The sequence below is a fragment of the Bosea sp. 124 genome (assembly GCF_003046175.1).
Taxonomy (GTDB): Bacteria; Pseudomonadota; Alphaproteobacteria; order Rhizobiales; family Beijerinckiaceae; genus Allobosea.
Genome location: NZ_PZZM01000001.1, coordinates 3,700,107 through 3,809,215 on the forward strand (window position 1 = coordinate 3,700,107; position 109,109 = coordinate 3,809,215).

Below are 109,109 nucleotides of genomic sequence, written 5' to 3' on the forward strand. Positions count from 1 at the left end.
CGACAGGCGCGAGGCGACGGTCGACTTCACCGGCACCTCGCCGCAGCGCGAGGACAATTTCAACGCGCCGGCCCCGGTGACGCGGGCGGCCGTGCTCTACGTCTTCCGGGTGATGGTCGACGACGCGATCCCGATGAATGCCGGCTGCTTGCGGCCGATCAGGATCATCATCCCCGATGGCTCGATGCTCAGCCCCCGCTACCCGGCAGCCGTCGTCGCGGGGAATGTCGAGGTCTCGCAGGCGGTGACGAACACGCTGTTCGGCGCACTCGAGGCGATGTCGGCCTCGCAGGGCACGATGAACAACCTGACCTTCGGCAATGACGAGTACCAGTACTACGAGACGATCTGCTCGGGCTCGCCGGCGGGGCCGGGCTTCAACGGCACCTCGGGCGTGCATGTCCACATGACCAACTCCCGCCTGACCGACCCGGAAATCCTGGAGACGCGCTTTCCCGTGGTGCTGGAGGATTTCCAAATCCGCGCCGGTTCGGGCGGCAAGGGGCAGTGGCATGCCGGCGACGGCACCAGCCGCACCATCCGCTTCCGGAAGACGATGGACTGCGCGATCCTCGCCTCGCATCGCAAGGTCCGGCCCTTCGGCGTCAAGGGCGGCGAGGCGGGACAGGTCGGCAGGACGCTGGTCAGGCGGCTTTCGGGCGTGGTCGAGGAATTGAAACCCTCCGACCAGACGCTGCTTCAGGCCGGCGAGGCGGTGACGGTGATTACGCCTACGGCGGGAGGGTATGGCACGCCAAAAGGGTGACGGGCCCTCTGCCGAGGGCGCGTTTCAGGCGAGAGGCGGTCTCGTTCCCCTTACGGCGTTGGCCTTCGCGCTGGCGGTGAGCCTGCCGTCGCTCCGGGCGGGAACGCGTTGTCTGACGCGCTCCTTCAGCAGGACGGCGTCGTCAGGGGCCATGCCGGCGACTTCGGCGCCGAGTGCTGCGCCGAGCAGGCATGTCCGCCAGTAATCCTCGAAATCCGCGAAATCGCGCCGGACGACGATTTCGCGGGTTACCACGTCGCGCAGGCCGGCTTGCGTCCAGAGCGCAGTGAGAGCGTCGATCCGTGAAATCTCGGGGTGCGGCGCAACCAGCGGCGTCATCCCCATCGCCCGCATCTCCGCCTGGACCGGCTCGAGCGGAAATCCGCCGCCGGGAAAGTCCCAGGCATAGGCCGCGACCAGTCCCCCGGGGCGTACGACCCGGACCATTTCCGCGACACCCCTGGCCGGGAGGGGGACGAAGAAGATGACCAGCGCCATGATGGCGGCGTCGAATTCCGCCGTCGAGAACGGGAGCGCCATGGCGTTGCCGAGTTCGAATTGCGCGAGCTTCGCCGATGGCCGCGTCCGTGCGAATTCCAGTTGCGCGGCAGAGGGGTCGATACCTTTCAGCGCGGACGGGCTGCAGCGATCATAGATCATCTGCGTCGAGGCGCCGTTGCCGCAGCCGATATCGACCCAGCGCAGGCCCGGTTCCGGAGCGAGCCAGTCGAGGACGATGTCGCCGGCGAGCCGACTCCATTTGCCCATCATCTGTTCGTAGCTGGCGCCGTCGTTGAACTGGATTTGCCGTTCTGCCATCGCGGGACTTCTCCGAACGCGACGAGGGCGCAGCATCGGTCTGGAAAGATGCGGCGGCAAGACCTAATTCCGTATTCCACCACGGAGACAAGCCCATGCCCCAGACCTGGATCATCACCGGCGCCAATCGCGGCATCGGGCTTGCCATCACGATGGAACTGCTGCGCCGGGGCGACCATGTCGTCGCGGCGGCGCGCAATCCCTGGGGAGGCGCATTGGCGGAACTGGCGGCTGAGCACCCGGCCGCGCTGATGCCGCTCGAACTCGACGTGACCTCCGACGCAAGCGTCGCCGCCGCGAAGGCTGCGCTCGACGGTCGGCCGATCGATGTGCTGCTGAACAATGCCGGGGTCTATGGTCCGCGCGACCGTCAATCGGCGTTCGCGATGGATTTCGACGCCTGGCGTGACGTCTTCGAGGTCAATGTCTACGCGCCGCTGCGGATCGCGCAGGCCTTCTTGCCGAATGTCGAGGCCGGCGCCGGCCGCAAGATCGCGACGATCTCGAGCCGGATGGGCTCGATCGGCAGCAACCCCTCTGGCAACATCACCTATCGCTCGTCCAAGGCCGCCGTGAACATGACGATGGTCCTGTTCGGCAACGCGGTCCGCGAGCGCGGTGTCACGCAGTTGCTGTTCCATCCCGGCTGGGTGCGCACCGACATGGGCGGCGGCGGCGCCGACATCGCGCCGTCCGAGAGCGCGGCCGGTCTGATCGCGACGATCGACGCGTCCGGCATGGGAGAGACCAACAGCTTCCGCACCTGGCAGGGCGAGACGATCCCCTGGTGAGCGTCGGGGCTCCGCGGGAGCCGGTCCCCCGGCATGCATGATCCGGGGCTGGACCGGCGCCGGCCGTATGCAGCACTCTGTGGCGGCACGCGCCCGGTCCGTGGCGCGATCGAAGCCGGTCGGCTCGGAGGGAACGGGATGTCGGAACTCGCGGGACTATTCGATCTGGAGACGCTGAAGACGAGACTCTACTCGGCGGTGCTCTCGGATGTGCTGGACCAGCTCGGGGCGCCGAACCAGGCGTTGAAGCCCTTCGTGCGGCCGCTCGACGAGGCATCGATCCTGTGTGGCTTCGCCCGTACGGGCCTCTACATGAAGCGCTATCACTTTCCGGAAGGCCATAATCCCTACGCCCTCGAAATGGACCTGATCGACAGTCTCGAGCCGGGCGAGATCGCCGTTCTGGGTTGCGACGGACCGACGGACCGGATCGCTCCTTGGGGGGAACTCCTGACCACGGCCTCGATGGTGCGCGGCGCGGCGGGCTGCCTGACGGACGGGCTGGTGCGCGACGTGCGCCGCATCAAGGAGCTGAAGTTTCCGCTCTTCCATGGCGGCATCGGCCCGCTCGACACCAAGGGGCGGGCCGAGATGATGGCGATGGACGAACCGATCGAGGTCGCAGGCGCGCGGGTCGAGCCGGGCGATTTCATCTTCGGTGACGCCGATGGCGTTGTCGTGGTGCCGAAGCGCCTCGCCGTTGAGGCGGTCACGCTCGCGCTGAGCAAGATCGAGGCCGAGGACACAACGCGCGACGAGCTGCTGGCGGGCGCGAGCCTGCGCTCGGTATTCGAGCGCCACGGGGTTCTGTAGCGTGGCGGCGGGTTGTCGATAACCGGCTAATCTATTGAATTATATTGATTTTGTTGGTTTCGTTAACCTGTCGTTCGTTCGCATCTGCGAGATAGGCCCCAGCGTTTGACGATGGCGGCCATGACGATGCGCAGACTGGGATTGACGGCGAAGATCACCCTGCTGTTCGCGGTTCTGAGTCTGGCCGCCGGTCTGGGTCTGGTCAGCGCAGTGCGCGGGCTTGATTCAGTGCATCGCATCGACCGGGAGGCGCTGGCCAAGCTCGAACTGGCCAATAGCGCCGCCTTGCTGACGAACCGGGTGACCCATGCCTCGCTGCTCAGCCGCTTCGAGGAAGGCGGCAGCGCCGAGGAGATCCAGGCTGCGCTCGATCAGTTGGACACTGCGGTCGAGTTGGTCGACGCGGCGCGCGCCAACCTGATCTCGTCGCTGCCGGGCGAGATGCTGGAGGCGAACCCGACCCTCGATCCCGGCATCAGGACCTTCATGTCCTTCCAGCGCGACATCGTCGAGATCGGCCGCCGCGTTTCCACCCGGGCCGCGCTGGTCGAGGCCGGTGCGGACGCCGCGCGCCAGAACGTGCGCCAGATCATCGCGACGACATCCACCATGCGCGACGATCTCGGGCGCATGGCGGAGGATGCGACCAGGCGGGCGGCCGGACTGGCCGATGAGGTGAAACGGCGGACGATCGTGATCGCGCTCTTGCTGCCTCTGGCAGGCGGCATGGTCGCATTCCTGGTGCTCGGGGCGCATCTGACCCGGCCGCTGCGCGATCTGATGGCGGTGATAGCCAGCGTGAGTTCGTCGGATACGCTGGTCGACGTGCCGCATCAGGGCCGAGCCGATGAAATTGGACAGCTCGCCAGGACGGTCCGGACGCTCAGCGAGGTGCGGGCGACCTTGGTGACGCGCGAGGCCGAGGCCGACCTCGAGCAACAGAACCGGCAGGCGCGGACGCAGGAACTGGCGCGCATCGCCGACGAATTCGAGCGGCGGCTCGGCGCTTTGCTGCAGGAGATCGCCGGTTCGAGCGAGATTCTGCGGGTGGCGTTGCAGGATTCGGCGGTGAGGGTCCATCAGGTCTCGAAGAGTGCCGAGACGGCGGCCTCGTCGGTGAATGGCGCCGGGGCGGACGCGCAGCGCAGCACCGAGGCCGCCCTGCGGCTGGAGCAGGTGATCGGGCAGATCAACGCCGAGGTCCGCAGGGTCTCCGTAATGGCGACGGCGGCGACGGAGGAGGCGGCCGGCACCACGGCGCTCGTCGACCGCCTGACCGAGAACGCCACGCAGATCCGCGACGTCGTCGGGATCATCGAAGCGATTGCGCGCCAGACCAACCTGCTGGCGCTGAACGCCACGATCGAGGCGGCGCGTGCCGGCGTCCATGGCCGCGGCTTCGCCGTGGTCGCGGGCGAGGTCAAGGAACTGGCAGGGCAGACTGCGGCGGCGACGGCCCAGATCGTCGCCCGGATCTCGCTCGTCAACGAGGCGCTTTCGCATGCCGCCGAGGCGGTCTCGGCGATCGCGGCCAGCGTCGGGGCCGTCGAGCAGACCAGCGCCGAGATATCGACCATGGTCGGCTCTCACACCGAATTACTCGGCGCGCTCGGCGAGACGGTTTCGCGCATCTCCGATGTCACCGGAACGGCCGCCGGCGCCATGTCCGAGATCGCCGTCGCCAACGCCCAGAGCGTCAGCCAGGCCGATATGGGCGCGGCCAGTGCACGGGCGCTCGACGCGCGCATCGGCACGTTGCAGAGCGAGGCCCTCGCTTTCGTCCGCCGTTTGCGTGCCGCCTGAAGGCACTGCGCCTTCGTGCTTGCCATCGCCGTGCGACTCGGCCCCATCTGCGGCATGATCCAGCTCCGTCCGATCCCCGCATGACTTCGACTTGAACATGACTTCGATCTGCACATGACTTGGTCGCCGCAACAGGATGCCGCGCTCAGTGCCGTCGCGCGCTGGCTGCAGGCGGGCGAGCCGCAGCTCTTCCGGATGTTCGGCTATGCCGGCACCGGCAAGACCACGCTGGCGCGCCATATCGCCGAGGCCGTCGACGGTGACGTCGCCTTTGCCGCCTTCACCGGCAAGGCCGCGCTCGTGCTGCGCAATAAAGGCTGCGTCGGCGCCCAGACCATCCATTCGCTGATCTACCGCTCGCGCGGCGTCGATGAGGAGAGCCCGACCTTCGTGCTCAACCGCGAGAGCACCGCCGCCAAAGCCAAGCTGATCATCATCGACGAATGCTCGATGGTCGACGAGGATCTCGGCCGCGACCTGCTCTCCTTCGGCACGCCTGTGCTGGTTCTCGGCGATCCGGCGCAGCTTCCGCCGGTCAAGGGCGGCGGCTTCTTCACCGAATCCGAGCCCGACATCATGCTGACCGAGGTCCATCGGCAGGCGGCGGACAACCCGATCGTGCGGATGTCGATGACGGTGCGCGAGGGCGGGCGGCTCGATATCGGCGATTATGGCCCCAGCCGGGTGATCCGCCGCAGCGAGGTCGATCCGGAGCTGGTGATGAGCGCCGATCAGGTGCTGGTCGGCATGAACAAGACGCGGCGCAACTACAATGCCCGGATGCGGCAGCTCATGGGCCGGACCGAGACGGTTCCGGTCGCGGGCGAGAAGCTGGTCTGTCTGCGCAACGACAAGAGCAAGGGCCTGCTCAATGGCGGCTCATGGATCGTGCAGGAGCTGAAGACCTCGAAGAAGGGGCTCGTCACCATGCGGGTGACGCCTGAAGACGATCCCGGCGGCAAGCCGGTCAAGGTGTCGGTGCTGCCGAATTTCTTCGACGGGACCGAGGATGAAATCCCCTGGGAGCTGCGCAAGCACACCGATGAGTTCACCTTCGGCTACGCCTTGACCGTCCACAAGGCGCAGGGCTCGCAATGGAACGACATCGTGCTGTTCGACGAGAGCTTCGCCTTCCGCGAGCACCGCGCACGCTGGCTGTATACCGGGCTGACCCGGGCGGCCGAGACGATCACGGTGGTGGTGTAGGGCGGCGAGGCGCGGACGACATCCGCAACGAGCCAGAAGGGCTCGCCGGCTGCCCGCTACAGAAACCTGCCTGCCATGCTGCAGGAGGTTGGATCCAGATCGTCCGCCGCATCTATAGAAGACGCTGAGTGGCAATCACGAAGGACGTCTGCATGGCCAAGGAATTCACCGGGAAGCGCGTGATCGTGATGGGCGGGAGCCGTGGCATCGGACGCTCCATCGCGCTCGGCTTCGCCGCAGGCGGAGCATCCGTTTCGATTTGCGCCCGGGGCGCGGGACCGCTCGAAGCGACGCGCCGGGAGATCGAGGCACTCGGCGTTACGGCACATGCGGCCCGCGTCGACCTCGCCGACGCGGCTGCGATCGAGGCTTATGTGCCTGAGGCTGTCGAGGCTCTCGGTGGGCTGGACGTCCTCGTCAACAACGCCTCCGGCTTCGGCCATTCGGACGACGAGGAGGGCTGGGCGGCCTCGCTCAACGTCGACATGATGGCTGTCGTTCGTGGCAGCCATGCTGCGATCCCCCACATGAATCCGGGTTCGTCGATCGTCAACGTGTCGTCGATCTCGGCCCTGCGGGCGTCGTCGCGCTCGGCGCCCTACGGCGCGATCAAGGCGGCCGTGATGCATTACACGGCGAGCCAGGCGAAAATGCTGTCGCGGAAGGGCATCCGGGTGAATGGCGTCGCCCCCGGTTCGATCGAGTTTCCCGGTGGCACTTGGGAAGACCGAAGGACCTCGAATCCTGAACTCTATCGGTCGACGCTGGCCAGCATCGCCTTCGGCCGGATGGGCAAACCGGAGGAGGTCGCCGAGGTCGTGCTCTTCCTCGCTTCCGACAAGGCGAGTTGGGTCACGGCGCAAACCATCGTGGTTGACGGTGGGCAACTCGTCGGGCCCTGATTTCAGCTCATCGACGGGGTGGCGGCGTCTATGGAGCCGGGCGCGTTGAAAGCGGACGATCCCGCCTCCGACACGCCCGGCTTGTTTGTCAAAGCGCCTGAGACGTCGTCCCCTTCGCCACGATCGGCCCGGTCGGCCGGCCTGTCGGCGAGCCGGTCGCGTTCTCGATCGTGATCTCGAAGAGCTGATCCTTGCCCAGCGGCAATTGATCGAGCCTGAGCGGCGTCGTGCGGGCACGGTCGATCAGGCCGACCGAACGCGGGCCGACGGCCCGGTCCCAGAGCGTCCAGATCTCGAGCGCCTTGCCTTCCGGCACGGCGATGTTCTGCAGCGGCACCATCTCGACACGTCCGTCGGCGAAGGTGTTGACGACGGCGGCGGCGATGTTCGCATCCGTCAGCAGCACCGCGACCATGAGAGGCTGGCGCTTTGCGCGGTCGAGTGCGCCGTTCAGGCCGATGGCGAGCAGAAGTGCGGCGAGTGCGCCCGCGAAGGCCGCGCCGCGCCAGACGAAGAGGTTGTTCCACCAATCGGCCAGTGTGTTGCCGGCCTTCAGCGCCTTGCCGCGACCGCGCTCCGCTGCGGGCAGGATCGCGGCGATCTCGGCCTCGATCCGGGCCCAGAGGCCGGGCGAGGGCGGGATCTGCGGTGCGGTGGCGTCGACTGCGGCGAGATGGCCGCGCCAGCTCTCCACGGAGGCGGCCAGCGCCGGCTCGCGTTCGATGCGATGCTCCAGCAGCGCCCGGTCTGCGCCCTCCACGAGGCCGAGCACATATTCTCCGGCAAGTGCGTCGCGCTCCTGCGGCGTCGCGTTGATGTCCTGCGAGGGGCTCATCCGAGGCACTCCTTCAGGGAGATCAGCGAGCGCCTGATCCAGGATTTGACGGTGCCGATCGGCAGGTTGAGCCGGCCGGCGATCTCGCCATGGGTCAGACCCTGGACGAAGGCGAGCAGCACGAGGCCTCGCCGCTGCGGCGGCAGCGTCTCCAGGCAGGCGTGCAGGGCCTTGGCGTCGGACAGCTTCGACATGACCGTCTCGGGATCGTCCTCTTCGCTCGCCGCCTCTTCGGCGACAGGGGCATCGCTCGTTTCCGTCCGCTTCTCGTCGCGCAGGATCGAGAGAGAGCGGTTGCGCAGGATCGCATAGATCCAGGTCAGGCCGGCGCCGCGCTGCGGATCGTACCGCGCGGCATGCCGCCAGATCAGGACGAAGGCATCCTGCACCGCCTCCTCGGCCAGGGCGCGGCGTTTGAGCAGGCGCTGCGCCACTCCGATCATACGCGGTGACTCGGCATCATAGATGCGCCTGAGCGCAGATTTATCTCCCGAGGCGCAGGCCAGCAGCGCCGCCTCGATGTCCCTGGCCTTTTCCGTCGACGCGACGTCGCCTGCCATCCCCGTCTCCTTCTTGGCGCCCGCAATTCGAACGCCAACCCCGGTCTACGTTTCTGCCCCCGCTCCGGATGCGGCAATTTTCTTTATTTTTCAATCCGCATCCGGCTGTCGAGGCCGAGCTTATCCGATCCGAGTGCCGCGGCCCGAGAAAGCCCGAGCGGTCGCTCCATGATGAATTCGGAGGAAGACGACATGACCAGGACCACACGCCTTGCGCTGATCGCCTCGACCATTCTCGCCAGCTCTGTTGCTGCGTCCCTGTCTGCACAGGCCGGCATGATCGCCGCGCTGACTGGCGACGACACCCTCACCATGATCGACACCGCGACCCAGAAGGCCGGCAAGTCGATGAAGGTCACCGGCATTTCCGGCAAGATCGCCGGCATCGATGTCCGCCCCGCCGACGGCATGCTCTACGCGCTGACCACGGACGGCACGATCTACACGGTCGATTCCGCCGGCAAGGCGACGATGAAGTCGAAGATGGACACCGTGCTGTCCGCCAGCGCCATGGCGACGGTGGATTTCAACCCTGCCGCCGACCGCCTGCGGGTCATCGGCTCGGACGGCACCAATCTCCGCGTCAATGTCGATGACGGCAAGACCACCGTCGACGGAAAGCTGAAATTCGCCGAGACCGACATGCACAAGGGCGAGACGCCGATGATCGTGGCCGGCGCCTACAGCAATTCCGTCAAGGGCACCAAGGAAACGGCGCTCTACGACATCGACAGCAAGATCGGCGGACTGCTCAAGCAGGCGCCGCCGAATGACGGTGTGCTCGGCGCCGTCGGCAAGCTCGGCGTGATGTCGAAGGCGATCGCCTTCGACATCGAGACCGCCGCGGACGGAACGAATACCGGCTGGCTTCTCGCGGACGGTGCCCTGCACAAGGTCGACCTCGCCACCGGAAAGGCCTCGATGGTCGGAAAGGTGACCGGGCTCAGCGCGCCGGTGCGTGATGTCGCGGCGCTTCCGGCGATGTGACGGCCCGATCCTGAACGACTCTTCGAGAGCCGCCGCCTCGCGAGAGGCGGCGGTTTTCCTTTGAGTTGCAGTCATTTGGTCGTGTTGCGCCGCGCCCGATCCGGCGAGGCCGCGCATTCTCGGGTTCTGCTTCTGGTTTTCGCCACAGTTCTGCGGCCAGTCTGGACACGCCCGACGAACCCGACCGGAGGCGACCGCATGGCGAGCCCGTCCGATGCGCGCAGCGACAGCGTGGGATTGCAGCGTTTCGGCCTCGGCTTCGGGGTAGGTCAGAGCCCGGCGATCAGGGTGGGCGCACGCGACCGCCTGCTTGCCGAGATCGACCGGCGCGCGCTGCCGCAGCCGGCCGGCCTGCCGTTTTCGGGAACAGCGGAGATTGGCGCCGCGCTCTATGCCTTCGAGGATCGCGAGCGGAGCGGGCGCGAGGCGCGGCGTGCCGCCCAGGCAAGCGAGGCGCAGGTCGCGGCCGCTCAGCCGGCACTCGCCCAGTCTGTGCCTGCCGCGCCTGCTTCCTCTACACCCCAGAGCCCGATGGCGCAGCCGAAGCCGGCGGCCGAGCCGGCTCTGCCTTACAGGACCTATCGCCAGGAGGTTCTGGCGCGGGTGCGCCTCGCGCTCGATGCCGAGACCGGCTTCGGCGAGCGGCTGGTGCAGTTCTGGTCGAATCATTTCTGCGTTGGGGCGACCAAGAGCAACCTGACGCGGATCATGGCAGGGGCCTATGAGCGCGAGGCGATCCGGCCACATGTCTTCGGCCGGTTCGAGGAGATGCTGGTCGCAGCCGAGAGCCACCCGGCGATGCTCGATTTCCTCGACAACCGGCTCTCGATCGGCCCGTCCTCCCCGGCCGGCAAACGGCGCGGGCGCGGCCTGAACGAGAACCTCGCCCGCGAAATCCTCGAACTGCATACGCTTGGCGTATCGGGCGGCTATGCTCAGGTCGACGTTACCAATCTCGCCCGCATCATCACTGGCTGGACGGTGGTCGGTCGCGAGGCGGTACTGGGCTTTCCGGGGTCGTTTGCCTTCAATGCAGGGCTGCACGAGCCGGGCGCGCCGCCGCTGCTCGGCAAGCCCTATGGCCAGCCGGGCAAGGAGAAGGGGCTGGCTGCGCTGGGCGATCTCGCCCGCCATCCCGCCACCGCCGATTTCATCGCGATCAAGCTGGTGCGGCATTTCGTGGCCGACGACCCGCCGCCCGCACTGGTGCGCGCCCTTTCGGCCGTGTTCCGGCGGACTGAGGGCGATCTCGCCGCCGTCTCGCGGGCGCTGCTCGAGTCGGATGCGGCGTGGCGGGCCGAGCCGACGAAGATCCGCTCGCCTCAGGAGTTCCTGATCGCGGCCTTCCGGGCGCTCGGGCGCAAGCCCGATTTCGGCCAGATCATCGGGCCGCTCGGTGTCATAGGCCAGCCGCTCTGGCAGCCCGCCGGTCCCAACGGCTATCCCGACGGCAACGAGGCCTGGGCCTCGCCCGAGGGCATCAAGACGCGCATCGACGTCGCCGCCGGCTGGGGCCGGCAGGCGGCGGGCAACGTGCCCGATCCGCGCCTGCTGACTGAGGATATCCTCGGGCCGCTGCTGTCGCCGGAGACGCGCCAGGCGGTGGCGCGGGCCGAGAGCAGGCCGCAGGCGCTGGCCCTGATGCTGATGTCGCCCGAGTTCCAGCGGAGGTGAGCCCGATGGTCGATGACGACGACGATTGCGAACGGATGACGCCGTCGCGCCGCGCCATGCTGGGCGCGGCAGGCGCTCTGTTCGCTTGGTCCTTCGTGCCGAAATTCGCCTATGCGGCGGCGGGCAGCCGAGACCCGCGCTTCCTGCTGGTGGTGCTGCGCGGTGCGCTCGACGGCTTGTCGGCGGTGCCGCCGATCGGCGATCCCGACTATGCGGGCCTGCGTGAGGACATCGCGCTGATGCGCGACGGGCCGGATGCAGCGCTGCCGCTCGACGGCTTCTTCTACCTTCACCCGGCGATGCCGAACCTGGCGCGGCTCTACGCCTCGGGCCAGGCCTCGATCGTCCATGCCGCCGCCACAGGCTATCGCGAGCGCTCGCATTTCGATGGGCAGGATGTGCTGGAGAGCGGGCAGGCGGGGCCGGGACGGACCGAGAGCGGCTGGCTCAACCGGCTGATCGCCAGTCTGCCGCCGGGTGAGGGCGTCTCACGGCGCGGCGTGCTCGGCGTCGGCGTCGTTCCGCCGCTGGTCGTGCGCGGCGAGGCGCCGATCCTCGGCTGGGCGCCGCCGCGCATGGCGCGCGCGGGGCCGGATCTGATCCAGCGCCTCGGGGATCTCTATGGCCAGCGCGATCCGGGGCTGGCGCGTGCGCTCAGCCAGGCGGGCCTGACCGAGGGCATCGCGCAGCGCCGCGGCATGGGCAGCGAGGTGAGAGGCGGCGGCGGGCCCGACAGTGCGGATGGCATGAAGCGCATCGCGGAAGGCGCGGCTGCGCTCGTCGGCGCCGATGACGGGCCGCGTATCGCCGCTCTCGCCTTCGAGGGCTGGGATACGCATGCGAACGAGGGCGGCGCGAAGGGGCGGCTGGCGCAATTGCTCGGTGGTCTCGACGGCGCGCTGGCGAGCTTCGAGGCGGGGTTGAAGCCGGTCTGGAACGATACCGTCGTGATGGTGGTGACGGAGTTCGGCAGGACGGCGAAGGTCAACGGCACGGTCGGCACCGATCACGGCACCGGCACGGTCGCCTTCCTGGTCGGCGGGGCGGTCAAGGGCGGGCGGATGATCGCCGACTGGCCGGGGCTGAAGCTAGAACAACTCCATGAGAAGCGCGACCTGAAGCCGACGACGGACATCCGCGCGGTGGCGAAGGGCGTGGTCTCGGAGCTGTTTGGCCTGTCGGGGCCGGTGCTGGCGGAGAAGGTGTTTCCGGGGACCGGCGGACTTGCGCCGCTGGCGGGACTGGTGGGGTAGGCGCCCCTTATGCTGGGGCAAAGACCCGAGCATCTCCAGCAAGAGATTCCCGGCTCGCAGCCATGCTGAGCCCGAGAATGACGCAAGCCTTCAAGCCCAGGCGCGCTGCTTCAGCTTGTCCTCGAAGGCTGCGATCTTCGGCGCCTTCTCCATGGTCAGGCCGATGTCGTCGAGGCCGTTCATCAGGCAGTGCTTGCGGAACGGGTCGATGTCGAAGGTCACGGTGCCGCCATCGGGGCCCTTGATCTCCTGCTTTTCGAGATCGACCGTCAGCGTCGCGTTCGAGCCGCGCTCGGCGTCGTCGAACAGCTTCTCGAGGTCCTCCGGGCTGACCACGATCGGCAGGATGCCGTTCTTGAAGCAGTTGTTGTAGAAAATATCGGCGAAGGAGGTCGAGATCACGCAGCGGATGCCGAAATCGAGCAGGGCCCAGGGCGCATGCTCGCGCGACGAGCCGCAGCCGAAATTGTCGCCGGCAACCAGGATCTCGGACTTGCGATAGGCTGGCTGGTTCAGCACGAAGTCGGGGTTCTCCGAGCCGTCCTCCTTGTAGCGCATCTCCGAGAACAGCGCGGTGCCAAGCCCGGTGCGCTTGATCGTCTTGAGGTACTGCTTGGGGATGATCATGTCGGTGTCGACATTGATCACCTTCAAGGGCGCGGGGGTCGAGGTCAGCGTGGTGAAGGGCTGCATGGGAAACTCCTGATCGACAGTTCTTTAGCCGAACTGCGTGGCGCCGCAAAGATGGCCCAAGCCCCTGACGGCATTGCGCGCGCGTCAAGGCGCGGCCGTCAGATATAGGCGATGTAGCGCCCGGCCGCCGCGACGCCGAGCCAGATCACGAGCGAGAGCGCAGCGGGCAGCCGTGCGGCTCGCGCGGTCATGCCGGGGTAGCCGCGCTTCAGCGCCCGCTCCATCCAGACCACGTTGAGGAGCCCGACCGCAATCAGCGCCAGCTTGATCTGGAAGGAGGGGTTGCGGATGATCGCGCTCGCCTCCGGCGTGAACAGGATGAGGCCGCTGGCCAGCAGTACGCAGAAGGCACCAATCGCGACCGGGCGGAAGCGGCGGATGACGGCGTCCGTGGCGTCGTCACGCAGTGCGCCGAGGACACGCAGATCCATGATCGCGACGCTGGCGAAGAAGACCAGCACCGCCAGCACATGCATGACATTGGCGATCGGATAGATCAGCACGGCGTCACGGATGCCCAGGCCGAAGGCCGAGCGCTCGAGCGTCTGCAGGATGGCGATGCCGGCATGCTCCACGCTGGCTCACCTCAACTCGAAGCGCTTGCCGGCGACCTCGATCCACTCCGCCCGCATCTCGCCCGGCTTGACGCGGCTGGGATAGCCATAGGCGGTGATCGTCGTGCCGACCGTGATCAGCTCCTGCAAGGCGCCGCGCGCCTGCATGCGGGAGGGCGGCGCGAAGGTCAGTTCCCAGTCCTTGCCGTCGGCGGTGATGTCGGCATGGACATGCGGGTTGACGTATTCGAGCGTCTTGACCGGCCCGGTCAGCGTGACAGGGTTCTGCGCATCGTAGGAGCCCCAGCCGTGATGGGCAAGGGCGGCTGCGGGCAGGATGAGGCCAAGGGCAGCGAAGGCGAGGCGGCGCATGGTCGGTCTCCGCATTCGTGTTCGGAGCCGAAGGTTAGAGCCGTTCGAGGCGGCGTCAATGAGGCGCCATTTGCGGGGCCGCGTTCACGGATGTGTCATTGTTGCCTCAAGCCCGACTGGCGCCCCGCGCGCGGATGCCGTGCATCACAGCTGCGCGGTCAGCAGCTTGAAGCTGGCGAAGGCGAAGAAGGCGGCGAGAACGGCTTCCGCCCGGCGCCGGACCCGGCGGTAGCCCGCGATCATCGGCGCGCTGGAAAACAGGATGGCGTAGCCCTGGTTGATCGCCAGCGAGATCAGCGCGCAGCCGATGACGATGGCGTAGACGATCAGTGCGGGTGCGTCTGGGCGCAGGCCGAGCGCGATGATCGCGGTCCAGCTCAGGATCGCCTTGGGATTGGTGATGTGCATGAGATAGCCGCGCAGAAAGGTGCGGCGCCCGGAAACGGCGGCTTTCGGCGCCGGCATGTCCGTGCGCATCGCCGAACGGGCCGAGCGCCAGGCCAGGAAGAGCAGGTAGAGCCCGCCGACGATCTTGATGACGTAGAGCGCGCCCGGATGGCCCGCGACGAGAGCCGAGACGCCGATGGCAGCGAGGATGCCCCAGCTCAGCGAGCCGGCGGTGACGCCGAGCGCCAGCGTCATGCCGGCGCGCCGGCCGCGCTCCATCGATGTCGCCATGACCGCGAGGTTGCTGGGGCCGGGGCTGGCGACGGCGAGGATGAAGGCCGAATAGACCAGGGTCAGAGCCGGCAGGTGCCGGGCGAGGTCGTCGAGCATCGTCTAGCGTTCCGCTCCGGCTTCGATGGCTTCCATGTCGTCGTCGGAAAAACCGAAATGATGGCCTATCTCGTGGACCAGAACATGGGTGACGATGCCGCCCAGCGTCTCGTCATGCTCGGCCCAGTAATCCAGGATCGGGCGGCGATAGAGATGGATCGTATTGGGCATCTGGCCGGTCTGCGGGGTATAGCCCTGCTGCGGCAGGCCGATGCCGGTGAACAGGCCGAGGATGTCGAAGGGGCTCTCGGCTTCGAGTTCCTTGCAGATTTCGTCCTCGGGGAACTCGGTGACGTTGAAGATGACGTCGGCGCAGAGTGCGCGGAACTCGTCCGGCAGCCGGTCGAAGGCAGCCTGCGCCATGACTTCGAAGGCGGCAATGGAGGGCGCCTGGGCGTCGTCCCAGCCGATGTCCGCAGACCCCTGCGCTATGAGGCCGGCGCCGGCCGATGCACGGATATCGGGAACGCTGCCCATCACCAGGCCTTGAGCTGATGGCCGAGCCACCAGGCCAGCACGATCACGCCGAGCAGTGAGAGCGAGCGGCCGATACGCCGGCCCCAGAGCTCGATTTTGTCGCCCTGCGGCGCGTCCGAGCCGGTGAAATGGTCGGCCGCTCGGCCCATGGATGAGCCGAGCAGGCTTTCGCTGTCGCGCTTGACGCGGCCGAGCGCGGCTTGTGCCTCGGCGGCGCGGGCGGCTTCGCGGGGATCGTTCGACATGCGCTCTCTCCCCGCGGTCGCGTCAGCCCAACTGCCTCACATCGACGAAATGCCCGACCAGCGCGGCCGCGGCGGCCATCTGCGGCGAGACGAGATGCGTCCGGCCGCGATAGCCCTGACGGCCCTCGAAGTTGCGGTTCGAGGTCGAGGCGGCGCGCTGGCCCGGCTTGAGCTGGTCGGGGTTCATGCCGAGGCACATCGAGCAGCCCGGCTCGCGCCATTCGAAGCCCGCGGCGAGGAAGATCTTGTCCAGCCCCTCAGCCTCCGCCTGCTGCTTCACGAGACCCGAGCCCGGAACGATCATGGCGTAGTCGAGCGAACCGGCGATCTTCTTGCCGTCGACGATCTTCGCCACCGCGCGCAGATCCTCGATGCGGCCGTTGGTGCAGGAGCCGATCCAGATGACGTCGAGCGGGATGTCGGTCATCTTCGTGCCGGCGATCAGGCCCATATAGTCGAGCGCGCGCTGCTTGGACGAGCGCTTGGTCTCGTCCTCGATCAGCGCCGGGTCGGGCACGGCGCCCGCGACCGAGATCACGTCCTCGGGGCTCGTGCCCCAGGAGACGATCGGCGGCAGGTTGTTGGCGTCGAGACGGACGATGCGGTCGAAATGCGCGCCCTCGTCGGTGTAGAGCGTCTCCCAGTAGCGCACGGCTTCGTCCCAGGCAGCGCCGTGGGGCGCTTTCGGACGGCCCTTGAGATAGGCGTAGGACTTCTCGTCGGGGGCGACCATGCCGGCGCGGGCGCCGCCTTCGATCGACATGTTGCAGACCGTCATGCGGCCTTCCATCGAGAGGGCGCGGATGGCGTCGCCGGCATATTCGATGACCGAGCCGGTGCCGCCGGCCGTGCCGATCTCGCCGATGATCGCGAGCGTGATGTCCTTGGCGGTGACGCCCTTGGCCAGCGTGCCGTCGACCTGGACGAGCATGTTCTTGGCCTTCTTCTGGATCAGCGTCTGGGTGGCGAGCACATGCTCGACCTCCGAGGTGCCGATGCCATGCGCCAGTGCGCCAAAAGCACCATGCGTCGAGGTGTGGCTGTCGCCGCAGACGATCGTCGTGCCGGGCAGGGTGAAGCCCTGCTCGGGGCCGACGATGTGGACGATGCCCTGGCGGATATCGAGTTCGTTGAAATACTCGACGCCGAAGTCCTTGGCGTTCTTCGCCAGCGCCTCGACCTGGATGCGGCTTTCCTCTTCCGCGATGCCCTTGGAGCGGTCGGTGGTCGGGATGTTGTGGTCGACGACGGCCAGCGTCTTGGTCGGCGCGTGAACCTTGCGGCCGGTCATGCGCAGGCCCTCGAAGGCCTGCGGGCTCGTCACCTCATGAACGAGGTGGCGGTCGATATAGAGCAGGCAGGTGCCGTCCTCCTGCCGGTCGACGATATGGTCGTCGAAGATCTTGTCGTAGAGCGTGCGGGGTGCGGAAGTCGCGGTCATGGCGATAAGCCTCGGTGTCCTGGAGTCGGTCTGAAAAGTGAGGCCGGCTCGGTGGGCCGGCGCGCGTATCGCATTCGCCTGTCGCCGGCCAGTCGGCCGGTCTCAGGCGAGGCTAAGGCCCGCGGCGATCGAGGCGGTGAAGCGACCAAAGAAGCGCCAGGGCAGGCGGGCATGGTCATGCAGCGCGGCGAACCCCTGGGTCGTGGGAATGCGGCGCGTGTTCGCCTCGGGGCGAACAACGCAGAGCCTGCCATCCTCGACTGCACGGAGCGCGATCATGGCCCTGTCTCTATCAGTTCCAGACTGCGGCGGCAACGAAGCCGGCGATGGTGGGGAGCGTGCGGCACGCAGGGCAAGCCGGCTCGTGGAGCCCGCGGATTCCGGCCACTCGGAATGAGGGCCCTGGCGACGACCTCGTCACGAAAAAACGCGGCCCCGAAGGACCGCGTCTATAAACTTCTCGCGCTGCTGCCAATCTTATCTTGGCGCAGGTCTTACTTGGCTTCGGCCTTCGCGCCCTTGGGCGGACGGGCCTCGACGCGCTCGGCGATACGGGCCGACTTGCCGCGACGATCGCGCAGGTAATACAGCTTGGCGCGGCGCACCTTGCCCTTGCGGATGACCTTGATCGAATCGAGGTTCGGCGAAAACAGCGGGAAGACGCGCTCGACGCCCTCGCCATAGGAAATCTTGCGGACGGTGAAGCTCTGGTTGAGGCCGCCGCCGTTGCGGGCGATGCAGACGCCTTCATAGGCCTGAACGCGGCTGCGCTCGCCTTCTTTGACCTTCACATTGACCTGGACGGTGTCGCCGGGCTGGAAGTGCGGGATCTCGCGACCTTCGCTGAGCTTGGCGATCTGCTCTTTGTCGAGCTGTTCGATGATGTTCATAGGGTCTCTCCAATTGCCGTTGTCGCGCTTGATCTGCGCGGGCGTTCGGCACGCTGTTTTCAGTTGAGTGCGCGGGCCATACAGGAGAACCGGGCGCTTGTCGAGCGACTGGCGCGGCGCACGGCGGCTGGCGCCCGCGACAAGGCCGTGCATAGGCTGGGCCCAACGAGAATGACAGCCACCGGGTCGGAAAACATGCCTCAGGACATCATCAAGGTCGCCCTCGTCACGGGCGCCGCGCGCGGCATCGGGCTTGCCACCGCGAAACGCTTTCTCGGGGAGGGCTGGCAGGTCGCGTTGCTCGACATCGATGCGGTGACGCTCGAGGCAGCCGTCGCCGGGATCGCGCGGCCTGAAGCCACGCTGGCGCTGCCCTGCGACGTGTCCGATCCGGCTGCGGTCGAAGCCGCCTTCGCGGCGCTCCGCGCGCGCTTCGGGCGGCTCGACGCATTGGTCAACAATGCCGGCACGGCGGTGTTCAAGCCGCTGCTGGAAACCAGCCTCGCCGAGTGGAACCGGGTGCTCGCGGTCAACCTGACCGGCCCGTTCCTGACGACGCAGCTCGCGGCGCCGCTGATGGCAGATGCGGGCGGCGGCGCCATCGTCAACATCACCTCGATCTCGGGCCTGCGCGCCTCGACGCTGCGCGTCGCCTACGGTACCTCGAAGGCGGCGCTCGGCCATCTCACCAAGCAGCAGGCGGCGGAACTCGCCGGCCTGGGCATCCGCGTCAATGCAGTGGCGCCCGGCCCGGTCGAGACCGCCATGGCGGCGGCGGTCCACAGCCCCGAGATCAGGGCCGACTATCGCGACGCCATTCCGCTCGCGCGCTACGGGCTGGAGGAGGAGCTGGCCTCGGCGATCTTCTTCCTGTGCAGCGACAAGGCGAGCTACATCACCGGCCAGACGCTGGCGGTCGATGGCGGCTTCGATGCGGTCGGCATCGGGCTGGCGACGCTGCGGGGGGAGCGGCGGAACCTGTGAGAGGCGGTCGGGCCCGCTTCCGACCGATACCGTTGAAAAAGTCGTCGTTGCCGCGGGTATGAAGTCCTGATTCAGTTGTCCTTGGTCGGAGGGCGGCGCGATGATGGGCGAGCGACAGGTGGCGCAGGAGGCGTTGTTCTACGAGTTCAGCCTGGAGCGGCACGTCCCGGCCGATCATTGGGTCCGAGCCATCGACCGCTTCGTCGATCTCTCTGATATCCGCGCGCATCTGCGTCCGTTCTACAGCGAGATGGGTCGGCCCTCGATCGATCCGGAGCTGATGATCCGGATGCTGCTCGTCGGCTACTGCTTCGGCATCCGGTCCGAGCGCCGCCTGTGCGAGGAAGTCCACCTGAACCTCGCCTATCGCTGGTTCTGTCGGCTCGGGCTCGAGGGCGCCGTTCCCGATCACTCGACCTTCTCGAAGAACCGGCATGGTCGTTTCCGCGAGAGCGATCTTCTGAGGGAGTTGTTCGAGACGACCGTCCGGCGCTGCATCGCGGAGGGGCTCGTCGGCGGCGAGGGCTTCGCGGTCGATGCCAGCCTGGTCAAGGCCGACGCCAACAAGCAGCGCTCGGCGGCGGCCTCCGAAGTGGTCGACTGGGACGATCTCGCCCGGACGCGCCGGTCGGTGCGCGAGTATCTCGACACGCTCGACGAGGCCGCCTGGGGCGCCGCCAGCGAGGCGAAGCCGAAGTTCGTCTCGCGCTCCGATCCAGCGGCGCAATGGACTGGCGCCCTGAAGGGACACGCCTTCTTCGCCTATGCCACCAACTATCTGATCGATCTCGACCACGCCGTCATCGTTGATGTCGAGGCCAGCCGTGCCATCCGGCAGGCAGAGGTCGGCTCGGCCCGGACCATGCTCGACCGAACGCAGGAGCGCTTCGGCCTCTGGCCGGCCAGATTAGCTGCTGACAGCGCCTACGGCTCGGCCGAGAACCTCGCCTGGCTGGTGCATGAGCGCGGGATCGAGCCGCACATCCTGGTCTTCGACAAATCGCAGCGCAGCGACGGCACCTTCAGCCGCTCCGACTTCGCCTATGACCACGCCCGCGATCTCTACACCTGCCCGGGCGGGAAGGAGCTTCACCAATATCGGCGGCGCTTCGGTATCAGCCGCGAGGGCGTCGATCCCGAAGGCTTCATGCGCTACCGCGCCAGCAAGTTGGACTGCGACGCCTGCTCGCTGAAACCGCAGTGCTCGCCCAACACGCCGGCTCGCAAGATCCTGCGCTCGATCCACGAGGGCGCCCGCGACATGGCCAGGGACATCGCCGAGACCGATGCCTATGTCGCCTCGCGGCGAGAGCGGAAGAAGGTCGAGATGCTGTTCGCTCACCTGAAGCGCATCCTGAAACTCGATCGCCTGCGCCTACGCGGACCGAACGGCGCCAGAGACGAGTTCCACCTCGCTGCGGCAGCCCAAAACCTCCGGAAGCTCGCAAAGCTCCTGCCGAACGGACCCCAGTTCAGGCCTGCATGAGAGGGCGAGGATCAATCGGCCAAATCCGAAACGCCCTCGCGTCCCTCTTAAGACCGACTTTTTCAACGACATCGACCCGTTGCTGACATCCCGAAGGTCTGCTCCTGGGGGATGCAATGAGATCGACAGCCGCGCGGCCGGGCTGAACTCAATCTCAAGCGGACTCTGAGGCGGCCGAGGCGCCTTGTCGTCAGCGAAAGAGGTTCGGGGGCAGCGGCGGCTCCGCATTGAGCAGCGTCATCGTCACCCGACGGTTCGACGAGAGGTAGGGATTGTCGGGGAAGACCGGCTCGGTGTCGGCGCGTCCCACCACGGAGAAAAAGTGGTCGCTGGGGAGCCCGGCGCCCGACAGGATCTCGCGCACGGCGAGCGCGCGCCCGGTGGTGAGGCTCCAGGGTTCGACGGCCCCCACCGAGCCCGGGCGCGCGGCGGCCGTGTGGCCGGTGACACGCAGGCGGTTGGGCAGCCGGCGCAGGGTGGGCGCGAGCGCCTCCAGCACGCGACGGGTGCGCTCGTAGGGGTCGACCGAGCCCTCGCGGAACATGGAGCGGCCGTCCTCGTCCACGAGGGAAACGTCCACCCCCTCCTTGGTCGCCTCGATCACGATGTTGCGCGACAGCTCGGCAATGTCGGGCAGGTTCTGGAGCGCCTGCCGGAGGCTGGCTATGGCGCTGTGGTTGGCCTGCACGCTGGCGGCCGGGCGGCTGACCTCGCGGTCGCGGGCGTTGCCCCACCAGCTCGGGCGCCCGTCGTCCTGCGCGGTGGTGCCCGCCGCCGCGTCGCGGGGCGTCGACGACTTGTTGCCTGACTTGTCCAGGGCGGTGCCCATCAGGATGGCGCCTGCGCCACTGCTCGTAGGACTCGTAGCCCCCGGCGCGAAGTATTCCGCCAGGCCGTTCTTCTGCTCCTGCGTCGTCATGCTGATCAGCCACATCAGCAGAAAGAACGCCATCATGGCGGTCACGAAGTCCGCATAGGCGATCTTCCAAGCCCCGCCATGGTGTGCATGAGCGGCCTTCTTGACCTTCTTGATGATGATCGGCTGGATGGGCTTGTCCATCGAGTTCCTGCTGAAGATCGGGTCAGACGCTGGCGGGCAGAGCAGCGGTTGCCGCTTCCACTTCGTTGAAGGTCGGGCGGACGTCGCTCATCAGAGCCTTGCGGGCAAATTCGACCGCCATCACCGGCGGCAGGCCGCTGATATGGGCGAGGAGACCCGCCTTGAGTGAAAGGTAGTATTTGGATTCCGCCTCGAAGGTGCTCTTGAGCGACGCCGCCATGGGCGCGAAGAAGCCGTAGGCGACGAAGACGCCGAAGAAGGTGCCGACAAGTGCGCCGCCGATCAGATGTCCCAGCACCTCCGGCGGCTCTTTGATCGCCCCCATCGTCTTGATCACGCCGAGCACGGCGGCGACGATGCCGAGCGCCGGTGTTCCGTCGGCGAGCGACTGCATGGCCGAAACGATACGCTCCTGCTCCTGGTGGTGCGTCTCCAGTTCCTCGTCCATGAGAGCGTCGATCTGGTGGACGTTGTTGGCGCCCAGCGACAACATGCGCATGTAGTCGCAGACGAACTCGACCGCATGATGGTTCGCTGCAAAAGTGGGGAAGGCGTTGAACAGCGTCGAGTTGCCCGGATTTTCAATGTGCTCCTCGATCGCGAGCATGCCCTTCTGCTTCACAAGCTTATACAATGAATACTGCATCCCCAGCAGTTCGACATAGCATTCCTGCTTGTACTTGGAGCCCTTCATGATCGTGCCGAGCATGCCGGGCACGGCCTTGAGCACCGGCGCGGGGTTGCCGATGATGAAGGCACCGATCGCTGCACCGAGGATGATAACAAACTCGAACGGCTGCCATAGGACCTCGAGGTGGCCACCCATAGCCGCGTAGCTGCCGAAGACGCAGACGAAGACGATGATTGCGCCGACGATCAGCCGCATGGTTTGCCATCCTTGCGCCGCAGCAGGTACAGCCCGCGCGAAGCCACTACTGGTCCGAGGAAATGACCAATCGAGGTTAAGGGCGAGTTTACAGCCATGGGCCCGCAGGTTTGTAAGCGTCGTCCTCCGGCCACGGCTTTGAGGCTTGGGGCGCGGCAGGGTAGGCCCCAGGGGAGGAAATCGGGGTCCAATGCGTCTCCGCCAATCCCGGTGATCGGCGTCCAATAGGGACCGTTTCCCGGGGTCGTCTACGCTGCGCCGCTTTGCCGTGACGCGGCGAGGCCGAGGAGGATGCGGGTGAGAATCAGCTGGGCAACGCGTGCGGGCGCTCCTTCGCGCCAAATGCCACGCTTCGCAAGCGACAAGGAGTTCAACGCCTTGGCTTGCCGACCGCTGCGTCGCGCACGCCGAGGCGACGGCTCCCCCTCGGTTCCGTGGACCATCCGGCATGCCTCTGATTGCGTTCTCTCGCCGGTGCCAATCCAACCTCCGGACAACGCTATCGAGCCGCTGGAAGGCTGACCAAGAAGGTTGACCGCATATCGGACTTTTAGCCGATGCTTGCGGGGTGCCGCAGAACAGGACTGTCACGTCCGCCTGGGATCGCCAGCTGGCACCGGCGCAACGAGGCGTTTCCGGATTTGGGCGATCTCCCAGTCCGGTTGCGAGCGAGGCTGTGTAAAAACGCGCTGCCTGCCTTTGATCAACTGGGGCGGCGAGCCCGCGATGAGGGGCAGTGTCAGGCCCGGATCGCTTCCATCAGCGGCTTGGCGCCGATGATGGCGATGACGCGCTTGAGGTTATAGGCGAGGATGTGGAGGCCGATTTCGGTCTTCACGTTGGGCAGGCGCCTCGTCAGGAAGTGCGTCGCCCCCATCCAGGCCTTGATCGTGCCGAAGGGGTGTTCGACGAGCCGCCTTCGTTGGCGCATGGCGCCAGGCGTCAGATCCATCCGCCGTTGAAGGGCGTCGATGATCGCCTCGTGTTCCCAGCGGGTGACCCGCCGTTCGACGCTGGGCGTGCACTGAGCCTTGAGGGCGCAGGCCTGGCAACTAGCGCGATCCCAGTAGCGGTGGAGCGTCATTCCCCGCTCGACCGTGGTCATATGGCGCGGCAGCAGCGCGCCGGATGGGCAGCGATAGACATCCTGCTCGGGCAGGTAGACGAAGTCCTGCTTGCCGAACCGGCCCTCGGCCTTGGCGCCCGAGGTCAGCGGCTTGGGCAGATAGGGCGTCACGCCCAGGGCCTCGCAGGAGCGGATCTCCTCGCCGGAGAAGTAGCCGCGGTCGGCCAGCGCATCGAGCTTTTCCGCGCCCATGGCGTTCTTTGCCTTGGCGGCCATGGCTGCGAGCTGCTCGCGGTCGCTGCCGGTCATGACCACGTCGTGGGCGACGATCAGGTGATGCTTGGCCTCGACAGCGGACTGGACGTTGTAGCCGACAATCCCACTGCCGCGTCCGCTGGTGGCCATCGAGCGAGCGTCCGGATCGGTCAGCGAGATCTGGCCTTCAGGTGAGGCAGCGACTTGCGCCTCCATGGCCTTGAGCATCTTCATCTGCTCGCGCAGCCGCTCGACCTTCTCCTGCAGCCGTCCCGAGCGCGCCTCGGCGGCCTCGTCTTCCTGACGATCGGCCGTGTCGAGGTCACGCAGATAGCCCGCGATGTGTTCAGCCACCTGCTGCAGGCGCCTCGTGAGCTTGTGGGCCGTGAAGTTCTTGTCGCGGCTGTTCACTGCTTTGAACTTGCTGCCGTCGATGGCGACCAGGGTGCTCCCGAACAGGCCGATCTGACGGCACAGCACCACGAACTGAGCGCAGGCGCCCTGGATCGCGGGCCCATTCTCCTTCCGGAAGTCGGCGATGGTCTTGTGGTCGGGCGCAAGCCTCCCCGTCAGCCACATCAACTCGACATTGCGCCCCGCCTCGCGTTCCAGCCGGCGGCTGGACTGCACCTTGTTCAGGTAGCCGTAGATGTAGAGCTTGAGCAGCGTGGCCGGGTGGTAGGCCGGGCGTCCTGTCGCTGCCGGCGTCACGCCCTCAAAACCCAGGACCTCCAGATCCAGGTCATCGACGAACACGTCGACCACCCGCACCGGGTTCTCATCCGCCACATAGTCGTCCAGGCAATCGGGAAGCAGCGTCGGCTGCCGGCGGTCGCAACCCTCAACGAAGCGGCTCAAATCCGACCTCCCGACTGCAACGTCAGGAGTCTACCCGAACCAGCACGGTTTTCACACAGCCTCGAGCCATGGCGGACATATCAGCACACAACTTGTCCCCGCTCCCCATGCAGCACTTATCCCGCCGCGACCTCATCCCCGAGGGGCAGCCATCCGGAGGTGTGCCGTTGGTGGGGATGAGGGCGGCGCCTGCGGGCGGAGTCACGATCCACTCCCGGGAGGCTTCGGGAACCGCCCTGGGGATACTACGCTCCCTGTGCGAGGAGCTCGCCGGGAGGCTCGGTCGGTGACGAGGCTAGCGATCGAGGACGCGACGAGGCGATGAGCCGAGCTGGCGTCCGAGATCGCGGCATCCGATCCGGCCGGCCATAGAAGCGCGGCCTGGAGTCCGAAATCGCCGACAGGCGGAGCGCCACGGGGCGTGCGGGCAGTGGCTCAATCCATCCGCGCCGCATCCTGGCTCAACGGATGCGGATTGATACCCACGCGCCTCGCGGCGCTCCGCTGCCCCTCATCATCAACCGACGCGGAGACGCGGGCGGGGATTTAGCATGCGCGGAAACCGCGACGCAGAACCCCTCTCCTGCAAGGAGAGGGGTAGGGGAGAGGTGTCAACCGCTGGACCCGTCAAGCGCCGGTTTGACCGCCGCTGCGGTGAGGCTGCGGCCAAGGCGTCCAACAGCCGACACCTCACCCTGCCCTCTCCTTACAGGAGAGGGTTCCCCGCACCTTCCTCGGCGAGATGCAAGCTCTCCGCCTGCCGCACCGCAGCAGACAATTCCCTTGCTCCAGTCCCCAAACGGCGCGAACCTGCCCCTCACGATCCCTCTTCGACGGCCGCCCGACCTTGTCGGGCCGGTGCGACCGCCGCCCGACCGGCGTGGGCACATCGTTCGTCCTCGTCGGCCTCACGCCGCGCGGGAGACCTGGGGCCTCTGCCTCGCGCTTCTTCGCGGCCCGACCCGAAGGAGGACACCATGCCCGCACCATCTCCGGCCGGAGGATCCGCGAACGGCGTCAGACGGCCGGGGCCGCGATGCATCGCCATCGTCGGTCCCTTCCAGAGCGGCAAGACGACCCTGCTCGAAAGCATCCTGGAGCGCTGCGGCGGGCTCTCGCGGGCCGGATCGGTGAAGACCGGCAACAGCATCGGCGACGCCGGCGCCGAAGCCCGCGCCCACCAGATGAGCACGGACCCCAACGTCGCCAGCGTCGAATTCCTGGGCGAGCGCTTTCATTTCATCGACTGCCCCGGCTCCGTCGAGTTCCTGCACGAGATGCGGCATGTCCTGCCGGTGGTCGATGCCGCCGTCGTGGTCTGCGAGGCGGACGACCGCAAGGCGCCGGCGCTCGAACTCGTGCTGCGCGAGCTGGAAGAGGCCGACATCCCGCGCTTCCTGTTCCTGAACAAGATCGACACGGCGACGCGGCGGGTGCGCGAGACGCTGGCGATCCTGCAGCGGGCGTCGCGGACGCCGCTGCTGCTGCGCCAGATCCCGATATGGCAGAAGGGCATCGCGGTCGGCTTCATCGACCTCGCCCTGGAGCGGGCCTTCATCTACCGCGAGCATGCCGCCAGCGAGGTGGTGCCGCTCGCCGCCGATGAGGCCGGGCGCGAGAAGGAAGCCCGCTTCTCGATGCTGGAGAAGCTCGCCGATTACGACGATGCGCTGATGGAGGAACTGCTCGGCGACATGGAGCCGCCGCAGGACCGCATCTTCGACGACCTCGCGCGTGAGCTGCAAGACCGCCATGTCGTGCCGGTGCTGATCGGCTCGGCCGAGCGCGGCAATGGCGTGACGCGGCTGCTCAAGGCCCTGCGCCATGAAGCGCCGGGTCTGGCCGAGACGCGCGGACGCATCGGCGTCGTGGCCGAGGGCTCAGCCCTCGGCCAGGTGATGAAGACCTGGCATTCCGGACATGGCGGCAAGCTCTCGCTCGCCCGCGTGCTGCGGGGGCGGCTGGCGGAGGGCGATGTCGTGACCTCGTCGGGCGGGGTCGAGACGCGCATTGCCGGTGTGCTGGAACTGAAAGGCGCCGAGCAGACGCGGCGGCCTGCCGTCGAGGAGGGCGATGTCGCGGCTCTCGCCCGGCTGGAGGGAGTATCGACCGGCGATTCGATCGCGCCCGGCAAGCAGCGCGCGGCGCAGGTGAGCGCGGTCGCGCCGCCGGAGGCCGTGCATGCGCTCGCGCTCGCGGTGAGGGACCGCAAGGACGATGTCCGGCTGGCGGCGGCGCTGGCAAAGCTCGCTGAGGAGGACACCGCGCTCTCGGTCAGCCATCTGCCGGAATTCGGCGAGATGCGCCTGTCCGGCCAGGGCGAGATGCATCTGCGGGTCACGCTGGAGCGCCTGTCGGGCCGCTATGGCGTGGCGGTCGAGAGCCGGCCGCCGCAGGTCGGCTATCGTGAGACGATCCGCGGCAAGGCGAGCGCGCGGGGGCGGCACCGCAAGCAGAGCGGCGGGCATGGCCAGTATGGCGATGTCGTGCTGGAAGTCGCCTCGTTGCCCCGGGGTGAGGGCATCCGCTTCGTCGACCGCATCGTCGGTGGCGCGGTGCCGCGCCAGTATATCGCCTCGGTCGAGGCGGGAATCCGCGATTATTGCCGCAACGGGCCGCTCGGCTTCCCGCTTGTCGATCTCGAGGTGACGCTGACCGATGGCTCCTATCACAGCGTCGATTCCTCCGACATGGCCTTCCGCCAGGCGGCGCGGATCGCGATGGCGGAGGCGGTGCCGCAGGCCAGGTCCGTTCTGCTCGAACCGATCCTCACCGTCGAGGTGGTGATCCCGTCCGAGGCGATGTCGCGGGCTTCGGCGATCGTCTCCGGCCGGCGCGGGCAGATACTGGGCTATGATTCACGCCCGGGCTGGCGCGGCTGGGACCAGATCAACGCGCTGATGCCGGAGGCGGAGATGGCGGGGCTGATCGTCGAACTGCGCTCGGCGACATCGGGCGTCGGCTCCTTCAGCGCGCGCTTCGACCATCTCGCCGAACTCTCCGGCAAGCCGGCCGATGCCATCGTCTCGGCACATGCCCTGGCGCAGGCGCGCTGAGGGCGGCTGTCAAATCAGTTTACATGTAAACCTTTAAACAGGTAAGGAATTCGGCGGGCGCTTGCGCCCGCCGAAGCTGTTCCGCAGTGTAGGGCCAGCAAAAAAGCACCGACACGCGCGTCTGACGGGCGAAAGCCGGGCGACAGGGGAGGATTGAAATGAATGCGAGCAGCGCCCCTCAGGCGAAGCCCGATCCGCGGCCCTGGCTGGCTCACTATCCGGCGGCGGTTCCGCCCCGGATCGACGAGGCCCGGACCGGGACGCTGGCCGACCTGATCGCCGGCGCCTGCCTGAGCTATGCCGAGCGGCCGGCCTTCGAGAGCTTCGGCAAGACGATCAGCTTCGCCGAGACCGGCGCGGCGGCGCGAGCCTTCGCCGCCTGGCTGCAAGGGATGGGCTTTCAAAGGGGCGACCGCGTCGCGCTGATGATGCCGAACATTCTGGCCTATCCGGCGGCGATGTTCGGCGTGCTGATCGGCGGCTTCACCGTGGTCAACGTCAACCCGCTCTACACGGCGCGCGAACTCGCCCACCAGCTCAACGATTCCGGCGCCCGGGTCCTGGTGGTGATCGAGAACTTCGCTCATGTCGTGGCGGAGGCGAAGCCGCATCTGAAGCTCGACGCCATCGTCATCGCGACCGCGGGCGACCTGATGGGCTTCAAGGGGCACATCGTCAATTTCGTCGCGCGCCGGATCAAGAAGGTGGTCAAGCCCTTCGACCTGCCGGGCTCGGTTCCGCTGCGGACGATCCTGACCGGAACGGATGAGATGCTGCCCGTGACGGTGATGCCGGAGGACGTCGCCTTCCTGCAATATACCGGCGGGACGACGGGCATCGCCAAGGGCGCGACGCTGACGCACCGCAACGTCGCCTCCAATGTCGAGCAATGTGGGCTCTGGCTCGGCTGGGCGCTTGAGCCGCCGCTCGGGCGCAGCGACTACCAGCATGTCATGGTGACGGCGCTGCCGCTCTACCACATCTTCGCCCTGACCTGCTGCTGCATGTTCATGCTGCGGATCGGCGCCAAGGGGCTGCTGATCGCCAATCCGCGCGACATCACCGGCTTCATCAAGACGCTGAAGGCGAGCCGCTTCACGCTGATCTCGGGCGTCAACACGCTCTACAACGCGCTGGCGAGCCATCCGGAATTCCCGCAGGTGAATTTTGACGAGATGCGCTTTGCGGTTTCCGGTGGCATGGCGACGCAAGCGGCGGTTGCCAAGCAGTGGAAGCAGGTCACTGGCCGGCCGATCATCGAGGGCTACGGCCTGTCGGAAACCTCGCCGGTCGCCTCGATCAACCGGCCCGACATTCCCGAGTTCACTGGCACGGTCGGCTTTCCGCTGCCCTCGACCGACATCGCCATCCGCGACACGGAGGGCAACGATCTGCCCATCGGCGAGGCCGGCGAGATCTGCATCCGCGGCCCGCAGGTGATGGCGGGATACTGGAAGCGGCCGGACGAGACCGCCAAGGTGATGATGCCGGACGGCTTCTTCCGCAGCGGCGACATCGGGGTGATGCAGCCGGACGGACAGGTCCGGATCGTCGACCGCATGAAGGACATGGTTCTGGTCTCGGGTTTCAACGTCTATCCGAACGAGGTCGAGGATGTGCTCGCCATGCATCCCGGCGTGCTGGAATCCGCTGTGGTCGGCCTGCCGGACGAGCATTCCGGCGAGGCGGTCACCGCCTTCGTGGTTCGCAGGGACGATACGCTCACAGCCGACGAACTGCGCGCGTTCTGCCGGGACAGCCTGACCGGCTACAAGGTGCCCAAGCAGATCTTCTTCCGCGAGAGCCTGCCCAAGACCAATGTCGGCAAGGTCCTGCGCCGGGCGCTGCGCGAGGAGGTTGCGAGCAAGCGCTGAGGCGGGCTCCCGGCACGGCGTGATGCGTCATCATCTTGCCGCCATCACCCGGCCCCCATCGCCTTCACGGCGGGGCCGGTCTAAACTGTGCTGGACGAGGCTGTGCCGGGTCCACCCGGGCGTGGCCCAGACCGCGCTCGACCCGGATCTTGCCCGAGGAGTGGCTGTTTGCCTCGCCGACTGACCGAATTGCCGCTTCTGCGCCGGTTGAAACCGGGGCTCCATGTCCATGACGACGAGGCGCTGAACGCTGAACCGGCCCTCGATCTGCTCGCCGATCCGATCACGCCGGTCGATGTTTTCTTCATCCGCAACAATGGTGACGTGCCGGAGGTCGAGGCCGGCCGGGACTGGACGCTGACGATCGACGGAGAGGTCGAGCGACCGACCGTCTGGACGACGGCCGCCCTGCGCGACAGCTTTGAGACGGTCACCGTCACGGCGGTGCTGGAATGTGCCGGCAATGGCCGTTCGCAATTCTCGCCTGCGACGGACGGCCTGCCCTGGCGGCTTGGCGCCGTCGGCTGCGCGCGCTGGACCGGAGTGCGGATGAAGGACGTTCTGGACCATGCCGGGGTGCGGGACGCCGCGGTCTATACCGGCCACTACGCGCCAGACCGGCTGATCGCCGACCCGGCGCGGCCGGCGCTCTCGCGCGGGCTGCCGATCGCGAAGGCGCTGGCGCCCGAGACGCTGATCGCCTTCGCGATGAATGGTGAGCCGCTGCCGCGCCTGCACGGCGGGCCGCTGCGGATTGTGGCGCCGGGCTTTCCAGGCTCAGCCTGGCAGAAATGGCTTGACCGCATCGCGCTGCGCGCCTGCGAACATGACGGCGAGAAGATGCGCGGCACCAATTACCGGCTGCCGCTCCGCCCTGTGCTGCCGGGCGAGCCTCTCGACGAGAGCCGTTTCACCGTCATCACCGACATGCCGGTGAAGTCGCTGATCACCACGCCGGCGCATGGGTTCACGGTCCCGGCCGGCGGCATTCTCGGCGTCTCCGGCTTTGCCTGGAGCGGCGCCGTGCCGCTCGAAGGCGTGCGCGTCTCCCGCGACGGCGGCGTGAACTGGCAGGAGGCAGCGTTGGAAGAAGGTGAGGGGCCTTTCGCCTGGCGGCGTTTCAGCGCGGAGTTCGCGATCGGGAGCGCAGGACCTCTCGTCGTGGTCGCGCAGGCGCGCGACGTCGAGGGCAATGTCCAGCCGCTGGAGATCGCCTGGAATCCGCGCGGCTACTGCAACAATCAGGCGCAACGGGTCTCCGGTGCGGCGCGGGCCGATTGAAGGTGCCAATGTCTGCGCCGCGCCAGTCCTTGCGCGCTGCCGCCAATGAACTAAGTTAGTTCAAGATCAGCGGAGCCAGCGATGAAGACAGTGAATATTCATGCTGCAAAAACCCATCTGTCCCGTCTCGTGGAGGATGTTGCCGCGGGCGAGGAGGTGATCATCGCGAAGCATGGCAAGCCGATGGTGCGGCTCGTGCCGCTCGAGGCGGTTCGGCCGAAGCGTCAGCTTGGCCTCTTGGCCGGCCAGGCTCGAATTCCCGATGATTTCGACGCGCCGCTGCCCGATGACGTCTTGAAGACGTTCCTCGGCGGTTGATGCGCCTTCTTCTCGATACTCACGTCCTGCTTTGGTCGTTTTACAGGCCCGAGCGCCTGAGCCGTTCCGCGCAGGAGCTGATACAAGATACCGATAACGCCGTTCTGTTCAGCGCTGCGAGCATGTGGGAGATCGCAATCAAAGCGGCGCTCCGGCGGGATGACTTCCAGATCGAGCCAGACCGGATTCTGGAGCTGATGGATGCTGCGGGCTTCATCGAGATCCCGGTGACCTCCCGCGTTGCCGTTGCTGTCCGCGACCTTCCACAGCATCATGGCGACCCCTTCGACCGCCTTCTCGTGGCTCAAGCGATTGCCGAGCCGGCGATCCTTCTGACGGCCGACCGCAAGCTTCAGGCGTATTCCGATCTCGTCAGGCTGATCTGACGCCTGTCACGCCGCCAGCAGCGCGCGCTCGTCGGCTGCGTTCGCGGTTACCGCCATGACATTGCCGGCAGCGACGACGCTGCCGAAGCGCACCAGTGTGAAATCCTCGGCGCGGCCGGTATTCCCACGCTCGGTCAGCACGCTGAGCGGCCGGCCGAGGCGGGCGTCGAGATGCGCCGCGTGGGCTGCTGCCGCCGATGCGCGCAAACGGGCCGCCCGTTCGGAAACGATCTCGCCGCAAAGCTGCGGCATGCGCGCGGCTGGCGTGCCGGGGCGGGCCGAATAGGGGAAGGCGTGGACGAAGCTCAGGCCGCATTCGGCGATCAGGTCGAGCGAGCGGGCGAACATCACCTCGTCCTCGGTCGGGAAGCCGGCGATCAGATCGGCGCCAAAGGCAATGTCCGGCCTCAAGCTGCGCATCTCCGCGCAGAAACGGATCGCGTCGTCGCGCCCGTGGCGGCGCTTCATGCGCTTCAGAATCAGGTCGTCGCCAGCCTGAAGCGAGAGGTGTAGATGCGGCATCAGCCGGCTTTCCGTGGCGATCGCCTGGCGCAGATCGTCATCGACCTCGACGGCGTCGATCGAGGACAGGCGCAAGCGCGGCAATTCGGGAAGCGCGCGCAGGATCGCGCGGACCAGCCGGCCAAGCGTCGGCGCGCCGTCCAGATCGCGGCCATAGCTCGTCAGATCGACGCCGGTCAGGACGATCTCGCGCGTGCCGGCCTCCGTCAGCCGGCGGCATTGCGAGACCACGGCCTCGAGCGCAAGCGAGCGCGAATTGCCGCGGCCGAAGGGGATGACGCAGAAGGTGCAGCGGTGGTCGCAGCCGTTCTGCACCTGTACGAAGCCGCGCGTCTGCCTGGGCGAGCGGCCGCTTTCGACTGAACCCAGCATGCTCTGCGCCATGATGTCGCCAACGGCGATCTTGTCGGCGGCATCACCGTCCGGGGCGGCGGCGAGGCTGTTCGAACCGGCGAGGTCCGCCCAGGTGGCGGCCCGCATCTTCTCGGCATTGCCGACGACGCGAGCGGTTTCCGGCATCGCGGCGAAGCGCTCCGGCTCGATCTGCGCGGCGCAGCCAGTGACGACGACTGGCCGGCCGGGTTGCTCGCGCCGGAGCCGGCGGACGGCCTGGCGCGTCTGTCGCGTGGCCTCGGCCGTCACCGCGCAAGAGTTGACGATGGCGATGTCGGTGAGGCCGGCGGCCTGCGCCTGACGCCGCATCGCCTCGCCCTCGACGATGTTGAGGCGGCAGCCGAAGGTGACGACCTCCAGCGCCATCAGGCGGCGGTTTCGAACAGCTCGGGCGCGAGCGTGCCCTCCCATTCGAACTCCACCGGCCCGGTCATCAGGACATGGCCGTCGTTCTCGCGCCATTCGACGGTGAGATCGCCGCCGGGCAGGCTGACGACGGCCTTGCGTGCCGAAAGCTCGCGCCGGACAGCCGCGACCAGCGCCGCGCAGGCGCCCGAACCGCAGGCCTGGGTGATGCCGGCCCCGCGCTCCCACACGCGCAGGACGATGTGGTCTGGCGCCGTTACGGCGGCGAGCTCGATATTGGCGCGATCAGGGAAGATAGGGTGGTTTTCGAGGAGGGGGCCGATCTGCTCCAGATTGAAGCGGTAGGGATCGTCGACAAAGAAGACGGCGTGCGGGTTGCCCATGTTGACGGCACAGGGCGTGTGCAGGATCGGATCGTCGATCGGGCCGATCTGGAGCTCGAAATGGGCGGTATCGTGGAACGGCTCGGCCAGCGGGATTTCGTCCCAAGCCAGCCGGGGTGCGCCCATGTCGACGGTGAAGACGAGATCGCTCTCGCGCCTCGCCGGCAGCAGGCCGGCCCGGGTCTGCAAGGTCAACAGCGTCTTGGCGGAAGCGCCCATCACAGGGTCGGCCAGCATCGCCCAGGCGACACAGCGCGTGCCGTTGCCGCAGGCGCCGGCTTCCGAACCATCGGTGTTGTAGATGCGGATGAAGGCATCCGTGCCCGGCGTCAGCGGATCGTGCAGCACCATGAGCTGGTCGAAGCGGGCGCGGGGCTCGGCGGCGATGGCACGGGCTTCGCCTTCGCTGACGCGCAGCCTGGTGCCGCGCAGGTCGAGCACGGTGATCTGGTTGCCGAGACCGTTCATCTTGAGGAACCGGCGATGAGCCAGGGCGTTCATTCTGTCACACATCCCATGAAGTGCGGCTCCAGAGCAGGGTACGAAAAAGTGGAAACCGATTTTTCGCGGATATCCTGCTCTAAATCATTGTTCGCAGAGACGGATTCAGATTCCAGGTCCATCCATACCAAAGTCATCCGGCTCTATGACGGAGGCGACGTGAAAAAGCCACCCTCGGGGTCGTTCCTTGGCGTAAGTGGACATTCTATGTTGCGCCGCAAGGGCGCGAATCGCTTTCGGTGAGCAGGACGGTGACAATGCGGCATTCCCGGATTGCTGTTGTGGCGGTCGCCGCCCTGTTGGGTGTTTCCGTGGTCGCGACCGCCCAGACACGGGTCGCGCCACCGACCGCCGTCGAATCGGCGCCGCTGGCGCCTCCGCCGGGCGCGGCTGTGCCGGTCCAGGCCCAGCCTGCGCCGCTACCTCCCGCGCCCGTGCCGGATGTCGTGCCCGGCCCGCAACCCGTCCAGCCGGCACCTGCGCCGCAGAGGCCTGTGACGCCCGAGCCAGTGCAGCCCGCGCCGACGCCGCAGGTGCCGCTCGAGCCCCAGCCGGTGCAGCCGCCTCCGAGCCTGCCGCCTCCGACCTTGCCCGCTCCTGGGCCGGTCCAGCCCGTCCAGCCGCCGACCCAGCAGCAGACTGGCGCACCCGATGCCAATGCGACGCTCGCCGGCAAGCGCGGCGATCCCAGCGATGTCGATCCGGTGCTGCTCGTTGCCAAGCCTGTACTGATGCTGTCCGGCTCAGCCAGTTGGGACGAGGGCTTCAAGCGCCTGACCGAGAGCTTCCGTATCCTGCGCCAGGAAGCGGCGAGGGCGCAGCTTCCGGTCGCGGGCAGGCCGCTGACGCTGTTCCTCGAAACGGACGATCATGGCTTCCGCTACGAGGCGATGCTGCCGGTCGGCCAGGGGCCGGCGGGCGACAGGGCATCGAGCTTCGGCAACGGCGTTCGTCCGGGGCTGACGCCGGCGGGGCCTTCGCTGCGCTTCGTCCATGTCGCGCCCTATGACGACATCGATTCGACCTATGAGACGATCACCGCCTATCTCGAAGCCAAGAGCATCACCGTGAAGGACGCGTTCCTTGAGGAATATGTCGGGGATCTCACCGATCCGGCCGATCCCAATCTCGAGATCAACGTCTACGTCCAGCCGCGATAGGGCCGATCAGGCTGGGTAGCTCAAGCCTGCCAGCTCAGGCCGGGCCGCATCGGTCTGAAGCGGTCCTCGGGCAGGCCGGCCTGCGCCAGCGCGGCGGCAAGTGCGGCCGGGGGCCGCTCGATCCCCTCGTCGGTGAGTTGAAAGGTGCCCCAGTGGTGGCCGAGCGCCTGCTCCGCCCCGAGCGCCAGCATCACCTTGACCGCCTCGTCCGGGTTCATGTGGTTGTCCGACATGAACCAGCGCGGCTCATAGGCGCCGATCGGCAGCACGGCGAGCCGGAACGGCCCGTGCTCGGCGCCGAGGCGCTCGTAGAGCGAGCCGTCATGATAGCCGGTGTCGCCGACATGGAAGATTTTCGTGCCGGTAGCCTCGATCACAAAGGAGCACCACAGCGCCATGCGCCGGTCGAAAGCGCCGCGCGCCGACCAGTGATAGCTCGGTGCCAGCGTGACCGAGACGGCCTCCGACAGCGCAAGACGGGCCTGCCAGTCATGCGCCTCCGCCGCGGCATCGGGGATACGAGCCCTGACGATGGTGTCATTGCCGAGCGGCATGATCATGCGCGGTCTGTCGCGCTCGTGCAGCCTTGCCAGCGTCTCGATGTCGAGATGGTCGTAATGGTTGTGGGTGATCAGCACGACATCGATGCGCGGCAGGTCGTCGAAAGCGACGCCGGGTTCGTTCACGCGCCGGGGCCCGACGAAGGAGAATGGGCTCGCCCGCTGCGAATAGACCGGGTCGACCAGCAGGTTGAGCCCGGCGACCTGATAAAGGAACGAGGCGTGGCCGAGATGGACGATGCGAACGCCGTCGACGCTGGCCGGCGGCGCATCCTGCGGCGGTGCCGGATAGCGCTCCGGAAAGGCCTCGCGCTCGCGCTTCGAGGTTTGCCATTTCAGCACGTCCGCAAGGCCCTTGGTCACCGGCCTGCCGTCGGTGAAGACAAGGCCGTTGAAGTTCTCGGTCACCGGCCCCTGATAATAGGGGTTGCGGGAGCGCGAGATCGCGGCCCAGGCGGCTCCGGTCGAGCCGAGCAGGGCGGGGATACCGAGAAGGGAGAGCAGCTTGCGACGGTTCATGCGGGAGAAGGTGGGGCTTCACTCCCTGCGGTCAAGGCCGCGCGCCTTCACGGTCGCTTGACGGCGGTGGCGTGCAGCCAGCGCGTCGGCTCGCCATCATAACCTCCGCCCCAATCTTCGATGAGATCGAGCCTCTGCCAGCGATCGACGCCGTAGGCGTCTTTCAGCCAGTCCGACGAGGGATAATTGTAATAACGGCCGAACCTGTCGCGGCCCTCGTCGGTGCCGGCCTTGAAGCTGGCATAGAACACGCCGCCCGGCTTCAGCGCGGCGTGGATGCGGGCAAGGATGCCTGGCAGTCCACTGCGCGGAACATGCAGCAGGCAGGCATTGGCAAAGACGCCGTCGAAGGCCGCCTGCGCGTCGATATCCTCGAAGAGCAGGACTGCGACCGGCCTGCCGAGGCGCTCGCTCGCTTGTGCGGCGAGTTCGGGCGAGCCGTCGGTCGGCACCAGGTCCAGCCCGCGCGCCAGCAATTCGACGCTGTCGTGGCCGCCGCCGCAGCCGAGTTCGAGCACGCGGCCGCCAGCGGGGAGGGCTGCGGCAAAGGCCGCGATCCGCGCGTGCTCGGCCTCGCGCGACCGGCCGGCATAGGCCTGCGCCTCGGCGGCGTAGAAATCGAGGGTGGCAGGGTCGCGGGCGGTCATGCGGTCACGCCTGTGATCAGCGCGTACCGGAGCGGATCGCGACCGTCGCGATGCCGGCGCCGATCAGCAGGGTGCCGCCGGTCTTGTTGATGACGCTCAGGGCGCGCGGGCTCTTCACGACAGAGCGGGCGCGCGAGGCGACCAGCGCATAGCCGAAGGCGTTCGCAGCCGCCAGGGTCACGAAGGTCGCCTCGAAGATCAGCATCTGCGTCCAGAAATCGGCTTTCGGGTCGAGGAACTGCGGCAGGAAGGCGACGAAGAAGGTAATGCTCTTCGGGTTCAATGCCGTCACCAGCCAGGCATGGCCGAGCATGGTCCAGGGTGAGACCGCATCCTCGCGCGGTTTGGCATCGAGCGTTCCGCCGGCGCGGAACAGCTTGATGCCGAGCCAGATCAGATAAGCGGCGCCGACCCATTTCAGCGCCGTGAACACGGTCGCCGAGGCTGCCAGCAGCGCGCCGACGCCCAGCATGGAGAGCGTCATCGCGGTGAAGTCGCCCAATGCCACGCCGGCGGCGGTCGGCAGCGCCGTACGCCAGCCCTGGCCGAGCGCATAGGAGATGACCAGCAGGATGGTCGGGCCAGGGATCACGAGCAGGACGGCGGTGGCGGCGGCGAAGGCGGCCCAGGTTTCGAAGGTCATGGCGGACTCCGGGGTATCGAATGCCGCCGAGCCATCCCCAGGCGCGGACGTTTGTAAAGGGGGCGTCCCTACCCTGGCCGGGCGCTAACGCGGCTGCGCCCGGTTCGAGCCGAAATAGCCCGCTGGGCCAGCCGACATTTCGATACGCTTTTCCGGCTCGCCTGCTACGACGAGCGCCCACCACGCGCGGTATTGCGTCTGCGGGTCCTTGGCGAGGGCAATGCCGAAGCGCGTCGCCTCCTTCATCCGCAGATTGGCGTCGTGGCCGCCGGAGGCACGCCAGCCGGCGAAGGCTTCCTGCGTCGAATAATAGCCGCCTCCGAGGTTCTCGGCTGCGCGGGCGGCGTCGAGCCCCGCCGCGTGCACGCGCGAGGCGAAATTGCCTGCGGCATCATGCGAGAGCGCGTTCGCTTTCGCCATCGCGTCGGCCTGGCGCTGGGCCATCGCCGTCAGGACGGGATCGAGCCGGACCGGGCCGAGCCCATGACTGGCGCGATAAGCGTTGAAGATGCGGCCGGCCTCGGCAGGATCGAGCGTGACGGCGGCCAGCCGCTCGATAGCACGCGGATCGAGCGGCGTGGTGCGACGCGGCTCGCCGGCGCAGCCTGCGAGCATGGCGACGAGCGTGCAGGTCAGGGCGATCGCAGGTCCGTTCATCGCGTTGCTGCCCTCTTGTCCACGCCACGTCGCGCCGAGCACGCAAACCACCGAAACATGGCGGGACTATCGCGAATCCGTGGAGGTGGCTGGCATATGCATTGTTAAGGCGCGATATGCCAGATTTTCAGTAACGCTCTGCCGAGCTGACAGCGAATCTGGGCCACGATGGCGCTTGAGATACGACTAGCGGAGATTCTCGGCTCGCTGAGCCGGGCGCTCGACCTCACGGAAGGCCAGCCGCCGGGCCACTGCGTCCGCTGTTGCTGGATCGGCGTCAATATTGGTCACACGCTTGGGTTGTCCGATGTCGATCTTCGTGATTTGTACTATATGCTTCTGCTGAAAGATCTGGGTTGCAGCAGCAATGCGGCGCGCATCTGCGACCTCTATCTCGCCGACGATCTCGCCTTCAAGAAAGACTTCAAGCTGCTCGACGGCAGCCTGCCGCAGGTGCTGCGCTTCGTCTTGTCCCATACAGGTGCCCATGCCGGACTGGCCGAGCGCTTCCGCAGCGTGATCAACATCCTCCGCAATGGCGGCGAGATTGCGCGCGAGCTGATCGAGACGCGCTGCCAGCGCGGTGCGGACATTGCCCGCCAGATGCGATTCTCGGACGGCGTCGCGTCCGGCATCCTCGATCTCGACGAGCATTGGGACGGTGGCGGCAAGCCGCTCGGACGGGCCGGCGAATCCATCTCGCTCTCTGCGCGGATCGCTCTGCTGGCGCAGGTCGTCGACGTCTTTCATTCTGCCAGCGGGCCGGACGCCGCGCTGGCCGAGGCCAGCAACCGCTCGGGTCAGTGGTTCGATCCGGCCGTCGTGGCGGCGTTCGTCACGGTCGCGCAGAGCAAGCGCTTCTGGACGATGCTCGGCCGCGACGATCTTGAAGCGCATGTGCTGGCGATGGAGCCAGGGCAGGAAAAGGCGCTGGCGGACGAGGATTATCTCGACGACATCGCCCAGGCTTTCGCGCGCGTGATCGACGCGAAGAGCCCGTTCACGTCCGGGCATAGCGAGCGGGTCGCGGTGTTCAGCGACATGATCGCGGAGGAAATGGGGTTCGACGGCCGGCGCCGGCGCTGGCTCCGGCGAGCGGCGCTGCTGCACGATGTCGGTAAGCTCGGCGTCAGCAACAGCGTGCTCGACAAGAACGGTAAGCTCGACGAGGCCGAATGGCAGGCCATGCGCGGCCATGCCGGGTTGTCGGAGGCGATCCTGTCGCGCATTTCGGCCTTCGCCGATCTGTCGAAGGTCGCCGGCGCCCATCACGAGCGCCTCGACGGCAAGGGCTATCCGCGCGGGCTGACGGGCGAGCAGATCGAGATCGAAACGCGGATCGTCTCTACCGCCGATGTCTTCGATGCATTGACGGCGGACCGGCCCTATCGCGCGGCGATGCCGATCTCGAAGGCCCTGGCGATCCTTCGCGAGGGGATCGGCTCCTCGCATGATCCTCTCTGCATCGAGGCGCTGGAACGCGCCCTCGACCGGGCCGCGATGGCCGAGGCAGCGTGATGCGCGCCCCGCCTGTTCAGCCGCGGCCGCCGGCGATAACGCGGCAGAGCGCATCCCGGACATAGCCTTCAGGGGCGACCTGCCCGGCCTGCACGACGAAGACGGCATCGACGCGCGTCGCCGGTCCGCTCTGGCGGGCGGTGACGCGCAGATGCTGCGGCCGGCCCGAGCCGCTGGTCTCCTGGATCGCAACGACGGAGCTCGTGGCGTTGTCGACACGGATGCCGGCGAAGCCTTCGGCCGCGACGGCTGCCGCCAGATTCTTCAGGACGGCGGCGGGAGCCTTGCCCTTGATCAGGTCCCAGCTGCGATAGGTGATCCCTGTCACCATCGGCACGCCGTCGGCCTTGAAATTGCCCGGGCAGGCCTGCGCCATCGCGGGCGCGGCGCCCAGCACGGCTGCGGCAATTCCGAACAAGCAGTTCTTGACGGCTTTGGTAGTCATCGTCGATCTCCGGCTGGACAAGGGGCGTCGTGTATAGCGTAGCTGCGAGAGTGCTCAAGTCTTGGGCATCTCGCGAGCGGCCGGGCAGCCTTGCCGGCTGCAATCTTGACTTTCGCCACATTCTCCGGCTTTAACCCGGCCATCCGTTTCGCCGACATCGTCGAGACCGCATCCGCCGACCGGGCCGCTTCACGCTTCATGAGCCCGGAGGTCAACGCCCGACAGCGCGTCCGCGCCCTCGGGCGCGAAACCGTTTGGCGGCAAGGTCGAGAGGGTGGCGGCTTCCTGAGGCAAGCAAGCAGGTCCGCATGTTCGGCACTCTGAGCGACAGGCTATCAGGCATCCTCTCGGGCCTGACCCGCAGGGGTTCGCTGACCGAGGAGGACGTCAACGCCGCGCTGCGCGAGGTGCGCAAGGCGCTGCTCGAGGCCGACGTCGCGCTCGAGGTCGTGCGCTCCTTCACCGACAAGGTCCGCGAGCGGGCCGTCGGCTCGGAAGTCCTCAAGTCGATCACGCCCGGCCAGCAGGTCATCAAGATCGTCAACGACGCGCTGATCGACATGCTCGGCGGCGATGGCGAGGGCATCACCTTCGATGCGGTGCCGCCGGTGCCGATCCTGATGGTGGGTCTGCAGGGTTCGGGCAAGACGACCTCGACCGCCAAGATCGCCAAGCGCCTGACCGACCGCAACAAGAAGCGCGTCCTGATGGCCTCGCTAGATACGCGCCGCCCGGCCGCGATGGAGCAGCTCGCCATCCTCGGCAAGCAGGTCGGCGTCGAGACGCTGCCGATCGTCGCCGGCCAGTCGGCCGTCCAGATCGCCCGCCGCGCGATCGAGGCCGCCAGGCTCGGCGGCTATGACGTCGTCATGCTCGACACCGCCGGCCGCGTCACGCTCGACGACGCGTTGATGGCCGAAGTCGCCGAGGTGAAGGCGGCGACGAACCCGCATGAAGTCCTGCTGGTCGCCGACGCGCTGACAGGCCAGGACGCGGTCAACACGGCCCGCGCCTTCGACGCCCGCGTCGGCCTGACCGGCATCGTCTTGACCCGCATGGACGGCGACGGGCGCGGCGGCGCCGCGCTCTCGATGCGTGCGGTCACCGGCAAGCCGATCAAGCTCGTCGGCACGGGCGAAAAGATCGACGCGCTCGAGGATTTCCATCCCTCGCGTGTCGCCAACCGCATCCTCGGCATGGGCGACATCGTCGGCCTCGTCGAGCGCGCGGCCGAGACGATCGACGCCGAGCAGGCGCAGGCCGCGGCCCAGCGCATGGCCAAGGGTCAGTTCGATCTCGCCGACATGCGCATGCAGTTGATGCAGATGGAGAAGATGGGCGGGCTCGGCGGCGTGATGGGCATGCTGCCCGGCATGAAGCAGATGCAGGGCCAGCTCGCCAGCTCCGGCGTCGGCGACAAGATGTTCAAGCGCATGATCGCCGCGATCGACTCGATGACGGCAGCCGAGCGCAAGAACCCCGATCTGCTCAAGAACAGCCGGAAGAAGCGCATCGCGGCCGGTTCGGGCACTTCGGCGGAGAACATCAACAAGCTGCTCAAGATGCATCGCGGCATGGCCGACATGATGAAGACGATGGCCAAGCAGAAGGGCGGTATGCTCGGCAAGCTCGGCAGCATGTTCGGACTCGGCGGCGGAGGACTCCCCGCCGGCATGCCGGACCCGTCGAAGATGGATCCAGGCCAGCTCGCCGAACTGCAGAAGCAGCTCGGTGCGGGCGGCGGCATGCCGCCCGGAGGTTTTCCGGGGCTGCCCAAGGGCGTCACTCCGCCTGCCGGGATGATGCCGAAACTACCTGGGTTCGGCGGGATGCCGGGCAGGGGATTGCCGGGGCTTGGGGGCTCCAATCCCTTCGGAGGCAAGAAGAAGTGACCAAGCCTACAGAAATGCGCGTCGGCATGTTCGACGTGTTCAAGCAGGTCAAGGCGCGTCTCGACGACGCCAACCTGTCCTATGAGACGTCGTCCTATCGCGACGACGCCTTCTCCTTCTTCGTGCATGCGCCGGGAGAATACTGGGAGATCGATGTTCTCGAAGATGGATCCATCGATCTCGAGATCTTCACCTCGACCGGCATGAAGGATGATCCCTGGGCCGCCATCGACCAGTTGGTCGACGACAACAAGCCCTGATTTTTCACCCAAACAGACACTGCAACCAAGCACATCTGCCAACCCAAGGAAGAACCAGAATGTCCCTCAAGATCCGCCTGACCCGTGGCGGCGCCAAGAAGCGCCCGTATTACCGCATCGTCGTCGCCGATGCCCGCTCGCCGCGCGATGGCCGCTTCATCGAGAAGATCGGCTCCTATGATCCGATGAAGGCGAAGGATTCGGCCGAGCGCGTCGTGCTCGACCTCGAGAAGGCCAAGGACTGGCTCGCCAAGGGCGCCCAGCCGACCGACCGCGTGCTGCGCTTCCTCGATGCCGCCGGCCTGACCAAGCGCCCGGCGCGCAACAACCCGAACAAGGCCGTTCCGGGCGAGAAGGCCAAGGAGCGCGCCGAGAAGAAGGCCGCCAAGAGCGCTGCCCCGGCCGAAGCCGAGGCGTGATGCCGGTCGAGACCCGCGATATTCGTCGTCATTGTCGGGCTTGTCCCGACCGTCCACGCCTTCGCTGGTCGCGACCTCTGTTCAAGACATGGATGCTCGCCACAAGGGCGGGCATGACGGGGGCGGCTGCCGTCGCGAACCCGAGGGCCTTGCGCCATGGCTGCTGACGACACGCTCGTCCTGCTCGGCGTCATCGGCGCTGCGCATGGCATCAAGGGTGAGGTCCGCATCAAGGCCTTCACCGGCGATCCGCTGGCGATCGCGGATTACGGCCCCTTGTCCGACGACAAGGGGCGGTCTTTCGAGATCGCCGAGATCCGCCCCGCCAAGGAGGTGGTGGTCGCCCGGCTGAAGGGCATCACCAGCCGAGAGGCGGCCGAAAGCCTGAACGGCGTGCAACTCTTCGTGGCGCGCGACAGGATTCCCGCCCCCGACGACGAGGACGAGTTCCTGCAGGCCGATCTGATCGGTTGTGCCGTCATCGGCCCCGACGGCGAGACGCTGGGCACGGTCACCACGGTTGCCAATTACGGGGCGGGGGACCTGCTCGACATCGCCCTGCCGGACGGACGCTCTGTCCTGATGCCCTTCACCAAGGCCTTCGCGCCGCGCATCGATATCGCCGCAAGGCGGATCGAGGCCGTTCCGCCCGAGGGCCTGTTCGAGGCTGACGATGACGAATGAGCTGCCCGCGCGCGAGGCACCCGTCCGCGCCCTGATCTTCGACATGGACGGCACCATCGTCGACAATATGCGCTTTCATGACGACGCTTGGGAAAGCTGGCATGCCGGTCACGGCCTGCCGTTCGACCGCGCGATCTTCTTCACCAACACGGCCGGCATGGCCGTCGGGGAGGTCGTCGGCCCGCATTTCCCCAACGCCGACGCGGACGAGGTTGCGCGCCTCGCCGAGGCCAAGGAAGCGCTCTATCGCGAGACCTACCGTGCGCATGTCACGCCACTCGCCGGCCTGCTCGCGCTGATGGACCGGGCCGATGCGGCGGGAATCCCGATGGCGGTGGCCTCCGCCGCGCCGCCGGCCAATATCGATGTCGTTCTGGACACGCTCGGGCTGCGCTCGCGCTTCGCCACGATCATCGCGCCGAGCCAGGGCTTTCGCGGCAAGCCGCATCCCGATCTGTTCCTTGGCGCGGCCGAGCGCATGAAGGTCGAGCCCGCGAGTTGCCTCGTCTTCGAGGATGCGCCGCTCGGTGTCGAGGCGGCGCGGCGCGCCGGCATGCGCGCGGTCGCGATGCTGACCATGCTCGGTGCGGATGCTTTCGCCGCCTATGACAACATCATCGCCAGCGCGGCCGATTTCGTCGCGCTGGACGGGCTGCCGGCGCTGCGCTTCTCTGCGGCATGAGCTTCCGCGCCAGCGTCCTCACGCTTTACCCCGAGATGTTTCCCGGTCCGCTTGGCGTCTCGCTGGCGGGGGAGGCGTTGCGCCGGGGACTGTGGTCGCTGGAGACGCACCAGATTCGTGATCACGGCATCGGCCGGCATCGCAATGTCGACGACAATCCGGCCGGCGGCGGCGCCGGGATGGTGCTGCGTTGCGACGTGCTGGGCGCTGCCATCGACGCCGCCGTTCCGCCCGACGATATGCGCCCGCGCCTGCTGATGTCGCCGCGCGGACGCCCGCTCATGCAGGCGCAGGTGCGCGAATGGGTGGCGGGCGAGGGCGTCGTGATCGTCTGCGGCCGGTTCGAGGGCGTCGATGAGCGCGTGATCGAGGGGCGCGGGCTGACAGAGGTCTCGATCGGCGATTACATCCTGTCGGGTGGCGAGATGGCGGCCATGGTGCTGCTCGACGCCTGCGTCCGGCTGATCCCCGGCGTGATGGGCAAGGAGCTTTCGGGCCAGGACGAGAGTTTCGAGAACGGCCTGCTCGAATATCCGCATTACACGCGGCCGCGCGAATGGGAGGGCCGTGGCCTGCCCGAGGCGCTGCTGTCCGGCGACCATGCCCGCATCGCGAAATGGCGGCGGTCCGAGGCCGAGCGCATCACGCGCGAGCGGCGGCCAGATCTGCTGAAAGAGTCCTGAGCTCTGTCGGTGCGTCATGCTCGGGCTAGACCCGAGCATCTCCTGCCTGCGATTCTCGGTCTGCGCTTCGCTTCGCCCGAAAATGACGCAGTGTCACGGATGGGCCGTCACGGGCAGCCTCTCTGCCAACCAGCCGCCCGGCCCGAGCATGCCGCCGCGCACCGCCACGATCTCGCGCCAGCCGCGTCCCGCGAGCTTGTCGCGTAGTGACGAACTCAGCCCGCCGCTGCGGTCGATCAGGGCGATGCGCTTTCCCGGATGGTCGAGCCGCAGGCCCGCCAGCCTGACCTCTAAGCCCGACGTCTCGGCATCGAGCGCGATTGCGCCCTGTGGCAGGCCGGTGTCGCGCCATTCCTCGGGCGTGCGGAGGTCGAGAAGGAGGACGGTGCCGGTTCGCACGGCATCATGGGCCTCGCGAGCCGACAGAGAGGGCGCGCCCTGTCCTGAAACGAAAGTGGCCGGGAGCGTGAAGCTCCCGGCCAGAAACAACCGTCGCGGCAGGCCGCGCGCGCTCATGCGTCTGTCAGCGCAGTTCGGCGCAGAAGCGCTGGATGCGGCGGCAGGCCTCTTCCAGCTTCTCGTCGGAGGTGGCGTAGGAGATGCGGAAGTTCGGGCCGAGGCCGAACGACGAGCCATGGACGGCAGCGACGGCTTCCGTCTCCAGGATGCCCATGACGAGATCCTCGTCGGTCTCGATCACCTTGCCGTTCGGCATCGTCTTGCCGATCAGGGCCGAGCAGTCGGGATAGACGTAAAAGGCACCCTCCGGCTTCGGGCAGACGAGGCCGCGGGTCTGGTTCAGCATCGAGACGACGAGGTCGCGGCGGCGCTCGAAGGCCTTCTTGAAGACGGGCAGATGGTCCTGCGGACCGTCCAGCGCCTCGACGGCTGCCCATTGCGAGATCGCTGAGGTGCCCGAGGTCTGCTGGCCCTGGACCAGGTCCATGGCGTTCATCAGGGCCTGAGGGCCGGCCGCGTAGCCGATGCGCCAGCCGGTCATGGCGTAGGATTTCGAGACGCCGTTCATCGTCAGCGTGCGCTCATAGAGACCCGGCTCGATCTGGGCCGGCGTGACGAACTCGAAGTCGCCATAGACGAGGTGCTCGTACATGTCGTCGGTCAGCACCCAGACATGGGGGTGGCGCATCAGCACGTCGGTGAGCTTCTTCATCTCGGCGCGGCTGTAGGCGGCGCCTGACGGGTTGGACGGCGAGTTCAGGATCACCCATTTGGTCTTCGGCGTGATCGCGCGCTCGAGTTCCTCCGGCTGGAGCTTGAATTCGTTCTCGATCTTCGTCTCGGCGAAGGTCGCGGTGCCGCCGCAGAGCGCGACCATCTCGGGATAGCTGACCCAGTAGGGCGAGACGCAGATGACCTCGTCGCCCGGGTTCATCGTGGCGAGGAGCGCATTGTAGATGACGTGCTTGCCGCCGGTCGAGACGATGGTCTGGCTCGGCTTGTAGTCGAGGCCGTTCTCGCGCTTGAACTTGCGGGCGACAGCCTCGCGCAGCTGCGGGATTCCGGAGACCGGCGTGTATTTCGTCTCACCACGGCGGATTGCGGCGATGGCCGCTTCCTTGATGTGGTCCGGCGTATCGAAATCGGGCTCGCCGACCGAGAGCGAGATCACGTCCTTGCCCTGCGCTTTCAGGTCGCGCGCCTTCTGCGTGATAGTGATGGTCGCAGACGGCTTCACACGCTTCAGGGCGTCGGCAAGAAAGGCCATGGGACTGTTCTCCGGGGCGGAATGGGCATGCGCCGCGGCTGGCGCGCGGGTGGTTTAGGGCGCATGGCGCCCCATCGCAAGCAAGAGTGCTTGATCGGTGGCAGAAGCGATGTGAATTTGAACCGGAGCGAGGGGGCAACCGGCGAGAGCGAGAGGCGATGTCGGAGGGCTGGATCCGCAAGCACTGGTTCCAGCTCTGCGTCGCAGGCTTCATCGGGCTGTGCTTCCTCTATGGCCTCGGCCGGGCAGGCTGGTACCGCTTCGTCACAGCGAAATCCGTCCAGCCGGCGCAGACCGATACCTGCGCGATGGGGTCGATCGATGTCGCGGGGTTCCGCAATCTGGTCGCCCGCATCGACGGCGAGGGCGAGAGTGGGGGTGGCGGTTGCGGCGGGGCGGACTCGCCGGCCTCCTGCCTCGAAGCGCTGCTGAAAGCGCGCATCGACAGCTATATGAGCGTCGCCGGCCCCGACATGGTCGGGCGGATGATGGCGCTGCATGCCGTGATGCGCGCCAACAAGGCGGTGCTGCTGTCGCAGACGACCGTCCCGCCACGCCCGACGCCGCGCTGGCAGATGTCCGAATCGTATCGGAAGGCATTTCCCGAGCGTGTCGAGGCCCCGCTGGTGCGGCGCCTGGAGCTACGATAGCGGCCGAACCGGCCTTCCGACCGGGCTCTACGGCATCGCCGAGGTGGCGATCACGCTGTCGGACCCGGCCCTGCGTTACCCGCAGGATTCCGATGCCGGCGCCGTGGCCGAGGAAATCGACTATACCGAAGCGGCGTGGAGTTCCCGCCGGCCCCGTGAAGGGCTGATACCGCGTGCGGGGCCGTCGCTCAGCGCGGATTCGGTCTATGAGCTGACCTCGCTATGCCCGAAGCGGCCGGCCTGGCTCGATGTGCCCGCGCAGCGCACGAGCCCGCCAGCCGGCGGCAACGTGGCGCCGCGAAGTGCGCTCGAGCTGCTACGGGAGGTCGAGCGGATGCGAACGAAACCATGATGCGCGCCAGACTGGCCGGAAACGTGCATGGTGCTTCGCCAGGCTGAGGGGCCCTCCATCAACCGCGCTTCGACGCGCAGAAGGCACCGCGTGAAACTCAGGATCGGCTACGAGCTCGACTATGACTTTCCGCAACCGACACCGCTGATCTTGATGCTTAACGTGCATTTCAGCCGGGTCTCGGACCTCGAAACGCCCGACCATATGCGCATCCGGCCCTCCGTGCCGGTCAGCGCCTATCGCGACGGTTTCGGCAACTGGTGCACCAGGCTGCTCGCGCCGCAGGGGGCGATGCGGATCACGGCCGATGCGATCATCTCCGACAGCGGCCTGCCGGAGGCCTTCGATCGGAGCGCCGGTCAGGTCCCCGTCGAGCGCCTGCCAGAGGAGTGCATCGTCTTCCTACTGGCGAGCCGATTCTGCGATTCCGACCGGCTGCTCGATCTTGCCTGGCAGTTGTTCGGGCATACGCCGCCCGGCGCCGCGCGCGTTCAGGCGATCTGCGATTTCGTCAACCAGCGCATCACCTTCAATTATAACGATGCCAGCGTGACGCGCACCGCCTCCGACGCCTATCGCGAGGGCCGGGGCGTCTGCCGCGACTATGCGCATCTCGCCATCGCCTTTTGCCGGGCGATGAACATCCCGGCGCGCTACTGCACCTGTTATCTCGGAGATGTCGGCACGCCGCCGCCCTGGCCGCCGGGCGATTTCGCGGCGTCCTTCGAGGCCTATCTCGATGGCGGCTGGCAGATGTTCGACCCGCGCAACAACGTGCCCCGCATCGGCCGCGTGCTGATCGCGCAGGGACGCGATGCGGCCGATGTCGCCATCGCCACGACCTTCGGGCCGAACACGCTGACGGGGTTCAGGGTCTGGACCGACGAGGTGGTCGAGGGGTGACGGCGCATTGGGGCATTCCGCCCTCATCCTGATGAGCGCGCAGCGGCGTCTCGAAGGATGAGGGCTCGGGAAGTCTCGAATCGCCTGTCAGCCCCTGAAAGGCCTCCCGGCATCCGGTTTCTTCGTTCGCAGCGGGGTCTTGCGCTTCAGGCCCTTGCTGGTGGCATCTGGCCCCGGATCGGCCGCGAGTTCCGCATCCGGCGGCAGTGTTGCGACAGGCGCCGTCCTGGCGGGCTTTGGCGCTGCGGTCTCAGCGGGGTCGAGCGTCCTGAAGCGGATCATTTCTTCTTGGGGCCTGCCGCCTTGGCGACCACGGCGGCGAAGCTCGCAGGTGCCGCGGCGGTTGCCTTCGGCTTGTCCTTCTTGGGCTTCTTGGCTTCGCGATTGCTGCGTTGTTCGCCTTTTGCCATTGTCGGGCTCCCTGGGTTGAGCGGCGCGTCATCGCGTCGCCTGGTGATCATCGGCTATGCGTCGGGCCGAGCCCGGATCGTGCTCGGCGCGCTATCGCTGAAGGTCGATCATGGGGCGGCTTTCGCCTGCCGCGGCCGGCCCGGCGGAGGCCGAGTCTCATCATGTCGAAGCAGAAGGTGAGCCTAGGACAGAGCCAAGGCGGGCGCACGTGCTTTCTTGCGGTTGGCTGTGCATGGCACCGTAGCTTCGATTGCGCCTTCGCCTGATGTTTCTGACCGCGGCCGCCGTCCAGCGGCTGCGACCGTGACAGGGGAAGCCGCGCCGGTTGAGCCGGCGCGCGAGATCGGCGTCATCCTCGATCCCGGCCGACTGCAACTGGTCGATCAGGGCCCAGGCCGCGTCCTGGAGGATGGCGGCGAGATCGCGGTCGAGCTGCCGTGGGATGCGTGGCGCCATTGCGTGCATTCCGCCCTAGTGCACGCCCTTGCCGAAGCTCGGCTCGACCGCGTTGGGCGAGAGCATCACGACATTGGCGTGGCCGCCCTCGAACAGGGCGAAGCGCATGGCGGTCTTCTTGTCGCGGAAGATGCCTTCCGCCTGGCCTTCGAGATCACGGGCGACCCAGAAACCGCCCTGCGAGCGGCCGACCAGGAAGAGATGGCTCGTGCCGTCGGGCCCGGGCTGGAAAGAGCGGGATTGGCCCATGTCGCGTCGCGCGCTCAGAGCTGGGGCAGATGCAGCCAGGCGCGCAGCGCGATCACGCCGGCGGCAACGCACAGGAAGACGGCGAGCATCGCCAGTTCGGCGCGCAGCGAGCCGGACTTGTCCGTGCTCGCGCTGCGTGGGGCCCGCAGGGTGCAGTAGACGGCGCGGGCGCGCCGGAGCTGACGGTTATGGGCGGGGTCGGCAAGCATGGTCATGAAAACCTCCATCGTTGCGGAGGGTGTAGGTCCGGTCGCCGTAAGCGCGCGATGTGGAAGAAGCCGCCAAGCGTAAAGCGGCCATAAAACGGCAGGCTTGCCTGCGCCGGGCGCGCCTGTCATGGCTCGACGGAGATGGAAATGCTCGGCGCCAGCCCCACGCAGATCGCGATCTATGTCGATGCCGACGCCTGCCCGGTGAAGCCGGAGATCTTCAAGGTCGCCGAGCGCCACGGACTGCGCGTCTTCGTCGTCGCCAACAGCTACATGATGCTGCCGCGCGAGCCCTGGATCGAACGCGTGGTCGTCACGGGCAGCTTCGATGCGGCCGATGACTGGATCGCGGAGCGGGTCTCGCGCGGTGCGATCGTCGTCACAGCCGACATTCCGCTCGCCGATCGCTGCATCAAGGCCGGCGCCGAGGTCATCGGCCCGACGGGCAAGCCCTTCACCGAGGCCTCTATCGGCATGGCGCTGGCGACGCGTGACATGATGGAGGATCTGCGCGCGATGGGGACCGCGACCGGCGGCCCGAAGCCGTTCTCGGCCAGGGACCGCTCGGCCTTCCTGCAGGCGCTCGACCTTGCGATCCAGAGATTGAAGCGGGCGGGCTTCGTCGCGCGCTGAACGCGACACGCTCCGCCAAGCGCCTTTCGGAGAATGCTTCTCTGTAGGCCTTTGATTCCGCATCGGCTTTCTGCCGAAAACTGCATTCCACTTTTCAGGCCGATGTTCTAAAGCTCGCGCCAAGCCTGTCGCAGATCGGGCCGCCCGGGAGGAATTTCATGTCGTTGACCCGCCGCTCCACGCTCGGCCTGATGGCCGGTGCCGTCCTCGCTCCGTCGCTTGTCGCGGCGCAGAGCTTCCCTGCCAAGCCGATCACCATCGTCGTGCCGTATCCGGCGGGCGGGCCGACCGATGCCATCGCACGTTTCGTCGCGCAGGATCTTTCGGGCTCGATCGGCCAGAACGTGCTGGTCGACAACCGGGCCGGTGCCTCGGGTGCGGTCGGCACGCGTGCCGTGGCGCATGGCACGGCCGATGGCTACACGATCATCTTCGGCAACAACCAGACGCATGGAAACAACATGTTCCTGCTGAAGGAGCCGGGCTACGACGCGGTCAAGGATTTCGCGCCGCTCGCCGGGGTCGGTGCCTTCGAGCACGCCTTCGTCGTGCGCAACGACCTCCCGGCCAAGAACATCAAGGAACTGATCGCGCTCGCAAAGGCCGATCCCGACAAGCTCAATTACGGCTCGACCGGCGTCGGCTCGGGCTCGCATCTCGCCATGGAGCTGTTCATGGCCCGCACCGGCATCAAGATGACGCATGTGCCCTTCCGCGGTGCGGCGCCGCTGGTGCAGGAGATCATCGGCGGGCGCATCGACATCGCCAATTCAACGTTGCCGAGCGTGCTCGAGCAGATCAATGCCGGGACCCTGCGCGCGCTCGCCCTGGCAAGCCCGGAGCGCAATCCGCGCGCCAAGGACATCCCGACCCTGCGAGAGCAGGGCGTGAGCAATGCTGACGCGGATTCCTGGGCTGCCTTCTTCGCGCCGGCCGCTACGCCCGCGCCGGTGCTGGAGACGCTGTCGAAGGCGATCCTGGCCTCGCTCGCCAAGCCCACCGTCACCGAGCAGATCCTGAAGCTCGGCTTCACGATGAAACTGCGCGACCCGGCCGCGTTCCGCCCCTATCACCTCCAGGAAATCGCGATCTGGGAAAACATCATCAAGGCGGCCGGGGTGAAGCCGGAATAGTGCAGGGCCGGCACGGCCTGCACGCGCGCGGCGGGATGGCCATCTTTAACCAATCGCGTTGATCCGGCTTAAAGGCTTGGTGGCTAGATAAAGTCCTGCAACGATGCGGGACAGCGGCATGCTCGAGCAAGCGGATGGCGTTGAAGTTGGGCGTGCGAACCGGGTGGCCTGGACGGCGATCCTTGGGCTGCTCGCGCTGGATCTCTTGTGGCTGCCCTTGACGCGCGTCACGGTCGCGCCGCTCTCGTTGATCGTGCCACTGGCTGTCGGTGGGGTGCTCGCCGGGCTTGGTCGTTACTATGCCGTGTGCAGGGCAGAGCCGAAGCTGAGCGCGGCGCTGGACTGCATGGGCCAGATCGTCGCCTTCTCTCCCGTCGGTGCGCTGTTTTCCTATCTCGTGGTCACGCCTGGTCTCCCGCTACAGGATGCCCTGCTGCACCGGCTCGATCTCGCGCTCGGCCTGGACTGGGCGGTCTGGCTCGGCTGGATGGACCGTCATGCCTGGTTCTCGGTGCCGCTGACGCTCGCCTATAACAGCTTCATGTTCCAGCTTGTCGCGCTGATCCTGGTGTTGTCCTTCACCGGGCGCGGCCTTGCCGCACGGACCATGATCGTCGGAATGATCCTGTCGGGGATCGCGGTGATTGCGGTGTCGGGGCTGCTCCCTGCGCTCTCGACCTTCGCCTTCCTCGATCTATCCCCGGCCGACTATCCCAATTTGCGGCCTGCAGCAGCTTTCATCCATCTGGGCGATCTGACCGCGCTCCATGTGGGTGAGGCGGTGCATATCGACCTGACGCGCGCCCATGGCATCATTACCTTTCCCTCCTACCACGCTGCGCTCGGGCTCATCATACTGTTCGCTGGCTGGAACCATCCCTGGCTGCGCTGGCCGTGCACGTTGCTGAACGTGGCGATGATCGTGGCGACGCCGATCGACGGGGGACACTACTTCGTCGATGTGCTGGCAGGGCTGGCCATCGCCCTCGCTGCTCATGCTCTGGCGTGCCGCATCGTTGCGTCCGGATCTGCTGCCCGGCAGGATATCGGCTTCGTCGGCCGGCCGGAGATCTTCGCAAAGCCGTGATCCGGCGAGCTTTGCGGTTGGTGAGGCCCGGCGGACTGCCTATCTCCGTCGGAGCGATCTCAGCCGACGGGAGCCCGACGATGCGGATATTCACCTCGACCCTGATGGTGGCAGCCATTCTTGTGGCGGCCGGGCCGGCTGCGGCCCAGCAACGCTTCCCGTCGAGCGCCGGTGACCTCATCGTCGAGACTGTGGCGGGCGGGCTGGAGAATCCCTGGGGGCTCGCCTTCCTGCCCGATGGGCGCATGCTGGTGACCGAGCGGCCCGGACGGCTCCGGCTGGTCGGGGCCGATGGCAAGCTGTCGCCGCCGATCGCAGGCGTTCCCAATGTCGCGGCGCGGGGGCAGGGCGGGCTGCTCGACGTGGTGCTCGATCCGGCCTTTGCGCAGAACCGCCTGATCTACCTCTCCTTCGCCGAGCCGCGGGCCGGCGGGAATGGCACCAGCGTTGCCCGAGCGAGGCTGAGCGAGCGCGGCACGGCGCTGGAGGGCACAAAGGTGATCTTCCAGCAGATGCCGACGATCAACAGCGCCATGCATTTCGGCTCGCGGCTGGTCTTCGACCGCACGGGTGCGCTTTTCGTCACGGTCGGCGACCGCTACAGCCAGCGCGACCAGGCGCAGAATCCAGGCAACCATATCGGCAAGGTCATGCGCATCCGCCCCGAAGGCGTCGCGCCGGCCGACAACCCGAAACTCGAGGGCTGGCAGCCGGAGATCTGGTCGATCGGCCATCGCAATGTGCAGGGCGCTGCGCTCCATCCCGAGACCGGCCAACTCTGGACCGCCGAACACGGTGCGCGCGGTGGGGACGAGGTCAACACGCCGAAGTCCGGTCGCAACTATGGCTGGCCGGTGATCACCTACGGCATCGATTATTCCGGCGCGAAGATCGGCGAGGGGACTGCCAAGGCCGGCATGGAGCAGCCGCTGTTCTACTGGGACCCGTCGATCGCGCCGTCTGGCGCGGCCTTCTATACCGGGGCTGCCTGGCCGGCCTGGAAGAACTCGCTCTTCGTCGGGGCGCTCGCCGGGCAGATGCTGGTCAGGCTGTCGACGCAAGGCGAGAGCGTCACCGGGCAGGAGCGGCTTCTCGCCGATCTCGGTTTGCGCATCCGCGATGTCCGGCAGGGCCCGGACGGCTTGCTGTATCTGCTCAGCGATGCTGCCGATGGCCGGGTGATGCGGGTCAGGCCCGCGCGCTAAGTCTGCTCAGACGATCTCCGCCAGCCTCGTGTCCTGCGACAGCACCAGGCACCAATGCGGCTCGAAATCAGCGCCGAGCGGCCAGATCCAGTCCTGGAAGATCTCCAGCAGGCGCGTCTGGTAGCGCTCGAACCAGGCACGCTGGCAGAGCACGAACTTGGTCGCGCCGACGATCGTCTCGCGGTCGATGACGCAGAGCGGAACGATGTCGGGATTGGCTTCGAGATGGGCCTGAACCGTGACCATCAGCGTCGGATAACCGGGGTGGAGCATGTCGTCGAGAACGATCAGCCCGCCTTCGCCCAGGCAGGCGGTGGCGAGCGTCAGGTCCCTGGCGAGAGCGTTGCGGGAATGCTCGCCGTCGATATGGATCAGGCGCAGCCTCTCGCCGCCGGCATGGGCGAGAAGGTCGGCTTGCGTCATGGCGCCAGCGTCGCCCTTGATCGTCCGGCGGCGTTCCGGGCCGATGCCATGCTTCAGGCAATTGGCCTCGAAGCGGTCCTTCACCTGCGCGTCCGGCCAGGAGAAGATATCGATGCCGAGCGCGATTTCGCCTGGCTCCAGCGCATGCGCCAGGGCGATGAAGAAGCGGCCCTCGAAGGCGCCGATCTCGGCGATCGGGCCGGTCACGCCTTCTTCCGTCTGCAGGCGCAGCAGCCTCGTGCAGATCGCGGCGGCGAAGCGCGACGACATGCCGACGACGCTGTCATAGCCATTGGCGAGATAGGCCTCGACCGCCGGGTGGCCGGGGGAGGGGATGTTCGCTGGCATGTGTCCGTCCATCCCGCTGAGGTTCAGGCTTTCGCCTGAAAAATGAAGAAGGCGCCGGCCGCGATCAGCGCGAACCCGATGGCATGGTTCCAGGTCAGCGATTCCTTCAGCCAGAACACCGAGAATCCGGCGAAGACCGTCAGGGTGATGACCTCCTGCATGGTCTTCAGTTCGGCGGTCGAATAGACGGCCGAGCCGAGGCGGTTGGCCGGCACGGCGAGCATGTATTCCGGCAGCGCGATCATCCAGCTTGCGAGGATGGCGAGCCAGATCGCCGTGCTCCTGTAGCTGAGATGGCCGTACCAGGCGAAGGTCATGAAGATGTTCGAGCCGACCAGCATGGCGACGGGCAGGACATGGGCGAGGGTGATGAAAGGCATGCCACGACTTCCTTCGACGAGCGCCGACCGCGCCGCTGGGTTCCTTGGGTTTCGACCGATGCCGCGTCAGCCGAAGCGCAGCTTCATCATGACGATCATCAGCACCAGAAGCAGGGTCAGCGCATTGGCGAAGACGACGGGCCAGGAGCCGATCTGCAAGCCATAGGTCAACCAGAGCGCGGTGCCGGCGGCGAAAAGCGACTGGGTCCAGAGGGAGATCGCGCGGGTGTCGCGGGTGCGGATGGTGCGCCAGGCCTGTGGCAGCCAGCACAGGCTGGTCAGGGCGGCGGCGGCGAAACCGAGGGTCTCGATGGAGGCTGGCGACATGGATCGTTCCGACGTGAGGCTAACCCGTCTTAATCGGATTCGCCTCCTTTGCGCGGCAAATCTGCGATGGTTAACCTCCCTTAACCGCTGCGCCCTAGTTTCGCGTCATTCCTGCGATTCGGTGGAGACCATGCGCGCAATCACCTTGGCCCTGCCCCTCGTCCTGCTTGCCTCGGCCGCTTCGGCGCAGGGCAGCTTCCAATCCTGCCTGTCCGGCCTGCGCTCCGAGGCCGCCGCGAAGGGCGTCTCGACGGCTACCTTCGATCGCGCCATGGCCGGCGTCGAGCCCGACATGAAGGTGATCGAGGCGATGAACAACCAGCCGGAGTTCAAGACTCCGATCTGGGATTATCTCGGTACGCTGGTCGATGACGAGAAGGTCGCCGAAGGGCGCGCGATGATGCGCCAGCACGCCGCGACGCTTGCCGCGGCCGAGCAACGCTTCGGCGTCGATCGGCACACCATCGCCGCCGTCTGGGGCGTCGAGAGCGATTTCGGCAAGGCGCGGGGCAAGATGCCGCTGGTGCAGGCGCTCTCGACCGGCGCCTGCCTGGCGCCGCGTCGCAATGCCTTCTTCAAGGGCGAGTTGATCGCGACGCTGCAGATCATCCAGCGTGGCGATGTCCGGCCGGAGCGCCTGTTCGGCTCCTGGGCCGGAGCCTTCGGCCACACCCAGTTCATCCCCTCGACCTATCTCAGGCTCGCTGTCGACGGCGATGGTGACGGGCGGCGCGATCTCGTCGATTCGATTCCCGACGCGCTGCATTCGACCGCGAACTTCATGGACAAGGCCGGCTGGGTCACCGGGGCTGGCTGGGGCTACGAGGTGCGCGTGCCCGGCGGCTATTCCGGCGGGACGGGGCGCAATCCCAAGCAGCCAGTCTCGTCCTGGGCGGCGCGCGGCATCGTCAAGTTCGACGGCTCGGCGCTGACCGGCTCCAGCAATGCCGGGCTGCTGATGCCGGCGGGGCGCAACGGCCCGGCCTTCCTCGTCTTCAAGAACTACGATGCCGCCTACAGCTACAATGGCGCCGACTCGTATGCTCTGGCGATCTCGCTCCTGTCCGACCGGCTGCGCGGGCGGCCGGGCGTGCAAGGGGAATGGCCGACCGACGACCTGCCGCTCTCGCGCGAGCAGCGCCGCGAACTGCAGCGCCTGCTGATTGCGCGCGGCTTCGATGTCGGCGAGCCGGACGGGGCGGTCGGCGCGCTGACGCGCGGCGCAATCAAGCAGATCGAGGCCAAGATCGGCATGCCGCAGACCGGGCGGCCCGGCGAGAAGGTGCTGCGGGCGCTGAAAGGCGGGCGGGTGTGATGGCGCATTCCACGCGCCGCCTGATTTCCACCGGCTCTCCGTTCGAGACCGCCTTCGGCTATTCGCGAGCAGTGGTCGACGGCGATCTCGTCTTCGTCTCCGGTACGACCGGCTACGACTATGTCACCATGACGTTGCCGGAGGATGCCGCCGAGCAGGCGCGCAACATCTTCCGCACGCTCGAGGCGGTGCTGACCGAGGCCGGCTCTTCGCTGGCGCGGGTGGTGCGGGCGCAGTATTTCGTCATCGACCGGAGCTATTGCGAGCCGGTGCTGGGCGTCTGCGGCGAGGTCTTCGGCGAGATCCGCCCCGCGGCGGGGATCTATGTCGTGAGCGGCCTGCTTAAGCCCGAGATGAAGGTCGAGATCGAGGTCACTGCGCGGTTGCTCGCTGCCTGCTGATCGCTTTCGTCACTGTTGTTCGAACAGCCCTCCAGCCTGTTCGTGCTGGCGAAGGTTGTCCGGGCGGTATGGGCGTTCGACGTCGTAGTGTAGCACCCGGCCGGCTTTTATGCGCTCGTAGACGCTGTCATGCAGCCTTGCCTGCGGCTTGATCTCGCGGGTCACCGTCGCCGCGAAGCGAAAAGCCAGGGACCGCATCTCGTCGTGTTGCATGCCGCGTGGATCGGGATAAAGCCGGAGCACGCTCCAGTCGATCTTCAAGCCGTCGGGCAGTTTCGCGGCCTCATGCGCCATCCAGCCCAGGCTGATGTCGGAGAGACGCGACTCGCTGTCAGGGTAGCTGCCGCCAACGTCGGAATGGTTTCCGGAGAACCAAATCTGCTCGAACCAGTCGGGATTCCCGGCCCCGGTATCGCGCCAAACGTCCGGTTTGCCCCACGGCACGCGTTCGAAGTCCTTGCGCCGTTCGTCGATCGAGAGGGCATGGCGGGCATAGCCGATATTGGAGTTCAACTGCGTATTGTAGAACTTCATCCGGAAACTGGTGAGATGCACGGTCTTCCACCAGGCAATGCCGGGAAGCCCGACCGCGAATTTGACATGACTTCGCAGATAGAAGCCGAGGGCGATCAAGCCCGATGCGCCGAGGATCGCCGAGGCAGACGTCCAGAAGCCGTAGCCGAGCGCCAGGCCGATTGCCGAAAGCGCCAAGAGCAGCACGCCGCCAATCAGACCCGTGACGATGAGCGAGCCGGTATTCGAAAGTGCCGCCACAGTATCGAACACGCCGATGAAATAGGGGCATGTGTTCGGTCCCGCTGCATCGCCTGAGCCGTAGGCGGTGCGGAAGCGAGCGGCCAGCGCGTCGCGCTGCCCGCGATAGGCGGCATCTTTCTCCGAACTGACGTGCTGATAGACCTTCGTGACGGCTTCCTTCGCGATGACACGGGCCGACGCCTCGTCCCGCCTGAGCGGTGTGCCGTCCTTCATCCGGGTCGGTATGCCGCAATGAGCCAGCACTGCTGCGATGCAGCGTGCTGTATAGGCGCCGCGGCTGAAGCCGATAAGAAAGATTTGGTCGCCCGGCACGGCATTGCGAATGATCGCGGTGTAGCCGTCGATGATGTTCTTGGTCAGACCGAGCCCGGTCGCCTGCGAGACGAGATTGTAGAGCCATTGCCCGATCGTGCCGAAAAGCCCGATACCCTTGGGCAGGGTGCCGATGCCGGGATCGTAGAAAGCAATCTGCTCGGCCGGGTTGATGCCCGAATCCGGCGCCGTGCGTGTCGCGCGATAGAGCTTGTAGATGTTGCTGCGGCACTCGTCGAAAAGCACGCCGCCGCGCTGCCCAGTGCCGTCCGCGAAGATGACGATGTTACGCGCCATGCCGATCCTCCTACGTTCGCTGATATAGCAACCTTTGGTTGCAAGAACAATAGTGGAACGCCGAGAATCGTCCTCGGCTGGCAGCTTGCCCATGCGGGGCAGGATTGCGGCGACGCGCTTGCCTCGCTTCGCTTCCGCCCGTAATCAGCCGCGCAAGGCCGCAACGGCCGGATCGACCCAAAAACAATGCGCGAGGCGACGACCATGGCGACCCATAAGCTTCTGATGCTTCCCGGTGACGGCATCGGCCCCGAGGTGATGGGCCAGGTCGAAACGATCGTCTCTTGGTTCGGCAGGCAGGGGTTGGGCTCGTTCGAGATCGAGAAGGGGCTCGTCGGCGGCAGCGCCTATGACGTGCACAAACAGGCGATCTCGGAAGGTGACATGAGGCTCGCCCAGGAGGCCGATGCCGTGCTGTTCGGCGCCGTCGGTGGGCCGAAATGGGCGGATGTGCCCTACCAGCACCGCCCCGAGGCCGGCCTGCTGCGCCTGCGCAAGGATCTCGGCCTGTTCGCCAACCTGCGCCCGGCGATCTGTTATCCGGCGCTGGCCTCGGCCTCGTCGCTGAAGCAGGAGGTCGTCGAGGGGCTCGATATTCTGATCGTGCGTGAACTGACGGGCGGCGTTTATTTCGGCGAGCCCAAGGAAATCGTCACGCTGGAGGATGGCAGCAAGCGCGGCATCGACACGCAGATCTACACCACGCCGGAGATCGACCGGATCTGCCGCGTCGCCTTCGAGCTGGCGCGCACGCGCCGCAACAAGGTCTCCTCGTCCGAGAAGCACAACGTCATGAAGACCGGCGTGCTCTGGAAGCAGACGGTCACCGCACTCCATGCCAAGGACTATGCGGATGTCGAGCTCGAGCATGTGCTGGCGGACAATTGTGCGATGCAGCTCGTGCGCTGGCCCAAGCAGTACGACGTCATCGTCACCGACAACCTGTTCGGCGACATCCTCTCCGACATCGCGGCGATGCTGACCGGCTCGCTCGGCATGCTGCCCTCGGCCTCGCTGGGGGCCGAGGATCCGGCGACAGGCAAGCGCAAGGCACTTTATGAGCCGGTCCATGGTTCGGCCCCCGACATCGCCGGCAAGGGCCTCGCCAATCCGATCGCGATGATCGGCTCGTTCGCCATGGCTCTGCGCTATTCCTTCGGCGCGGGCGAGGCGGCCGACCGTCTCGAGGGCGCGATCGCCGACGTGCTCGGCTCGGGCACGCGCACCAAGGACATTGCCGCGCCGGGCGCCAACGCCGTCTCGACCACCGAGATGGGCCAGGCGATCATCAAGGCACTGGAAGTGCGGGGCTGATCGTCTGCGGCGTGATGCTCGCGCCTTGGTCCGAGCCTCGCCGGCAGAGGATGCGGGAAGGCATGGCCGGGGCAAGCCCGACCATGCGGCGGCCGCTCCACCTCTCCCCCTCGTGAATTGCGCGTGACGCTCGGCCATGCGCTACAGTTGCGGCATCCGAAACGGAGTCTGTCCGTCGATGCTGATCAAGAACCGTCCTGGCTGGGAGATGCCCGAAAGCCAGGCCACGCCCGAATCCGTCTTCCTGAACCGCCGCAGCTTCATGGCGGGTGGTGCCGGCCTCATCGCCGGTTCCACCCTGCCGCAGGTCGCTGCCGCCCAGGGTGCCGACCCGACGCTCGACCTCTATCCGGCGAAGAAGAACGCGGCCTACACGCTCGACCGGCCGGTGACGGAAGAGGACCTAGCGGCCAACTACAATAATTTCTATGAATTCGGGACCTCCAAGGACGTCGCGGCGGCCTCGAAGAAGCTGGTGTCGCGGCCCTGGACGGTCACGATTGACGGCATGGTCGAGAAGCCGCTCGAGATCGGCTTCGACGATCTCGTCCGCAAGCTGCCGCTGGAAGAGCGGCTCTACCGATTCCGTTGTGTCGAGGCCTGGTCGATGGCGGTGCCGTGGACCGGAATCCCGCTGAAGGCCTTCGTCGCGTTCGCGAAGCCGCTCTCGGGCGCGAAATACATCCGCTTCGAGACCTTCCTGAATCCGCGCATGGCGTCCGGCCAGTCGCAGCGCTGGTATCCCTGGCCCTATACAGAGGGGCTGACCATCGCCGAGGCGACGAACGAATTGCCGCTGCTGGTGACGGGCATCTACGGCAAGCCGATCCCGGCGCAGCATGGCGCGCCGCTCCGGCTGATCACGCCGTGGAAATACGGCTTCAAATCGGTCAAATCGATCACCAAGATCAGCTTCGTGGCCGAGCGGCCCAAGACCTTCTGGGAGGGGCTGCAGGCGAGCGAATACGGCTTCTGGGCCAATGTGAACCCGGAGGTGCCGCATCCGCGCTGGAGCCAGGCGAGCGAGCAGGTTCTGGGCACGCGCGACCGCAAGCCGACGCTGCTGTTCAACGGCTATGGCGAGCAGGTCGCCGGGCTCTACAAGGGGCTGGAGAGCGAGAGGCTCTATATGTAGCTTCACGTTCATTGCGAGCGTCAGCGAAGCAATCCGGCTCCCTAGCGAGCCCTTCTGGATTGCTTCGCTGACGCTCGCAATGATGCAGGTGACTGCACCTCAAGCAATCGCCTATGTTGAGGCATGCAGCACTTTCGTCTCTTCGACACCGCGATCGGCACCTGTGTGCTGGTCTGGCAGGCCGGGCGCATCATCGGTGCGCAACTCCCCGAGAGGGATGAGGAGGTCGCGCGGCAGCGGCTGTCGCGGCGCTTTCCGCAGGCGAGCGATGCATCACCTCCCGACTTCGCGCAGGCTGCCATCGCCGACATCATCGCGCTGCTGACGGGCGAGCCGCGTGACCTCTCGCATCTGCCGATCGACCTCGCCAGCGTGCCGGAGTTCAACCGCAGGGTCTACGAGGTGGCGCTCGCCATCCCGCCGGGCGAGACGCTGACCTATGGTGAGGTGGCGGCGCGGATCGGCGAGCCGGGCGCGGCGCGGGCGGTCGGCGTGGCGCTGGGCCAGAACCCGTTCGCGCCGATCGTGCCGTGCCATCGCGTGCTCGCGGCGGGCGGCAAGACGGGCGGCTTCTCCGCCGATGGCGGCGTCGAGACCAAGCTCCGGATGCTGACGATCGAGAAGGCGCGTACCAGCCCGCTTCCGGGGCTGTTCGATGCCCTGCCGCTGGTGGCGCGGCCGCGCTGAGCCTGACGGGTTGAACCCAAAAGCCGCTCTCAGGCGTTTCGCTTTCCGACCCTTCCCCAATCCCTTCAATCGAGGTGCGTTTCATGGCTCCGTTCAAGCTCGCCATCATCGTCGGCAGCAACCGCAAGGCGTCGATCAACCGCAAGCTGGCGCAGGCGCTCGCCAAACTGGGCAGCGCGTCCTTCACGCCGCATTTCGTCCAGATCGATGATCTGCCGATGTACAATCAGGATTTGGAGGCGGCTGCCTGGCCGCAGGCGGCGACGCGGCTGAAAAGCGAGATCGAGGGCGCCGATGCGGTTCTGGTGGTGACGCCCGAGCACAACCGTTCGATCCCCGCCGTGCTCAAGAACGCGATCGACTGGGCGGCGCGGCCGTCCGGCAAAGGCGTCTGGGGCGGCAAGGCTGCCGCGATCATCGGAACCAGCCCCGGCGGCGTCGGTACCGCCTGCGCCCAGCAGCATCTGCGCGACATCCTCGGCAATCAGGGTGCGCTGGTGATGGGCGGGCAGATGTTCATCACATGGAAGGACGGGCTGGTCGACGACACCGATGCCATTCCCAATGACGCCACGCGCGCGTTCCTGCAGACATTCATGGAGAAGTTCGCGGGGCTGGTCGGGAAGCTCGCCGCGTAAGGGCAGCCGCCATTGCGGGTTGCGCAGCGAGGGAGCCATCCAGGAGCGGCCGTGCCAACCCGTCTGGACTGCTTCACTTCGCTCGCAATGACGGCGGTGCAGTTCCCTGGCGTATGCCCCCTGTGCATTCTCTCTTGGCAAAAGCCAAAAAAAGGGCCGGCGTCCCGCGAGGGAGCCGGCCTTTAAAGTTTGAAACATCTGGCGCAAATGCCAAACATCTCAGAGGGGAACGGCTGAAACGAACTCGATGCCGGGAGGAGATAGCAGAGCCCGTTCCGAACAACCGTGATTGCTATATCGGGCAGCAGGTGCCTTTTTGCAATGCAGCATAGCTTGGGTCCGCCATGCGCCAATTGCATGCATTGCAATCAATTGGCGCGATTTCAGCCTAAATCATTGATAAATATGCGCACAGCGCAGCCGCCTGGCTCGCGGGTGCCGCAATTTCGTTAAGACATGCCGCATCGTCGAGCGGTTCTCGCCCGGCACTGCCGTTGTATCATGCAAATGGAGGATGCGGCCGGCGCGAAGGCGTCGGCAGCCGGGCCGATTCGGCCGGCTGGTCAATAGGTCCAGCGCTGCGCCTTCTGGATCAGGAAGTCGCGGAAGACCTGCACACGGGCAACGGACTTCATCTCTTCCGGATAGACCAGATAACTCTCGAGCTGTGGCATCTCGGTCTCGCGCATCAACTGCACCAGAGGCGATCCGGTCTCGATCAGGTAGTCCGGCAGCACGGCGATGCCGGCCCCCGAATCGACGGCGCGCTTCATCGCGGTGATGTTGTTGACCGTCAGATGAATCGGACGGGGGTTGCGCGGGTCGCGCCCGAGCGTGCCCAGCCAGTGGACGGCGGTCAGGTAGGAGGGCGACGTCCCGCCGAAGCTGAGCAGGCGGTGGTTGTCGAGATCCTCATAGGTCTTCGGCTCGCCGAAGCGCTTCACATAGGCCGGCGATCCGTAGACGTGGAAGTGGACCGTGAAGAGCTTGCGCTGGATCAGGTCCGGCTGCTGCGGCTGGCGCAGACGGATCGCGATGTCGGCCTCGCGCATCGAGAGGTCGAGTTCCTCGTCGGTGAGGATCAGGTCGACCTTGATGTCTGGGTAGAGGTCGAGGAATTCGGCCAAGCGTGGCGTCAGCCAGTGCCCGCCGAGACCGCGGGTCGCGGTGACCTTGAGCTCGCCCGAAGGGTGCTCGCGCGTCTCCGAGAGCTGCGAGCGCGTCCGTTCGAGGCGCTGCGTCATCTCGCGTGCGGCACGCCACAGCAGTTCACCCTGCTCGGTCAGGATCAGACCGCGCGTATGGCGATGAAACAGCGGTGCACGCAATTCGCGCTCCAGCGCACCGATCTGGCGGCTGACGGCGGATTGACTGAGGCCGAGAACATCGCCAGCTTTGGTGAAGCTGCCGGACTCGGCGACCGTATAAAAGATCCTGATGCGGTCCCAATCCACCGCGCTTCCCCCGTTATGCGTTTGACGCATGTTGGGGACTAAAATCGTTGAACGTCAACGCCTGCGTAGCAAGTCTGCGCTGTTTTCACACTGAATCTGGTTACGAAAGCAATCAATTTCTGTGATGAATTGCAGCCTGGCCCTTATTCGGCGGCCTTGAGCTGCTCCAGTTCGCTCGCTTGCAGCCAGCGTTCCGCGTCGAGAGCGGCCATACAGCCCATCCCCGCGGCGGTCACCGCCTGGCGATAATGCTCGTCGGTGACGTCGCCCGCCGCGAAGACGCCCGGCACATTGGTCTGGCTCGTGCCGGGAACGACATCGAGATAGCCGGTCTCGTTCATATCGAGCTGGCCGGCGAAGAGCTCGGTCGCCGGCTTGTGGCCGATCGCGATGAAGACGCCATCGGTCTTCAGTTCGCTCTCGGCTTCGGTCTTGAGGTTTTTCAGCCGCAGATGGGTGACGTTGGGCGGCTGGGTGCCGCCGCAAATCTCGGCGATCTCCGAGTCCCAGACGACCTCGATCTTCGGATGCTTGAACAGGCGGTCCTGCATCACCTTCTCGGCGCGCAGCCCGTCGCGGCGATGGACCAGCGTCACCTTGGCTGCGAGGTTGGCGAGATAGAGCGCCTCCTCGACGGCCGTGTTGCCGCCGCCGATGACCGCGACCTGCTTGTTGCGGAAGAAGAAGCCGTCGCAGGTGGCGCAGGCCGAGACGCCGAAGCCCTGGAAGGTCTGTTCGGAAGGCAGGCCGAGCCATTTGGCCTGGGCGCCGGTGGCGATGATCAGCGTATCGCAGGAATAGGTCTCGGCCCCGTCGCCCCAGAGCCGGAAGGGCCGCTGCGAGAGATCGACGCGGGCGATGTGGTCGGAGACCATGCGCGTGCCCATGTGCTCGGCCTGGGCGCGCATCTGCTCCATCAGCCAGGGGCCCTGGATCACATCGGCGAAGCCGGGATAGTTCTCGACATCGGTGGTGATCATGAGCTGGCCGCCGGCCTGCATGCCGGAGATCAGCACCGGCTCCAGCATGGCGCGGGCGGCGTAGATCGCGGCGGTGTAGCCGGCCGGGCCTGAACCGATGATCATCACGCGGGCATGGGTATGGGCCATGGTCTGGGATTCCTGTTCCTGCGGCTCTTGTCACATACGATGCCGCCCGGCTGATGCAAGCGGTCCCGGCCTCGCGATCAGGCTAAGGCGAGTTGCTGCCTGTGCATAAGCCAGCGCTGTCGCAGTGCGTCGGCGATTGCCTGCGTCGAATCGACGGGCTGGTAGTGCGCGCCTTCGAGTCGCCCCTCGAAGTGATGCACGGCACCCTCGCGCTTCAGCGCCTCGAGGAATTTCGCCAGCTTGCCATGGCCGCCATGTGGTTCGAAGACGAGGATCGGGACGCCTGTCGCGGTCGCCTCGCCGATCATATTGGTCGAATCGGCCGTGACGATGACCGCATCGGCATTGGCGAGCAGGGCGACATAGGGATTCTCGCCCGTCCCGTCCCACCACCAGCCGCCATGGCGGGCGAAGACCGCGCCGACCGCCTCGTCGAGCTCGGGCGTGGTGCGCCGCGAGCGCGAGCCCATCAGCGAGACGCCCGAGCGGGCGAGCGCATCGAGTGCCTCGACGAAGCGGGCGATGTCGTCTTGCCGGAAACGGTGATGGCGGCTGTCGCCGCCGACCAGCACGGCAGCGCGGGGCGAGGGCAAGGCGGCGATGGCGGCCGGCGGCCGGCTTTTCGCCAACGCCAGCCGTTCGGGCGCGAGCCGGTGCGGCGAGGTCGTGGTGACCAGCACGTTCTCGCCGCGCAGGCGGTCATGGCGTGCGACCCAGATCAGATCGGCCGCGCCCGGGCCGGTGCGCGGATCCTTCAGGATCACCGTGAAGGTGGCGCCGTTCGAAGCTTTCTTCACGGCTCGGACATAGGGGATCGCGCGTCGTCCCGAGGCGATCAGGATGTCGGGAAAGGGTGGGCGGATCGGGCTGCCTGGACGCTCCGGCCCCTCGCGCGGATCGATCAGGCCGCGCGGCATCAGCCAGGCGAAAGGCTTGCGCGGCGCGATCCGCCGGATCTCGGGCGTGACGCCCAGCCGGTCGGCGACGCCCAGGCACTGCACCTCGTCGCCGGCCTTGCCGTCGGTCAGGACCCAGATGGTCGGCGTGGGTTCGGCGTGCACCTTGGGGTCCCTTCGCTGGGCGCTGTCCTGCAGCGTCCGGCCTGGCACGCTCAGTGCCTTGTATCGCCCCGGCGCTGCGTTTACACCAGCGCAACCTTGCCCCGGGGCCTTTCGTGCGTTCAAAACTCGACGATATCGACCTGCGCATCCTGCGCGAGCTGCAGGGCGATGGGCGCATGACCAATGTCGAGCTGGCGAGCCGCGTCGGCATCTCGCCACCGCCCTGCCTGCGGCGGGTGCGGGCACTGGAGGAGGCCGGGCTGATCACCGGCTACCGCGCCCAGCTCGACGAGCGCAAGCTCGGGCTGGATGTCGTCTGCTTCGCCTTCGTGCATCTCGCCAGCCAGGCCGAGGCCGATCTCGAGGCGTTCCAGGCCCGCATTCGCGCCTGGCCTGCCGTGCGCGAATGCTGGAAGCTCTCGGGCGACATCGACTTCGTGCTCAAATGCGTCGCGCCCGATCTCAAGGCCTTCCAGGACTTCGTCGGCGAACTGACCGGGTTGCCGAACGTGCGCAACGTCCGCACCGCGCTGGCGCTCGACCGGGTCAAGGACGAGCCGATCGTGCCTTTCGGCTGACGGTTTTCCTCAGCCGCCGAGATAGCGTTTGATCCAGAGCGCGTTGTTCTCGATGAGGGCGGCGACGCGGCGCTGGTCGACATCGGGCAGATACCAGGCGCCACCGGATCCCGAATCGAGCACGGAGAGGACCGGGAAGGTCTGGAGCACCTCGCCACGCGGGCCGAAGACGGCGATCTCGCTGTCGAAATTATCGTTGCTGCCGCCGCCGCCCGTGGGCTTGCCACCGCCGCTGCCGCCCGCGAAGCTCGACAGCCAGACGCCCTTAACCGTGACCTGCAGGGTCGTGCCGGCGCCGCGCCGGTACATCGGCCCCAGGGTCGCTGCGAGCTGTCGCTCCATCCCGACGCGGATGCGGTCGGCGTTCTCACCCCAGCCCTGCCGGGCGATCCGGGAGGTATCGACGCGAATCGCGCCGATGGTGCGGGACTGGGCCTCGGCCGAGGCGATCCACTGCGGCGAGAGAACGAGAGCGGCGCCCGTCAATCCGAGCGAGAGAAGATTTCGACGCGTCGTCATCGGCTTGCTCCAGCGATCCTGTTGGAAATGTAGTCCTCGGCCGGCCTTTGTCCAAGATGTGGGCGAGCGCTGCTTTGGCTGCCGCCAACGGGCATGCTTAATGGGCGCGCAGGGGGGAAGCATGTTCACTGAAATCGTCAAGCTCTGGGTCGTGATCGATCCGATCGGCACGCTGCCGGTGTTCCTCGCCGTCACGGCTGGTCTGAGCGCGGCGGCAGCCCGCGCCGTGGCCGTCCGCGGGACGCTGGTCGCCTTCGGCGTGCTGGTGTTCTTCGTCGTCGGTGGGCAGGTGCTGCTGACCGCGATGGAGATCGCACTGACCTCCTTCGAGATCGCCGGCAACATCGTGCTCTTCCTGTTCGCGCTGACGATGATCTTCGGCGAATCCAAACTCGAAGAGGACCAGAAGCTGCTGCGGACCTCGGATCTGGAACGCGCGGTCTATCCGCTGGCGATTCCCAGCATCGCCAGCCCCGGCGCGATGCTGACCGTGATGACCGTGACCGACAATTCGCGCTTCAGCATCCGCGAGCAGGCCGAGACGGTGCTCCAGGTCGCGGGGATCCTGGCGATCACGCTCGTCCTGATGCTCGGCGCCTCCCGCATCATCGCGCTGATCGGCAATGCCGGCGCCAGCGTGATCAGCCGGGTGATGGGGCTGGTCCTGGCGAGCGTCGCGGTCGACGGCATCATCAAGGCGATCAGGACCGTGCTGGCAGGCTAGGGCAGGCGGCCTCGTCAGTCATGGTCGAGGCAAACCCGACCATGACGCGCCTCGCGATCAGCGGAAGACGACGCTGACGACCTCGTAGGACTTGCCGCCGCCGGGCGTGCTGACCTGCACCGAATCGCCGACCTTCTTGCCGATCAGGGCACGCGCGATCGGCGAGCCGATCGAGACCTTGCCGGATTTCACATCTGATTCCGGCTCGCCGACGATCTGATAGTTCTTCTCTTCCTCGGTGTCGTCGTCGATCAGCTTGACGGTGGCGCCGAACTTGATCGTGTCGCTGCCGGCGAGCTTGGAGATGTCGATGATATCGGCCCGGCCGATCAGCGATTCGAGCTCCTGGATGCGGCCTTCATTGAGAGCCTGCGCTTCCTTGGCGGCGTGATATTCGGCGTTCTCCGAGAGATCGCCATGGGCGCGCGCTTCCGAGATCGCATGGATGATGCGCTGGCGCTGCACCTGCTGGCGATCCTTGAGCTCGGCCTCCAGGGCAGCGAAGCCGCCGGCGGTCATCGGAACCTTTTCCATCGTCTCATCCCGTGGTCCGAAAGCGAGTGCCCGCCGGCGGCTGCTTTGCCGCCCGCGCGCCACTTCCGTTCGTTTTTGTAAACTGCTCCGGCGCGTCGCTTTCAGGCTGCGCGCACGAAGTAGGACTGCAGCGAACGTACTTCGAGATCGCCGCTGCAATAGGCCTTGATGCCTTCTGCCGCCGCGATCGCTCCGGCCAAGGTGGTATAATAGGGAACCTTGTGCAAGAGGGCCGTTCGGCGCAGCGAACGCGAATCCGCCAGGGCCTGCGGGCCGTCCGTGGTGTTGAAGACGAGCTGAATCTCGCCGTTCTTGATCGCGTCGACGACATGGGGCCGGCCTTCCAGCACCTTGTTGATCTTGGCTGCGGCGATGCCTTCGTCCTGGAGCAAGCGCAGCGTCCCGCCGGTCGCGAGGACGCGGAAGCCGAGATCGGCCAGAATCCTGACGCTTTCGACGATGCGCGGCTTGTCCTCGTCGCGCACGGAGACGAAGACAGTGCCCTTGACCGGGACCTTGGAGCCGGCGCCGAGCTGGCTCTTGGCGAAGGCGATGTCGAAGGAGCGGTCGAGGCCGATGACCTCGCCGGTCGAGCGCATCTCGGGGCCGAGCAACACGTCGACGCCGGGGAAGCGTGCGAAGGGGAACACCGCCTCCTTGACGCCGACATGGCCGAGCGGCTCGGCCTTCAGCCCGAAGCTCGCCAGGCTCTCGCCGGCCATGATCCGGGCCGCGATCTTGGCGACGGGAATGCCGACGACCTTGGCGACGAAGGGCACGGTGCGCGAGGCGCGCGGATTGACCTCGAGCACATAGATGTCGCCGTCCTTGATGGCGTATTGCACGTTCATCAGCCCGCCAACATCGAGCGCCAGCGCCATCGCCTTGGTCTGGCGCTCCAGCTCGGCGATGGTCTCGGCCGAGAGCGAGCGCGGCGGCAGCGAACAGGCCGAATCGCCCGAATGGATGCCGGCCTCCTCGATATGCTCCATGATTCCGGCGATGAAGGCGTCCTTGCCGTCGGCGAGGCAGTCGACATCGACCTCGATGGCGTCCGACAAGTAGCGGTCGAACAGCAGCGGGTTCTTGCCCAGCACCGTGTTGATCTGGCCTGTCTTGTCGTTGGGATACTTGGCCTTGACCTCGGAAGGGATCAGCGAGGGCAGGGTGCCGAGCAGATAGTCCTCGAACATCGCCTCGTCGCGGATGATCGCCATGGCGCGGCCGCCGAGCACGTAGGAAGGCCGTACGACGAAGGGCAGGCCGAGCTCGGCCGCGATCATGCGCGACTGCTCGACCGAATAGGCGATGCCGTTCTTGGGCTGCTTGAGCTGCAGCTTGTCGAGCAGCCGCTTGAAGCGGTCGCGGTCCTCGGCGAGGTCGATCGCGTCCGGCGTCGTGCCGAGGATCGGGATGCCGGCCTGCTCCAGCGCGTTCGCCAGCTTCAGCGGGGTCTGGCCGCCGAACTGGACGATGACGCCGTGCAGCGTGCCGTTCTGCTTCTCTGTCTCGAGGATCTCGAGCACGTCCTCGGCCGTCAGCGGCTCGAAATAGAGCCGGTCGGAGGTGTCGTAGTCGGTCGAAACCGTTTCAGGGTTGCAGTTGACCATGATGGTCTCGTAGCCGGCGTCGCGCAGCGCGTAGCAGGCATGGCAGCAGCAATAGTCGAACTCGATGCCCTGCCCGATGCGGTTCGGCCCGCCGCCGAGGATGACCACCTTCTTATTATCGGACGGGTGGGCCTCGTCCGCAGCCTTGCCCATGAACGGCATGGCGTAGGTCGAGTACATATAGGCCGTCGGCGAGGCGAACTCAGCGGCGCAGGTGTCGATGCGCTTGTAGACCGGCCGGACATCGAGCGAGCGCCTGAGAGCCTTGACCTCGGCCTCGGTCTTGGCCGAGACGGCGGCGAGGCGCTTGTCGGAAAAGCCCATCGCCTTGACCTGGCGGAAGGCACCGGGCGTCTGCGGCAGACCGAACTGGCGGATTTTCTCTTCCGTGTCGACGATTCCGCGCATCTGCTCGAGGAACCAGGGGTCGATCTTGCAGCTCTCATGGATCTGCGCGTCGGTGAATCCGAAGCGCATCGCCTGGGCGACCTGAAGGATGCGGTCGGGCGTCGGCGTCGAGAGTGCGGCCTTGATCGCGTTCTTGTCGTCGCCCTTGCCCATGCCATCGACCTCGATCTCGTCGAGGCCGTCGAGCCCGGTCTCCAGCGAGCGCAGCGCCTTCTGCAGACTTTCCTGGAAGGTCCGGCCGATCGCCATGGCCTCGCCGACCGACTTCATCGCGGTGGTCAGCGTCGGCTCGGCGCCGGGGAATTTCTCGAAGGCAAAGCGGGGAATCTTGGTGACGACGTAGTCGATCGTCGGCTCGAAGGAGGCCGGCGTCGCGCCGCCGGTGATGTCGTTCTCGATCTCGTCGAGCGTGTAGCCGACGGCGAGCCTGGCCGCGACCTTGGCGATCGGGAAGCCGGTGGCTTTGGATGCCAAGGCCGAAGACCTGGACACACGCGGGTTCATCTCGATGACGATCATGCGGCCGGTCTCGGGGTCGACCGCGAACTGCACGTTCGAGCCGCCGGTCTCGACGCCGATCTCGCGCAGCACCGCCAGCGAGGCGTCGCGCATGATCTGGTATTCCTTGTCGGTCAGCGTCAGCGCCGGCGCGACCGTGATCGAATCGCCGGTGTGGACGCCCATCGGGTCGATGTTCTCGATCGAACAGACGATGATGCAGTTGTCCTTCTTATCGCGGACAACCTCCATCTCGTATTCCTTCCAGCCCAGCACGCTCTCCTCGATCAGGATCTCGCTGGTCGGGGACGCGTCGAAGCCGCGCTCGCAGATCTCGATGAACTCGCCCTTGTTGTAGGCGATGCCGCCGCCGGTGCCGCCCATGGTGAAGGACGGGCGGATGATCGCCGGCAGGCCGATATCGTCGAGGGCCGTGAGGGCCTGGCCGAGATTCTTGACGTGGTGCGAGCGCGGAGTGGAGAGGCCGATCTTGGTCATCGCCTCGCGGAAGAGCTCGCGATCCTCGGCCTTGTCGATGGCTTCGGCGGTAGCGCCGATCATCTCGATGTCGAACTTCTCCAGCACGCTGATCTTGTCGCCGTTGGCGTCGATCAGGCTCTTCTTGTTGAGCGAGAGGGCGCAGTTCAGCGCGGTCTGGCCCCCCATGGTCGGCAGCAGGGCGAAGCCGCCGGGCAGGACGTTGCGCTCCTTCTCGATGATCTTGGCGACGATCTCGGGCGTGATCGGCTCGACATAGGTCGCGTCCGCCAGATCCGGATCGGTCATGATCGTGGCCGGGTTCGAGTTGACCAGCACGATGCGGTAACCCTCGGCCTTGAGGGTCTTGCAGGCCTGGGTGCCGGAATAGTCGAACTCGCAGGCCTGGCCGATGATGATGGGGCCGGCGCCGATGATCAGGATGGTCTTGATGTCTGTGCGCTTGGGCATGGGGCTCGGCTTTTGTCTCTGGCAGGGGCGCGCACCACCTGCCGTCCGATCGTGCGAGCGGGCCGGTGCGAGCGCCTGAAACTGAATGCTAGGCGCTCGCTATAGAGGGGAGGAGCGGCGGGGGGAAGCGGAAAGCGCTGCCCACCCGTCTCAGCGCACAGGCTGAGCGGCCTGGTCGAGCGGCTCGATCTCGAGCTTGCGGCGGGCCGGGCGGCGCCGGCGCATGGCCAGGAACAGCACCGCGAGGGCCAAGATCTCGCAGGCCGCGCCGACGAAGCCGAGGGGCCAGGTGCCGCCGTTGCGCAAGACCTGCTGGCCGAGTGCTGCGCCGGCTGCGATGCCGAGATAGAGCGCGGAGGCGTTGAGCGAGAGCGCCACGACGGCCGCGTCGGGCGCCATCGCGGCCAGCCTCGACATCTGCGAGGGGTGGCCGGCCCAGCCGGCCCCGCTCCAGACCAGCATGATGGCGGGGATGACGAAGATCGCGGTCGCTGGCGGCAGGGCGACGGCGGCGAGCGAGGCGCCGAACAAGGCAAGCGCGAGCACGCTCAAGACGACGACGAGAGTCCGCTCCGGGCCGAAGCGGTCGCTGGCGATGCCGCCGATCTGGTTGCCGAGCGCCGAGCCGATGCCGGAGACGACCAGCGCAGCCCCCAGCCAGGGCCCGGCGATGTCGGCATGGGCGGACAGGAAAGGCGCGATATAGGTGTAGAGCGTGAAGGCGCCGGTGGTCCACAGCATGGTCGTGGCGAGCGCCAGCAGGATGTCGCCGCGACGCGCAACCGCCAGCCGCTCGCGCAGCGAACTGGCGCCGTGCGGCAGGCCGGAAGGCAGCTTCGCCAGCAGACCCACCAGCGACAAGGCGCTGAACAGCGCGACCAGCAGGAAGGCGAGGTGCCAGCCGCCGAAGCCGACCACCGCCGTCCCGAAGGGTACGCCGAGAATCAGCGCGACCGTCATGCCGCCGGTGACGAGGGCGATGGCGCGGCCGCGCCGCGCGGCCGGAACCAAGGCGACCGCGACCGCATTGGCGGCGGGCATGTAGACGCCGGCGGCCAAGGCCATGACGACGCGCGCCGCCATCACGAGTGTGAAGTCGGTGGCGAATGCGGCGCCGAGATTGGCGAGACCGAAGACCGTCATCGCTCCCGCCAGGACCATCTTCCGATCGATGTTGCCGAACACGGTGGAGAGCACGGGCGAGCCGATCGCATAGGACAGTGCGAAGATTGTGATCAGCAGGCCTGCCGTATCGACCGAGACGCGCAGGCCGGCCGAGAGATCGGGCAGGATGCCGGTGATGATCAGCGTGCCGGTGCCGATCGCGAAGGCGCCTCCGGCAAGCCAGAGGAGACGGGTATCCATGGCAGCGTCCTTGCTTCGGAGAGGGGCGCGGAATGCGGCGCCGCCCCATGAATTTCAATGATTGTTGAATTTAGGACGACACGGGCCTGCGTCAAGGCTAACTTCAACGAATGTTGAATATTGTCAGAGGCGCGGCGATCTCCTATCTGGAGAGCCATGAAGGCGGTCTTCCACCCTGATATGGACGCTGTCGAGCCGGCGGCGGTCTTTGCTGCGCTCGCCGACCCGATTCGGCTCGGCATCATCCTGGCGCTGGCCGATGGTGCCGAGGTCGAGGCCCGCTGCGGCAGCTTCAACGATCTCGCCTCGCCCTCGCTGCTGACCTACCATTTCACCAAGCTGCGCGAGGCCGGCGTGACACGGGCGCGGGTGGAGGGCACCTCGCGCCTGATCAGCCTGCGCCGCGAGGAGTTCGACCGGCGCTTCCCGGGCCTGCTCGACAGTGTGATCGAGGCCGCAAGGCGCGATCCGAACCTGCCACGCGTTCCCGAAGGCCATCTCTGCCGGGCGTGACGGGGCGCTTTCGACCGGCCCGTACGGCCTGATTTCAGCGCGTTGACTCGCCTCTCGCAGGGTATATCGTCGCGGCTTCCGCGATGGCGTCGAGCCGGTTCGCGTCAGACCCGGCCGCGCCCCGAACCCGAGGAGCATGGTCATGCGCGCAGCCGATCCTCAGAAACTCGATGCACTGGTCGGACGTCTCGTCGGAGATGTCGGCGCCTCGATCACGGGCGCGCTGATCGTCCTGGGAGACCAGCTCGGCCTCTACAAGGCGATGGCCGACGGCAAGCCCGTGACGTCGCAGGACCTCGCCGCGAAAACCGGCTTCAAGGAGCGCTACATCCGCGAGTGGCTCGCCGGCCAGGCCGCTGCCGACTATGTCCAGTACGACGATGCGAGCGATAGCTTCAGCCTCACGCCCGAGCAGGCGATGGCGTTTGCTGAGGAGGACAGCCCGGCCTTTTTTGCCGGCGCCTTCGAGATCGTCCAGTCGATGTGGCTCGACGAGCCGAAGGTCGAGACTGCGTTCCGGGACGGCTCGGGGCTCGGCTGGCACGAACACAGCAAATGCCTGTTCCGTGGCACGGAGCGGTTCTTCCGGCCCGGCTACAACGCCAATCTCAAGGACAGCTGGATTCCGGCGCTGGACGGGGTCGAGGCCAAGCTCCAGCAGGGCGCGACCGTCGCCGATGTCGGCTGCGGGCATGGCGCCTCGACGATCCTGATGGCGAAGGCCTATCCGAAGACGCGGTTCTTCGGCTTCGACTACCACGGCGCTTCGATCGACCGGGCGCGCGAGGGGGCGCAGAAGGTGGGGGTGGGCGATCGCATCGTCTTCGAGCGGGCGTCGGCCAAGGATTTTCCGGCGCAGCAATACGATCTCGTCACGATGTTCGACTGCCTGCACGATATGGGCGACCCGGTCGGTGCCGGCCGCCATGTCCGCGAGACGCTCGCCGGGGACGGCACCTGGATGATCGTCGAGCCCTTCGCGCATGACAGGCTGCAGGACAATCTCAACCCGGTCGGGCGGATCTTCTACGGAGCCTCGACCATGATCTGCACGCCGGCCTCGCTGTCGCAGGAGGTCGGCCTCGGCCTCGGCGCCCAGGCCGGCGAGATGCGACTGCGCAAGGTGGCGCTCGATGCCGGCTTCTCGCATTTCCGTCGCGCGACCGAGACGCCGTTCAACATGGTCTTCGAGGCACGTGCCTGAGCCGTCGAGGGCGTGCGGTCACTCCGGCGACCGGAGAAAGACCCGGGATCCATCCCTGAACCGATCCGGAATGGCTCCCGGATCGGCGCGGCTTCGTCGCCGGGCCGGAATGACACCGACATGGTTCCGGACGGACGCTGCATGCTCTAGAGAGCGCGGATGCCCTTTCGCCGCTATCCGCGTCAGTTCCGCCAGCTCGCAACCTACGTCTTCGCCGGCGGGCTGACGGCCGTCGCGCATTACGGCGTGCTGATCGGACTGGTCGAGCTTGGTCATGTCGATCCGGTCCCGGCGACGCTGGCCGGTTTCGTCGTGGGCGCGGTCGTGTCCTACACGCTCAACCGCTGGCTGACCTTCGAGGCGACGCACAGCCATGCCCAGGCGACCTGGCGCTTCGCCCTGATCGCGGCCGGCGGCTTCGTACTGACAGGCATCCTGATGCATCTGTTCGTGGCGCGGGCGGGGCTGCCCTATCTGCCGATGCAACTCGTCACCACCGGCATCGTGATGGTGTTCTCGTTCCTGGGGCACAAGTTCTTCAGTTTCGCGGATCGGGCAGCGTAGCCGTTCAGCCGGCGTTGGCGCGGACCGGAACCGGTCGCCCTCGGGGGGCGGCGGTGCGTTCCGCACGCCTTGCGCCTGCGCCGGCCATGATCAGGCATGGGACCTGACGTGATCGAGAAACGCGCGCATCGCTGCGCTGGGATGTCGGCGATGGGGATAGTAAAGATACCAGTTCGGGAGCGTGCGGCTCCAGTCCGGCATCAGTTCGATCAGCCGTCCGCCTTCGAGGTGAGGCTTGGCATAATCGTCGAAAACGTGGGCGATGCCCTGGCTTGCCAAGGCGGCCTGAACCTCCTGATGCGCCGAGCCCAGCGTCAGGCGCGCTTCGGGCACGATCTCCAAAGCCTCACCCTCCTTCGCAAATTCCCAGGAGGCAATCGTTCCGCCGGGAAACCGGCGGCCGATACAGTCGTGGCCGATCAGGTCATGGGGGCTGCAAGGCCGTTCCCGCGTTTCCAGATAGGCCGGCGAGCAGACGATCACATAGCGCAACGGTGGCCCCAAGGCCGTGGCGATCATGTCCTGCGCCAATTGCCGGCCGAAGCGCACGCCGGCGTCGAAGCCCTCCTGGACGATATCGACCAATGCTCCTTCGCTGACGAGTTCGACCTTCACGTCCGGATAGAGGCGCATGAAGTCGAACACCAGCGGGCACAGTACATGATCCACCGCCGGGGCTGGCGCGTTGATTCGGATCAGGCCCGAGGGTGTCTCGCGAAGCTGATCGAGGTCGTCCAGCGCAGCGTGAATATCCTGAAGGGCCGGTCCAAGCCGCTTGAGCAGACGCGTGCCCGCTTCGGTCGTCGCAACGCTTCGCGTGGTTCGGTTGAGAAGCCGGATGCCGAGGGCCTCTTCGAGCGCACTGACGGTCTGGCTCAGCGCCGATGAAGAAACCCGTCTCTCCCTGGCTGCCGCGCGAAACCCTCCACAGCGAATGATCGCAGCGAAGACCTCTAGGCTGTCCAGGCGGAGCGCACTCATTGCAAAGCAGACCTTATCAAGCTGATCGGATTTGCAAAGCTTATCCGTGCGCTGAAGTGGTGTCATCTTTGCCGAACGAGACCGAACCAGCCAGCGAAACGAGACGATGATGAGCCGCATCACGCTGAACCGCCGCACGATCATGCTCTCTGCCGCAACCGCGGGAGCGGGTCTCGTGCTGGGCCAGCCCGGCCCCGGCGGCGCCGGTGCACAGGCCCAGGCGCTGCCCCCGGGCAACGCCGGCTTCTATCACTTTCGTGTCGGCGACATCCGCGCGACGGTTCTCAGCGACGGCGTCATCGGAGGGCCGCCTCGGATATACGCGGGTGACGCCCCGGAGGCGGATCTGCAGACCGCATTGAGGCGGGCCTTCCTGCCGACCGATTATCTGACCCTGAACCTGAACACGCTTCTGGTCGAGATCGGGGGCAGGCGCGTCCTTCTCGAAGCCGGCGCGGGCGCCACGATGGGACCGGATGCGGGGCGGGTCTTCTCCAATCTCACCGCGATCGGCCTTGTCCCGAGCGACATCGATATCGTCGTGATCTCGCATACCCATCCTGATCACGTCGGCAATCTGCGCGCGGCCGATGGCGGCAAGGCCTTTCCTCGCGCGATGGTCTTCGCCCCGAAGGCCGACTGGGATTTCTTCGTCCGGGGCGATCCCGACCTGTCCTACATGCCGGTGCCGGAGGATTTCCGGCGCCGTTTCGGCGCGGCCATCAAGCGGAGCGTGGAACCTATCGCCGGAACCGTTGAACTCTACGAGCCGGGCAGGGAGATCCTGCCCGGGCTGACCACGATCGCGGCCTCGGGACATACCCCCGGCATGGTCGCATTTCTGGTCCATTCGGGGGCAGATCAACTGCTGCTGACGACCGACCTCGCCTATCACCCGGTCGTCAACATCGACAGCCCGTGGCGGCCAGGGCCTGACCGGGACAAGGACGCTGCCCTGCGGGCCCGCCGCCGCATCTTCGACCGTGCGGCTGCGGAGAAAATGCCGGTTCTCGGCTTCCACTACCCGTTCCCCGGGCTCGGCCACATGCTGAAGATCGACAGCGGCTATGCCTGGGTTCCAGCCGGCTGGCGGTTCTAGCCGACGCGCCACGGTCGCCGCAGCGGCGCGCCTCGGACGTCCTCACAGGCAGGGCGACAGCCATTCTCCGTTGCGCGCCAACCGATCCCAAGCTGAAAGGATAAGCAGGATGCCATTCGTCAACATCAAGACTCCGGAAGCCGCGCTCAGCCGGGCCCAGAAGGAGCAGATCGTCCATCGTGTCACGGACCTGCTCGTCGAGTATTTCTCCGAGGCGGCCCGGCCGCATACGATGGTGCTGATCGAGGAGGTGAAGGACGGCGGCTATGCCCGGGCCGATGAGGTTTTCGTCGTCCCGCAGGCCTATCGTGCCGAGCAAAGCGCGGTGCCAGCCGAGGTCGCGAAATGACCTGCCCGCTTTCGTTTCCTGTGCCCCCGCGGCACCTCCTGGCGGATTCCCCAGACGCCTTGAACCGCAGCCAATCCTCATCGGGTATCAAGCTGGTCTGCGCGCCTTGAAGGTCATCCGGTGGGGGTTGTGGCCGAAGTTCGGCTGCGGCCGGATGTCCTCGTAGCCGGCGCCGGCGATCAGCGCGACGATCTCCTCCCGCGCATAGGTCGAAAGCCCATATTGCGCCCTGAGCTTGCGGTAATCGGAGAAGGCCGTGCGCACGAGGCCGGCCAGGGCAGCGCCGAAGAAGCCACCGCGCCAGGCGAAAGCAAGCAGCTGCGAGGCGTCCGTCAGCGGGCTGACATCGGGGGGGATGACATCGGCCAGGACGAGGTGGCCGCCGGGCTTGAGCTTGCTCAGCCACAGCGCCAGCAGCGCCTGGAGTTCGCTGCGCGTCAGATACTGGATCAGTGAATTGGCGACGATGAGATCGAAGGTCTCCTCGGGCAGTGCCTCGACCTCTTCCGGCGAAACGACGGAGACGTTGGCCTTGGCGCCGAGCATGGCGCGCAGCTTCTCCCTGACGCTGGGGGCGGCCTCGCAGAGATAGAGCCGGCCGCAGGCGGTCGCGACGCGCGCGGCGTCGAGCGCTTCGCCGCAGCCATGGTCGAGCACGACGGCGTCGGGCGCGGGGATATGGCCGATCAGGTCGGTCGCGACCCCGCGGTAATGCAGGGCTTTATGGCGCGGCGAGACATAGATCGCGTGCTCGCCGTTCCAGAAATCGCGCCAGGACATTGTCTCGCCATTCCGCAGGATGCGCGCCCGAACAGCCGGCGCAGCGCCGAGCACTACGCCTTGGGCGATCCCCTTAGCAAGGTCGGGCTGTCTAGAGGGGAGATACCACCCGCTCGTCATGGCTGTGGATGAAAGTCAGCGCCGCGCCGCGGAACATCGTCCAGGCCGGAACGGCTTCGTCGCTCGATTTTCGCTGCTGGCGGGTTGCGACGGGCTCGATAGCGGGCTGGTCATCCGCGAGGATGCTGTCGGGATCGATCCTCGCCGAGCGGCAAAGCGCGCGGGCAATACGGGTAATTCTGTCGTCTTCCATCGCAGGCTCCGGCATGGTCCAGCGCCTCAACGCAGACCGCGGGCGCCGGTTCCCCGCCTGTGCGTTTTCCCTGCCGCGATCCGGCTGGTGCATGGCTGCCGTCTGCATGGCCGTCATCCCTTCATGAGGTCGGGTCGGGCTCGGCTGTGAAGCGGATCCCGATCTCGCCCTTGCCGATCCAGACGATCGTGGCGGGCGCCGAGAAATCCATGTCCTCGTCGTGGAGACGCAGATCGAGCGGCAGCGGACGATCGCTTTGCGGCTTCAACCGCGCGCCGGTCGCGGACAGGTCGAGAATGCGACATTCGACCAGGAAACGCTTGGAGCGGTCCAGCAGCTTCGCTGTCCGCAGATGCGACCGCCAGCGGTTCGATGCTCGCTTTTCCATCCTGTCGCCGATCTCGCCACGGTCTTCCGATCGTGCACCTTAGGGGGCGAGGATGGTGCGGGGCTGGCGTCGGCGGTTCCCAGCGCGGCGTGACATGCTCTAAGGTAAGCCTGAATCCAGAGGGCTGCGATGTTCCTGCTACCGCGTTTGCTGAAGAACTTCGTCAGGCAGGGGCACCTGACGGTGATCACGCCGGACGACAGGCGCCATGTCTTCGGACCGGGGCCAAGCGAGATGATGTTCTCCGGGGTCGTCAAGACTGCTCCGTCCGTCACGGTGCGCTTCCATGACGAGCGGATCGAGCGCGAACTCTTCCTCAATCCGGAACTTGCGCTCGCCGAAGGCTATATGGACGGTCGGATCGATTTCGAGGAGGGCTCGATCCACGATCTGCTGAGCCTGTTCTGGCTGCAGCGCAAGGAGCTGCGCAAGCACCCGATCCAGAAGATCATCCGCAAGGTGCGCTTCCGCATCCGGCGCTTCCGGATGCACAACCCGCTTGGCGTCGCGGGCAAGAAGGTCAAGCACCACTACGACATCCCGACCGAGTTCTACCGGCTCTGGCTCGACGAGACGATGACCTATTCCTGCGCCTATTGGCACAGTCCCGAGGTCGGGCTGGAGGCCGCGCAGAAGGCGAAACTCCGGCATATCGCGGCCAAGCTGAAGATCGAGCCGGGCATGACGGTCCTCGATATCGGCTCAGGCTGGGGCGAGCTTGCAATCTATCTGGCCAAGGCCTGCGGGGCCAAGGTCACGGGCCTCAATGTCTCGCCGGACCAGATGGCGGCGGCGCAACAGCGGGCCGAAGCCGCCGGTGTGGGTGGCAGCGTCAGCTTCATCAACAAGGATTATCGCGAGCTGACCGGCCGCTTCGACCGTGTCGTCTCGGTCGGCATGATGGAGCATGTCGGCGTCGCGCATTACCTCGACTATTTCGAGACGATTCGCGACCTGCTGACGCCCGACGGGATCGCGCTGGTGCATTGCATCGGCCGCGTTGGCCCGCCGGGCTTCACCGGACCGTTCTTCGACAAATACATCTTCCCGGGCGGCTATGCGCCGGCGCTGTCGGAGGTGTTCGCGGCGGTCGAGCAGACCGGGCTGTGGTCGTCCGATTGCGAGTTCTGGCGCCGGCATTATCACTGGACGCTGGAGGCCTGGCGCGAGCGCTTCGTGGCGCATCGTGCCGAGGTCGTCGCGATGATGGGCGAGCGCTTCGCGCGGATGTGGGAGTTCTATCTCTGCGCCTGCTCGATCTCCTTCGACATCGGCGGCGACATGGTCTTTCAGCTCCTGCTCGGCCCGCACAAGAGCGCGGTGCCGATCATCCGCGACTACATCAGCGATGCCGAGAAGGGTCTGGAGGCGCGGGGTTTCTGACCCCGCGATGTCCAACGATGGCGAGGCGCCTCGACAAGAGTTGGCTGGTCTTCGACAGCATCGAGGATGACGGGCATGACCGCTGCGTCGACCTGTTCTCGCGGCCCGATGGCAGCTTCGGCTTCGAGGAATTCCGACGCGATGTCGAGGATCGCGGCGGCTGGACTCCGGTGCAGTATTATTCCGATCTGCGCTACCCCACCGCGGCTCAGGCCTTGAAAGCGGCCTCGGGAGCGGTCGGCTGGCTCCCGGAGGCCGTCGCGCGCCGTGGCTTGTGAGCGGCCTCAACGCTTCAGGTTGACCACCACGACGCCTCCCAGCGCCATGGCGCCGCCGATGATGCCGAACAGGGTCGGCACTTCGCCGAGCCAGAGGAAACCCATCAGCGTCGCCATCGGTGGCACGCAATACTGGAAGTTGGCGGCGCGTCCGGCTGGCAGGCGCGACAGCGTGATCGCCCAGGTGCCATAGGCGATAAGGCTCGGCACGACGGCGAGATAGACCACCGACCAGAGCGAGACGCTTGGCGCAATCTGCGCCTGCGCGATGGCGGCCGGCAGGAAGGGCAGCAGCACGAGCCCGCCGATCGTCTGGTTCCAGGCCGCGACCGAGAGCGGCTTGTAGCGGGCGAAGAGCGGCTTCTGTACGACCGTGGTGATGGCGTTGCAGAAGGCCGCGCCGAGGATCAGCAGCACGGACAGCCCGATCTCGACGTCGAGGCCCTTGCCCAGAGCGATCAGCCCGATGCCGGCGAAGGACAAGGCCGTGCCGAGCCAGGCCGTCAGGCTGAAGCGCTCGCCCAGCAGCATCATCGCGAGCACTGCCGTCATGATCGGGTTGGTGTTGATGATGAAGCTCGCGGGCCCAGCCGGGACGATGCGCTGGCCGAAATTCAGCAGCACGGCATAGGCCGCGATGAAGACGACGCCGCCGGTGAGGAAGCGCCAGATGTCGCTGCGCTCCGGCAGCTTGGCGCGCGTCGCGACGAGGAAGAGCGCCGCGACACCCCCAGCGAGAGCAAAGCGCAGCGAGGCCATCTCGGCCGGGCCGAAGCCCGCGAGGCCGGCGCGGATCGCGGGGAAGGACGAGGCCCAGGCGATGACCGTGAAGGTAATGGTGAAGAGCAGCGTGCCGTCGAACCGCGTGGCGGGAGGCGTGGCGGGAGAGGCTGTGCAGGTTGAAGCGGTCGACATGGCTTGTTCCCGTCGGGAGCGGCGATCACGTCGATAGACACCCGGCCGAGATGATTGACAAACGACCAATTCGCGCATGAGCTGTGAGTATGGATCACAGCTCGACCCTGCCGCCGCTTGAATCCCTGCGCGCCTTCGAGGCTGCCGCCCGCACCGGCAGCTTCTCGGCCGCGGCGGTCTCGCTGAACCTGACCCATGGCGCGGTCAGCCGGCAGGTGGCGCGGCTGGAGCATTGGCTGGGCCTGCGTGTCTTCCAGCGCCAGGCGCGGGGCGTCGTTCTGACCTCGGAGGGGCAGCATCTGCTCCAGCGCACGCAGGAGGCCTTCGCGCTGATCGCCGACACCTCGGATCGCTGGCGCGAGCAACGCGGCGCGGCCGTGGTGCGGGTCAGCGCGCCGCCCTCGATCTGCTCGCTGTGGCTGATGCCGCGTCTAGCGGCGCTGGAAGGGCAGGAGCCGGTCTTGCGCCTCGTCCTGCAGGCCGAGCATCGCAGGGTCGATTTCGAGGAAGAGGGTGTCGATCTCGGCATCCGCTGCGGGCGCGGCGGCGCGCCCGGCCGGGTGTCCCTGAAGCTGTTCGAGGAATGGTGCTTTCCGATCGCTTCTCCGAGGCTGGCGGCGACGATTGGGGAGGGGGAACCGCAGCGGCTGCTGGCGCACCCGCTGATCCATGATTCGGATGCCGCCGGCTGGCGGGCCTGGTTCGCAGCTTGCGGCCTCGACTATCGCCCGCGTCCTCAGGACCGCCGTTTCGACGACTACAACATCGTGCTGGACGCGGCGGCGCATGGGCTCGGCATCGCGCTCGCCCGGCCGCCCCTGGCCCAGGAACAGGTGGCGAGCGGCCGGCTCGTGCAGGTCGATGCGCGCACGGCGCTCAATCCGGTGGCGTACTGGCTCGACAGGCCGGTTGGCGCACCGCGACCTGCCGCGGAGACGCTGTCGAGGCGGATCGCCAGCGAGGCGGGCGTGACGCCCGAGGCGATTGCCGCCTTCCTCGACCCGCAGGCGCGGGTGAGCTGACGATCAGTTCAGGCTGTGGCGCGGGCGGGCGATCTCGCCGCGCTGGCCGGCGCGGGCCATCTCGAAGCTGTCGGCGATGCGCCTTGCCCTGACGATGAAGGTCTCCGCGATGTCGGGCGCGCCGCAGACCTCCGCGGCCGTCGCCTCGAACAGGCTGAGCCAGCGGTCGAAATGATGCGGCTCCAGCGGCAGGATGAGATGTGGGCGCATCGGCCTGCCCTGATAGCGCCCGGTGCGCAGCATCACCGAACTCCAGAAGTCGGTTATGTTGGCGATGTGCTCGTCCCAGTCATGCACGGCGGCCATGAAGACGGGCCCGATCACCGCATCCTCGCGCGCCCGTTCATAGAAGCGGCGCACCAGCGTCGCGATCATCGCGTCGGTGATGGCAGGGTGGGCGGCGCCCGGCTGGGTGAGGGGATTGCCGGTCATGGGTGGTTCGCTCGCGGCTGGATCATCGGACCGGACCCCTTATCCGGTCGTGCGCCCCGGTTCCTTGATCTGCATCGGGTCCCGCGAAGGACTAGCTTCGGAGGCCCGGCGCTTCCTGGCCCGTGCGCGCGACATATTCAGTATAGCCGCCGCCATAGGCGTGCACGCCCTCGGGCGTCAGTTCGAGCACGCGGTTGGAGAGCGCCGCGAGGAAATGGCGATCATGCGAGACGAACAGCATGGTGCCCTCATATTGCGCCAGCGCCGCGATCAGCATCTCCTTGGTGGCGATGTCGAGATGGTTCGTCGGCTCGTCGAGCACGAGGAAATTCGGCGGGTCGAACAGCATCGTCGCCATGACGAGCCGGGCCTTCTCGCCGCCTGACAGCACGCGGCAGCGTTTCTCGACATCGTCGCCGGAGAAACCGAAGCAACCGGCGAGTGCGCGTAGCGAACCTTGGCCGGCCTGCGGGAAACGGTCCTCCAGCGACTGGAAGACGGTGCGGTCGCCTTCCAGCACCTCCATGGCGTGCTGGGCAAAATAGCCGAGCTTGATGCTGCCGCCGAGCGCGACCGTGCCGCCATCGGGTTCCGTCGAGCCGGTCACCAGCTTCAGCAGCGTCGACTTGCCGGCACCGTTGATGCCCATAACGCACCAGCGTTCCTTGCGGCGGACCTGGAAGTCCAGCCCCTCATAGATCGTGCGGCTGCCATAGGCCTTGTGAACGCCCTTGAGGGTGACGACGTCCTCGCCCGAGCGCGGCGCGGGCTGGAACTCGAAGGACACCGTCTGGCGGCGTTTGGGCGGCTCGACCTTCTCGATCTTGTCGAGCTTCTTGACGCGGCTCTGGACCTGGGCCGCATGCGAGGCGCGGGCCTTGAAGCGCTCGATGAAGGCGATCTCCTTGGCGAGCATCGCCTGCTGGCGCTCGAACTGGGCCAACTGCTGCTTTTCGGCCAGTGCGCGCTGCTGCTGGTAGAACTCGTAATCGCCGGAATAGGAGGTCAGAGCGCCGGCATCGATCTCGACGATCTTGCCGACGATGCGGTTCATGAACTCGCGGTCATGCGAGGTCATCAGCAAGGCGCCCTCATAGCCCTTGAGGAAGGATTCCAGCCAGATCAGGCTTTCGAGGTCGAGATGGTTGGAGGGCTCGTCGAGCAGCATGGCGTCGGGGCGCATCAGCAGAATGCGCGCGAGCGCGACGCGCATCTTCCAGCCGCCCGAGAGCGCGCCGACATCGCCCTCCATCATCTCCTGGCTGAAGCCGAGGCCATCAAGAACCTCCCGGGCGCGGCCGTCCAGCGCATAGCCGTCGAGTTCCTCGAAGCGGCCCTGCACCTCGCCATAGCGGGTGATGATATCGTCCATGTCATCGGCGCGGTCGGGGTCGCCCATCGCGGCTTCGAGCTCGCGCAGCTCGGCGGCAACGCTGCTGACGGGGCCTGCACCATCCATCACGGCCGAGACCGCGCTGACGCCCTTCATGTCGCCGACATCCTGGCTGAAATAGCCGATGGTGACGCCGCGATCGACCTGGACCTGCCCCTCGTCGGGCTGCTCCTCGCCGGTGATCATGCGGAACAGCGTGGTCTTGCCGGCGCCGTTGGGGCCGACCAGGCCGATTTTCTCGCCCTTCAGCAGCGAGGCGGAAGCCTCGATGAAGACGATCTGCTGGCCGTTCTGCTTGCTGATGCTTTCGAGGCGAATCATGGTTCTGTGTGAAGCTCGGGGAGGATGCTGCGCTGCAATAGGGCAGGAATGCCCGGTACGGAAGGGCCGGGTGCGGGTTCGACGGCCGCCCCGGCCGCCTGCACAGGCTGATGGTCCTGCTCCAGCGCATCGGTGAGCGCCTGCGCATGGGCGAAGAAGCGCTCACGGACGGCGCGCGCATGCGGGTTTGCCCGCTCGATCGCGAGGAACACGCCCGGCGCGTCATGCCGGACCATCTCGGTCGCCTGCATCAGCAATTCGAAGCTACGCGTCGTCATCCGGCGCGGCACCGGCTCCATGCGGACCAGGATCTTGGCGACGAGATGGGTCAGGCCCTGAACGAGGGCCATGTCGCGGTCATGCGCGTCCGGCGTCGTCAGGATGACGTCGAGCGCGAGCGATCGCCGCAGGAAGGCTGCGATCCGCCGGACGCTGTCGCCGCGGATCGGGCAAAGCGCGATCTTCAGGCTCTTGAGCCCGTCGCGCGCACTCTGCGGCCCGAACAGGGGATGCGTGCCGATGATCTCGACATCCTCCGGCAGTTCGGCCAGCAGCAGACGCGCCGGCTCGATCTTCACCGAGCCGACATCGAGCACGATCGTCCCCCGGCGCAGATGCGGGCGCAGGCCGGCTATGGCCTCGGCCAGTGCGTCGACCGGAACGGCGATGACGACGATATCGCAGGCCGCGACCTCGGCGATGCTGCCGGGCACGAGGCCCCAGCCTGTGGCGTCGGGCAAGGCCGGTCGCGCCGGATCGCAGACGACGAGCGGCAGATGCGGCTGGAGATGGCGCGCCATCAATTGGCCGAAAGCGCCGAAGCCGAGCAGGCCGAGGGAGGAGAAGGATTTTCGTATGGTCGACATCGTCTTGGTCCCTGAGAGGGCCGCGATGTCGGGTGAGTGCCAAATTTCAACCGCCAGCGCGGCGGTTGAGCATGATAATGCGACCCGCCTTATGAGGACGGGGCGTAATAGTTCCGGGCGAGGCAGATCACTTGGCTCATAGCCTGCTTGAAGCGCAGCCGAGGCGCGCTGTCAACGCGCCGTCATCCCGGGTGAACCCAGGGATGACGGTCGAGGTTCAGAACCGGGACGCGGGGCCTGCAGAGAACGCCGCCTCAGGCTGCGGCCTTCGCCTTTTCCTTGTCCATCATCTCGACGAAGCGCTGGAAGAGGTAGTGGCTGTCCTGCGGACCGGGCGAGGCTTCCGGGTGGTGCTGGACGCTGAAGGCCGGGCGGTCGGTCAGGGCGAAGCCGCTGTTGCTGCCATCGAAGAGCGAGACATGGGTCTCGACCGCATGGCTCGGCAGTGAGGTCGGGTCGACCGCGAAGCCGTGGTTCATCGAGACGATCTCGACCTTGCCGGTGGTCTTGTCCTGCACCGGATGGTTGGCGCCGTGATGGCCCTGCTTCATCTTCAGGGTCTGGCCGCCGACGGCAAGTGCCAGCATCTGGTGGCCGAGGCAGATGCCGAAGGTCGGGATCTTGCGGTCGAGCAGGTTCCTGATCACCGGCACGGCGTATTCGCCGGTCGCGGCCGGGTCGCCCGGGCCGTTGGACAGGAAGATGCCGTCGGGCTTCAGCGCCATGATCTCGTCGGCGCTGGCGGTCGAGGGCACGACGGTGACGTCGCAGCCGGCCTTCGAGAGCAGGCGCAGGATGTTGCGTTTCACGCCGTAGTCGATGGCGACGACCTTATGGGCGGCGCTCTCGCGCTTGCCGTAGCCGACCGGCCACTGCCACGGGGTCTCGTCCCAGTCGTAGCGCTGGGCCGAAGTGACCAGCGGCACGAGGTCGAGGCCGGCCATGTCGGGCAGTTCCGCCGCCATCCGCTTGAGCCGCGGAATGTCGAAAACGCCGTCGGGCGCATGGGCCAGAATGGCATTCGGCATGCCGTTGTCGCGGATCAGCGCGGTCAGGGCGCGCGTGTCGATGCCGCAGATGCCGACGATGTTGCGGGCCTTCAGCCAGGCGTCGAAGTGCCGGTTGGCGCGCCAGTTCGAGGGCTCGGTGATGGCGGCATGCAGGACGACGCCGCGCACGCCCGAGGAGGAGGCGGCGTTGACCGTCTCGGTGTCCTCTTCGTTCACGCCGACATTGCCGACATGGGGGAAGGTGAAGGTGATGATCTGCCCGGCATAGGACGGGTCGGTCAGGATTTCCTGATAGCCCGTCATCGCCGTGTTGAAGCAGACCTCGCCCGGGGCCTCGCCGGTGGCCCCGAGGCCGAAGCCCTCCAGCACCGTGCCGTCGGCCAGCACGAGAAGCGCGGTCGCGCGCGGTTCGCTCCAGCCGCCCGCGGCGGGGTTTCCTTCGTGTGCGGTCATGTCTATGTCTCGGTCCAGGCCGCGAGAGCGCGGCAATGCATGGGCGGCAGCGGGTTTCGCTGTCCGCGTCTGGAGCGCGAGCCTTAAAGACGCGCCTCCATGCCGTCAATCGATGCGGGCGCAGAGTCTCTGTGTGAAACCTCCGCGGCACAAAAAGGAAGACCGACATGACCAGCCTGCGCGAGCGCTTCACGGCCGATCTCAAGGACGCGATGAAAGCCGGCGAGAAGGGCAAGGTCTCGACCATCCGTATGATCACCTCGGCGCTGAAGGACAAGGACATCGAGGCGCGCGGCCTCGGCAAGGGCGAGACGACGCCCGATGAACTGCTCGCCCTGCTGCAGAAGATGATCAAGCAGCGCCAGGAATCGATCGCGATCTACGAGGCCAATGGCCGCCCGGAACTCGCCGCCGGCGAGCAGGCCGAGATCGAGGTGATCGCCGGCTACATGCCCAAGCAGATGTCGGATGACGAGGTGAAGGCCGCGATCACCGCCGCCGTCGCCGAGAGTGGCGCGGCCTCGGTCAAGGACATGGGCAAGGTCATCGCGATCCTGCGCGCCAACCATGCCGGCCAGATGGATTTCGGCAAGGCGAGCGGGTTGGTGAAGGCAGCGCTGGCGGGGTGACTTTGATCGGATCGAGCGGGGTCAGGCCCGCTCGACATCCGTCTGCGCGAAGTCGTCGCCCTTGTAGAGAAGCGGCCAGCCTCGAACCTGCGCCAGCGCATAGGCTGCGCAATCGCCCATGTTGCGTCAGGTAGGCTCGATCGCGGTCCAGGCCGGCGGACCGAGTGTCGCCTTCCCACACAAGGGGCGGCCAAGGCGCTGGCGGATGATCCCTTGGCCTGCAAATAGGGCAGCGACGCGCGGGCTTTCGCGAGGCCTGTGGATTACACGGGTAAGCCCGCCGGAATCACGATCCGTTCTTGGCTTCGGTGCGTGCGAGGTCCACATAGACGGGAATGAAGTTCCCGCCCTCCATCCTGGAAGAAATCAAGGCGCGGCTGCCGGTCTCGGCCGTCGTGGGCAAGCGCGTGCGCCTCGCCAAGGCAGGCCGGGAATGGAAGGGCTTGTCGCCCTTCAACGCCGAGAAGACGCCGTCTTTCTTCGTCAACGACCAGAAGGCCTCCTTCTTCGATTTCTCCTCGGGCAAGAACGGCGACATCTTCAAGTTCGTGATGGAGACGGAGGGGCTGTCCTTCCCGGAAGCGGTCGAGAAGCTCGCCGCCGAGGCTGGCGTCGCGCTGCCGAAGATTACCCATGAGGCGCAGGTCCAGGAGGAGAGGCGCAAGGGGCTGCACGAGGTTGTCGAACTGGCCGCGCGCTTCTTCGAAGCCGAGCTGATGGGCGACCGTGGCGGCTCGGCGCGGCGCTATCTCGCCTCGCGCGGGCTCGATGGCGAGGCGCGCACGCGCTTCCGGCTGGGCTATGGCCCGGCCGATCGCTTCGCGCTGCGCGACCATCTGGCAGGCAAGGGCGTCGGCGCCGAGCTGATGATGGAGGCAGGCCTCCTGGTGCATGGCGAGGAGATCGCCGTGCCCTATGACCGCTTCCGCGACCGCATCATGTTTCCGATCCACGATTCGCGCGGGCGTGTCGTCGCCTTCGGCGGGCGGGCGATGAGTTCGGAGGTCTCGGCCAAGTACCTGAACTCGCCGGAGACGCCGCTCTTCCACAAGGGCTCGCTGCTGTTCAATCACCACAATGCTCGCAAGGCGGCGCACGACACCGGGCAGGCCATCGTGGTCGAGGGCTATGTCGATGTCATCGCCATGTCGCTCGCGGGTTTCCCACAGACGGTGGCGCCGCTCGGCACGGCGCTGACCGAGGATCAACTGACGCTGCTCTGGCGCATGGCGGACGAGCCGGTGATCTGCCTCGATGGCGACAAGGCGGGCCGCAAGGCCGCGAGCCGTGCCATCGACATCGCCCTGCCGCTGCTGGAGCCGGGCAAGTCCCTGTCCTTCGCGCTGCTGCCGGACGGGCAGGACCCTGACGATCTGGCGCGCTCCGGCGGCAAGGCCGCCATCGCCGAGGTCCTGGGCGCGGCGCGGCCGCTGGTCGACATGCTGTGGACGCGGGAGGTCGAGGCCGGGCCGCTCGACACGCCCGAGCGGCGGGCCGCCTTCGAGCGCCGGCTGAAGGAACCGCTCGGCCAGATTCGCGACGAGACCACCCGCAAGCATTATCGCCGCGAGATGGAGGAGCGGCTGGCGCAGCTTTTCGCCAGCGCCGGCCCGGTGCGGGCCGAGCGTGGCCGCGATGGCGCTTATCCGCGCGGACGCGGGCAGGGCGGTGGCAATGGCCGGGGCGGCTTCCGGTCCAATGTCGCGCCTTGGGCGGTGGGCCCACTGAAGGCATCGAGCCAGCTCACCCGCTCCAGGATCATGGCGCAGGGACGTGGCGAGGATGTCCGCGAGGCCTTCATCCTGCTGGCGCTGGCCAGCCATCCCGGCCTGATCCTGCGCTGTGCCGACGAGATTTCCGAATTGTCGCTCGACGGTGCGGCTGCTGAACGCTTCCGGCAGGCGCTGCTCGATGCCGCGGATGACGGCGTTCTCGACGAGGAAGCGCTGGCGAGCCGGCTAGAGCAGCCGCGCGTGCGCGAGGCACAATCTCATTTGATGGCGGTCACGGGGCCGGCCGAGCGGCTGAAGCTCGCGCAAGCGGCTGATCCTGAATCGGTTTTCGACTCAATTCGGCAGGCTATTGTCTTGCATCATCGCGCGCGGACGCTACATAGCGAGTTGAAGGCAGCCGAGCGCGCATTGGCTGACGAAGCGACCGAAGCCAATTTCGCCTGGATCAAGGACGTCAAGGCCCGCCTCGAGACCATCGAGGGTACGGAGGCCATGTCCGGTGATTGATAGCCAGCGTATGGTGATCGCCGTCCGAATGATGCGCATTGGTGTCGGGTGGTTCACGATTCGTCAACGATGACGGGTGCCATCTGCCGAACGTGATTTGGGTGGGGTGAGCGCGCCGGACATGCGGCCGCGCCGCCCTTTTATGCGTCTGCGTATGGCTTCTCCCGAGCCGTGGCGACGCGAGAGTGCGGAGCGCTGATTGATGGCGACGAAAGTGAGCGAACGGGACAAGACCGATCAGGTCGCGCCGGAAGCCCCCCCGACCTCCGATGGACCGTTGCTCGATCTGACCGATCAGGCCGTAAGGCGGATGATCAAGCTCGCGAAGAAGCGAGGCTATGTCACCTATGACGAACTGAACGAGGTTCTGCCGTCGGAGGAGTTCTCCTCCGAGCAGATCGAGGACGTGCTTGGCCAGCTCAGCGAGCAGGGCATCAACGTCGTCGACAACGAGGATCCGGAAGCCTCCGGCGAGGAGCGCGCGGCGGCGCGCACCGGTACCAATGGCGCCGATGAGGAAGAGGCCGAGGGCGGCGACCTGGTCGATGCCTCGCGCTCAGCGCTGCCCGTCGAGGTCAAGCGCAATCTCGAGCCGACCGAGCGCACCGACGATCCCGTCCGCATGTATCTGCGCGAGATGGGCTCGGTCGAGCTGCTCTCCCGCGAAGGCGAGATCGCGATCGCCAAGCGCATCGAGGCCGGCCGCGAGGCGATGATCGCCGGGCTCTGCGAGAGCCCTCTGACCTTCCAGGCGATCATCATCTGGCGTGACGAACTCGTCGACGGGAAGGTGCTGCTGCGCGACATCATCGATCTTGAAGCGACCTATGCCGGCCCCGACGGCAAGAACCCGACGCAACTGCCGGGCGAGGGTGGCGAGGGCGGTGAACAGGTCGAGGGCGCCCCGGCCGCAGCCGAGGGCGAGACGCCCGAAGGCGAGCTGCCGCCCGATCTCGACGACGACGACATGGAGAACAACGTCTCGCTCTCGGCCATGGAGGCCGAGCTCAAGCCGCGCGTGCTGGAGACGTTCGACTCGATCGCCGACAACTACAAGAAGCTGCGTCGCCTGCAGGACCAGGACATCGCCAACCGGCTCGAGAACACCAAGCTCTCGCCGTCGCAGGACCGCAAATACAAGAAGCTCAAGGACGACATCATCACCGCGGTGAAGTCGCTCTCGCTGAACAACAACCGCATCGAGGCGCTGGTCGAGCAGCTCTACGACATCAACAAGCGCCTGATCGGCCATGAGACCCGCCTGCTGCGCTTGGCCGAGAGCTATGGCGTCGGCCGCGAGGACTTCCTCAAGCAGCATGTCGGCGGCGAACTCGATCCGAAATGGGTTCTGCGCGTCTCCAAGCTCGGTTCGCGCGGCTGGCGCGAGTTCGTCGGCTCCGAGTTGGAGCGGATCAAGAGCCTGCGCGAGGACATCCACACGCTGGCCTCAGAGACCGGCCTGGAGATCCAGGAATTCCGCAAGATCGTGCTGATGGTCCAGAAGGGCGAGCGCGAGGCCAGGCAGGCCAAGAAGGAGATGATCGAGGCCAATCTTCGCCTCGTAATCTCGATCGCCAAGAAGTACACCAATCGCGGGCTGCAGTTCCTCGACCTGATCCAGGAAGGGAACATCGGCCTGATGAAGGCGGTCGACAAGTTCGAGTACCGCCGGGGCTACAAGTTCTCGACCTACGCGACCTGGTGGATCCGCCAGGCGATCACACGCTCGATCGCCGACCAGGCCCGCACGATCCGCATCCCGGTGCACATGATCGAGACGATCAACAAGATCGTCCGGACCTCGCGCCAGATGCTGCACGAGATCGGCCGCGAGCCGACCCCGGAGGAGCTGGCCGAGAAGCTGGCGATGCCGCTGGAGAAGGTGCGCAAGGTCCTGAAGATCGCCAAGGAGCCGATCTCGCTTGAGACGCCGATCGGCGACGAGGAGGATTCGCATCTCGGCGACTTCATCGAGGACAAGAACGCGATCCTGCCGATCGACGCGGCGATCCAGTCCAACCTGCGCGAGACCACGACGCGGGTTCTGGCCTCGCTGACGCCGCGCGAGGAGCGCGTGCTGCGCATGCGCTTCGGCATCGGCATGAACACCGACCACACGCTCGAAGAGGTCGGCCAGCAGTTCTCCGTGACCCGCGAGCGCATCCGCCAGATCGAGGCGAAGGCGCTCCGGAAGCTGAAGCATCCGAGTCGGTCGCGGAAGCTCAGGAGCTTCCTCGACAATTGAGGAACTTGAACAACAATGCGTCGGGCGGGATGTGATCTCCGGCCCGGCGCCTGCATCTTTGCAGCGCCCTGACGGCAAGGCTCCGTCTCGAAACAGCAGATACTGACACGCTGCAAATCAGGGCGGCTCGGTCTCAGACGGTGCTGGCGCAGCCTCGGCCGCCAGAGGCGCGACAACCGGCGCAGCCCGTGCTTAATGAATCCAACTTTAACGATCTCATGGTTTCCTGTTGCTCGCAGGGGCGGATTCAATGCCGCCTGCGGCTCAAACGGTACCGGGGAGCGGCCACCGATGAGTGGGCTCAACGGCATGCCGGGACGGAACTTTGTAGCGGTCGGATCGTAGATTCTGAGTTGAGCTAATGCCTCGTAAGAGGGCGGGCAGGGGGCAAGGAAATGAGCACACGATGGACGACAGAGCGACCAAGCTAACCAATGCTCTGCTGTGGCTGCTCGAGACCCGCAACTGGGCGCGGGTAAAGCTGAGCATGGCGCCGCGCGACAGCCATCAGCTGGACGCTAAGCTCTATCACTACCTGTATTTTTCCAACGCGCTAGACGCCATCGATCTGGTCAGGGACTATCTCGACGACGCCAAGTTCCTCGATCAGGTGCGAGGCTACCTCGCGACCTCAGGCGATTTCGACTACGCAAGGGAGCTGCGCGGCGCGATCATTTATCGCGGCATCGATCCAGTCGCTGGAGGCCAATCCGACGGCGCGCATCTGCGCTTCCTCTGCCCAGCTGAGATCTTCAGCTTCGACGGGCGCAGGCGGCATATCTGCTCCTTTACCCATACGGCCGATCTGGCGCAGGCGCTGGATGCCGCCGCCAATGCGGCGATGACCGATGCGCTGCGAGAGAACGGGCTGCTCGACCCCGGAGTGCACGCGCCCGACCGGGAAGAGACCCTGGCCGCCATCGGCACCGTCAAGCAGTTGCCGGAATTCGCCAAGGCCTGGGTCGCTACGACGCTGCAGGGGCCGGACTGGACCCGCATCGCCACCGAGGTGGCCGAGGGGCGCGTCCGTAACCTCAAGGGCCTCCTCTCCAGCCCGATGCCGGGTTGATCGGCGCTGTGACGCTTTAGAACCCGGCGTCCTTTGTCCGCCGGGCCCGATTGAATCGAAGCCCCTTCGCCAGCGCGACCAACTGCTCCAGCGCCGTGCCCCAGCCCTGGTGGAAGCCCATCTCCTCGTGCTGCTTGCGGGTGGCGTCGTCCTTGTGGAAGGCGCGGGCGATGTAGCGGGTGCCCGAGCCCTGCGGCTGGAACTCGACTGCCGCGGTCATGAAGGCCGAGCCGGTCGGGCGCCAGCCGGGGCCGAGCGCATCGGTGGTGACCAGCAGCTTTTCCGGCACCACGGCGAGGAAGCAGCCTGTGTTGTCGTGACGCTCGCCATTGGGGCCCTGCATCACCGTGCGGAACTTGCCGCCGGGCCGGACATCCATCTCGCATTCCGTCGTCTTCCAGGGCAGGGGGCAGAACCACTGCATCAGCAATTTGGGCTCGGTCCAGGCGCGCCAGAGCAGGCGCGGCGAGACATCGACGACGCGGTCGAGTTCGAGGTCGAGCGCAGGGTCGAAGCTGAAAGCCGGCAGGTCGGTCATGAGGCGTCTTCCTGATCCTTGAGGTGAAGGACGAAGGCATCGAGCTGGTCGAGGCGCCTTGTCCAGAGGGAGCGCTGGGCGTCCAGCCAATGCTCGGCGGCGGCCAGCGGTTCGGTGCGGAGCGTGCAGGTGCGCACCCGCCCGGTCTTGGCTGTGGTGACGAGCCCCGACTCCTCCAGCACCCTGAGGTGCTGGAGGAAGCTTGGCAGGGCCATTTCGAAAGGCCTCGCCAACTCGCTCACCGAAGCGGGGCCACGACCCAGAGCCTGGACCACCGCGCGCCGGGTCGGGTCGGCCAAAGCACGGAAGGTCTCGTCGAGGGCGGGCTGGGCAGCGGACATGAGGCGATCCTGCTGCGTCAAATTACTTAGGTCAATACCTAAGTGTCTGATGGAGGTCAGCAGCCGCCTTGATCTTGCCGCGGGACTGCGGCCTGCTCGGTGCGTCCTCTCCCGAGTGAACGGCACCGTGACCACGCAAACGATCCTGACCATCGAGACGCGCGGACCGGGTCTCCACGAATTCACCGCCCGGGCCGAAGGCTTTGTCGCCGAGACCGGCGTGGTGGCCGGGCTGCTGACGGTCTTCGTGCGCCACACCTCCTGTTCGCTGCTGATCCAGGAGAATGCCGATCCGGATGTGAGGCGCGATCTCGACGCCTTTTTCCGCAGGCTGGTGCCTTCCGCGGATGATCCGGCGATGGCGTATCTCGTCCATCGCGACGAGGGGCCGGACGATATGCCGGCGCATATCAAGGCCGCGCTGACGCCGGTCTCGCTGTCGATCCCGGTGATGGACGGACGCCTCGCGCTCGGCACCTGGCAAGGCCTCTATCTGTTCGAGCACAGGCAGAGGCCGCACCGGCGCGAGGTCGTGCTGCATCTCGCGCGGTGAATGCGGGCGGCGCGGCATGCTCCCGCTCGGTCGCCCCGGCCCGGCGCCCGGCTGGGCGTCCGACTTGGCATCCCGAGCGCAGCCGGCTACTTCTCCCTCCGCCCTCGCATCCGCGCCGGAGGAAAGCCCGATGTCCTTCCTGAAATCCCTGTTCGGCGGCCGCAAGGTGGCGGTCGACACGCCGGCCGGCCCGCTCAAGAGCATCGAGCACAACGGCTTCACCATCCATGCGATGCCCTATCAGGAGGGCGGCCAGTGGCAACTCTGCGGCGTCGTCGAGAAGACGATCGACGGTGAGCTCAAAAGCCATCGCTTCGTCCGGGCGGACCGCTTTCCCGGCATCGCCGAGGCGACCGACTTCACGCTGGTCAAGGGCCAGCAGCTCGTCGACCAGCAAGGCGAGGCAGTCTTCCGCTAGCGGCGGCCTGCCGCGAGGCGTGGGTGTCGTAAGCTCGCGCAATCTTGACGATCCGCCAGCGCTCGTCGCCAGGATCATCGCGGAAACCGGCGAAGCACGCATCGTCGTCAGGTGGCTTGAGAGGTCGAAACGCAAATGCGTGAGCCCTCTCCTTGGGAACGGGACCTTCGCGCCCTTCATGTCGGCACATGCGAGGCCGCATCGACGCCGCATCGCTCTGCTTCGGACGCGCTTGCCGGCTCCGGCCGCGCTGCCTAATCCTCGTGCAGAGAACGCCGTTCCGTGAACCGGCGCGCCGAGGAAACAATGACGCCCGAGGACCAGCGCTTCGCGCCCGATTCATCCTATGCCTGGCTTCGGCTGGCCGTATCGCTGCTGGTCGGCACCGCGGCCTGCGTCGGCACCTGGTCGGTCGTCGTGGTGCTGCCCTCGGTGCAGGCCGAGTTCGGCACGCTGCGGGCAGGCGCCGCACTGCCCTATACCTGCGTGATGATTGGCTTCGGCTTCGGCAACATCGCCATGGGCCGGGTCGCCGACCGCTATGGTATCGTGGTGCCGATCGTGCTCGGCGCGCTGCTGCTCGGCGCCGGCTACATGCTGGCCGGCGTGGCGCAGTCGCTCTGGCAGTTTGCGCTGGTGCATCTGCTGCTGATCGGTATCGGCGGCGGGGCCGGCTTCTCGCCGCTGATCGCCGATCTCTCGCACTGGTTCCGCCGACATCGCGGGCTCGCCGTCGTGTTCGGCGCCTCTGGCAGCTATCTCGCGGGGGTGATCTGGCCGCAGGTCATCACCTGGGGCCTGGCGACCCATGGCTGGCGGGCGACGCATGTCGGCATCGGGGTGACGGTGCTTCTCGTGATGCTGCCCCTGGCTGCCTTCTTCCGCCGGCGGCCTTCGGCCGAGAGCATCGCGGCCGACGAGGCCGCGAGCGCCGGCGCGCGCGGCGATCTCGGCCTCTCGGCCAATCAGTTGCAATGGCTGCTCGCGGCGGCAGGCTTCGCCTGCTGCGTCGCGATGGCGATGCCGCAGGTCCATATCGTCGCCTATTGCGGCGATCTCGGCTACGGCGTGGCGCGCGGCGCCGAGATGCTTTCGCTAATGCTGGGCTTGGGCATCATCAGCCGGATCGGCTCGGGCTTCGTCGCCGACCGGATCGGCGGGGCGGCGACGCTGGCGCTGGGCTCGCTGATGCAGGGGCTCGCGCTGTTCCTCTATCTCTGGTTCGACGGGCTGACCTCGCTGTTCATCGTCACCGGCATCTTCGGACTGTTCCAGGGCGGCATCGTGCCGATGTATGCGGTCATCATCCGCGAATACCTGCCGGCACGGGAAGCGGGCATGCGCATCGGCATCGTGATGTCGGCGACGATCCTCGGCATGGCCTTCGGCGGCTATGTCTCGGGCGCGATCTTCGACGCCTTCGCCTCCTACCGCGCGGCCTTCCTCAACGGGCTCGCCTGGAACCTCGTCAACCTCACCGTGGTGTGCTGGCTCATGACGCGGGCGCGGCGGAAGACGCCCGGACATTCTGCTCCGGCGGCCGTCTGAGTCGGCAGCGGCTCATGCTGTCAAATCCCTACCCGGTCGCTGTTTCGCCCGGTCGATACGTGCCGAAGCACCAGACATGCCCCTCCGGGTCCTTCGCGATGAAATCGCGGCTGCCATAGGGCTGGTCGGTCGGCTCCATGCAGATTTCGGCTCCCGCTGCACGGGCGCGCTCGCACAGCGCATCGATGCCGTCGGTCGCGACATAGGGCGAGGCGGCGGTACCGCCCAGTTCGGCCGGGCGGGAGACGCGTTTGCCGAAGGCGTTGCCATCAGCCGAGCCGAGCATGACGAAGCTCGTGCCCATGCGCCGTTCCCCGTGCAGAAGGGTCCTGCCGTCCCCGGAATAATAGGCCGCGTGCTTCTCGAAGCCGAAGGCCTCGATCAGCCAGTCATACATCCTCACCGCATCGGCATAGCGCAGTGAGATGCAGATCTGGGGCGGTGTCGCGGTCATCGACGTCTCCTTGCGCCGCCGGGCTTGACGCCAGCCTGCGGCACGTCAGAACTCGCTGCAAGCCAGAAGACTCCAGAGGACACGCCATGCTTCTCACCACCATCGCCGGCAGCCTGCCCAAGCCGACCTGGCTCGCCGAGCCCGAGCGGCTCTGGGCGCCCTGGAAACTCGAGGGCACGGCGCTCGAGGAGGGGCGGCGCGATGCCACAATCCTCTCCGTGAAGCTGCAGGAGGATGCCGGGATCGACATCGTCGGCGATGGCGAGCAGGCGCGCGTGCATTTCGTCCACGGCTTCCTCGCCAATCTCGACGGCATCGACTTTGACAAGAAGACGATCATGGGCATCCGCAACAACCGCTACGAGGCGGAGGTTCCGACCGTCACCGGCCCGATTCGCCGCAAGGGCCCGGTGCATCGCATGGAGGCCCAGGCGGCCCGGGCCCATACCCGCCACAAGCTGAAGTTCACGCTGCCCGGCCCGATGACGATCGTCGATACCATCGCCGACGCGCATTACGGCCGCCGCGAGGACCTCGCCATGGCCTTCGCCGCGGTACTGAACGAGGAGGCTAGGGAGCTGGAGGCGCTGGGCGTCGACGTGATCCAGTTCGATGAGCCCGCCTTCAATGTCTACATGAAGGAGGTCTCGGACTGGGGCATCGCCTGCCTGGAGCGGGCGGCGCAGGGCCTGACCGCGACCACCGCCGTCCACATCTGCTACGGCTACGGCATCAAGGCCAATATCGACTGGAAGGCCACGCTCGGCGAACAGTGGCGCCATTACGAGCAGACCTTTCCGGTGATCGCGAAAAGCTCGATCGACCAGGTCTCGCTGGAGTGCCGCAACTCCAAGGTGCCGCTCGACCTGATCAGGCTGCTCGACGGCAAGGACGTGCTGGCCGGCGCGATCGACGTCGCGACCAATGCGATCGAGACCCCCGAGGAGGTTGCCGCCACGATCCGTGCGGTGCTGGCCTATGTCGCGCCCGAGAAGCTCTTCCCCTGCACCAATTGCGGGCTGGCGCCGATGACCTCAGAGGTCGCCTATGGCAAGCTTGCGGCGCTGGCGGCCGGTGCCGCTCTGGTGCGCAGGGAACTGGGCCTGGCGGGCTGATATGGGGCGCGGCATGACTGGCCTCACCCGCTTCGAGCATCGCAAAGAGCGGGTGATCCCGGCGCGGCGGTTCGCGGCGCGGCTGGGGCGGGCGGTGCTGCTCTATCTCGGGCTGGCTGTGGTCGGGCTCGTCATCGGCATGGTCGGCTATGGCTGGACCGAGGGCATGAGCACGGTCGACGCCTTCGCCAACGCGGCGATGATCCTTTCGGGCATGGGACCGGTCTCGGAACTCAAGACGACGGGCGGCAAGCTCTTCGCCGGGTTCTATGCGCTATTCTCGGGGTTGTTCGTGGTCATCGCATCCGGTTTCGTGCTGGCTCCGGTGTTGCACCGCGTGCTGCATTCCTTCCATGTCGAACAGGGAAAGACCGACGATGATTGAACCCGGCCTCACCTCCGAAGAAGAGCCCCGCGGCGATCTGACGGTGCGCATCAACGCGATGCCAGCCGACACCAACGCCAATGGCGATATCTTCGGCGGCTGGGTGATGTCGCGAATGGACGCGGCCGGCGGCATCGCGGGAGTGGATCGCGCGCAGGGGCGGGTGGTCACGATCGCGGTCGATGCGATGACGTTCATCCGGCCGGTGAAAGTCGGCGACGTGCTCAGCGTCTATACGGAGGTCGAGGCAGTGGGGCGGACCTCGATGAAGATTCATGTTGAGGCCTGGGCCCGGCGCTTCCGCACCACGATCCATGAGAAGGTCACGGACGCGACTTTCACCTTCGTCGCGATCGACGAGGAGGGGCGGCCGCGGCCCGTGCCGAAGCCGCCGGAGGTCTGAGGGGCACCGGCTGCCTTATTCCCTAACGGAAGCTGAATCCGCCTGCCGGGGCGCTGATTCAAAAGAATCCGCAAGCTTAAACGTTCTTTAAGCGCATTCGGTCGATTCTCCACAAGAACAAGGATCCCGCCCAACGACAGTTGAGGCGCGGGGCGGTTCGGGGGCTCGCCTGTCGGTTGCCGCATTCGGCGGCTCCGGCGGCGCGTCGTGCTGTGGCGGGCGCTTCGGGCCTGCCGCATGCCTCGCACCAGCTTCGTCGTCCATCATGTCGCGTTGCATTCGGAGAGCGATCGATGACGAAGGCCAGCAAGCCCGCCCGCCAGCGCAAATCCTCGCGCATCGGCATCGCCGCGCGTATCTATGCTGCGCTCGGGCTGATGACGGCGCTGACGATCGTGGCCTCCGGGGTGGCATGGTTCTCCTATGGGCGGGTCGATGTGACGGTCGACGATCTCGTCTCCCGGAAGATGCCGGTCGTCGAACTCGCACTCGAACTGTCGCAGGTCGCGACGCAGTCGACCGCGCTCGCGCCGCGCTTCATGGATGTCGAGAGCGTGCAGCAGCGCGCCGGGCTGACCAATGAGCTCGACCGGATCGAGGCCCGCCAGTTCGACCTGATCCGCCGCATCGCCGCGCTCGGCAACATCGACATGAAGCAGACCCAGAGCGCCGTCGACGACCTGTCCCGCGCGATCAACGAGATCAACGACCTGACCGGGGCCCGGATGCGCAATGCCGCGGCCATGGTCACGGCGCTCGAGAACCTCTCCAAGGTCGGCAGGGTGTTCGGCGGCGTGGTCGGCTCCGAAGCCGACGAGGCGCGCTTCAACGTTACCATGGGGATCGAGAGCATCAAGGGCCTCTCCGGCGATCAGCTCGACGCCGCCATGAAGACCCTGAACGACCGCGACTTTCCGGTCTTCGATTTCGCGCGCAAGCTCGAGGCGCAGGTCAACGAACTCATGGGCATGCTGCGCGAGATCGCCCAGGCATCCGATCCGACTCGCCTCGACTTGGCGCGGGAGCGCTTCAAGGCGACCGTCATGCGGATTCGCATGGAGCTGACCTCGGCCGAGAACGCCTCCCCGAATCCGTTCCGCAACCAGGTCGTCGAGGCCGTCATCGCCGTCGGCGAGGGGCGCGTGGGCGTCGTCGAGATGCGCGCGCGCGATCTCGCCACGCTCGCGGAGATCACGAAGGGCCTGAAGGAGGTCGATCGTGCCGCCGTGACACTGCGCGCCCAGGTCGAGAAACTGGTCGAGGGCGCGCGCGGCGAGGCCGTGGCTGCCAGCCGCTCGACCAGCGCGCTGATCGAGCAGAGCAAGATGTGGCTCGGCGGCATCGGCATCGGCTCGCTCCTGGTCGCGCTGTCGCTCTCGCTGTTTTATGTCCGGCCCATGATCATCGGACGCCTGAACCGGCTCTGGACCGCAACGCGGGCGATCGCCGACGGGGCGCTCGAGACCGTCGTCGACACCAAGGGCAATGACGAGATCTCCGACATCTCGAAGAGCGTGCTGCTCTTCCGCGACAACGCCGTGGCCCTGCGTGCCGCCGAAGCTGCCAAGGTCGAGGACGATGCGCGCGCCCAGGAGCAGCGCCGCGAGATGATGCAGGAGCTGGGAGCGGCCTTCGGCGAGGTCGTGGCGGCGGCTGCCGCCGGCGATTTCAGCCGGCGCGTCCAGGCGAATTTCGCCGATGCCGAGCTGAATGCGCTCGCCGGCTCGGTCAATTCGCTGCTGGAGACCGTGCAGGGCGGCCTGTCGGAGACCTGCGACGTGCTGGCGGAACTTTCCGCCGGCCATCTCTCGACCCGTATCGAGGGGCTCTACCAGGGCGCCTTCGCCGAGCTCAAGAATGGCACGAACGCGCTCGCCGACGAATTCGAGAGTACGCTCGCCAAGCTTTCCGAGACGGTCGCGGCGGTGCGCAGCGCGACGACCGAGATCCTCGACGGCGTCACCGATCTGGCCGAGCGCACCAGCGAGGAGAGCAACGCGGTCTCGATGGCGACGAACCAGCTCGGCGCCTTCGCCGGCACGGTCAAGAAGACCGCGTCGGAAGCCGCCCAGGCGACCGGTATGGCCGAGGGCGCCGAGAGCCAGGCCCAGCAGGGCGAAAAGGTCGTCGCCTCCGCGCTTGAGGCGATGCAGCGCATCCGGACCTCCTCGAACAAGATCTCCGAGGTCATTGCGATGATCGACGAGATCGCCTTCCAGACCAACCTGCTGGCGCTGAACGCCGCCGTCGAGGCGGCCCGGGCCGGCGATAGCGGTCGCGGCTTCGCGGTCGTTGCGACCGAGGTGCGCAGCCTCGCCAAGCGCTCGGCCGACGCCTCCAACGATGTGAAGAAGCTGGTCGAGGCGGCACATGGCGACGTCAAGGTCGGTGTCGGCCTCGTCGAGGAGACGGCGCAGATGTTCGAGGCGATCGTCTCCTCGGTCAACGACCTGACCGGGCTGATGAACGGGATTTCGCAGACGGCCAAGAACCAGGCCAGCGACGTTTCGGCGATCAACACCGAGATCGACGGCATCGGCACCATGGCGCACCAGAACGCCGCACTGGTCGAGGAGACCAATGCCGCGCTCGCCCTCACCGACGAGCAAACCCGCGCGCTCAGCGAGCACATCGCTCGCTTCCGCTTCCGCGAGGGCCATGGCGCCGAGCAGTCGATGGTGGTGGCGCAGGCGGCTTGAGCGAGACGGCCCGCCCTGCGGCATTCCCCCGAACAGCGCAAAGACCCCGCCGTCCCGCGACGGCGGGGTCTTTGCGTTCCATGGCGACGGCGGCCTTGCCCGATCGCCAGCGGCGATGCTACGCGGGGAGCGGGCCGGTAGCTCAATGGTTAGAGCTCGCTGCTCATAACAGCGCCGGTGCCGGTTCGAGTCCGGCCCGGCCCACCATTTCCGATCAGAAATGCGAACCGCGCCATGCCATCAGGGGCCGGGTGCTAGGTTCTCTTTCGGCCGTGTCGACGGTCGCAGGCGTTCGCGCAGCGACTGGAAGACCACGTAAAGCGCCGGGATCACGAAGATGCCGATGAAGGCGGCGGCCAGCATGCCGCCGAAGACCGGCGTGCCGACATTGCGACGGGCGAGCTTCGATGGGCCCTCGGCGATGACGAGCGGCAGCAGGCCGAGGATGAAGGCGAAGGACGTCATCATCACCGGCCGGAAACGCAGCCTCGCGCCCTCGGTCGCGGCATGCAGCAGGGGATGGCCCTTCTCGCGCAGCTCCTTGGCGAATTCGACGATCAGGATGCCGTTTTTGGCGGCGAGGCCGATCAGCACGACGATGCCGATCTGGGCATAGAGGTCGAGCGTCAGCCCGCCGATGACGATCGCGACGAAGGCGCCGAGGATACCCACCGCCACCGATAGCAGGACGGGAACTGGGATCGTCCAGCTCTCGTAGAGCGCGACGAGAAAGAGATAGGCGAAGAGCATTGCGAAGGCGAGGATGATCGAGGTCTGCCCCTCGGCCCGCTTCTCCTGGAACGACACATCCGTCCATGCGCCGCGGTAGCCGGGAGGCAGCGTCCGGGCCGAGACCGCGTCCATGGCGGCGAGCGCCTGGCCGGAGGAGACACCGGGCGCCGGCGAGCCCTGCACGGTTGCCGCGAGGCGATTGTTGTAGCGGATCAGCGCCTGCGGGCCGACCACGACCCGCGCCTCGACGAAACTGCGCAGCGGGATCATGTCACCGCTGCGGCTGCGGACATGGATGCGGTAGATGTCGTCGATCGAAGCGCGATCGACGCCCTCGGCCTGGACCTGAACCTGCCAGGTGCGGCCGAACAGGTTCATGTCGTTGACGTAGTAGCCGCCCAGCGAGGCCTGGAGAGCCTGGAAGACGCCGCTGAGGTCGACGCCGAGAATCTGGACCTTGTCCCGGTCGATGTCGAGATAGATCGAGGGCGTCGAATCCGAGAAGGTCGAGAAGACGCGCCGCAATTGCGGATCCTGGTTGGCTGCGATGATCAGGCCCCGCAGGGTGCGCCCGAGCGCCTTCGGGTCCGAGCCCGCCATATCCATCACGACATGGCTGAAGCCGCCGCCGCTGCCGAGACCGATGATCGGAGGCGGCGCGATCGGCACGATATTGCCCTCGCGCACCGCGCGGAATTTCTGCGCGAGCCGCGCGATGATGGCCGGCGCGCCGTCCTCGCGGCTCGTCCGCTCGTCGAACGACTTCAGCGAAACCAGGAAGAAGCCGGCGTTGGGCTGCGAGAAGTTGTCGATGAAGTTGAGGCCGATGATCGTGGAATAATCGGCGATCGCACTCTCGGTCTTCAGGATGCCCTCGACTTGCGCCATGACCGCCGATGTCCGGCCGATCGACGCGCCGTCGGGCAACTGCGCCACCACGAAGAACGCGCCCTGATCGTCCTCGGGCAGGAAGCCGGTCGGCGTGATCCGCCCCATGGCGTAGATGCCCACACCGAAGGCGGCGGTGAGCGCGAGGCTGACGACGGAGACGCGCACGAGCCGTGCGACCGCGGCGCCGTAGCGGTCCCGCGTCCAGTCGATGCCGCTCATGATGCGGGCGATCGGTCCGCGACGCGGTCCGTGGTGGCGCTTGAGCAGGACGGCGCAAAGCGCTGGCGAGAGTGTCAGCGCGTTGATCGCGGACAGCACCATGGCCACGGCCACGGTGACCGCGAACTGCCGGAACAATTCGCCGGAGATTCCTGGAATGAAGGCGACCGGCACGAAGACCGAGAGCAGCACCAGGGTGATCGCGATGATCGGGGCCACGATCTCGCTCATGGCCTTCTTCGTCGCTTCGGCGGGTGTCAGCTCGGGGTGCTCCTCCATCACGCGCTCGACGTTCTCGATGACCACGATCGCGTCGTCGACGACGATGCCGATGGCGAGAACCACGGCCAGCAGGGAGACCGTGTTGGCCGAGTAGCCGATGGCATTGAGCACGATGAAGGCGCCGACCAGGCTGACCGGGACGGCGACCGTCGGGATCAGTGTCGCGCGCAGATTGCCGAGGAACAGGTAGACGACCAGCACGACGAGCACGAAAGCCTCGATCAGGGTCTTCTTGACCTCATGGATCGTGGCCGTGACGAAGGCCGTCGGATCATAGGTAACCTTCCAGGCGAGGCCTTCGGGGAAGGATTTCGCGATGTCGCCAACCGTCTTCTTGACCGCGTCGAGCGCGGCGATCGCATTGGCACCGGGCGACTGGTAGATGCCGATCAGGACCGCGGGGCCACCGTTCAACCGTGTGTCGCGGTCGAGATTGGCGGCGCCGAGCTCGAGGCGTGCGACATCCGAGAGACGCAGGATCGAGCCGTCGGTATTCGTCCGCAGCACGATCTTGCCGAACTCTTCGGGAGAACTCAGCCGGCCCTTGGTCTGGATGTTGAGCTGCAACTGCTGATCGTCGGAGATCGGGCGCGCGCCGATGCGCCCCACGGCGGCCTGGGCATTCTGGGCCTGGATGGCGCTGATGATGTCGCCGGTGGTGAGATTCAGCCCTGTGAGGCTGTCGGTCTTCACCCAGGCCCGCATGGAATAGTCCTGCGCGCCGAACAGGGCGGCGTCGCCGACGCCGGGCGTCGAGCGGATCGCGTCGAGCAGGTTGATCGTGGCGTAATTCGAGACGAACAGCGTGTCATAGGCGTTGGTCGGCGCGTAGACAGCGATGACGCCGAGCAGGGCCGAGGACTTCTTCTTGACCGTGACGCCGTTGCGCTGCGCCTCCTGCGGCAGCTTCGACAGCGCGATCTGCACGCGGTTGTTGACGTTGACGCTGTTGATGTCGGGATTGGTGCCGAGCTCGAACGAGACCAGCAGCGAGTAGCTGCCGTCATTGCCGCTGACGCTCTTCATGTAGATCATCTTGTCGGTGCCGACGATCTGCGCCTCGATCGGCTGTGCCACCGTCTGCTCGACCACCGCCGCCGAGGCGCCGGGATAGGATGTCGTCACCGATACCTGCGGGGGCACGATGTCGGGATACTGCGCTACCGGAATCGCGAAAAGCGAGAGAAGCCCGGCGATGGTGGTGACGAGCGCGATGACGATGGCCAGCCGCGGCCGGTCGACGAAGACGGAGCTGATCATAGGCTCAGCTCCGGCCGGCCGGCGGGGTCACGGGCGAAGCCAGCACCGGCGTGCCCGGCCTCAGATTCTGCAGGCCCTCGACGACGATCTGCTCGTTGCCGGCGAGGCCCTGGTCGATGGTGACATAGGCGCCGACCTCGCTGCCGATCTTGATCCGCTTGACCACGGCCTTGCCGTCCTCGACCGCGAAGACATAGGCGCCCTGCTGGTCGGCGATCAGCGCCGATTGCGGGATCAGGACCTTTTCATCGGTCTGCTCGCCCTGGACGGCGACTCGAACGAGCGCGCCGTCGATGAGCTTGCCCCCCGGGTTCGGCAGCGTGGCGCGCACCAGCACCGTATCGGTGGAGCGCTCGACCGAGACGTCGACGAAGTCGACACGGCCCTTCTGATCATAGGTCGAGCCATCGGCGAATTTCAGGCTGACCAGAGGCGCGCGGCCATCGGCGGGCACGGCGCCGGCCTTGATCGTCAGGAATTCGCGTTGGCTGACCGGGAACGAGACGTACATCGGGTCGTTGCTGACGATCTGCGCCAGCACGCCGCTGTCGGGGCCGACGACATTGCCCTTCGTCACCTTGGTGCGGCCGATCCGGCCGGTGATCGCCGCCTTGATCTCGGTGTAGCCGAGATTGATCTGCGCGGTCTTCAGATTGGCCTCGGCGGTCGTCTGGTCACCCTCGGCTCCCTTTTCCTCGGCGATGCGCTGATCGCGTACGGCGACCGAACCGGCGCTGGTCTTCAGCAGTTCGTCGGCGCGCTGGCGCTGGACCGTGGCGTTCTGAAGCGCGCCCTGCGCACGTTCCAGCGCGCCTTGCGCTTGTTCGACGGCGGCCTCGAAGGGGGGCCTTTCGATGCGGAAGAGCGGCATGCCCTCGGTGACGTTCGCGCCTTCCTGGAACAGCACCGCCTCGAGATAGCCGGTGACGCGGGCGCGGACATCGACGCGGTTGACCGCCTCGATGCGCCCGACGAAATCAGCCGTGCGGCCGATGGCGCGCTTTTCGGCAGCGACGGTTCCGACGGGGATCGCTGACGGTGCCGGCTGCTGGGCGAATGCGATGGAGCCGGGCTGGAGCGAGAGCGCACCGAGCAAGGTGAGGATACGCAGGCCCCGCATGGTGGGAAGCGGAACCGCAGCCGCCGGTTGGCAAAGCTCAGGCATCGAATCCCCCTTCGTCGCTTGGCTGCGACGCTTGCCGGAGTGAGCAGCATCGACGCTGCTCGATCCTGTGCGCTTTTGCTTGCGAACGCCACAGTGTTTTTGTGCGCTCCTGACCGCCTCTTCGCGGCCGTGCGGCGCCGAGGCCTGACGCGTGCAATTCGGAAGTTGCGACTTGCTCTGCCTCAAAGACAGGCCGGCCGCCTCACCGCATGCTTCCATGCGAAGCCGGGTTCCGGCGCTGGAGAGGATCGGCCGTGGAAGCTGAGAGGGCACCCTATCTCGATGAACGCCTGCCGCGCTACACGAGCTATCCGACCGCGCCCCATTTCGGAGCCGATGTCGATGCCTCGCGCTATGGCCGCTGGTTGGGCGAACTCGCGCCGGGGACGAAAGCCTCGCTCTACCTCCACATCCCGTTCTGTCGGTCGATGTGCTGGTATTGCGGCTGCCATACCACGGTGGCGCTCCGCGACGGACCGATCGTCGACTACCTGGCGGTGCTGCGCCGCGAGATCGACCTCGTGGCGGATCGTCTGCACGCGCCGCTCGATGTTCGCCATATCCATTTCGGCGGCGGCACGCCGACCATTCTGGAGCCCGACGATTTCGTCGCGCTGGTCGGATTGCTCAGGCAGCGCTTTATGCTCGATATGGCGACCGAGATCGCTGTCGAGATCGACCCGCGCCGCCTGACGCGGGCGATGACGGCGGCTCTGGGAGAGGCGGGCGTCACCCGCGCGAGCCTCGGCGTGCAGAGTTTCGACCCTGTCGTGCAGCAGGCCATAAACCGCATCCAGAGCGTCGAGCAGACTGCTGCTGTCGTCGCCGATCTGCGCGCGGGCGGCATCGGCGGGGTGAATTTCGACCTGATCTATGGCTTGCCGAAGCAGACGGTGGCCTCCTGCGTCGACACGGTCGAGCGTTGCCTGGAGATGGCGCCGGAACGCTTCTCGATCTTCGGCTACGCGCATGTTCCCGATTTCAAGAAGCATCAGCGGCGCATCGCCGAGGCCGACCTGCCCGATGGCGCGGCGCGGCGGGAACAGGCGGAGGCGATGGCGGAGCGGCTCGTCGCGGCCGGCTATGTCCGGATCGGGCTCGACCATTTCGCGCGCCCCGAGGACGAGATGGCGCAGGCGCTGGGCAGCGGCAGTCTCCGCCGCAATTTTCAGGGCTACACCACCGATGGCTGCGAGGCATTGCTCGGCTTCGGTGCCTCGGCGATCGGCCGGCTGCCGCAGGGCTATGTCCAGAACGAGGTGGTGATCGGGCGTTATACCGAGCGTGTCGGCCAAGGCGAGCTGCCGACCGTGAAGGGCTACGGGCTGAGCGCCGATGATCGGCTGCGCGCCGAGCTGATCGAGCGGCTGATGTGCGATCTCTCGGTCGATATCGACGCCGTCTGCGCCCGGCACGGCGCCGATCCGCAGCAGCTCGCGCCCTCGCTGAGCAAGCTCGACAGGCTTTCGCAGGAGGGCATGATCCGCTTCGACGGGACACGGATCCTGATGCCGGAGCATGCCCGCCTGATGGTGCGCAAGGTCGCCTCCGCCTTCGACGCCCATATCGACCAGCCGGTGCGCCGTTACAGCCGCGCCGTGTAAGAGATCGCTTCAGCGCCACGGCAGGTTGCGCTGGAAAGTGCCGAGCAAGAGCGCGAAGGCGGCGATCCGGGACGCGGTCATCCCGACGCGTCGAGGCCGCCTTGTGGGACGGTCGCGCCTGCCGTCATGCGGCGCCGTCGCCACCCTGCCATTCCTTGATCGGGATGTCGTCCAGGTCGAGGTCGAGCAGGCCGATGGCGCGCAAAGCGATCTGGTCGATGATATCGGCGATGCCCTGCGGGTTCAGATAGAAGGCCGGGACCGGCGGCGCGACGATGGCGCCGCTTTCCGTGACCTGCGCCATGGCGCGCAGATGGCCGAGATGCAGGGGGCTTTCGCGCGCCAGCAGCACGAGCCGGCGCCGCTCCTTCAACTGCACGTCGGCGGCGCGCACGAGCAGATCGTCGAGCTGGCCGTAGGCGATGGCGCATAAGGTCCGCATCGAGCAGGGCGCCACGATCATCCCCGCCGTGCGGAACGAGCCGCTGGCGATCGTGGCGCCGATGTCGCCGTGATCGTGGCAATGGGTCGCGAGGCTGCGCGCCCGCTCGACGGCGTCCGGGCCGACCTCGCTCGACAGGGTGCGCTGCGCGGCCGGCGAGACCACGAGGTGGATTTCGGTTGAGGCACCCTCGGCGAGCCGCTCGAGCACGCGCAGCCCGATCGCGGCGCCCGAAGCGCCGCTGATGCCGACGACAACCCGCGTTGGCCGGCTCATGACGCGGTTCCAGGCGCGCCGGCGAGACCGAGCCCGGGCCAAAGCGCGTCGATGCGCGCGCCGACGGTGGGGTCCATGGCGAGCACGCTGCCCCATTCGCGCTCGGTTTCAGGCGGCAGCTTGTTGGTGGCGTCGATGCCGAGCTTGCCGCCGAGGCCGGGTCTTGGCGAGGCGAAGTCGAGATAGTCGATCGGCGTGTCGGTCAGGGTCACGAGGTCGCGCGTGGCGTCGGCCCGGGTCGCGACCGCCCACATCACCTGCGCCCAGTCGCGCGGGTCGATATCGGCATCGACGACGATGACGAGCTTCGTATAGGTGAGTTGCGGCAGCATCGACCACAGGCCGAGCATCAGGCGGCGCGCCTGGCCCGGATAGCGCTTGGCGATGGACACGACCGCGATGCGGTAGGAGCAGGCCTCGGGCGGCAGCCAGACATCGACCACCTCCGGGAACTGCCGGCGCAGCAACGGCAGGAGCAGCACGTTGAGGGCCTCGCCGATGCGCGAGGGCTCGTCCGGCGCGCGGCCGGTGAAGGTCGAGAGATAGAGTGGCTGGCGGCGCATCGTCACCGCGGTCACCCGCATCACCGGGAAGGGCTCCACCGCATTATAGTAGCCGGTATGGTCGCCGAAGGGCCCTTCCGGCGCGGTCTCGTCAGCCGAGACCATGCCCTCGATCACGATCTCGGCCTCGGCGGGAACGGAGAGCGGGACGCTGACGCAGCGCACCAGCAGCGGCCGCTCCCGGCGCAACAGGCCCGAGAACCGCAGTTCCGACACGGTTTCCGGCAGAGGCAGGACCGCCGAGAGGATCGTCGCCGGATCGGCGCCGATCACGACGGCGACGGGCATGTTGCGGC

114 protein-coding genes, 1 tRNA gene and 1 pseudogene (2 of these 116 cut by a window edge) are annotated in these 109,109 nt (G+C 66.8%); 60 read left to right on the forward strand and 56 right to left on the reverse strand.

Annotated elements, in window-relative coordinates:
* Nucleotides 1-766, forward strand: the final stretch of a protein-coding gene (locus C8D03_RS17525; protein ID WP_108048119.1) for a hydantoinase B/oxoprolinase family protein. It extends 2,834 nt beyond the left edge of the window; only the last 766 of its 3,600 coding nucleotides appear in the window; its start codon lies beyond the left edge, outside the window; the stop codon is at nt 764-766.
* 24 nt (nt 767-790) lie between these two features.
* On the opposite strand, the gene C8D03_RS17530 is transcribed toward C8D03_RS17525, so the two are convergent.
* Complete coding sequence (locus C8D03_RS17530; RefSeq protein WP_108048121.1) at nt 791-1,585, reverse strand: class I SAM-dependent methyltransferase; 795 nt, start codon at nt 1,583-1,585, stop codon at nt 791-793.
* 95 nt (nt 1,586-1,680) lie between these two features.
* Between C8D03_RS17530 and C8D03_RS17535 the strand changes: the two genes are divergently transcribed.
* The 5 genes from C8D03_RS17535 (at nt 1,681) to C8D03_RS17555 (ending at nt 7,100) form a co-directional block, all read left to right on the forward strand.
* Nucleotides 1,681-2,376 carry an SDR family oxidoreductase gene (locus C8D03_RS17535; RefSeq protein WP_108048123.1) on the forward strand — a complete coding sequence of 232 codons (696 nt, stop codon included), beginning with the start codon at nt 1,681-1,683 and terminating at the stop codon, nt 2,374-2,376.
* 138 nt (nt 2,377-2,514) lie between these two features.
* Nucleotides 2,515-3,189 (forward strand): RraA family protein, encoded by a 675-nt coding sequence (locus C8D03_RS17540; protein ID WP_108048125.1) that lies wholly within the window; start codon nt 2,515-2,517, stop codon nt 3,187-3,189.
* Between the two features lie 120 nt (nt 3,190-3,309).
* Complete coding sequence (locus C8D03_RS17545; RefSeq protein WP_181301066.1) at nt 3,310-4,992, forward strand: methyl-accepting chemotaxis protein; 1,683 nt, start codon at nt 3,310-3,312, stop codon at nt 4,990-4,992.
* Nucleotides 4,993-5,106: 114 nt separating this feature from the next.
* On the forward strand, nt 5,107-6,198 hold the full coding sequence (locus tag C8D03_RS17550) for an ATP-dependent DNA helicase (RefSeq protein WP_108048129.1): 1,092 nt from the start codon (nt 5,107-5,109) through the stop codon (nt 6,196-6,198).
* Nucleotides 6,199-6,350: 152 nt separating this feature from the next.
* The gene (locus C8D03_RS17555; RefSeq protein WP_108051786.1) at nt 6,351-7,100 is read left to right on the forward strand and encodes an SDR family NAD(P)-dependent oxidoreductase; all 750 of its coding nucleotides are present in this window, start codon (nt 6,351-6,353) and stop codon (nt 7,098-7,100) included.
* 88 nt (nt 7,101-7,188) lie between these two features.
* Here the strand turns inward: C8D03_RS17555 and C8D03_RS17560 are convergent, their stop codons facing one another.
* Together C8D03_RS17560 and C8D03_RS17565 are read right to left on the reverse strand one after the other, a co-directional pair.
* On the reverse strand, nt 7,189-7,935 hold the full coding sequence (locus C8D03_RS17560) for an anti-sigma factor (protein ID WP_108048131.1): 747 nt from the start codon (nt 7,933-7,935) through the stop codon (nt 7,189-7,191).
* Nucleotides 7,932-8,495, reverse strand: a complete 564-nt coding sequence (locus tag C8D03_RS17565) for a sigma-70 family RNA polymerase sigma factor (RefSeq protein WP_108048133.1) — start codon at nt 8,493-8,495, stop codon at nt 7,932-7,934. Before C8D03_RS17565 ends, C8D03_RS17560 begins: the two co-directional genes overlap by 4 nt.
* A 192-nt stretch (nt 8,496-8,687) precedes the next feature.
* Between C8D03_RS17565 and C8D03_RS17570 the strand changes: the two genes are divergently transcribed.
* The 3 genes from C8D03_RS17570 (at nt 8,688) to C8D03_RS17580 (ending at nt 12,409) form a co-directional block, all read left to right on the forward strand.
* On the forward strand, nt 8,688-9,482 hold the full coding sequence (locus C8D03_RS17570; protein ID WP_108051788.1) for a DUF4394 domain-containing protein: 795 nt from the start codon (nt 8,688-8,690) through the stop codon (nt 9,480-9,482).
* Between the two features lie 198 nt (nt 9,483-9,680).
* A complete protein-coding gene (locus C8D03_RS17575) occupies nt 9,681-11,156 on the forward strand; it encodes a DUF1800 domain-containing protein (protein ID WP_108048135.1) in 1,476 nt (491 codons plus the stop codon).
* Between the two features lie 5 nt (nt 11,157-11,161).
* Entirely contained in the window at nt 11,162-12,409 is a 1,248-nt protein-coding gene (locus C8D03_RS17580) for a DUF1501 domain-containing protein (RefSeq protein WP_248308513.1), read from the forward strand.
* A gap of 90 nt (nt 12,410-12,499) precedes the next feature.
* On the opposite strand, the gene leuD is transcribed toward C8D03_RS17580, so the two are convergent.
* The 9 genes from leuD to rplS form a co-directional block, all read right to left on the reverse strand.
* On the reverse strand, nt 12,500-13,102 hold the full coding sequence (gene leuD / locus C8D03_RS17585; protein WP_108048137.1) for a 3-isopropylmalate dehydratase small subunit: 603 nt from the start codon (nt 13,100-13,102) through the stop codon (nt 12,500-12,502).
* A gap of 98 nt (nt 13,103-13,200) precedes the next feature.
* Nucleotides 13,201-13,677: a DUF6644 family protein gene (locus tag C8D03_RS17590; RefSeq protein WP_108048139.1), complete on the reverse strand. Its 477-nt coding sequence runs from the start codon at nt 13,675-13,677 to the stop codon at nt 13,201-13,203.
* Between the two features lie 6 nt (nt 13,678-13,683).
* On the reverse strand, nt 13,684-14,028 hold the full coding sequence (locus tag C8D03_RS17595) for a DUF6152 family protein (protein ID WP_108048141.1): 345 nt from the start codon (nt 14,026-14,028) through the stop codon (nt 13,684-13,686).
* 144 nt (nt 14,029-14,172) lie between these two features.
* Nucleotides 14,173-14,805, reverse strand: a complete 633-nt coding sequence (locus tag C8D03_RS17600; RefSeq protein ID WP_108048143.1) for a LysE family translocator — start codon at nt 14,803-14,805, stop codon at nt 14,173-14,175.
* A 3-nt stretch (nt 14,806-14,808) separates the two neighbouring features.
* The gene (locus tag C8D03_RS17605) at nt 14,809-15,168 is read right to left on the reverse strand and encodes a metallopeptidase family protein (protein WP_248308706.1); all 360 of its coding nucleotides are present in this window, start codon (nt 15,166-15,168) and stop codon (nt 14,809-14,811) included.
* Nucleotides 15,169-15,281: 113 nt separating this feature from the next.
* Nucleotides 15,282-15,527, reverse strand: coding sequence for a hypothetical protein (locus C8D03_RS17610; RefSeq protein WP_108048147.1), 246 nt, complete (start codon nt 15,525-15,527; stop codon nt 15,282-15,284).
* Nucleotides 15,528-15,549: 22 nt separating this feature from the next.
* On the reverse strand, nt 15,550-16,968 hold the full coding sequence (leuC, locus tag C8D03_RS17615; protein ID WP_108048149.1) for a 3-isopropylmalate dehydratase large subunit: 1,419 nt from the start codon (nt 16,966-16,968) through the stop codon (nt 15,550-15,552).
* Between the two features lie 102 nt (nt 16,969-17,070).
* Nucleotides 17,071-17,247 carry a hypothetical protein gene (locus C8D03_RS26510; RefSeq protein WP_181301364.1) on the reverse strand — a complete coding sequence of 59 codons (177 nt, stop codon included), beginning with the start codon at nt 17,245-17,247 and terminating at the stop codon, nt 17,071-17,073.
* Nucleotides 17,248-17,462: 215 nt separating this feature from the next.
* Entirely contained in the window at nt 17,463-17,858 is a 396-nt protein-coding gene (rplS, locus tag C8D03_RS17620) for a 50S ribosomal protein L19 (protein ID WP_108048151.1), read from the reverse strand.
* A 195-nt stretch (nt 17,859-18,053) separates the two neighbouring features.
* Between rplS and C8D03_RS17625 the strand changes: the two genes are divergently transcribed.
* Both C8D03_RS17625 and C8D03_RS17630 read left to right on the forward strand, forming a co-directional pair.
* Nucleotides 18,054-18,842, forward strand: coding sequence for an SDR family NAD(P)-dependent oxidoreductase (locus C8D03_RS17625; protein ID WP_108048153.1), 789 nt, complete (start codon nt 18,054-18,056; stop codon nt 18,840-18,842).
* Between the two features lie 100 nt (nt 18,843-18,942).
* Nucleotides 18,943-20,328 carry an IS1182 family transposase gene (locus tag C8D03_RS17630; RefSeq protein ID WP_108048155.1) on the forward strand — a complete coding sequence of 462 codons (1,386 nt, stop codon included), beginning with the start codon at nt 18,943-18,945 and terminating at the stop codon, nt 20,326-20,328.
* A 190-nt stretch (nt 20,329-20,518) separates the two neighbouring features.
* Here C8D03_RS17630 and C8D03_RS17635 read toward each other — a convergent pair whose 3' ends face one another.
* The 3 genes from C8D03_RS17635 to C8D03_RS17645 all read right to left on the reverse strand — a co-directional run bounded on the left by C8D03_RS17635 (nt 20,519) and on the right by C8D03_RS17645 (nt 24,453).
* A complete protein-coding gene (locus C8D03_RS17635) occupies nt 20,519-21,388 on the reverse strand; it encodes a flagellar motor protein MotB (RefSeq protein WP_210203942.1) in 870 nt (289 codons plus the stop codon).
* Between the two features lie 22 nt (nt 21,389-21,410).
* Entirely contained in the window at nt 21,411-22,499 is a 1,089-nt protein-coding gene (gene motA, locus C8D03_RS17640) for a flagellar motor stator protein MotA (protein ID WP_248308514.1), read from the reverse strand.
* Nucleotides 22,500-23,013: 514 nt separating this feature from the next.
* A complete protein-coding gene (locus C8D03_RS17645; protein ID WP_108047418.1) occupies nt 23,014-24,453 on the reverse strand; it encodes an IS1182 family transposase in 1,440 nt (479 codons plus the stop codon).
* 977 nt (nt 24,454-25,430) lie between these two features.
* Between C8D03_RS17645 and C8D03_RS17655 the strand changes: the two genes are divergently transcribed.
* The 5 genes from C8D03_RS17655 to C8D03_RS17675 all read left to right on the forward strand — a co-directional run bounded on the left by C8D03_RS17655 (nt 25,431) and on the right by C8D03_RS17675 (nt 31,368).
* The gene (locus C8D03_RS17655) at nt 25,431-27,509 is read left to right on the forward strand and encodes an elongation factor G (protein ID WP_108048161.1); all 2,079 of its coding nucleotides are present in this window, start codon (nt 25,431-25,433) and stop codon (nt 27,507-27,509) included.
* Nucleotides 27,510-27,667: 158 nt separating this feature from the next.
* Nucleotides 27,668-29,383 (forward strand): AMP-binding protein, encoded by a 1,716-nt coding sequence (locus tag C8D03_RS17660; RefSeq protein ID WP_108048163.1) that lies wholly within the window; start codon nt 27,668-27,670, stop codon nt 29,381-29,383.
* Nucleotides 29,384-29,551: 168 nt separating this feature from the next.
* A complete protein-coding gene (locus tag C8D03_RS17665; RefSeq protein WP_181301068.1) occupies nt 29,552-30,664 on the forward strand; it encodes a sulfite oxidase in 1,113 nt (370 codons plus the stop codon).
* Between the two features lie 81 nt (nt 30,665-30,745).
* The gene (locus tag C8D03_RS17670; protein WP_108048167.1) at nt 30,746-30,982 is read left to right on the forward strand and encodes a type II toxin-antitoxin system Phd/YefM family antitoxin; all 237 of its coding nucleotides are present in this window, start codon (nt 30,746-30,748) and stop codon (nt 30,980-30,982) included.
* Nucleotides 30,982-31,368, forward strand: a complete 387-nt coding sequence (locus C8D03_RS17675; protein WP_108048169.1) for a type II toxin-antitoxin system VapC family toxin — start codon at nt 30,982-30,984, stop codon at nt 31,366-31,368. The genes C8D03_RS17670 and C8D03_RS17675 overlap by 1 nt, the downstream gene beginning before the upstream one ends.
* Before the next feature lie 6 nt (nt 31,369-31,374).
* On the opposite strand, the gene mtaB is transcribed toward C8D03_RS17675, so the two are convergent.
* Both mtaB and dapF read right to left on the reverse strand, forming a co-directional pair.
* Nucleotides 31,375-32,649: a tRNA (N(6)-L-threonylcarbamoyladenosine(37)-C(2))-methylthiotransferase MtaB gene (mtaB, locus tag C8D03_RS17680; protein WP_108048171.1), complete on the reverse strand. Its 1,275-nt coding sequence runs from the start codon at nt 32,647-32,649 to the stop codon at nt 31,375-31,377.
* A complete protein-coding gene (gene dapF / locus C8D03_RS17685) occupies nt 32,649-33,533 on the reverse strand; it encodes a diaminopimelate epimerase (protein ID WP_108048173.1) in 885 nt (294 codons plus the stop codon). Before dapF ends, mtaB begins: the two co-directional genes overlap by 1 nt.
* 281 nt (nt 33,534-33,814) lie before the next feature.
* Between dapF and C8D03_RS17690 the strand changes: the two genes are divergently transcribed.
* On the forward strand, nt 33,815-34,693 hold the full coding sequence (locus C8D03_RS17690) for a GyrI-like domain-containing protein (protein ID WP_108048175.1): 879 nt from the start codon (nt 33,815-33,817) through the stop codon (nt 34,691-34,693).
* 20 nt (nt 34,694-34,713) lie between these two features.
* On the opposite strand, the gene C8D03_RS17695 is transcribed toward C8D03_RS17690, so the two are convergent.
* The 4 genes from C8D03_RS17695 to C8D03_RS17710 all read right to left on the reverse strand — a co-directional run bounded on the left by C8D03_RS17695 (nt 34,714) and on the right by C8D03_RS17710 (nt 37,719).
* Nucleotides 34,714-35,772 carry an MBL fold metallo-hydrolase gene (locus tag C8D03_RS17695; RefSeq protein ID WP_108048177.1) on the reverse strand — a complete coding sequence of 353 codons (1,059 nt, stop codon included), beginning with the start codon at nt 35,770-35,772 and terminating at the stop codon, nt 34,714-34,716.
* Between the two features lie 47 nt (nt 35,773-35,819).
* Nucleotides 35,820-36,419, reverse strand: coding sequence for a class I SAM-dependent methyltransferase (locus tag C8D03_RS17700; RefSeq protein ID WP_108048179.1), 600 nt, complete (start codon nt 36,417-36,419; stop codon nt 35,820-35,822).
* A 16-nt stretch (nt 36,420-36,435) separates the two neighbouring features.
* Nucleotides 36,436-37,062 carry a LysE family translocator gene (locus tag C8D03_RS17705; RefSeq protein ID WP_108048181.1) on the reverse strand — a complete coding sequence of 209 codons (627 nt, stop codon included), beginning with the start codon at nt 37,060-37,062 and terminating at the stop codon, nt 36,436-36,438.
* Nucleotides 37,063-37,146: 84 nt separating this feature from the next.
* Nucleotides 37,147-37,719, reverse strand: coding sequence for a CAP domain-containing protein (locus C8D03_RS17710; RefSeq protein ID WP_146170220.1), 573 nt, complete (start codon nt 37,717-37,719; stop codon nt 37,147-37,149).
* Nucleotides 37,720-37,887: 168 nt separating this feature from the next.
* Here C8D03_RS17710 and C8D03_RS17715 point away from each other — a divergent pair, with 168 nt between their 5' ends.
* The gene (locus tag C8D03_RS17715; protein WP_108048185.1) at nt 37,888-39,237 is read left to right on the forward strand and encodes an HD-GYP domain-containing protein; all 1,350 of its coding nucleotides are present in this window, start codon (nt 37,888-37,890) and stop codon (nt 39,235-39,237) included.
* Nucleotides 39,238-39,253: 16 nt separating this feature from the next.
* Here the strand turns inward: C8D03_RS17715 and C8D03_RS17720 are convergent, their stop codons facing one another.
* A complete protein-coding gene (locus tag C8D03_RS17720; RefSeq protein WP_108048187.1) occupies nt 39,254-39,682 on the reverse strand; it encodes a hypothetical protein in 429 nt (142 codons plus the stop codon).
* Between the two features lie 308 nt (nt 39,683-39,990).
* On the opposite strand from C8D03_RS17720, the gene ffh reads away from it, so the two are divergent.
* The 6 genes from ffh (at nt 39,991) to trmD (ending at nt 44,302) form a co-directional block, all read left to right on the forward strand.
* Nucleotides 39,991-41,574 carry a signal recognition particle protein gene (gene ffh / locus C8D03_RS17725; RefSeq protein WP_108048189.1) on the forward strand — a complete coding sequence of 528 codons (1,584 nt, stop codon included), beginning with the start codon at nt 39,991-39,993 and terminating at the stop codon, nt 41,572-41,574.
* The gene (locus C8D03_RS17730) at nt 41,571-41,834 is read left to right on the forward strand and encodes a hypothetical protein (RefSeq protein ID WP_068180739.1); all 264 of its coding nucleotides are present in this window, start codon (nt 41,571-41,573) and stop codon (nt 41,832-41,834) included. The genes ffh and C8D03_RS17730 overlap by 4 nt, the downstream gene beginning before the upstream one ends.
* A gap of 59 nt (nt 41,835-41,893) precedes the next feature.
* Nucleotides 41,894-42,253 carry a 30S ribosomal protein S16 gene (gene rpsP, locus C8D03_RS17735; RefSeq protein ID WP_108048193.1) on the forward strand — a complete coding sequence of 120 codons (360 nt, stop codon included), beginning with the start codon at nt 41,894-41,896 and terminating at the stop codon, nt 42,251-42,253.
* A gap of 156 nt (nt 42,254-42,409) precedes the next feature.
* Nucleotides 42,410-42,937: a ribosome maturation factor RimM gene (gene rimM, locus C8D03_RS17740; RefSeq protein ID WP_108048195.1), complete on the forward strand. Its 528-nt coding sequence runs from the start codon at nt 42,410-42,412 to the stop codon at nt 42,935-42,937.
* Nucleotides 42,927-43,619 carry an HAD family hydrolase gene (locus C8D03_RS17745; protein ID WP_108048197.1) on the forward strand — a complete coding sequence of 231 codons (693 nt, stop codon included), beginning with the start codon at nt 42,927-42,929 and terminating at the stop codon, nt 43,617-43,619. Before rimM ends, C8D03_RS17745 begins: the two co-directional genes overlap by 11 nt.
* A complete protein-coding gene (gene trmD, locus C8D03_RS17750; RefSeq protein ID WP_108048199.1) occupies nt 43,616-44,302 on the forward strand; it encodes a tRNA (guanosine(37)-N1)-methyltransferase TrmD in 687 nt (228 codons plus the stop codon). The genes C8D03_RS17745 and trmD overlap by 4 nt, the downstream gene beginning before the upstream one ends.
* Before the next feature lie 93 nt (nt 44,303-44,395).
* Here trmD and C8D03_RS17755 read toward each other — a convergent pair whose 3' ends face one another.
* Nucleotides 44,396-44,818, reverse strand: coding sequence for a rhodanese-like domain-containing protein (locus C8D03_RS17755; RefSeq protein ID WP_108048201.1), 423 nt, complete (start codon nt 44,816-44,818; stop codon nt 44,396-44,398).
* Between the two features lie 7 nt (nt 44,819-44,825).
* Nucleotides 44,826-46,028, reverse strand: a complete 1,203-nt coding sequence (locus C8D03_RS17760; RefSeq protein ID WP_108048203.1) for a pyridoxal phosphate-dependent aminotransferase — start codon at nt 46,026-46,028, stop codon at nt 44,826-44,828.
* Between the two features lie 158 nt (nt 46,029-46,186).
* Between C8D03_RS17760 and C8D03_RS17765 the strand changes: the two genes are divergently transcribed.
* From C8D03_RS17765 to C8D03_RS17775, 3 genes are all read left to right on the forward strand, one after another.
* Nucleotides 46,187-46,678, forward strand: a complete 492-nt coding sequence (locus C8D03_RS17765; protein WP_108048206.1) for a hypothetical protein — start codon at nt 46,187-46,189, stop codon at nt 46,676-46,678.
* Nucleotides 46,638-47,030, forward strand: a complete 393-nt coding sequence (locus tag C8D03_RS17770; protein WP_108048208.1) for a hypothetical protein — start codon at nt 46,638-46,640, stop codon at nt 47,028-47,030. Before C8D03_RS17765 ends, C8D03_RS17770 begins: the two co-directional genes overlap by 41 nt.
* Nucleotides 47,031-47,120: 90 nt before the next feature.
* The gene (locus C8D03_RS17775; RefSeq protein ID WP_108051794.1) at nt 47,121-47,933 is read left to right on the forward strand and encodes a transglutaminase-like domain-containing protein; all 813 of its coding nucleotides are present in this window, start codon (nt 47,121-47,123) and stop codon (nt 47,931-47,933) included.
* 278 nt (nt 47,934-48,211) lie between these two features.
* Here C8D03_RS17775 and C8D03_RS26995 read toward each other — a convergent pair whose 3' ends face one another.
* The 4 genes from C8D03_RS26995 to C8D03_RS17790 form a co-directional block, all read right to left on the reverse strand.
* Nucleotides 48,212-48,343: a hypothetical protein gene (locus C8D03_RS26995; RefSeq protein ID WP_282568601.1), complete on the reverse strand. Its 132-nt coding sequence runs from the start codon at nt 48,341-48,343 to the stop codon at nt 48,212-48,214.
* 160 nt (nt 48,344-48,503) lie between these two features.
* Nucleotides 48,504-48,800, reverse strand: coding sequence for a hypothetical protein (locus tag C8D03_RS17780; RefSeq protein WP_146170221.1), 297 nt, complete (start codon nt 48,798-48,800; stop codon nt 48,504-48,506).
* 15 nt (nt 48,801-48,815) lie between these two features.
* Nucleotides 48,816-49,049: a hypothetical protein gene (locus tag C8D03_RS17785; RefSeq protein WP_108048212.1), complete on the reverse strand. Its 234-nt coding sequence runs from the start codon at nt 49,047-49,049 to the stop codon at nt 48,816-48,818.
* 14 nt (nt 49,050-49,063) lie between these two features.
* Nucleotides 49,064-49,264 (reverse strand): hypothetical protein, encoded by a 201-nt coding sequence (locus tag C8D03_RS17790; RefSeq protein ID WP_146170222.1) that lies wholly within the window; start codon nt 49,262-49,264, stop codon nt 49,064-49,066.
* Nucleotides 49,265-49,405: 141 nt separating this feature from the next.
* Between C8D03_RS17790 and C8D03_RS17795 the strand changes: the two genes are divergently transcribed.
* From C8D03_RS17795 to C8D03_RS17810, 4 genes are all read left to right on the forward strand, one after another.
* Nucleotides 49,406-49,891 (forward strand): YaiI/YqxD family protein, encoded by a 486-nt coding sequence (locus C8D03_RS17795; protein WP_108051796.1) that lies wholly within the window; start codon nt 49,406-49,408, stop codon nt 49,889-49,891.
* A 158-nt stretch (nt 49,892-50,049) separates the two neighbouring features.
* Complete coding sequence (locus C8D03_RS17800; RefSeq protein ID WP_108048216.1) at nt 50,050-51,024, forward strand: Bug family tripartite tricarboxylate transporter substrate binding protein; 975 nt, start codon at nt 50,050-50,052, stop codon at nt 51,022-51,024.
* Between the two features lie 118 nt (nt 51,025-51,142).
* Nucleotides 51,143-52,111: a phosphatase PAP2 family protein gene (locus C8D03_RS17805; RefSeq protein ID WP_181301070.1), complete on the forward strand. Its 969-nt coding sequence runs from the start codon at nt 51,143-51,145 to the stop codon at nt 52,109-52,111.
* An 80-nt stretch (nt 52,112-52,191) separates the two neighbouring features.
* Nucleotides 52,192-53,316 (forward strand): PQQ-dependent sugar dehydrogenase, encoded by a 1,125-nt coding sequence (locus tag C8D03_RS17810; protein ID WP_181301072.1) that lies wholly within the window; start codon nt 52,192-52,194, stop codon nt 53,314-53,316.
* A gap of 6 nt (nt 53,317-53,322) precedes the next feature.
* Here C8D03_RS17810 and C8D03_RS17815 read toward each other — a convergent pair whose 3' ends face one another.
* The 3 genes from C8D03_RS17815 to C8D03_RS17825 all read right to left on the reverse strand — a co-directional run bounded on the left by C8D03_RS17815 (nt 53,323) and on the right by C8D03_RS17825 (nt 54,794).
* Nucleotides 53,323-54,087, reverse strand: a complete 765-nt coding sequence (locus C8D03_RS17815) for a class I SAM-dependent methyltransferase (RefSeq protein WP_181301075.1) — start codon at nt 54,085-54,087, stop codon at nt 53,323-53,325.
* A 23-nt stretch (nt 54,088-54,110) separates the two neighbouring features.
* Entirely contained in the window at nt 54,111-54,467 is a 357-nt protein-coding gene (locus C8D03_RS17820) for a DMT family protein (protein WP_108048222.1), read from the reverse strand.
* Between the two features lie 66 nt (nt 54,468-54,533).
* Nucleotides 54,534-54,794 (reverse strand): SemiSWEET family sugar transporter, encoded by a 261-nt coding sequence (locus C8D03_RS17825; protein ID WP_108048223.1) that lies wholly within the window; start codon nt 54,792-54,794, stop codon nt 54,534-54,536.
* 130 nt (nt 54,795-54,924) lie between these two features.
* Between C8D03_RS17825 and C8D03_RS17830 the strand changes: the two genes are divergently transcribed.
* Together C8D03_RS17830 and C8D03_RS17835 are read left to right on the forward strand one after the other, a co-directional pair.
* Complete coding sequence (locus C8D03_RS17830) at nt 54,925-56,109, forward strand: lytic murein transglycosylase (RefSeq protein WP_108048225.1); 1,185 nt, start codon at nt 54,925-54,927, stop codon at nt 56,107-56,109.
* Nucleotides 56,109-56,510: a RidA family protein gene (locus tag C8D03_RS17835; RefSeq protein ID WP_108048227.1), complete on the forward strand. Its 402-nt coding sequence runs from the start codon at nt 56,109-56,111 to the stop codon at nt 56,508-56,510. Before C8D03_RS17830 ends, C8D03_RS17835 begins: the two co-directional genes overlap by 1 nt.
* A 9-nt stretch (nt 56,511-56,519) precedes the next feature.
* Here the strand turns inward: C8D03_RS17835 and C8D03_RS17840 are convergent, their stop codons facing one another.
* Nucleotides 56,520-57,989, reverse strand: a complete 1,470-nt coding sequence (locus C8D03_RS17840; protein ID WP_248308515.1) for a phospholipase effector Tle1 domain-containing protein — start codon at nt 57,987-57,989, stop codon at nt 56,520-56,522.
* Nucleotides 57,990-58,100: 111 nt separating this feature from the next.
* Between C8D03_RS17840 and leuB the strand changes: the two genes are divergently transcribed.
* The 4 genes from leuB (at nt 58,101) to C8D03_RS17860 (ending at nt 61,670) form a co-directional block, all read left to right on the forward strand.
* Entirely contained in the window at nt 58,101-59,210 is a 1,110-nt protein-coding gene (gene leuB / locus C8D03_RS17845) for a 3-isopropylmalate dehydrogenase (protein ID WP_108051802.1), read from the forward strand.
* Nucleotides 59,211-59,388: 178 nt separating this feature from the next.
* The gene (gene msrP / locus C8D03_RS17850) at nt 59,389-60,345 is read left to right on the forward strand and encodes a protein-methionine-sulfoxide reductase catalytic subunit MsrP (protein ID WP_108048229.1); all 957 of its coding nucleotides are present in this window, start codon (nt 59,389-59,391) and stop codon (nt 60,343-60,345) included.
* A 123-nt stretch (nt 60,346-60,468) separates the two neighbouring features.
* Entirely contained in the window at nt 60,469-61,032 is a 564-nt protein-coding gene (locus C8D03_RS17855) for a methylated-DNA--[protein]-cysteine S-methyltransferase (protein WP_108048231.1), read from the forward strand.
* A gap of 83 nt (nt 61,033-61,115) precedes the next feature.
* A complete protein-coding gene (locus tag C8D03_RS17860; protein ID WP_108048233.1) occupies nt 61,116-61,670 on the forward strand; it encodes an NADPH-dependent FMN reductase in 555 nt (184 codons plus the stop codon).
* A 563-nt stretch (nt 61,671-62,233) separates the two neighbouring features.
* On the opposite strand, the gene C8D03_RS17865 is transcribed toward C8D03_RS17860, so the two are convergent.
* The 3 genes from C8D03_RS17865 to C8D03_RS17875 form a co-directional block, all read right to left on the reverse strand.
* Nucleotides 62,234-63,124, reverse strand: coding sequence for a LysR family transcriptional regulator (locus C8D03_RS17865; RefSeq protein WP_108048235.1), 891 nt, complete (start codon nt 63,122-63,124; stop codon nt 62,234-62,236).
* Between the two features lie 143 nt (nt 63,125-63,267).
* Nucleotides 63,268-64,233 (reverse strand): thioredoxin-disulfide reductase, encoded by a 966-nt coding sequence (trxB, locus tag C8D03_RS17870; protein ID WP_108048237.1) that lies wholly within the window; start codon nt 64,231-64,233, stop codon nt 63,268-63,270.
* 77 nt (nt 64,234-64,310) lie between these two features.
* Nucleotides 64,311-65,294 (reverse strand): mitochondrial fission ELM1 family protein, encoded by a 984-nt coding sequence (locus C8D03_RS17875; protein ID WP_108048239.1) that lies wholly within the window; start codon nt 65,292-65,294, stop codon nt 64,311-64,313.
* 113 nt (nt 65,295-65,407) lie between these two features.
* On the opposite strand from C8D03_RS17875, the gene C8D03_RS17880 reads away from it, so the two are divergent.
* Nucleotides 65,408-65,872 carry an Lrp/AsnC family transcriptional regulator gene (locus C8D03_RS17880; RefSeq protein ID WP_108048241.1) on the forward strand — a complete coding sequence of 155 codons (465 nt, stop codon included), beginning with the start codon at nt 65,408-65,410 and terminating at the stop codon, nt 65,870-65,872.
* Between the two features lie 9 nt (nt 65,873-65,881).
* Here the strand turns inward: C8D03_RS17880 and C8D03_RS17885 are convergent, their stop codons facing one another.
* Nucleotides 65,882-66,391, reverse strand: coding sequence for a hypothetical protein (locus tag C8D03_RS17885; protein ID WP_108048243.1), 510 nt, complete (start codon nt 66,389-66,391; stop codon nt 65,882-65,884).
* 121 nt (nt 66,392-66,512) lie between these two features.
* Here C8D03_RS17885 and C8D03_RS17890 point away from each other — a divergent pair, with 121 nt between their 5' ends.
* A complete protein-coding gene (locus C8D03_RS17890) occupies nt 66,513-67,115 on the forward strand; it encodes a MarC family protein (RefSeq protein ID WP_248308516.1) in 603 nt (200 codons plus the stop codon).
* A 57-nt stretch (nt 67,116-67,172) separates the two neighbouring features.
* Here C8D03_RS17890 and greA read toward each other — a convergent pair whose 3' ends face one another.
* From greA to C8D03_RS17905, 3 genes are all read right to left on the reverse strand, one after another.
* Nucleotides 67,173-67,649, reverse strand: coding sequence for a transcription elongation factor GreA (gene greA, locus C8D03_RS17895; protein WP_108048247.1), 477 nt, complete (start codon nt 67,647-67,649; stop codon nt 67,173-67,175).
* Between the two features lie 101 nt (nt 67,650-67,750).
* Nucleotides 67,751-71,113, reverse strand: a complete 3,363-nt coding sequence (carB, locus tag C8D03_RS17900) for a carbamoyl-phosphate synthase large subunit (protein ID WP_108048249.1) — start codon at nt 71,111-71,113, stop codon at nt 67,751-67,753.
* Nucleotides 71,114-71,263: 150 nt separating this feature from the next.
* A complete protein-coding gene (locus C8D03_RS17905) occupies nt 71,264-72,478 on the reverse strand; it encodes an MFS transporter (protein ID WP_108048251.1) in 1,215 nt (404 codons plus the stop codon).
* A 156-nt stretch (nt 72,479-72,634) separates the two neighbouring features.
* Between C8D03_RS17905 and C8D03_RS17910 the strand changes: the two genes are divergently transcribed.
* The 3 genes from C8D03_RS17910 to C8D03_RS17920 all read left to right on the forward strand — a co-directional run bounded on the left by C8D03_RS17910 (nt 72,635) and on the right by C8D03_RS17920 (nt 74,759).
* Nucleotides 72,635-72,991, forward strand: coding sequence for an ArsR/SmtB family transcription factor (locus tag C8D03_RS17910; protein ID WP_248308517.1), 357 nt, complete (start codon nt 72,635-72,637; stop codon nt 72,989-72,991).
* 142 nt (nt 72,992-73,133) lie between these two features.
* A complete protein-coding gene (locus C8D03_RS17915) occupies nt 73,134-74,195 on the forward strand; it encodes a class I SAM-dependent methyltransferase (RefSeq protein WP_108048253.1) in 1,062 nt (353 codons plus the stop codon).
* A 159-nt stretch (nt 74,196-74,354) separates the two neighbouring features.
* On the forward strand, nt 74,355-74,759 hold the full coding sequence (locus tag C8D03_RS17920; protein WP_108048255.1) for a GtrA family protein: 405 nt from the start codon (nt 74,355-74,357) through the stop codon (nt 74,757-74,759).
* Between the two features lie 90 nt (nt 74,760-74,849).
* On the opposite strand, the gene C8D03_RS17925 is transcribed toward C8D03_RS17920, so the two are convergent.
* Nucleotides 74,850-75,806 carry a LysR family transcriptional regulator gene (locus C8D03_RS17925; protein ID WP_108051806.1) on the reverse strand — a complete coding sequence of 319 codons (957 nt, stop codon included), beginning with the start codon at nt 75,804-75,806 and terminating at the stop codon, nt 74,850-74,852.
* Nucleotides 75,807-75,849: 43 nt separating this feature from the next.
* On the opposite strand from C8D03_RS17925, the gene C8D03_RS17930 reads away from it, so the two are divergent.
* On the forward strand, nt 75,850-76,839 hold the full coding sequence (locus C8D03_RS17930; RefSeq protein ID WP_108048257.1) for an MBL fold metallo-hydrolase: 990 nt from the start codon (nt 75,850-75,852) through the stop codon (nt 76,837-76,839).
* A gap of 109 nt (nt 76,840-76,948) precedes the next feature.
* A complete protein-coding gene (locus tag C8D03_RS17935; protein ID WP_108048260.1) occupies nt 76,949-77,188 on the forward strand; it encodes a tautomerase family protein in 240 nt (79 codons plus the stop codon).
* 87 nt (nt 77,189-77,275) lie between these two features.
* Here C8D03_RS17935 and C8D03_RS17940 read toward each other — a convergent pair whose 3' ends face one another.
* From C8D03_RS17940 to C8D03_RS17950, 3 genes are all read right to left on the reverse strand, one after another.
* Entirely contained in the window at nt 77,276-77,968 is a 693-nt protein-coding gene (locus C8D03_RS17940) for a class I SAM-dependent methyltransferase (protein ID WP_108048262.1), read from the reverse strand.
* Between the two features lie 91 nt (nt 77,969-78,059).
* On the reverse strand, nt 78,060-78,389 hold the full coding sequence (locus tag C8D03_RS17945; protein WP_146170223.1) for a hypothetical protein: 330 nt from the start codon (nt 78,387-78,389) through the stop codon (nt 78,060-78,062).
* A 13-nt stretch (nt 78,390-78,402) separates the two neighbouring features.
* Nucleotides 78,403-78,669, reverse strand: coding sequence for a PilZ domain-containing protein (locus C8D03_RS17950; RefSeq protein ID WP_108048266.1), 267 nt, complete (start codon nt 78,667-78,669; stop codon nt 78,403-78,405).
* A 129-nt stretch (nt 78,670-78,798) separates the two neighbouring features.
* Between C8D03_RS17950 and C8D03_RS17955 the strand changes: the two genes are divergently transcribed.
* Both C8D03_RS17955 and C8D03_RS17960 read left to right on the forward strand, forming a co-directional pair.
* Nucleotides 78,799-80,052 carry an SAM-dependent methyltransferase gene (locus C8D03_RS17955; RefSeq protein ID WP_108048268.1) on the forward strand — a complete coding sequence of 418 codons (1,254 nt, stop codon included), beginning with the start codon at nt 78,799-78,801 and terminating at the stop codon, nt 80,050-80,052.
* A gap of 17 nt (nt 80,053-80,069) precedes the next feature.
* Nucleotides 80,070-80,330, forward strand: coding sequence for a hypothetical protein (locus C8D03_RS17960; protein WP_108048270.1), 261 nt, complete (start codon nt 80,070-80,072; stop codon nt 80,328-80,330).
* 6 nt (nt 80,331-80,336) lie between these two features.
* On the opposite strand, the gene C8D03_RS17965 is transcribed toward C8D03_RS17960, so the two are convergent.
* A complete protein-coding gene (locus C8D03_RS17965) occupies nt 80,337-81,245 on the reverse strand; it encodes a DMT family transporter (RefSeq protein ID WP_108048272.1) in 909 nt (302 codons plus the stop codon).
* 89 nt (nt 81,246-81,334) lie between these two features.
* Between C8D03_RS17965 and C8D03_RS17970 the strand changes: the two genes are divergently transcribed.
* Complete coding sequence (locus tag C8D03_RS17970; protein ID WP_108048274.1) at nt 81,335-82,267, forward strand: LysR substrate-binding domain-containing protein; 933 nt, start codon at nt 81,335-81,337, stop codon at nt 82,265-82,267.
* A 3-nt stretch (nt 82,268-82,270) separates the two neighbouring features.
* Here the strand turns inward: C8D03_RS17970 and C8D03_RS17975 are convergent, their stop codons facing one another.
* The 4 genes from C8D03_RS17975 to carA all read right to left on the reverse strand — a co-directional run bounded on the left by C8D03_RS17975 (nt 82,271) and on the right by carA (nt 86,742).
* Complete coding sequence (locus tag C8D03_RS17975; protein WP_108048275.1) at nt 82,271-82,699, reverse strand: group III truncated hemoglobin; 429 nt, start codon at nt 82,697-82,699, stop codon at nt 82,271-82,273.
* Between the two features lie 91 nt (nt 82,700-82,790).
* The gene (locus C8D03_RS17980; RefSeq protein ID WP_108048277.1) at nt 82,791-84,413 is read right to left on the reverse strand and encodes an ABC-F family ATP-binding cassette domain-containing protein; all 1,623 of its coding nucleotides are present in this window, start codon (nt 84,411-84,413) and stop codon (nt 82,791-82,793) included.
* The gene (locus tag C8D03_RS17985; protein ID WP_108048279.1) at nt 84,410-85,279 is read right to left on the reverse strand and encodes a prephenate dehydrogenase; all 870 of its coding nucleotides are present in this window, start codon (nt 85,277-85,279) and stop codon (nt 84,410-84,412) included. Before C8D03_RS17985 ends, C8D03_RS17980 begins: the two co-directional genes overlap by 4 nt.
* Nucleotides 85,280-85,533: 254 nt before the next feature.
* Nucleotides 85,534-86,742: a glutamine-hydrolyzing carbamoyl-phosphate synthase small subunit gene (gene carA, locus C8D03_RS17990; protein ID WP_108048281.1), complete on the reverse strand. Its 1,209-nt coding sequence runs from the start codon at nt 86,740-86,742 to the stop codon at nt 85,534-85,536.
* Between the two features lie 167 nt (nt 86,743-86,909).
* Here carA and C8D03_RS17995 point away from each other — a divergent pair, with 167 nt between their 5' ends.
* Nucleotides 86,910-87,371 (forward strand): GatB/YqeY domain-containing protein, encoded by a 462-nt coding sequence (locus C8D03_RS17995; protein ID WP_108048283.1) that lies wholly within the window; start codon nt 86,910-86,912, stop codon nt 87,369-87,371.
* Between the two features lie 21 nt (nt 87,372-87,392).
* Here the strand turns inward: C8D03_RS17995 and C8D03_RS18000 are convergent.
* A pseudogene (locus C8D03_RS18000) lies at nt 87,393-87,494 on the reverse strand (type II toxin-antitoxin system VapC family toxin); the annotation flags it as partial.
* Nucleotides 87,495-87,706: 212 nt separating this feature from the next.
* Between C8D03_RS18000 and dnaG the strand changes: the two are divergent.
* The 3 genes from dnaG (at nt 87,707) to C8D03_RS18015 (ending at nt 92,925) form a co-directional block, all read left to right on the forward strand.
* Entirely contained in the window at nt 87,707-89,611 is a 1,905-nt protein-coding gene (gene dnaG / locus C8D03_RS18005) for a DNA primase (RefSeq protein ID WP_108048285.1), read from the forward strand.
* A 202-nt stretch (nt 89,612-89,813) separates the two neighbouring features.
* Nucleotides 89,814-91,856 carry an RNA polymerase sigma factor RpoD gene (gene rpoD, locus C8D03_RS18010; RefSeq protein ID WP_108048287.1) on the forward strand — a complete coding sequence of 681 codons (2,043 nt, stop codon included), beginning with the start codon at nt 89,814-89,816 and terminating at the stop codon, nt 91,854-91,856.
* A 406-nt stretch (nt 91,857-92,262) separates the two neighbouring features.
* Nucleotides 92,263-92,925: a hypothetical protein gene (locus C8D03_RS18015; protein WP_108048289.1), complete on the forward strand. Its 663-nt coding sequence runs from the start codon at nt 92,263-92,265 to the stop codon at nt 92,923-92,925.
* Between the two features lie 16 nt (nt 92,926-92,941).
* Here the strand turns inward: C8D03_RS18015 and C8D03_RS18020 are convergent, their stop codons facing one another.
* Both C8D03_RS18020 and C8D03_RS18025 read right to left on the reverse strand, forming a co-directional pair.
* Nucleotides 92,942-93,463 carry an SRPBCC family protein gene (locus C8D03_RS18020; protein ID WP_181301077.1) on the reverse strand — a complete coding sequence of 174 codons (522 nt, stop codon included), beginning with the start codon at nt 93,461-93,463 and terminating at the stop codon, nt 92,942-92,944.
* Nucleotides 93,460-93,804 carry an ArsR/SmtB family transcription factor gene (locus C8D03_RS18025; RefSeq protein WP_108048291.1) on the reverse strand — a complete coding sequence of 115 codons (345 nt, stop codon included), beginning with the start codon at nt 93,802-93,804 and terminating at the stop codon, nt 93,460-93,462. The genes C8D03_RS18020 and C8D03_RS18025 overlap by 4 nt, the downstream gene beginning before the upstream one ends.
* Nucleotides 93,805-93,931: 127 nt before the next feature.
* Here C8D03_RS18025 and C8D03_RS18030 point away from each other — a divergent pair, with 127 nt between their 5' ends.
* From C8D03_RS18030 to C8D03_RS18040, 3 genes are all read left to right on the forward strand, one after another.
* On the forward strand, nt 93,932-94,357 hold the full coding sequence (locus tag C8D03_RS18030) for a secondary thiamine-phosphate synthase enzyme YjbQ (protein ID WP_248308518.1): 426 nt from the start codon (nt 93,932-93,934) through the stop codon (nt 94,355-94,357).
* A gap of 130 nt (nt 94,358-94,487) precedes the next feature.
* Nucleotides 94,488-94,775, forward strand: coding sequence for an HlyU family transcriptional regulator (locus C8D03_RS18035; protein WP_108048295.1), 288 nt, complete (start codon nt 94,488-94,490; stop codon nt 94,773-94,775).
* Nucleotides 94,776-95,081: 306 nt separating this feature from the next.
* Complete coding sequence (locus C8D03_RS18040; protein WP_108048297.1) at nt 95,082-96,323, forward strand: MFS transporter; 1,242 nt, start codon at nt 95,082-95,084, stop codon at nt 96,321-96,323.
* A 28-nt stretch (nt 96,324-96,351) separates the two neighbouring features.
* On the opposite strand, the gene C8D03_RS18045 is transcribed toward C8D03_RS18040, so the two are convergent.
* The gene (locus C8D03_RS18045; protein ID WP_108048299.1) at nt 96,352-96,777 is read right to left on the reverse strand and encodes a VOC family protein; all 426 of its coding nucleotides are present in this window, start codon (nt 96,775-96,777) and stop codon (nt 96,352-96,354) included.
* 86 nt (nt 96,778-96,863) lie between these two features.
* Here C8D03_RS18045 and C8D03_RS18050 point away from each other — a divergent pair, with 86 nt between their 5' ends.
* From C8D03_RS18050 to C8D03_RS18070, 5 genes are all read left to right on the forward strand, one after another.
* A complete protein-coding gene (locus C8D03_RS18050) occupies nt 96,864-97,892 on the forward strand; it encodes a methionine synthase (RefSeq protein ID WP_108048301.1) in 1,029 nt (342 codons plus the stop codon).
* Between the two features lie 13 nt (nt 97,893-97,905).
* A complete protein-coding gene (locus C8D03_RS18055) occupies nt 97,906-98,277 on the forward strand; it encodes a hypothetical protein (RefSeq protein ID WP_108051810.1) in 372 nt (123 codons plus the stop codon).
* Complete coding sequence (locus tag C8D03_RS18060) at nt 98,270-98,680, forward strand: acyl-CoA thioesterase (protein WP_108048303.1); 411 nt, start codon at nt 98,270-98,272, stop codon at nt 98,678-98,680. Before C8D03_RS18055 ends, C8D03_RS18060 begins: the two co-directional genes overlap by 8 nt.
* Before the next feature lie 293 nt (nt 98,681-98,973).
* Entirely contained in the window at nt 98,974-101,379 is a 2,406-nt protein-coding gene (locus C8D03_RS18065) for a methyl-accepting chemotaxis protein (RefSeq protein WP_108048305.1), read from the forward strand.
* A 131-nt stretch (nt 101,380-101,510) separates the two neighbouring features.
* Nucleotides 101,511-101,586: transfer RNA gene (locus C8D03_RS18070), tRNA-Ile, on the forward strand.
* Between the two features lie 33 nt (nt 101,587-101,619).
* Here C8D03_RS18070 and C8D03_RS18075 read toward each other — a convergent pair.
* Nucleotides 101,620-104,763, reverse strand: a complete 3,144-nt coding sequence (locus C8D03_RS18075) for an efflux RND transporter permease subunit (RefSeq protein WP_108048308.1) — start codon at nt 104,761-104,763, stop codon at nt 101,620-101,622.
* Nucleotides 104,764-104,767: 4 nt separating this feature from the next.
* On the reverse strand, nt 104,768-105,883 hold the full coding sequence (locus C8D03_RS18080) for an efflux RND transporter periplasmic adaptor subunit (RefSeq protein ID WP_108048310.1): 1,116 nt from the start codon (nt 105,881-105,883) through the stop codon (nt 104,768-104,770).
* Nucleotides 105,884-106,182: 299 nt separating this feature from the next.
* On the opposite strand from C8D03_RS18080, the gene hemN reads away from it, so the two are divergent.
* Nucleotides 106,183-107,532 (forward strand): oxygen-independent coproporphyrinogen III oxidase, encoded by a 1,350-nt coding sequence (hemN, locus tag C8D03_RS18085; RefSeq protein ID WP_465246450.1) that lies wholly within the window; start codon nt 106,183-106,185, stop codon nt 107,530-107,532.
* Between the two features lie 124 nt (nt 107,533-107,656).
* Here the strand turns inward: hemN and C8D03_RS18090 are convergent, their stop codons facing one another.
* Nucleotides 107,657-108,250, reverse strand: a complete 594-nt coding sequence (locus C8D03_RS18090) for a UbiX family flavin prenyltransferase (RefSeq protein WP_108048314.1) — start codon at nt 108,248-108,250, stop codon at nt 107,657-107,659.
* Nucleotides 108,247-109,109, reverse strand: partial view of a UbiD family decarboxylase gene (locus tag C8D03_RS18095; RefSeq protein WP_108048316.1) — the 3' portion only. Its footprint extends 658 nt past the window's final position; the window shows 863 of its 1,521 coding nt (coding positions 659-1,521); the start codon falls outside the window, past its right edge; its stop codon occupies nt 108,247-108,249. The genes C8D03_RS18090 and C8D03_RS18095 overlap by 4 nt, the downstream gene beginning before the upstream one ends.

Bases quoted from the DNA above. Each gene is read 5' to 3' on its own strand.
- carB (WP_108048249.1), bottom strand. From the start codon at position 71,113: ATGCCCAAGCGCACAGACATCAAGACCATCCTGATCATCGGCGCCGGC.
- C8D03_RS18090 (WP_108048314.1), bottom strand. From the start codon at position 108,250: ATGAGCCGGCCAACGCGGGTTGTCGTCGGCATCAGCGGCGCTTCGGGC.
- ffh (WP_108048189.1), top strand. From the start codon at position 39,991: ATGTTCGGCACTCTGAGCGACAGGCTATCAGGCATCCTCTCGGGCCTG.
- C8D03_RS17580 (WP_248308513.1), top strand. From the start codon at position 11,162: ATGGTCGATGACGACGACGATTGCGAACGGATGACGCCGTCGCGCCGC.
- C8D03_RS18035 (WP_108048295.1), top strand. From the start codon at position 94,488: ATGTCCTTCCTGAAATCCCTGTTCGGCGGCCGCAAGGTGGCGGTCGAC.
- C8D03_RS18025 (WP_108048291.1), bottom strand. From the start codon at position 93,804: ATGTCCGCTGCCCAGCCCGCCCTCGACGAGACCTTCCGTGCTTTGGCC.
- C8D03_RS17935 (WP_108048260.1), top strand. From the start codon at position 76,949: ATGCCATTCGTCAACATCAAGACTCCGGAAGCCGCGCTCAGCCGGGCC.
- C8D03_RS17625 (WP_108048153.1), top strand. From the start codon at position 18,054: ATGCCTCAGGACATCATCAAGGTCGCCCTCGTCACGGGCGCCGCGCGC.
- C8D03_RS18045 (WP_108048299.1), bottom strand. From the start codon at position 96,777: ATGACCGCGACACCGCCCCAGATCTGCATCTCACTGCGCTATGCCGAT.
- rimM (WP_108048195.1), top strand. From the start codon at position 42,410: ATGGCTGCTGACGACACGCTCGTCCTGCTCGGCGTCATCGGCGCTGCG.
- msrP (WP_108048229.1), top strand. From the start codon at position 59,389: ATGCTGATCAAGAACCGTCCTGGCTGGGAGATGCCCGAAAGCCAGGCC.
- C8D03_RS18080 (WP_108048310.1), bottom strand. From the start codon at position 105,883: ATGCGGGGCCTGCGTATCCTCACCTTGCTCGGTGCGCTCTCGCTCCAG.
- leuB (WP_108051802.1), top strand. From the start codon at position 58,101: ATGGCGACCCATAAGCTTCTGATGCTTCCCGGTGACGGCATCGGCCCC.
- C8D03_RS17995 (WP_108048283.1), top strand. From the start codon at position 86,910: ATGACCAGCCTGCGCGAGCGCTTCACGGCCGATCTCAAGGACGCGATG.
- C8D03_RS17960 (WP_108048270.1), top strand. From the start codon at position 80,070: ATGGCGAGGCGCCTCGACAAGAGTTGGCTGGTCTTCGACAGCATCGAG.
- C8D03_RS17605 (WP_248308706.1), bottom strand. From the start codon at position 15,168: ATGGCGCAGGCTGCCTTCGACCGGCTGCCGGACGAGTTCCGCGCACTC.
- C8D03_RS17705 (WP_108048181.1), bottom strand. From the start codon at position 37,062: ATGACCTTCGAAACCTGGGCCGCCTTCGCCGCCGCCACCGCCGTCCTG.
- C8D03_RS17630 (WP_108048155.1), top strand. From the start codon at position 18,943: ATGATGGGCGAGCGACAGGTGGCGCAGGAGGCGTTGTTCTACGAGTTC.
- greA (WP_108048247.1), bottom strand. From the start codon at position 67,649: ATGGAAAAGGTTCCGATGACCGCCGGCGGCTTCGCTGCCCTGGAGGCC.
- C8D03_RS17555 (WP_108051786.1), top strand. From the start codon at position 6,351: ATGGCCAAGGAATTCACCGGGAAGCGCGTGATCGTGATGGGCGGGAGC.
- C8D03_RS18015 (WP_108048289.1), top strand. From the start codon at position 92,263: ATGGACGACAGAGCGACCAAGCTAACCAATGCTCTGCTGTGGCTGCTC.
- C8D03_RS17745 (WP_108048197.1), top strand. From the start codon at position 42,927: ATGACGAATGAGCTGCCCGCGCGCGAGGCACCCGTCCGCGCCCTGATC.
- C8D03_RS18040 (WP_108048297.1), top strand. From the start codon at position 95,082: ATGACGCCCGAGGACCAGCGCTTCGCGCCCGATTCATCCTATGCCTGG.
- C8D03_RS17905 (WP_108048251.1), bottom strand. From the start codon at position 72,478: ATGGATACCCGTCTCCTCTGGCTTGCCGGAGGCGCCTTCGCGATCGGC.
- C8D03_RS17560 (WP_108048131.1), bottom strand. From the start codon at position 7,935: ATGAGCCCCTCGCAGGACATCAACGCGACGCCGCAGGAGCGCGACGCA.
- C8D03_RS17790 (WP_146170222.1), bottom strand. From the start codon at position 49,264: ATGACCATGCTTGCCGACCCCGCCCATAACCGTCAGCTCCGGCGCGCC.
- C8D03_RS17780 (WP_146170221.1), bottom strand. From the start codon at position 48,800: ATGGCGCCACGCATCCCACGGCAGCTCGACCGCGATCTCGCCGCCATC.
- C8D03_RS17820 (WP_108048222.1), bottom strand. From the start codon at position 54,467: ATGCCTTTCATCACCCTCGCCCATGTCCTGCCCGTCGCCATGCTGGTC.
- C8D03_RS17540 (WP_108048125.1), top strand. From the start codon at position 2,515: ATGTCGGAACTCGCGGGACTATTCGATCTGGAGACGCTGAAGACGAGA.
- C8D03_RS17965 (WP_108048272.1), bottom strand. From the start codon at position 81,245: ATGTCGACCGCTTCAACCTGCACAGCCTCTCCCGCCACGCCTCCCGCC.
- trmD (WP_108048199.1), top strand. From the start codon at position 43,616: ATGAGCTTCCGCGCCAGCGTCCTCACGCTTTACCCCGAGATGTTTCCC.
- C8D03_RS17660 (WP_108048163.1), top strand. From the start codon at position 27,668: ATGAATGCGAGCAGCGCCCCTCAGGCGAAGCCCGATCCGCGGCCCTGG.
- dapF (WP_108048173.1), bottom strand. From the start codon at position 33,533: ATGAACGCCCTGGCTCATCGCCGGTTCCTCAAGATGAACGGTCTCGGC.
- C8D03_RS17805 (WP_181301070.1), top strand. From the start codon at position 51,143: ATGCTCGAGCAAGCGGATGGCGTTGAAGTTGGGCGTGCGAACCGGGTG.
- leuC (WP_108048149.1), bottom strand. From the start codon at position 16,968: ATGACCGCGACTTCCGCACCCCGCACGCTCTACGACAAGATCTTCGAC.
- C8D03_RS17810 (WP_181301072.1), top strand. From the start codon at position 52,192: ATGCGGATATTCACCTCGACCCTGATGGTGGCAGCCATTCTTGTGGCG.
- C8D03_RS17755 (WP_108048201.1), bottom strand. From the start codon at position 44,818: ATGAGCGCGCGCGGCCTGCCGCGACGGTTGTTTCTGGCCGGGAGCTTC.
- carA (WP_108048281.1), bottom strand. From the start codon at position 86,742: ATGACCGCACACGAAGGAAACCCCGCCGCGGGCGGCTGGAGCGAACCG.
- C8D03_RS17570 (WP_108051788.1), top strand. From the start codon at position 8,688: ATGACCAGGACCACACGCCTTGCGCTGATCGCCTCGACCATTCTCGCC.
- C8D03_RS18075 (WP_108048308.1), bottom strand. From the start codon at position 104,763: ATGATCAGCTCCGTCTTCGTCGACCGGCCGCGGCTGGCCATCGTCATC.
- C8D03_RS17535 (WP_108048123.1), top strand. From the start codon at position 1,681: ATGCCCCAGACCTGGATCATCACCGGCGCCAATCGCGGCATCGGGCTT.
- C8D03_RS17795 (WP_108051796.1), top strand. From the start codon at position 49,406: ATGCTCGGCGCCAGCCCCACGCAGATCGCGATCTATGTCGATGCCGAC.
- C8D03_RS17600 (WP_108048143.1), bottom strand. From the start codon at position 14,805: ATGCTCGACGACCTCGCCCGGCACCTGCCGGCTCTGACCCTGGTCTAT.
- C8D03_RS17835 (WP_108048227.1), top strand. From the start codon at position 56,109: ATGGCGCATTCCACGCGCCGCCTGATTTCCACCGGCTCTCCGTTCGAG.
- trxB (WP_108048237.1), bottom strand. From the start codon at position 64,233: ATGGCCCATACCCATGCCCGCGTGATGATCATCGGTTCAGGCCCGGCC.
- C8D03_RS26510 (WP_181301364.1), bottom strand. From the start codon at position 17,247: ATGATCGCGCTCCGTGCAGTCGAGGATGGCAGGCTCTGCGTTGTTCGC.
- C8D03_RS17695 (WP_108048177.1), bottom strand. From the start codon at position 35,772: ATGAACCGTCGCAAGCTGCTCTCCCTTCTCGGTATCCCCGCCCTGCTC.
- rpoD (WP_108048287.1), top strand. From the start codon at position 89,814: ATGGCGACGAAAGTGAGCGAACGGGACAAGACCGATCAGGTCGCGCCG.
- C8D03_RS17610 (WP_108048147.1), bottom strand. From the start codon at position 15,527: ATGTCGAACGATCCCCGCGAAGCCGCCCGCGCCGCCGAGGCACAAGCC.
- C8D03_RS17925 (WP_108051806.1), bottom strand. From the start codon at position 75,806: ATGACACCACTTCAGCGCACGGATAAGCTTTGCAAATCCGATCAGCTT.
- C8D03_RS17890 (WP_248308516.1), top strand. From the start codon at position 66,513: ATGTTCACTGAAATCGTCAAGCTCTGGGTCGTGATCGATCCGATCGGC.
- C8D03_RS17975 (WP_108048275.1), bottom strand. From the start codon at position 82,699: ATGACCGGCAATCCCCTCACCCAGCCGGGCGCCGCCCACCCTGCCATC.
- C8D03_RS26995 (WP_282568601.1), bottom strand. From the start codon at position 48,343: ATGGCAAAAGGCGAACAACGCAGCAATCGCGAAGCCAAGAAGCCCAAG.
- C8D03_RS17930 (WP_108048257.1), top strand. From the start codon at position 75,850: ATGAGCCGCATCACGCTGAACCGCCGCACGATCATGCTCTCTGCCGCA.
- C8D03_RS17700 (WP_108048179.1), bottom strand. From the start codon at position 36,419: ATGACCGCCCGCGACCCTGCCACCCTCGATTTCTACGCCGCCGAGGCG.
- C8D03_RS17655 (WP_108048161.1), top strand. From the start codon at position 25,431: ATGCCCGCACCATCTCCGGCCGGAGGATCCGCGAACGGCGTCAGACGG.
- C8D03_RS17635 (WP_210203942.1), bottom strand. From the start codon at position 21,388: ATGGACAAGCCCATCCAGCCGATCATCATCAAGAAGGTCAAGAAGGCC.
- C8D03_RS17955 (WP_108048268.1), top strand. From the start codon at position 78,799: ATGTTCCTGCTACCGCGTTTGCTGAAGAACTTCGTCAGGCAGGGGCAC.
- C8D03_RS17915 (WP_108048253.1), top strand. From the start codon at position 73,134: ATGCGCGCAGCCGATCCTCAGAAACTCGATGCACTGGTCGGACGTCTC.
- C8D03_RS17565 (WP_108048133.1), bottom strand. From the start codon at position 8,495: ATGGCAGGCGACGTCGCGTCGACGGAAAAGGCCAGGGACATCGAGGCG.
- C8D03_RS18060 (WP_108048303.1), top strand. From the start codon at position 98,270: ATGATTGAACCCGGCCTCACCTCCGAAGAAGAGCCCCGCGGCGATCTG.
- C8D03_RS18020 (WP_181301077.1), bottom strand. From the start codon at position 93,463: ATGACCGACCTGCCGGCTTTCAGCTTCGACCCTGCGCTCGACCTCGAA.
- C8D03_RS17715 (WP_108048185.1), top strand. From the start codon at position 37,888: ATGGCGCTTGAGATACGACTAGCGGAGATTCTCGGCTCGCTGAGCCGG.
- C8D03_RS17980 (WP_108048277.1), bottom strand. From the start codon at position 84,413: ATGATTCGCCTCGAAAGCATCAGCAAGCAGAACGGCCAGCAGATCGTC.
- C8D03_RS18065 (WP_108048305.1), top strand. From the start codon at position 98,974: ATGACGAAGGCCAGCAAGCCCGCCCGCCAGCGCAAATCCTCGCGCATC.
- C8D03_RS17855 (WP_108048231.1), top strand. From the start codon at position 60,469: ATGCAGCACTTTCGTCTCTTCGACACCGCGATCGGCACCTGTGTGCTG.
- leuD (WP_108048137.1), bottom strand. From the start codon at position 13,102: ATGCAGCCCTTCACCACGCTGACCTCGACCCCCGCGCCCTTGAAGGTG.
- C8D03_RS17985 (WP_108048279.1), bottom strand. From the start codon at position 85,279: ATGTCGACCATACGAAAATCCTTCTCCTCCCTCGGCCTGCTCGGCTTC.
- C8D03_RS17860 (WP_108048233.1), top strand. From the start codon at position 61,116: ATGGCTCCGTTCAAGCTCGCCATCATCGTCGGCAGCAACCGCAAGGCG.
- C8D03_RS17530 (WP_108048121.1), bottom strand. From the start codon at position 1,585: ATGGCAGAACGGCAAATCCAGTTCAACGACGGCGCCAGCTACGAACAG.
- C8D03_RS17785 (WP_108048212.1), bottom strand. From the start codon at position 49,049: ATGGGCCAATCCCGCTCTTTCCAGCCCGGGCCCGACGGCACGAGCCAT.
- C8D03_RS17950 (WP_108048266.1), bottom strand. From the start codon at position 78,669: ATGGAAAAGCGAGCATCGAACCGCTGGCGGTCGCATCTGCGGACAGCG.
- C8D03_RS17970 (WP_108048274.1), top strand. From the start codon at position 81,335: ATGGATCACAGCTCGACCCTGCCGCCGCTTGAATCCCTGCGCGCCTTC.
- C8D03_RS17675 (WP_108048169.1), top strand. From the start codon at position 30,982: ATGCGCCTTCTTCTCGATACTCACGTCCTGCTTTGGTCGTTTTACAGG.
- C8D03_RS17765 (WP_108048206.1), top strand. From the start codon at position 46,187: ATGTCGGAGGGCTGGATCCGCAAGCACTGGTTCCAGCTCTGCGTCGCA.
- C8D03_RS17800 (WP_108048216.1), top strand. From the start codon at position 50,050: ATGTCGTTGACCCGCCGCTCCACGCTCGGCCTGATGGCCGGTGCCGTC.
- dnaG (WP_108048285.1), top strand. From the start codon at position 87,707: ATGAAGTTCCCGCCCTCCATCCTGGAAGAAATCAAGGCGCGGCTGCCG.
- mtaB (WP_108048171.1), bottom strand. From the start codon at position 32,649: ATGGCGCTGGAGGTCGTCACCTTCGGCTGCCGCCTCAACATCGTCGAG.
- rpsP (WP_108048193.1), top strand. From the start codon at position 41,894: ATGTCCCTCAAGATCCGCCTGACCCGTGGCGGCGCCAAGAAGCGCCCG.
- C8D03_RS18050 (WP_108048301.1), top strand. From the start codon at position 96,864: ATGCTTCTCACCACCATCGCCGGCAGCCTGCCCAAGCCGACCTGGCTC.
- C8D03_RS17670 (WP_108048167.1), top strand. From the start codon at position 30,746: ATGAAGACAGTGAATATTCATGCTGCAAAAACCCATCTGTCCCGTCTC.
- C8D03_RS17910 (WP_248308517.1), top strand. From the start codon at position 72,635: ATGAAGGCGGTCTTCCACCCTGATATGGACGCTGTCGAGCCGGCGGCG.
- C8D03_RS17710 (WP_146170220.1), bottom strand. From the start codon at position 37,719: ATGAACGGACCTGCGATCGCCCTGACCTGCACGCTCGTCGCCATGCTC.
- C8D03_RS17920 (WP_108048255.1), top strand. From the start codon at position 74,355: ATGCCCTTTCGCCGCTATCCGCGTCAGTTCCGCCAGCTCGCAACCTAC.
- C8D03_RS17840 (WP_248308515.1), bottom strand. From the start codon at position 57,989: ATGGGCAAGCTGCCAGCCGAGGACGATTCTCGGCGTTCCACTATTGTT.
- C8D03_RS17545 (WP_181301066.1), top strand. From the start codon at position 3,310: ATGACGATGCGCAGACTGGGATTGACGGCGAAGATCACCCTGCTGTTC.
- C8D03_RS17720 (WP_108048187.1), bottom strand. From the start codon at position 39,682: ATGACTACCAAAGCCGTCAAGAACTGCTTGTTCGGAATTGCCGCAGCC.
- C8D03_RS17550 (WP_108048129.1), top strand. From the start codon at position 5,107: ATGACTTGGTCGCCGCAACAGGATGCCGCGCTCAGTGCCGTCGCGCGC.
- rplS (WP_108048151.1), bottom strand. From the start codon at position 17,858: ATGAACATCATCGAACAGCTCGACAAAGAGCAGATCGCCAAGCTCAGC.
- C8D03_RS18055 (WP_108051810.1), top strand. From the start codon at position 97,906: ATGACTGGCCTCACCCGCTTCGAGCATCGCAAAGAGCGGGTGATCCCG.
- C8D03_RS17825 (WP_108048223.1), bottom strand. From the start codon at position 54,794: ATGTCGCCAGCCTCCATCGAGACCCTCGGTTTCGCCGCCGCCGCCCTG.
- C8D03_RS17945 (WP_146170223.1), bottom strand. From the start codon at position 78,389: ATGCAGACGGCAGCCATGCACCAGCCGGATCGCGGCAGGGAAAACGCA.
- C8D03_RS17595 (WP_108048141.1), bottom strand. From the start codon at position 14,028: ATGCGCCGCCTCGCCTTCGCTGCCCTTGGCCTCATCCTGCCCGCAGCC.
- C8D03_RS17830 (WP_108048225.1), top strand. From the start codon at position 54,925: ATGCGCGCAATCACCTTGGCCCTGCCCCTCGTCCTGCTTGCCTCGGCC.
- C8D03_RS17815 (WP_181301075.1), bottom strand. From the start codon at position 54,087: ATGCCAGCGAACATCCCCTCCCCCGGCCACCCGGCGGTCGAGGCCTAT.
- C8D03_RS17575 (WP_108048135.1), top strand. From the start codon at position 9,681: ATGGCGAGCCCGTCCGATGCGCGCAGCGACAGCGTGGGATTGCAGCGT.
- C8D03_RS17940 (WP_108048262.1), bottom strand. From the start codon at position 77,968: ATGTCCTGGCGCGATTTCTGGAACGGCGAGCACGCGATCTATGTCTCG.
- C8D03_RS17760 (WP_108048203.1), bottom strand. From the start codon at position 46,028: ATGGCCTTTCTTGCCGACGCCCTGAAGCGTGTGAAGCCGTCTGCGACC.
- C8D03_RS17885 (WP_108048243.1), bottom strand. From the start codon at position 66,391: ATGACGACGCGTCGAAATCTTCTCTCGCTCGGATTGACGGGCGCCGCT.